Here is a 114,280-nt window from a genome sequence, read left to right on the forward strand (position 1 = left end):
TTGACGGTGACGCGCGCGCTGATCGACGCCGGCGTGCCCGCGTCGTCGCTGTTTGCGGCGGCGTTCGGTTCCGGACAACCGGTGAGTTCGAATACGGACGAGCAGGGCCGTGCCAAAAACCGTCGCGTGGAAATTGCGCCGGTGCCGCGGCCATCGACCTCGACGGTAAAGCCTCGTGAGTAACGCGGGCGATAACGATCCGGCAAGCGGAGCCCGTGCGACGCTCGACGCGTGGCGCGAACGCGGCGCCGATCGGCTCGATCCTGTCCGCTTCCGTTTCATCGACGCGTTCGAACGGCGCGCGGCCGGTCACAGCGGCGAAGCGCGGCGCATTCTGGACGAAAGGCTGTCCGGTCTGCTGGACGCCTACGCGGGGCATATAGAACGCGCCGCGGCATCTTCGGCTGATGACACTGCTGCGCAAGCCGTCGACGTGCCCGCGCACGCAACGTTGAAGAGCCTCGTCGACTACATCGCGAGTCAGGATCATGTGCCCGCGGCGAGCGGTTTGCCGCGCGCCGCCTCTTATCCCGAGATGCCCGCGCTCGACTACTTCAGGGACGTCTGGTCGAAGGTCCGCACGGAAAAGCAACTGCGGCAGTCGCTGGAAAAGGTGCCGGGCAACGCCGGCCCGCTCAACTCGAGCAGCCTCGTGCATCGGGCGCTCTGGCTGATGAGCGAAGTGTCGCCGGGCTACCTCAAGCAGTTTCTGTCCTACGTCGATGCCTTGTCGTGGATGGAACAGATAAACGGCGGCGCCGCGCCCGCCGGTAAGGATGCGCCTCGCGCCGGCAACGCCGGCAAGAACGCTCGCGGCAAAGCACGTTAGTGCGACAAGTGCCGGAACGTGCCCGGCGCGTTTTCCCTCACGGCTGACGGCGCTCAGTCGAAATCGAACACGTCGAAAAGGGAGCGCTTTTTCTTCTGCGTCCGATAACCCGATCGATGATCGTCGTAACCGCGATGACTGTCGTACGAACGATCCCGCTCCCGGTGGCCGTCGTGGCTTGCGCGCGGGGCGGGCGGCGAATCGGGTTGGGCCGCGTCCTGCGCGATCAGCTTGTCGAGCTCGCCTCGATCGAGCCACACGCCCCGGCAGTCGGGACAGTAATCGACTTCGATCGAGCGGCGCTCGGTCATCAGCAGGTCGGTGGTCTTGCAAACAGGGCATTTCATAGCGTTGCTCCTCAAGAGTAGAAAGACATCGCATGCTGGACCGGGCGAATGCAAACTCCCGATCCGGGAAAACCGTCACGCGCTTTTCGCTTATTGCCCGCTACTGAGCACGCGCTTCGATTTCGCGCGGCGCACCAGCATGTTCATCGCTTCGACGAATGCGGAGAACGCCATTGCCACGTAGATGTAAGCCTTCGGCACATGCGAACCGAAACCTTCCGCAATCAGCGTCATACCGATCACGAGCAGAAAGCTGAGCGCGAGCGTGACGATGGTCGGATTGCGATCGATAAAGCGTGACAGCGGGCGTGCTGCGAACAACATGGCCAGGACCGCGCTGATCACCGCGATGAACATGATCGGCATGTGTTCGGTCATGCCCACAGCCGTGATGATGCTGTCGACCGAGAACACCATATCGAGCACCAGGATCTGGCCGATCGCGGCCGTCACGGTCAACTGGACGGTGCTGCCCGCTTTGTCGCGCTGCTCCTCGGCATGCGTCACGTGGTGGTGAATCTCGCGCGTCGCCTTCCAGACGAGGAACAGGCCGCCGCCGAGCAGGATCAGATCGCGCCACGAAAACGCGTGACTGAATAGCGTGATGGCGGGCGCGGTCAACTGCGCGATCCACGCGACCGTGCCGAGCAGGCCGAGCCGCATGACGAGCGCGAGCATGATGCCGATGCGCTGCGTGCGCGCGCGTTGCGCTTCCGGCAGCTTGTTGCTGAGGATCGAGATGAAGATCAGGTTGTCGATGCCGAGCACGATTTCCATCACGACCAGCGTGAGGAGCGCGGCCCATGCGGCGGGGTCGGCGGCAAGTGTGAGCAGAGTGTCCATGGTGTCCGTAAGCGGATGAATGCGGGTGACGTTGGATTAGCGACCATGATCGCTATCTTCTGGCTTCGGATAAATCAGTGATACTCTGAGCGACATATCGTTTTTTTCGATGTGTCACGCCAATGCTCAATTACCGGCATCTGTATTACTTCTGGATAGTAGTGAAAGAGGGCGGCTTCGCGCGTGCGGCCGAACGTCTCGATATGGCGGTGCAGACCATCAGCGCGCAGGTGCGGGAGCTGGAGAAATCGATCGGGCGCCAATTGCTGAAACCGGCGGGACGGGGCGTCACGATGACCGAAGCCGGCGAGACGGCGTTCAATCGCGGGGAGCAGATTTTTCAGCTTGGCGAGGCGCTCCTCGACGAGATGCGCGAGGCCGGTGGAGAAGGTGTGGCACGGCTCGCCGTCGGTCTTTCCGATGGCATTTCGAAGCTCGCGGCGCATGCGCTGCTGGCGCCGGTGCTCGGCACGCCGTCGCTCAGGCTTTTATGTCACGAGGGCGAACACGCGGAGCTGATGTCGGAACTCGCGCTGCATCGGCTCGATCTGGTGCTCGCTTGCCAGCCGGCGCCGCACAATGCCGACCTGCGCGTGCTCAGCCAGCGCCTGGCTGGCTCGCCGGTCGACTGGTATGGCCCGACCGAGATCGTCCGCAAATCCGCGCGCGCGGGCTTTCCGCAGTGTCTCGCGGAGGTGCCCGTGCTTCTGCCGACCCGGCACGCCGCCTTGCGCGCGCGGCTCGACCGTTGGTTTGACGCGCAGGGCATCCGGCCGCGCATCGTCGGCGAATTCGAGGACAGCGCGCTCATGGCGGTGTTCGCCGCGCGCGGCCTCGGCGTGTTTCCGCTCGCGGAACTCGGCGCGGAAGATCTGACGCTGCTGCGGGGCCTGCGCTGGCTCGGCCGCGCCGATGGCGTGATCGAGGAGATTCACGCCATCCGTTCGCGTCGCGGGCAACATCACGGGCTCGCTTCTCAGGTGGTGGCCGGCGCGCGCTGATAACCGCGCATGACGCGCGACGGCAGCCCGTGACGGTTGACGGCCGGCGTCAGGTCGCGTCCCCACGCGCTCAACATGGCGGCGAGCAGGGCGATTTCGCCGTCCGCCAGATAGTCGTCCGCAACCGCCACGGCGACACACAGGCGAATGACCTTGCGGCGCAACGTGGGATCGTCGATCTCGTCGATCAAGGTCGTGAGCATGGTCGGGTCGAGACGGCCCACCGGCGGCGCGAACGACAGATGCGCGACCGAGTGGTCTTCGCACAGTGTCTGCACGATCTGCTCGAATTGCGCGGGCGCGAGACCGAGTTCGCCTGCGATATTCAATCTCTGCAGCACACGCTCTTCCGAACTGCACACGTGGCCGTCCGCAGTGAGGACCAGCGCGACGATGCGTGCTGCGGCTTGCGGGCTGTTACGCGGGTAGGTGCGCATGATTCTTTCCTTGCCTGGACGATGTCCGTAGTGAAGATGAAGTCCAGTGTGCGGTAGATTCGGGATCGGATAAACCTGCTAAATGCGAAGCGAAGGTTCGGAAAATACGAAGCTTGGCGGGTGAGCCGTTGGAGCGTTTGACCGGCCGGTCACCGGTGAAGCGCCCGACTTCGAGGCGCCTCATCGGAGAACCAGGCGAACTTTGTCGATTTAAAGCGGATGAAGCTTGCCATTGAGGTCCATCGACCACTTCGAGCCATCGCCGAACGTGAGCACGCCATTCATGGCGTCGATATGGGTCGGCTTGCCGACAGGTTCCTTATCTTTTCCGCCGACGACGCGTGCCATGTCGGCGGAGCTCATTTCTTCATTGCGATGCAGTTCGCGGATCTTCAGGTCTTTCATGACGTTCTCCTTTGAGAAAATTACCTGGGTGTGCGAGCACTTTTGTGTGTGCTCGCACACTTACACTGCACATGATGTGCCATGCGTGCTTGAAGAACTTCAGCGTGCTGATAACAAAGGAGTTGCAGGCTTGATGAGCTTGCGGCGAAGCTGTGGGTGGTGCGGTAAAACCAACAGTCGGCCAGCCTGCTGTCTGTTGAACCACAACAGCTCTACACTGGCGAAGTTCTGTTTCAAACGATCATGGCTCTACGGATTTTGGCGAGGGGCACCGAAGCTTTCGCATCCAGCCGCTAGACGCGAATGCCGTCCCCTGGTGAGTTGAAAGCCGGCAAAAAAAGCAGCGTCGATCCGACAAGGACCGACGCTCAAAAGCAGAACCCGCTGTCCACAGGTTCACACACACCGGACCGCCATCAATGCATGGGCATGTCCTGCATGACTGGCTGGTTGTTGTTTAGCGCGCTCTGCTGGGCTGCGTGCATGGCGGCTACTTTTCTTTCCGCTTCCTGAATGTCGGCGGGATAGTCGCTTTCGTCGCCGCGAGACGGATCGTATCCGGCAGCTTCCAGCTCCTCGAGTTCGTGGCGCACCTCGGCGCGCGTGAACTGGTGCGCGCCGGGCGTGGCCGACGTTTGCGCGTAGGCGCCGCTTGCCGTTGCCAGAAGGGCGGCACTTGCAACGAGCGCGCCGGCTGCGGCGCGGACCATGAGACGGTTCAGAGAGATCAGTTTCATGTCAATGCTCCTCGATATGCGAGCGCAATCTTCGAACTCGACTTGAGTCGGCGTCAACACGCTCTGAACGGTTAAACCAGGGGATTGGATGTCTTATTCCCGGCAGTGCGTTGAAAAAATCGCGGGAATAATCACGTCGGATTCGGCGTCTTGCAGTGCGTGAAGACACGAATTGGGGTGAGCAAAATGAACATCATCGATATGGCCCGCGAATCGGGAATGGCCGTTATTCTCGACGCCAGGATCGGCCGCGAGGAGTACCACAGCGTATGCGGTTCGCTGTCGGCGCTGGAGAAATTTGCCGACGCTATCCGCCAGACGCCGGTGAATCACAAAACGGGTAGCGAGCGGCGGAAACGGCCTCTCACGCGAGGCCTGAAATGAATCCAACGCGTATTGCGACCTGGAAGCCGCTGTATTCGGCCGACATGCTGCGGGCCACCGGGCGCGCGCCGATTGCGCCTTTTCGGCGGCTGCTGGGTATGGTTGCCCGCGTGGCGAGGGAACCGGCTGTTCATACTCTGCTGCGCCGCTGTCAGCTCGTGTCCGGCGTGGTGCTGCTGGTCTATCTCTCCCTGCATCTGATCAATCACGCGCTCGGCATCTGGTCACTGGACCTTGCGGGTCGCGGTCTTGCACTGGCTTTGTGGGTGTGGCGCAGTGTGCCGGGAACGGTGCTTCTGTATGGCGCGTCGCTATTGCATTTTTCGCTGGCGCTGCGAACGATCTACGGACGCCGTCACTGGAAAATGCCGCTCACTGAATGGGTCCGGCTTTGGGCGGGACTGAGTCTGCCGCTGCTGCTGATCCGTCATGTGGTTTCTACCCGGCTTGCCTCGTCCCTATACGGATTCGAGCCGAACTACGAGCGCATTGTGATATCGCTCATCACCAGCGGCACGCAAGGTTTGCAGCTTGCACTGCTTGCGCCCGGCTGGGTGCATGGTTGTCTGGGACTGTGGCTGCGTATGCGTCATCGTGCCGGGGCGCGGCGCGCGAAACCTTATCTGATGGGGCTGCTCGTTGGATTGCCCATGCTGTCCGCCGCGGGTTTTGTTCGAATGAAGCAGGCAGTCCTCGCACTCTGCACCGGGCCATTGCGGACCGACCCCAAGCTGGTCGCGCATCAACTTTCACTCGATGCGTGGCGCCACAACATTCTGATGCTGTATCTGTCGTTGTTGATCGGCGCCTTCGTCGCGGGTCAGGTACGCAACCGGCGGGAACGTCGACGGCTTCGGAAGGCGACGATGACCGTCTGATGCCACCGGTCTGATACCTGGTCCCTTCGACGACGCCACGCACTCTGCAAAGTATTCCGCTGTGGCGCTGAACTCATGGACTTTTTCGCGCGCAACGTAGAAGGCGGGCAAGCTTGGCGATGCCGACGATCGCAGCACCTCTCAGCGGAGCCAAGCGCCGTCCGTCACATCAGGACACCGGCGGAACTCGACCGGTTGACGGCCGTCGGTAACTCGAAGCAAAAGGTCGTGCCCGTTCCCGCCGTGTCGAGCAAACGTATCTGGCTCTGGTTCAGTTGCAGCATGCGCTGGACGATCAGTAGCCCCAGTCCGCCGCCCCGATGCGCGCCGCCGGAGCTGAACGGGCGTTCGAACAGACCTTCGCGCTGTTCGGGCGGAATGCCCGGACCCGTGTCGGTGATCGTCACCGACACCTTGCCGTTCTTATGCGCGAGATCCACTTCGATCGATCCTTCAGTGGGCGTGTGGCGAATGGCGTTGTCGAGCAGATTCGTCAGCACGCGCTCGATCATGCCGAGATCGGCACTGACATTCGGCAGGCGTGACGGAATATTCGCGCGCAGCTGAATGTGCCGCGCCTCAGCCGGCAATTCGAATTTCTGAAACACGTCCTGCACCAGATCGACCAGCGAGAACTGTTCGAGCGCCGGCTGCACGTTGCCGTGTTCGAGTCTGGCCAGTTCAAACAGAGCTTGCGCGAGCCGGCCCACCTTGACGCTTTGCGCGAGCGCGATGGCCAGATAGCGTTTGCGCTCCGTTTCGCCGAGCGTGTCGGACTTCAGCGAGAGCGTCTCGAGATAGCCGTGCAGTGAGGTCAACGGCGTGCGCAGATCGTGCGAAATATTGGCGATCAGTTCGCGACGCTGCTGGTCCTGTCGCGTCAGCGCTCGCCATTGTTCTCCGATTCGATTCGCCATCTGCGCGAACGTCGCTTCAAGCACGGCGATTTCGTCGCGCCGACCGGCCGGCGACGAGCGCGGCACACTCGGCTGGGTGTCGGGCTCGCCCTCGGCGTCGAAGCGGCGCATGGCGTCGGTGAGGCGCCGCAGCGGGCGCGTGATCAGGCCGAATGCGGTCAAGCCGGCCAGCAATCCCAGCAGCGCGACCAGCGCCATCGACCACAAGGTAGTGCGCAGCACGGAACTGGCCGCCACGCGCGCGGCGAGCGCGTCGTGTTCCTCGCCGAGCAGGACCACGTAGATATAGCCGGACGGCGCCTGTCCGCTCAATTGCAAAGGCGCTGCGCTGAACACCTTTTTACCGTCGATGCTGCGCGGATCGTCGTCGAGAATCGGCAGCGCGTCTCCCGCGATGAATTGCCGGATCGGCGCAAGATTCACCTGTTCGCGCTTGACGTGTCCCGCGGGCGCGTCGTCGCCTTTAATGTGCCCTTGATTATCGAGCAGGTACACCTCGACGCTCGGATTCACCCTCATCAACTGGCCGAATAGCTGCCGGACCGCGTCGGGTCGCAAGCCGTTGGCGTCCATCAACGAGTTGCCATGAGCGATATGGTCGGCGAGATTGCGCGACAGGCTCTGGATGACTTCTTTCTCGTGCAGATCGCTGGAACGGATCTGCAGGAAGGCCGACGCGCCGCAGCATGCCAGCAGCAGCACCGAGAAAACGAGCGAGAGCCGTTGGGTCAGCGTCAGATTCACGATGGGTCCTTCGGTGCGCCGGCCGGCTCGCCGGGGACAGCGAGCTTGTAGCCGCGTCCCCAGACGGTCAGGATGCGCTCGGGTTGAGCCGGATCGGCCTCGATCTTCGCGCGCAGCCGGTTGATATGAGTGTTGACGGTGTGCTCGTAGCCTTCGTGCTGATAGCCCCACACCGCATTGAGCAGGTCCATGCGCGAGAACACTTTGCCGGGATGTTGCGTGAAGTAATAGAGCAGGTCGAATTCACGCGGCGTGAGTTCGATCGGCCTGCCGTCGACGGCAGCCTCGCGTGTCAACGGATCGATCGACAACCCCGCGATGAGCAGATTGCCGGCTTCGATTTTCGAGTCTTTCGCCAGCGCGTCGACGCGGCGCAGCAACGCTTTCACGCGCGCCACCAGTTCGAGCACCGAGAACGGTTTGGCGAGATAGTCGTCCGCGCCGAGTTCGAGGCCGAGAATCCGGTGCACTTCACTCGACCGCGCGCTGGTGATGATGATCGGCGTATAGCGCGTCATCGCGCGGGCACGCCGGCAGATTTCCAGTCCGTCGACGCCGGGCAGCATCAGATCGAGAATCAGCGCGTCCCAGCCGCCTTGTTCCAGCAGGCGCAGCCCTTCATTGCCGTCGGCGCTGTGCACGACTTCATAGCGCTCGTCGCGCAGATGCAGGCTCAGCACGTTGGCGATGTCGACGTCGTCTTCGACGATCAGGATGCGCTTCGGATTGTCCATGGTGGGCTTGTGCCGCGGTTCAGGGAATGGTTGAGGAGGAAGGCCGGGCGCGGCCGCCGGGAAAAGCGGCCATGGCGCCATTGTGCAAAATTTCCGGGCGGCGAGTTATCACATTTAATTTAACTTTTCGTGAGGACTTCGACACCGGCGGCGCTCTAGGATGTGGGCACTTTCTGCAGTATCAGGTTTTGAATGAACTCTACGCCGGCTGCCGCCCGAGCCAGCGTGCCCACTTTAACCGACCTACACGAACGTTCGGAACTGACATGTTACTCATCGTTCTCGCCTATCTCGGCGGCGCCCTCACGATTCTCAGCCCGTGCATCCTGCCCGTGCTGCCGTTTGTTTTCGCGCGCGCCGACCAGCCTTTCGTGCGCAGCGGCTTGCCCTTGCTGGCGGGCATGGCGCTGACGTTCGCCCTCGTCGCGACGCTTGCCGCGGTGGGCGGCGGCTGGGTCACGCAGGCTAACCAGTACGGCCGCTGGGTGGCTATCGCACTGCTGGCGATTTTCGGGCTGACGCTGCTGTTCCCGCGCTTTGCCGATCATCTGATGCGGCCGCTCGTTAGCGCCGGCAATCGCCTGTCGAATTTCGCGCAGGCCGACGGTCAGCAGGTCCGCGCGGGTTCATCGTTTCTGCTCGGCATTGCCACCGGCCTGTTGTGGGCGCCGTGCGCCGGTCCGATTCTCGGTCTCGTGCTGACGGGCGCGGCGTTGCGCGGTGCAAGCGTCGGCACGACGCTGCTGCTGGTGGCCTACGCGGCCGGCGCGGCGACTTCGCTGGCGGTGGCGCTGCTGATCGGCGGCAAGGTGTTCACGGCGATGAAGCGTTCGCTGGGCGCGGGCGAATGGATCCGCCGCGGCATCGGCGCATTGATGTTGTGCGGCGTGGCGGCGATTGCGCTCGGTTTCGACACCGGCGTGCTCGCTCGCGTCTCGACGGTTGCGACTGGCGGCCTCGAACAGAAACTCGTCGATAAGCTGTCGCCGAACGCGGCGCCGGGCAAAGCGCCGGTCGCCGGCAATCCGGCCGATGCGTCCGGCGGCGCGATGGCGAGCGCCAATCCAGTGTCGCAATCGGCCGCTAACGCCGGTGCGGATTCCACCGTGACCAATGCGGCGCAGGGCGGCGCGATGATGCGCACCGCCGCCGAGGCGGCGCCGCTGCCGGTCGAAGGCGTGCTGCCCCCGCTGGACGGCGCGGTTCAATGGCTGAATTCGCCGCCGCTCACCACGCAGGATTTGCGCGGCAAAGTCGTGCTGGTCGACTTCTGGACATACTCGTGCATCAATTGCTTGCGTTCGCTGCCGTATGTCAAAGCGTGGGCGCAGAAGTACAAGGATCAGGGGCTTGTCGTGATCGGCGTGCATGCGCCGGAGTTCGCCTTCGAACGCAATATCGACAACGTGAAGAAAGCCACGCACGACCTCGGCGTTGACTACCCCGTTGCAATCGACAACAACTACGCAATCTGGCGCGCGCTGAATAATCAGTACTGGCCCGCCCACTATTTCGTCGATGCGAAAGGGCAGATCCGCTATCACCACTTCGGCGAAGGCGATTACGCGGAATCCGAAAAGGTGATCCAGCAACTGCTGACCGAAGCGGGCCACGCGAATGCGTCGAAGGTCGCGATCGGTATTGCAAACGGCGGGGCGCAGGGCGTGCAGGCCGCGGCGGACAACGCCGATATGCAGTCGCCGGAAACCTACGTGGGTTATCAGCGCGCGGAGAACTTTGCGTCGCCGGGCGGGGAAGTGGCGGACAAGACGCACGTGTATGCAGCGCCGCCGCAACCCGGCGTCGACGACTGGGGCCTTGCCGGGTCATGGAACGTGGGCGCCGAGCACGCCACGCTCGTGGCACCGGCGGGACGCATCGTGTATCGCTTTCATGCACGCGACCTGCACCTGGTGCTCGGTCCGGGCAAGGACGGCAAACCGGTGCGGTTTCGCGTGAGCGTCGATGGCGCCGCACCCGGCGCGTCGCACGGCACCGACGTCGCCGCCGATGGCAGCGGCACCGTGACCGGACAGCGTCTCTATCAACTGGTGCGGCAAACGGGCGAAGTCGGGGATCACACGTTCTCGATCGAGTTTCTGGACCCGGGCGTGCAGGCATTTGCTTTCACGTTCGGTTAAGCCGAAGCCGACGCAAGTGGCTCGACTCAACTCTTACTGACCTCAAGGACTGACCATGCGTACGATATCCACCAGCACAGCGTCGCTGCGGAAGCGTTTCTCCGTCACGCGAATCATGGGCCTCGTCGTCGTGGCTCTGGGCGCCGTGGCCGCGCAACACGTCGCGCATTCCGCTGAAGCCGCCACGAAGATTCCCGCGCCCGTACAGGACGAGAAAGCCACCGCGACGCATAGCGAAACGGCGGTGTTTGCCGGCGGCTGCTTCTGGGGCGTGCAAGGCGTGTTCGAACATGTGCGCGGCGTGAAGCAAGTCGCCTCGGGTTACACCGGCGGGGCGGCATCCACGGCGGAATACGAAACTGTCAGCCAAGGTGATACAGGACACGCGGAGTCGGTGCAGATCACCTACGATCCGAAGCAGATCACGTATGGCCGCTTGCTGCAGATATTCTTCTCGGTCGCGCACAATCCTACCGAGTTGGACTATCAGGGCCCCGACCACGGCACGCAATATCGTTCGGCGATTTTTCCGGTGAATGCTGCGCAGCGCGGCATCGCGCAGTCGTATATCGCGCAGCTCGATAACGCCCATGTGTTTTCGGCCAAAGTCGTGACGCGCGTCGAAGACTTCAAGGGCTTTTATCCGGCGGAAAGTTATCACCAGAACTTCCTCGCATTGCATCCCGACTATCCGTACATTGCGATCAACGATCTGCCGAAAGTAACCGATCTGAAGCGGATGTTCCCGGATCTGTATCGCAACGATCCGGTGTTGTTCGCGACGGCGTCGCGGTAGGGTGTGGGTTGATGCGCCGCCGCGGCCGTAGCCGTGGCGGCATGCGGCGCATTGGTGGGAAGTAGTGGTTGAGCCGACACGCGCACGGCCGGATGCTTCCATCCTGATGTAGCGGTCTGCTGCGCGATACGCTTGAGCGCGGGCAGTTGGGTAATGCTCGCTTGCGCAACACTTGCCGGCGGCGCTGCATGGGTGAAGATGCCAGTCGCGCAGACGCTGCGTTGATCTTCGCTGGCGGCGAAAACGACTCTCTACGGCACGCCGAGGTAGTTCGTGATGCGAAGTAACCACTAGCCGCAGACGCCTCGATCTTTGCGTCCCGGTTGTTCCTCGCGGGCTGATTTTCCGATAAGAGGATGCGACACCATTTCTGCGTGACATTCAAATTATCGGTTTATGGTCTGCTAGCCGTCCCCGTAAGTGCACGAATATTTGTATTACGATTATAAAAAATTGCACAATCCGAGACCCGCCTCCAGAAAGCGCCGTTAACCTCCTGACAAATCAAACAGTTGCGTTTTACTCGCTGCGGCGAGGCAGAGCTTTTCCATTCCTCATCTTTTGGAAAAGCTTCAGGCGATTCCGATTGCATTCCTTTGCAATTGTCACTTATCACCCTTGGAACCGGACACGTTACGCGGATGAAACGTTTATAATTCGTCTGCCCAAAGGTTCTGTAACTAATACCGGGAAGATGGGTCGGGCGTCAGCGCGTCTGTAACAGTTACAGGCGGGGTTGCTGCGCTGCGGCAAGTGCTGTTGTGGGCCAGGCGGCTTGGCGGATCATGGGTTTTTTGGTGGCAAACCTGATTCGCGACGCGAGGGCGCACCTCGACTACTGTCGAACCGGCGGGTTCACGCCAATAATTTGCGGTCAACGGTGAACGAAAAAAATGATATTAATTTTTCGTCATCCTGAATTTTTGAAGCCGTGCATATTGGTGTGAAATTTGTTGATCAAACTGAGGTGCGCTGATCCGTCAGTGTGAGCCTCGCCAGATGTTCGCGTCGCGTCAGCGGCATGCATTGATCCTCGTCACGTTTGCCCGGTCATGCGATCGGCGGGATTCTCCATGCCGGTGTCGACTGCATCTTTCACGCAATCGGTGCGCGTTGCGCTCGAAAGCCGCTGTTGAAGATATCGATGTAGTCATTGTTGTGGTCGTCGAATAATCGCCGTGCAATGCAGTAGTAAGGATGACGTAATAAATAGAACGTTCGCCCGACGCTGGGAAAACATTTCGATTCGGCCGCTGTTCGGTGACGTCGGAATGCGAGCGGAGGGCAGCGCGTCCGCCAGCGGATAGCGGCACATCAGAGCTTCATCAGCAACGAACGCGGTCAGCGCGTTCTCAGATTCACCTCTCTCTGGACTCAATAACGTCAAGGCGGGACGACTGATCGATCTTGCTGGCTTCTCGGGGGCAACCTGCTTTTAGCGAAACATACGGACAATGACGAGATACTTGAAACTATTGGGTGTTGCATCAGCAACAGTGTTGGCATCGTTTGCCGCGGAAAGCGCGCAGGCCCAGGCAAGCACCATCACGGTCTCCGGGCAGCAATACAAGTTGTGCGCGCAGGAGAACGGCAAGTGCTCGTTCCTTGGCACGGGCTCGGTGGTATTCGGTGCGGTCCCGCCCACGTCGCCGTCGGTGATGTTGAGCGCGCCGCGTACGTTCAGCAACGGCGTCGGCTGTTATGTCGGCGCCGTTTCGCAGTCGGACCCCGCGTACGGCTATGGCAAGTCATGCTGGGTTAAAGCGGTTGCGGCAACGCCGACTCCGGCTCCTACCCCGACGCCCGCGCCGACGCCGACTCCCACGCCGACGCCGACGCCGACACCGACGCCGACTCCCACGCCGACACCGACGCCGACTCCCACACCAACTCCGGCACCCGCGCCGACTCCAACTCCGAGCCCGACGCCGTCCCCCGCGCCCGGCAGCTCGGCCATGTCATGCAGCACGCCGACGCAAACGGCCGGTGGAACCGCGAATGGAGTGATCAGCGCCGACACGCCGACCACCGACGGCCTGCGCGTGTTCCAGAACAACGCTTCCTTCAAGCTGACGATCACCACGAACGCGCCGAGCGCGGATACCGTCGTCTGGTCCGTCGCGGATTCCAATGGCGCGATCAAGACGCAAGGCAGTTTTGCGGTCAAGGCCGGCGTACAAACCAGCACCATTCCGTGTACGTCGACGTGGTCAGGCTATGGCGCACTCACCGCCACTCTGCGTTCGAACGGCGGCACCTTGCCGAGAAGCGGCACGCGCCCGGTCGGCATCGCCACGTTCGGCGTGTTGCCGAACCTCAGTTCGGTATTGGGCACGGTAACATACGCGCATCAGGATCAGCACCGCTTCGGTATGCAGGGCTTCAACGGCAACATCGCCGCGCTGCACGCGCTGGGTATCTCGTGGACGATCGACGATCGTCAGGTTTCAGCCATGGAACCCAACGGCCCCAACACGTACACGCCCAACGTGAATGACCTCGACCCGTTCTACAAGACCAATCCTGACCAGATGCGTATCGTGCGTCTGGATGGACTGCCGGCGTGGGACTCGAAGACCGGCCAGTTCAACGACAGCTATTACGCGCCGTCGAACATGCCGGAATTCAAGACCTTCATGAGCAAGGTCGGCACCGATACGAGTCTGATCCGCGCTGCCAACTACCCGAATCAGCAAAAGAACTACTATCAGGTAACGTGGGAACCGAGCCTCGGCTGGGCGGATAGCGACGCGAACTTCGTCGCCATGTACAAGGCTGCCTACGAGGGCATTCACTCGACCGATCCGAATGCGGTCGTGATGGGCACCGGCAATCCGTTTGCTTCCAATTGCGATACCTGTACGACGGGCTATCTGCAGAAATTCGGCGCGCTCGGTCTGTGGAACTACATCGATGCGGTCGCAACGCACGGCTACTGGAATGCGGGCACGTACCCGGCTCATCCGCCGGAACTGCAGGATTCCGATCCGAGCACGGCGAACCAGGCCAACGCGCTCGACAACCAGATGGCGCAGCTGCGTTCAGTCATGCAGGCCGGCAAGCCGAACATGAAGCTCTTCTTCACGGAAGCCGGCGTGAGCTACGACCCGGGCCTCAACTACGGTCCGAATGTGCCGTCGCAGAACCAGTTGTTCGCGCATGCCGCAGTCGGCGTGCGAGCACACATCATCGTGCTCGGCGGCGGTGCGCAGGTGACGACGCTGTTCTACGGTCCGGACTATCCGGGCGAAGTGGGATACGGCTCGTTCTTCGACCTGAACAACGCACAAGGCGCGTTCGGTGCGACCAACCTTTCGCCGAAGCCAGAAGCGATGGCCTTCGCAACGATGACGCGCGTTCTCGACGGCACGAATACGCTGGGCCGCATCCAGGGCGCGCCTGCCGGAGTCTTCGCCTATGGGTTTCAGCAACTGGGCAACGGCAAGGTCGTGACCGCCGCGTGGACGCACAACAATGCGCAGTGGCCGGCAAGCAACGGCACGTATAGCCAGAGCTATTCGACGAGCTATTCGCTCCAGGTCGACAACGCCGGCACGTCGGGCAATGTGACGAAGATCGACGGTTACGGCAATGTCAGCACGGTGGCCTACACCAACGGTCAGGTCGCGCTGACGCTCACCGAAGTGCCGCAGTACATCGTGTCGAACAACGCCACGGTTGCCAAGGCCAATGCGACTGTTCCGCTCGGTTACACGGGGCAGTGACTGGCTCAATGAGCAGCTAGATAAGCGCGTCAACAAGCAGACTAATAAGCGCTGAAAAAAGATCGACGCACCGCCGATATCAAAGGCGGCGCGTCGATTACGCATTGTTGCCACGTCGGCGACGGCGCGCAATGTAACCATTGCGCGCCGACGTCGATCGTACGCACTAAGTCCACCCGCACTCGCGACGCCTGGACACGGAGAGCGCGGCCCGCGCCGCGCCGTTCTCTGCCGCTCGCAACCCCTACCGCTACGCGTTCGAAACCTCAACGCGCCTATCCGTGAAGAACGCGCCCCCGGCGACGATCGACACCCACGGCGTCTCCGGCTGCGTCAGGCAGGTCTGAATCTCGGCGAGCGCAAGTCCGAAACGGCCAGCGCCAGGATATGGCGAAGCCGGGCGGTAGCCGCTTCCATCACGCGCCGAAAGCGTGAGCGATCTGATTGCGTCGTAGTGATGAAGCGTGCGGCCATTCAGTCCGCTGCGCCTCGCAAACTCTTCCACTTTCAACAGCAATCGCCTCCAGTCAGTGTGCACATTGAAGGCTAGGACCTTACGCTACGTGACGGTCAAGGCGAATCGAGGCGGGATTCGCGCGACCGGCGAACCTCGGACATGGCATATTGGCGAAGCCAGTCATCAACAGGAGCACACCATGCGAATCCAGACCTCTTTCCTCTTCGATCTCGACGGGACGCTCGTCGACAGCGTCTACCAGCACGTGCTGGCCTGGAAGGAAGCGCTCGACAGCGAAGGCATTCCCCTGTCGGTCTGGCGAATTCACCGCAAGATCGGCATGAGCGGCGGTCTCTTCACCCATCAGCTTCTGCGGGAAACGCACGGCGAAATCAGCGCCGATCGGGTCGAGCGTCTTCGAGAAGCTCACGCCGCCGCCTATCAGCGGTTGCGCGCGCAGGTGTGTCCACTGCCGGGCGCGCGGGCGCTGCTCGACGCGCTGACGCAGGCGGGAACACCTTGGGCGGTGGCGACCAGCGGCCGCATGGAGACGGCGGCGCTCAATCTGGAGGCGCTCGGTGTCGATCCCGCGAAAGCCGTGGTCGTCACGCGCGACGACGTCAAATATGCAAAGCCGGATCCGGATCTGTTCATCGCCGCAGCCGGGCGGCTCGGCGTACCGGTCGAAAACACGGTGGTGGTGGGCGACAGCATCTGGGACATGCTCGCGGCACGGCGCTGCCGGGCGCTGGGTGTGGGCCTGCTGTCGGGCGGGTACGGCACGGAGGAACTCGAGCGCGCCGGCGCGTTGCGGGTCTACGACGATCCGGCCGATCTGCTGGGACATCTGGACGAGGTTGCGTCGCGGCCGTAAAGGTGGCCTCTAGTTGCGGACTGCCCAGAACGCATAAGCGCCGCCGTTGATCGCCGCGACGGCTTCGCGCGATCGATGCCAGGGGCCTGTACTATATTGTTCAGCGGAAAACCGCCTTGGCGACCGGCGTGAGAGAATCCTGCCCATAAGCAGGTGCGAAGCGCGCCGGAATGGTCCATATGCGACCATGCGGGATCCGGAAGCAGCAAAATATATGACGCTCCCATGGGGCCGATGACCGAGGCAGCGGGGCCCCATGTACTCGGGGAACCGCCGCGCCGCAAAGTGCCGCGCGGGTTGTTGTGACCCACGGCCGGCGGTCTGCCGGGGTTGTCCTCCAGAGGGGCGTGACGAACCACGTGAAACCATGAACAATTTTATTCGACCACCTGTTCTCCATCCGTCGACGGTTGTTTTCGTGGATGACAACGATAGCTATCTCGACGCGCTGCGGCGTTTCTTTCCGGATAGCGCCACCAATCTGTTTTTTACGCGGCCTCAAACCGCGCTTGCGTTCATCCGTCAGCACGCTCGCAAGAATTCGCTGGAGTTCGCGCCGGCGTCGGCATGCGTGAGCGAGACGGGTTTTGAGCGCTACATGGAGACCGCGGCGGAACGGGATATCCTGGCCCGCGGCTCCCGTTTCGCGGAAGTCGCGGCGGTAGTGGTGGATTTCGACATGCCGGGCATGAACGGCGTGGAATTCCTCTCGTCCATCTCCAATCTGCGTTGCGCGAAAGTGCTGCTGACCGGGGTCGCGGACGAAACCGTCGCGGTCAAAGCTTTCAATGCGGGCATCGTCGATTTATACCTCAGAAAAACGGATACCGACTCCGCCAACCGGCTGGCCCATTTCCTGACGGACGCCAAGGCCAGGCACTGTTCGGAAGGCGGCTGGCTCGCGTTGGGCGAGAACGGCCTGACGTATTGCGACCCGCGAACGCGTAAGGTCATCGACGAGGTGGTCGCCGCGAACGGTATCGTCGAGTATTACTGGCGCCCGGAGCAGGACGCCATTCTGATGTTCGATCGCGCCGGCAACCCGAGCGTTTTCGTCGCGTGGGCCGAGCACGACTGGATCTCGCAGGGCGAAATCGTCGCGGACGAGGACGGGCCGGCCGACCTTCTCAAGCAAATGGCGGTGCGCGAGGTGATGCCGATCTTCTGGCCGAACCTGGCCTACCGCTCCGGCATGACCGTCAAGACGCTGACGCCGCAAACCATTCCGGGCTGGGATGACGTTTTCTATTGCTGGACCCCGATCGACAGGGCCGACGTGGGCATGGACCTGATGACGTTCGCGCAATGGCGGAAGGAACGGACTCGCTAAAGTCTGCCGGGACGTCAAGCCACATGTACGCCATTCCGACTGCCTGCGTGTCCGCGATGTTCGTGGTGTTCGGCCTGTACGTCCTGATTACGCAAGGCGCGACGCGTTTGTTCACGCCGTTCATCCTGATGTGCGTCTCGACCTTCGCGTGGCAAGGCGCATGGACACTGCTGTTTCAGACAGACAACCCGCACACTGCGGACCTGCTGGTCAGGGGCGGGTATCTCTTCATTCTTTTTTTACCCACAACTTTCTACCACTTCGTGACGGAAGTGGCGGCGCAGCGCCGGGAACGGCCGATATTGCTCGCGTCGTACGGGCTGTGTTTCGTTCTCGCGATCCTGCTGCCCGGCAACGAAGTCGTGGCGGGCTACCGGCATTTCTTCTTCGGCTACTATCCGGTCGCCGGCCCGCTGCATCCCGTGCACGTGGTGCAGACCGTGTTGCTGGCCGGCCGCAGCGCTCAGCTTCTGCTCGCCGCGCGCCAGAAGGCGGAGGGTGACGCGCGCCGGCGCCTCGATCTGTGTCTGGCGAGCCTTTGCCTGTACTCGTTCGCCGCGATGGATTACGCGGTCAATTACGGCTTCGGGTTTTATCCGCCGGGCGTCCTGTTCATCGGCCTGAGCCTCGGGCTGCTGGCAATCACCATCGTGCGCTATCACCTGATTCACCCGTATGCGGTGGCGGCGACCATCGCGCATGAAATTTCGACGCCGCTCGCCACCATCGGAATGCACGCCGACGAAATTGCCAGCGTTTGGGGGCACGTGTTCAAAGGGTATCGAACAGCTGTGACGCACGGGCTGTATGACGATCACGACGAGTCCGGACAGTCCGAACGCATCGGCCAGCTGGCAACGGCAATCCGGCGCGAAGTCTCCGGCACCAGCGCGATGGTCGAAATGGCGCTCGCGTCTTTCACGCTCGATCGTCTGGACCGCGGCGACTTCAGCCGGCATTCCGTGTATCAGTGCGTGATGTCGGCGCTGGAGCGGTATCCGTTCAGCGGCCGCGAGCGTGAACTTGTCACGGTAAAACCCATCGATCCGGCCATGTCGTTTTCTGGCTCGGATACGGTCGTGGTTTTCGTGCTGTTCAATCTGCTGAAAAACGCGTTGTATGCCATTCGCGTGGGCGGCGATGGTGAGATCACGATCAGTGCCGTTCAGGATCGGGACTTCTGCGTGCTGCAATTCCGCGACACCGGGCCGGGCATTGCGCCCGACGTCCTGCCCTATATCTTCGACGCCTTCTTCACGACCAAGCGGCACGGTAGCGGCGCGGGCATGGGACTCGCGTTCTGCCGCCGCGCGACGGAACTGCTGGGCGGGAGCATCGAGTGCAGTTCGATACGCGGCGTCCACACGACCTTCACCGTGCGGTTGCCGGCGCCGGACACGCCCGCCGATCGCGCATTGCGCAAGACACCGGCGCGTTCGCCTCGCCGAAGTTAGAGTTGACAGGCCGCTCACAGGTTGAAAGCGGTGGCCGTAGCGGCTGATTATCCGGCGGCCTGAACCGGAGAGGCGCTAACGACCGGCCGCCGCCGACGCTCGCGTCGCATGGCCGGACAGAAAACGGCACACTTCCTCGTGCAGCTTCTGTACGCCAGGGCTCGATTCGATGGCGCGCCAGCACCCATGCACGAGCCCAGCGCCGATCAGAAGCGTCGCCTCGCCGCCAGCCGCGCTAATACGCTCGGCAAACACGCGCGCGTCGTCCCTCAACGGATCATGTTCAACGCCGATCGCCAGCGTCGGCGGAAGGCCGTCGTAACGTGTTGCATCGAGCGGAATCGTCCACGCGGGGTAGGGCGGGTGGGTGCCCCAATACAGATCGCGGAACGCATGAACGTCGGTTAGCGTGAGCATCGGCGCGTGCGCTTCGCTTTCGCGCGCGGGCGACTGCGGCTCGGTGCCGAGCATCGGATAAACCAGCACAAGGCCGCTTATGCCTTGCACCGCTTCGTCGCGCAGTCGCATCGCCACGCTGGCCGCGAGCGTGGCGCCGGCGCTGTCGCCCGCCAGTTGCAGCGGAGCGCCGGCACGCAGATCGAACGGCAAGCGCCCTGCCAAAGCGGCGAGCGTCACCTCCATGCAATCGTCATGCGCGGCCGGCGCGGGGTGTTCGGGAGCCAGCCGGTAGTTGACCTCGATCACGTCGAGACCGGTGTCCGCGGCAAGGCGTGCGGTTACGAACTGATGACTATCCAGCGAGCCGAGCACGAAGCCGCCGCCGTGAAAGTACAGCGCGGCGCCACGCGCCGCCTCATGACGCGTTGCGCGGTTCCGGTACAGCCGCAGCGCGATCGAATGGCCCGCGCCGGTTTGGAATTCGGCGTCTTGAGTCACGACTTCATCGGGAAGCGCGGGTGTGACCGCCGCCGCGTACTCGTCGTAGATCTTGCGCTGTTCAGCCGGCGTCAATGAAGTCGAATGCCCCGGATAAATCGCGGCGGCTCTTTCGATGAACGCGGCCATCTCGGGCTCAAGCATGTTCACTCCCACTCGGCTTCGTTTTCGCCGGCAAGCCGATCACGCGGCCGGCAAAGGCGGCGGGCGGCAGCGCGGCATGCGCGTCGGCCAACGCCCGCACACGCGCCGCGACATCCGGATCGAACGCGGCGGCACGTGGGCCGCCGGTATCAACATGCAGCAGCATCTGCTCGCCTGCCGCCACCGGTTCGCCGCCGTCGCCGGCGAACATCTCGAGGTACAGATGCAGCCGCTTCGCATCGTGCCCGAGCACGCGCATGTCGACGCGCACCTGCGTGCCTTCCTTGATCTCGTGCAGATAGTTGATATGGGCTTCGAGCGTGTAGATCGAGCGCCGGCGTTCTTTGCGCACGGCGTCCGGCAAACCGATCAGGTCGATCAGGGAGTCAGTCGCGAAGCTGAAGATCAGCATGTAGAACGCGTCGCGCAGATGGCCGTTGTAATCGACCCAATCGGCGCGCACCGTGTCGCGATAGCCTGGTAGGGCAATGGGTTGCGGCGTCGGCAAAATCGTCTCCCTCATTCGTATCAAAGGTGGCGGCTGCGCGCGGGCTTTGCGCCGCCTCTGTGCCCGGCGATCTTTGCGCGCTCTGCGCCGTTTCGCGGTGGCAGGTCCTGCCGCACCTCCACGCGCTCGCCCTCAGTCAGCCGGCAGCAACCCATGCCGCGCCTTCGCCTCCGCAATTGCCGCCAGCACGCTCGTAATGCAATCGTCGCGGTAACGTTCGAGCTGTTTGATCGAGCGCGGCCCGACCTGCTCCGCGGTGCCGTCCACGACCCGGTCGATCAGTTCATCCGTCAGCTTCGGCGCCACCAGTTTAGTCCAGGGCAACTCCAGCGCGGGTCCGAATTGCTGCATGAAATGGCGCATGCCCGCGTCGCCGCCCGCCAGCGTGTACGTCAGGAACGTGCCCATGAACGACCAGCGGATGCCCGCGCCGAAGCGGATCGCGTCGTCGATTTCGCCGGTGGTCGCCACGCCCTCGTTGACCAGATGCAAGGCCTCGCGCCACAGCGCTTCCAGCAGACGGTCGGCGATGAAGCCCGGCACTTCCTTGCGAACCCGCAGCGGTCGCATCGACAGCGCACGATACACCTGCAGCGCGGCGTCGATGGTTTCCGGCGCGGTGTTTGCCCCGCCCAGCACTTCGACGAGCGGCAGCAGGTACACCGGATTGAACGGATGCCCGACGATGCAACGTTGCGGATTCACTGCCCGTGCATAAAAATCACTCGGCAACAGGCCCGATGTCGACGAGGCGATGATCGCATCCGGCTTTGCCGCGCGGCTGATCTGTTCGTGCAGCGAGAGCTTCAATGCCTCGCGCTCAGGCGCGCTTTCCTGAATGAAATCCGCCTGCCCGACGCAGGCTTCGATCGTATCGACGAAACGCAATCGCTCCGGCGACGCGCCCGCGGCGAGCCCTACGCGCTGCAACGCCGGCCACGCGTTCGCGACGTTCTCGCGCAGCTGCTTCTCCGCACCCGGCGCCGGGTCCCACGCGATGACGTCGAGCCCGTGCGCGAGCGCGCGCGACACCCAGCCGCTGCCGATCACGCCCACGCCGATTGCCGCGAATGTTTTGATATCGACGATCACTGCCATTGCTGATGTTTCCTTTGCCTGTGTGTTGTCTGGTTTCGAAGCGAGTTGCGTCGAGCCGGGTGAATCAAGCCGGGTGAATCAGGCGTACTGTCCCGCTGCACGCCGCTCCAACTGACGCTCGCCACGCGCGGGCAGGCCGAGCTTGCGGCGCCCTTCGGCGGGTGTCAGCGCGCGCGCGCCGAGCCGTTCGATAATTTCGACCGCGCGCTGCACCAGCGTGCCGTTGGTTGCAGGCACGCCTTTGTCGAGCCAGATGTTGTCTTCGAGGCCGACGCGTACGTGGCCGCCGAGCAGCATCGCCTGCGCGACCATCGGCATCTGCATGCGGCCGATGCCGAAGCCCGCCCATTGCGCGCCGGGCGGCAGGTTGTCGGCCATCGCTTTCATGGTGGTGGTGTCGGCGGGCGCGCCCCAGGGAATGCCGAGGCAGATCTGAAACAGCGGCGGCGCGTCGAGCAGTCCTTCCTTGAGCAATTGCTTCGCGAACCACAAATGCCCGGTATCGAAGATCTCCAGTTCAGGCTTCACGCCGAGTTCCTGGATGCGCCGCGCGCCGGCTCGTAACTGTGCGGGCGTCGACACATAGATGTAGTCGCCGTCGCCGAAATTGAGCGTGCCGCAATCGAGCGTGCAGATTTCCGGCAGCAGTTCCTCGACATGCGCGAGGCGCGTGAGGCCGCCGACCAGATCCGTGTTCGCGCCGAAGCGCATCGGGTCTTCGCCCGGACCGATCTCCAGATCGCCGCCCATGCCGGCTGTCAGGTTGATGATCACGTCCGTGCCCGACGAGCGGATGCGGTCGACCACCTCGCGATACAGCTGCGGATCGCGGCTGCCGCGTCCGGTTTTCGGATCGCGTACATGGCAGTGCGCAACGGTCGCGCCGGCCTTCGCGGCTTCGATGGCGGCCTCGGCGATTTGCTTCGGCGTGACGGGAATGGCCGGATGCTTGCCGACGGTATCGCCTGCGCCGGTGACCGCGCAGGTCACGATGACTTCATGATTCATGCGAGCTGGTTCCTGTGGATTGATATGCGCGACATTCGGAGTCAAAGACCCAGATAGGCCTTGACCGCGGGCAAGCCATCCTTGCCGTCGTAGGTCTTCACGCCGGCAAGCCAGGCATCGAGTACCTGCGGGTTTTTCTTTAGATACGCCTTGGCGGCGTCGGCGGGCTTTTCCTTGTTCATCACCGATTGCATCACCACGTTTTCGAGCTGCGTCGAAAAGCGCAGATTGCTCACGAGCTTGCCCGCGTTCGGGCAGCGCGTCAGAAAGTCGGGGGACGTCAGCGTATAAACGCGTGCTTCGCCGTCGTTCGGGCCGAATACGCCGTCGCTGCCGGTGAGGTATTTCATGTCGATCTGGATGTTCATCGGATGCGGTTCCCAGCCGAGAAAGACCACCCATTTCTTCTCGCGGATCGCGCGATCGACCGAGACCAGCATGCCTGCTTCACTCGATTCGATCAGCTTGAAGCCGCCCAGCCCGAACTGATTGTTGGCGATCATCTTCAGGATCGCCGCGTTCGCGCTGCTGCCGGGTTCGATGCCGTAGATCTTGCCGTCGAGCTGATCGCGGTGTTTGGCGATGTCGGCGAAGGTCTTCAAGCCCGCGTCGTATTCGTAGCTCGGCACGGCGAAGGTGGCCTTGGCGCCGGTCAGGTTGGGCGGCTGCAGCACCTGGATCGATTTCGAATCGACGAAAGGCGCGATCGCCTTTTCCTGCACCGGCCACCAATAGCCGAGCGACACGTCGAGCTGTTTGCTCTTCAGGCCCGCAAACGAGATGGGCACGGAGGCGACGGTCGTCACCGGCTGATAGCCGAGCCCTTCGAACACGGTCGAGGCGAGCGCGGTGGTCGACGTGATGTCGGTCCAGCCGATATCGGCGAAGTGCACCGCGCGGCAGGCGGCGGGATCCTGGGCGAACGCGGGTAGCGCGGTAACAGCGGCGCCGACGGCCGCCGCGAGACACGCAAGATGGGCAAGCAGGGTTTTGATGCGCAACTTCATGACGTTCCCTCTTCTGACTCGGGTGACAACGTGTTTCGAACCGGGCCGCTTCGCCTGAGCAAACGACATGAAGCGAAGCGGCGCCCCGGACATGCGATACCGCTGGTGTGATGCCTGAACTGCACGAATGACGTAACGTTAATGCCCCATATTTCAGCCAAAGCGACCGCCAGCGACCGGTTCTTGCCCCCACGCGACCATGAGGGAAAACCTGTGCCGTGCACATTGCGATGCAACATCGGCTTAGCGCGAATTTTGGCGTGCCTTGCCGGCTTGGCTGCTGCTTGCTACGCTCGCCGGGAACCCGCGTCCGCCTGCGTTTTTCCTGATCGAGTCCGAGCACGATGCCCGAAGATATGTCGTTCCTGTTGCTGCCGGGCTTTTCGGCGATCGGTTTCATGTCGGCAGTGGAGCCTTTGCGCGTGGCGAACCGCTTTCGCGGCGATCTGTACCGCTGGCGCATTCTGAGTCTCGACGGCGCGCCGGTGGCCGCCAGCAACGGCATTTCAATCAACGCGGATGCGGCCATCGGCGACGTCGATGCGGTGCGCACGCTCTTCGTCGTCGCGGGCTTCGAGCCGCTCGCCTGCTACACGCGCGTGCTGGGCGATTGTCTGAAGCGCCTCGCGCGCGCGGGCGCGACGCTCGGCGGTATCGACACCGGCAGCTTCGTGCTCGCGGAAGCCGGGCTCCTCGGCGGCGCGGATAGCGTGACTGTGCACTGGGAAGCGCTGTCGGCATTCCGCGAGCGCTATCCGTCGCTCGATGCGAGCCAGGAGCTGTTTGAAATCGGAGCGCGGCGCATTACATGCGCAGGCGGCACGGCGTCGATCGACATGATGCTCGATCTGATCGGCCGCGAGCATGGCGCCGCGCTGGCCTCGGCCGTCTCGGAGCAATTCGTGGTGAGCCGTATCCGGCAGCGCTCGGACCATCAGCGCATGGAGGTCGCGGCGCGCTACGGCGTGCACAACCGCAAGCTGATTCAGGTGATCGGCGTGATGGAACAGCATATGGAAGAGCCGCTCACGCCGGACCAGCTCGCACGGGAAATCGGCGTTACTCGGCGGCAACTGGAGCGGCTCTTCTGCGCGTCCCTGAAGGACACGCCAACGCATTTCTATCAGCAGTTGCGCCTCACGCGTGCGCGCGAATTGCTGCAACAGACCGACATGTCGATTACTTCGATTTGCGTGGCATGCGGATTCGAATCGCCTTCGCATTTTTCGCGGACCTACCGCGCGCGTTTCGGCGCGAGCCCGAGAAGCGACCGGCAAGGGACGGGCGGCCGGAATGCCGGTGAGCTGGCGCCGTCGCCGGGGCAAAACCTTGTGTCCGCGCCCCAGTTATCCCATTTATCGCAACAGTGAATTCGACGATTGGGGGTTTACCCTATATTCATTGACTCCTAGACTGCCTCCATACGCTGCAGACACAGGTTCGCAGCATGGCAAAAAACAATCTCTGGAGGTAGGTGTCATGAAATCCCTGGTCGAAGCTGTTGTTGTCGCCGCTCTCATTTCCGCTCCGCTCGCCGCTTTTGCTCAATCGAATCAGCCGGTTACTCGTGCTCAGGTGCGCGCCGAACTGATCCAGCTGGAAAAGGCCGGCTACAACCCGGCCACCGCGAACGACGAAGAATATCCGTCCAACATTCAGGCTGCGGAAGCGCGCGTCGCCGCACAAAAGAGCGCTGCCCGCACAAGCGGTTACGGTTCGGCCACCAATGGTTCGTCGCAGGCAGGCAGCCGTTCGGACACGACGAACAGCTCGTACTCGGCTCCGGTTGTGAACTACGGTCGTTAATCGATCGCGTAGGGTGTAGTAGATGTAGCAGGGCGCTGGATCGTCGTGATCTTCCAGCGCCTGTAAAACGGCCTGACACTGCAAGAGTGGTCGCTGCCACGACACAGTGCGTCTGTATCAACCGGGCCAACGAAAAACGGCCACGTCAGACATGCCGACGTGGCCGTTTTTCACTTTGTCACTTCCAGCTTCGCGTTCAGATCCCGCCGACGCACATGTACTTGATCACCACGTAATCGTCGATGCCGTAGTGCGAGCCTTCGCGTCCCAGGCCCGATTGCTTGACGCCGCCGAACGGCGCGACTTCGTTCGAGATCAGGCCCGTGTTGATGCCGACCATGCCGTATTCCAGCGCTTCGGCGACACGCCACACGCGACCGATATCTCGGCTATAGAAGTACGAGGCCAGGCCGAACTCGGTGTCGTTCGCGAGGCCGATCACTTCTTCATCCGACGAGAAGCGGAACAGCGGCGCGAGCGGTCCGAAGGTTTCATCGCGTGCGACCTTCATGGCGGGCGTGACATCCGCGAGCACGGTCGGCTCGAAGAAGCCATGACCGAGCGCATGACGCTTGCCGCCGGTGACGATGCGCGCGCCTTTGGCGAGCGCGTCTTCGATATGCGACTCCACCTTGAGCACGGCCGCTTCGTTGATCAGCGGACCTTGCGTTACACCGTCTTCGGTGCCGCGGCCAACCTTGAGCTGTTCGACGGCAACGCGCAGTTTCTCGGCGAACGCATCGTAGACCTTGTCATGCACGTAGAAACGGTTCGTGCACACGCAAGTCTGGCCGCTGTTGCGATACTTCGATGCAATCGCGCCGGCCACCGCGGCGTCCAGATCCGCGTCGTCGAATACGATGAACGGCGCATTGCCGCCGAGTTCGAGCGACACCTTCTTCACCGTCGGCGCGCACTGCGCCATGAGCAAACGGCCGACCGGCGTCGAGCCGGTGAACGACAGCTTGCGCACGATCGGATTGCCGGTCATTTCCGCGCCGATCGCTTTCGGCTCGCCGGTCACGACGTTGAACGCGCCGCGCGGCACGCCGGCGCGTTCGGCCAGCACCGCGAGGGCGAGCGCGGAGAGCGGCGTGGCTTCAGCCGGTTTGACGATGATCGGGCAGCCCGCCGCGAGCGCCGGGCCGACCTTGCGGGTGATCATCGCGGCCGGGAAATTCCACGGCGTGATGGCCGCGCAAACGCCGATAGGCTCTTTCGTCACGACGATGCGTTTGTCGTTGGCCGGCGTCGGGATCGTGTCGCCGTTCACGCGCTTGCCTTCTTCGGCGAACCATTCGAGGAACGACGCCGCGTACTGGATTTCGCCCTTGGCTTCGGCGAGCGGCTTGCCCTGTTCCGTGGTGAGGATTTTCGCCAGGTCGTCGGCATTCTCCATCATCAGGTCGTGCCATTTGCGCAGGATCACCGCGCGCTGCTTGGCGGTCGTGGCGCGCCATGCGGGCCACGCGGCGTTCGCCGTGTCGATGGCGCGGCGTGTCTCCGCCGTGCCCATGCGCGGCACTGTCGCGATCGTTTCGCCCGTGGCGGGATTTTTCACTTCGAAGGTCGTGCCGTCGTCCGCGCCTTGCCATTCGCCCGCGATATACGCGTGGCTTTTCAGCAGCGACGGGTCCTTCAAACTCAACGTGATCATGTGGGTTTCCTTAAGCCGCGACGGTGACGCTGTCCTTGATCACGTCTTCGAGAATCGCCATGGCTTCGTCGAAGACCGCGTCTTGAATCGTGAGCGGGAACAGGAAGCGCACCACGTTCGAATAGACGCCGCACACCAGCAGCAGCAAGCCGCGTTCGAGCGCGCGCGTCTGCACGCGTTTGGTGAACTCCGCATCCGGCTCCGTGCCGCCCGCCTTGCAGAACTCGACGGCGACCATCCCGCCGGGGCCGCGCACGTCGGCGATTTGCGGCACGTCGCTTTGCAGCGCGATCAGCTTGGCCTTGACGCGGTCGCCCAGCAGCGTGGCGCGTTCGCAGAGCTTCTCTTCGTCGATGATATCGAGCACCGCATGCGCGGCGGCCACCGCCAGAGGGTTGCCCGCATATGTGCCGCCGAGTCCGCCAGGCGCCGCCGCGTCCATCACGTCCGCGCGGCCGATCACACCCGACAGCGGCATGCCGCCCGCGAGACTCTTGGCGACGGTCATCAGATCGGGCACCACGTCGTAGTGGTGCATCGCGAACAACTTGCCGGTGCGCGCAAAGCCCGTTTGCACTTCGTCGGCGATCAGCAGGATGCCGTGTTCGTTGCACAGCTTGCGCAAGGCGCGCACGAATTCGGCGGGCGCCGGATAGAAGCCGCCTTCGCCCTGAACCGGTTCGAAGATGATCGCGGCGACGCGCTTCGGATCGATGTCGGCCTTGAAGAGGAATTCGATCGCCTTCAGCGAGTCGGCCGTGGTCACGCCGTGCAGCGGATTCGGGAACGGCGCATGGAACACGTCTGACGGGAACGGGCCAAAGCCGATCTTGTACGGCGCGACCTTGCCGGTCAGCGCCATGCCCATCAGCGTGCGGCCGTGGAAACCGCCGGTGAAGGCGATCACGCCCGGACGGCCGGTTGCGGCGCGGGCGATCTTGATGGCGTTTTCGACGGCTTCGGCGCCGGTCGTGAAGAACGCTGTTTTCTTCGGATGGTCGCCCGGCGCGCGCTCGTTGAGCTTCTCGGCCAGTTCGACATACGACGCGTACGGCACGATCTGATACGCCGTGTGGGTGAAGTGATCGAGCTGGTCGCGAATCGCGGCGAGGATCTTCGGATGACGATGGCCAGTGTTGCACACGGCGATGCCGGCGGCGAAGTCGATGAAACGGCGGCCCTCGACGTCCCACAGTTCCGCGTTTTCAGCGCGCTCGGCATAGAAATCGCACATCACCCCGACGCCGCGCGGCGTGGCGGCGTCTTTACGGCTTTTCAGTTCTGCGTTCTTCATGGTCATCTCCTTCGCTCCTCGGTTTTTGCGGACGCCGCGCGCTCAGCGCGGCACATGCAGCGACTATAATGAGATTTGGCTCTTAACTTCAGAGCCATTTCAATAAAAATGTAGGAGCCAATAATGCGCGCGAGCGTTTTGTCCGACTGGCTGGCCCAGCGCCTCGACCGGGGCAACGGCCAGCCGATCTATCGCCAGTTGCACCGGCTGTTGCAGCAGGCGATCCTGTCGCGCGAATTGCCGCCGGGCAGCAAGGTGCCGTCGTCGCGGTTGCTGGCGCAGGAGTTGGGCATTGGGCGCAACACCGTCACGCAGGTGTACGAGCAGCTCGTGCTCGAAGGTTATGTCAGTTCAGCGACCGGGCGCGGCACGTTTGTCGCCGACAGCGCGCCGGAGGAGATCGTCGGCGTGCCCGATGCCGAGGCGCCCGCCACGCGCTCCGAGCCGGCGCCGCAGCAGGCGCGGCGCGCGCTTTCCACGCGCGGCACCCGTTTGATCGCCGGCGCGGGCGTGTCCAAGCGGCAGTGGGGCGCCTTCATGCCTGGCGTGCCCGACGTCACGAAGTTTCCGGCGCGCGTCTGGAGCCGCCTGCACAATAAATATTGGCGGCGGCTGCGCCCGGACCTGCTGACGTATGCGCCGGGCGGCGGCTTGGCCTCGCTGCGGCACGCACTGGCCGACTATCTGCGCACCTCGCGCTCGGTGCGCTGCACGCCGGAGCAGATCATCATCACGACCGGGATTCACCAGTCAGTCGATCTGGCCGTGCGCCTGCTGTCGGATCCGGGCGACGTGATCTGGACCGAAGACCCGTGTTATTGGGGCGTGCGCAGCGTGCTGCACGTGTCCGGTCTGGAATCGCGGCCGATCGCCGTCGACGAGGAAGGCATCAATCCTTCCGCCGACGACCTCGCGCATCCGCCGAAGCTGATGCTCGTCACGCCTTCGCACCAATACCCGCTCGGCATGGTGATGAGTCTCGCGCGACGCCGCATGCTGCTCGAATACGCGCGGCAGAACCAGTGCTGGATCATCGAGGACGACTACGACAGCGAATACCGCTATGGCAGCCGGCCGTTGGCTTCGTTGCAGGGTCTGGATACGTCGGGGCAGGTGATTTACGTGGGCAGCTTCGGCAAGACGCTGTTTCCTGGGTTGCGCATCGGCTACCTCGTGGTGCCCGAAGCGCTGGCGGAGAGCTTTGCCACGGCGAGCGCCGAGTTGTATCGCGAGGGGCAGTTGCTGCAGCAGGCGATGCTCGCGGAGTTCATCGCCGAAGGGCATTTCACGTCGCATATCCGCAAGATGCGCACGTTGTACGGGCAGCGCCGGCAGACGCTGCTGGACGCCGCCGCGCAGCGTTACGGCGACGCGTTGCCGGCGGTGGGCGGCGACGCCGGTCTGCATCTCGTGATGCAGTTGCCCGATGGCAGCGATGACCGGCGGGTTGCAGCCGCCGCGCTGGAGCGCAATATCGTCGTGCGGCCGTTGTCCGGGTATTACGCGCAGCCGTTGCTGGCGCCGTCGGGTTTGCTGATCGGCTACGCGTGCGTGCCTGATGAGGAGATCGCGCCGGCGTTCAACACGCTGGCCGATGCGATCGATGCGACGCTGCCGGAGTTTGTGTGAGGGGGAAGCGCGCTTTGTTCAGATAGCGATGCTGTATGGCCGGACAGCCGAAACAGTTTGCGTGAGACCGAGGCTGGCCAAAGTGTCGAGATACTCGTCGACGGACTTTGATGGGTTTTTTAACGATTTCCTGTGCTCGGCCATTGCTTCGAGCACCTTCGCCTGGTTGAGGTCGAACAGATCGGCGATGAAGTCGTCCGGATGTTGCGCGGTTACGTTGAACGTACTCAAGGCGGCAGCAGGAAAGTCTCTCAGATTGAACGTAACAATAAGCTCGGCCCCGCAATGGACCGCGGCGGCGACGACGTGTGCATCAGTGGGATCCGGCAACTCGATAGCCGCTATCAAATGCTCGAAGTTTTCGACCAATGCATCGCGAACATGGGCGTCCATGAGTTCGCGAACGCGATAGATTTTGGCGCGATCCAGGTCCGGACGGTTTGCGATCAGGTTGCGCACCCATTCGTCATGGATAGCGCGAGTCCAACGCGCGCGGAAGAGATCAGTCAGCGCCAGACGCATCAACAGGTCACGCAATGGTTGGGAGTACAGAACGCAAGCGTCGTAGACAGCGGTGAAATGTGACGACATCGGCTATTCCAGACCCATGTCCTGTGACAATGCCGCCATTTCGTCCAGCGCGTTGCGCCGCTGTGTATCAACGCGATTCTTGTAGGCCATCACGTCTTCGTACCGTACGCGCCGGTGAGTGTTCACCTTGCGGAACGGGATCTCTTTCTTCTCCAGCAACTGCACGAAGTACGGCCGCGACACGTTCAGGAGATCGGCAGCTTCCTGCGTGGTCAGTTCGGCGTGAATCGGAATGATAGAGACGGCGTTCCCCTGGCCGATCTCAGTCAGAACATCGACCATCAGACGCACGACGGACGTAGGCAACTCGACGGTGCGCGTTTGGCCCCTGTCGTCCTTGAAGTCGAACTGCTGTGTCTCGGCGCGGCTGGACAGCACCACAGACAGATTCCGGCTGGAGGTGCGGGCAAGCTCGGCCTCCTGTTGGGACGGAAGCGGGGTGGGATGGATGGTGGTGTTCATGGCGCGACTCGGCTCCTTCGATTTCGTCATTCTAAATCGAAATATTCGAAATCGCAATAAACGAAACTGGAGCGAAGGGCGGGTGAGCGGCCGTCAGGCCGCCAACCTTCAGGTCACGCGCTCGCGCAGCCACGCCGAAACGAGGTCGATCACCGTCACGACCACGATCACCATGATCATCACGGCGGCCGTTTGCGCATAGTTGAACGAGCGAATCGCTTCGTACAACACCACGCCGATGCCGCCCGCGCCGACCATGCCCACCACCATCGCCGAGCGCACGTTCGATTCGAAGCGATACAACGCGTACGAGATCCACAACGGCAGCACTTGCGGCAGCACGCCGTAAATGATCTCGTCGAGACTGGTCGCGCCGGTGGCGCGCACGCCTTCAGCCGGGCGCGGATCGATGGCCTCGACCGCTTCGGCGAACAGCTTGGCGAGCACGCCAGTGGTGTGCACCCACAGCGCCAGCACACCCGCAAAAGGACCGAGCCCGACCGCGACGATAAACAGCATCGCGAAGACCATCTCATTGATCGCGCGGCACGCGTCCATGATGCGGCGCATGGGCTGCACGATCCACATCGGCGCCATGTTGTGAGCGGACATCAGTCCGCACGGCACCGCGCACACGAGCGAAAGCGCGGTGCCCCACACCGCCACCGAGAGCGTCACGTACATCTCGTGCAGATAGCTGCGCCATTCGGTGAAGTCGGGCGGAAAGAAGTCCTTGGCGAACTGGCCCATGTTGCCGGAGTCGCTGAGCAGATCCAGCGGACGCATGTCGGCGCCGTGCCACGCGCCGCCCAACACCGCCAACACCGCGATCCAGCCGACGAGCGAGAGCCAGCTACGCTTGCCGGCCGCCAGCGCGGGATGACGTGCCGCCTGGGCGTCGAGCGCTTCGCTCGCGCGCCCCGGCGACGTGATCAGATCGACCGTGTTCATTGCTTCGATTGCGCGATATTCAGCGCGCTCAGCTTCGCGTCGAGTGCGGCCAATTGGGTCTTGCGATCGTCATCGGAGAGATGTGTGTCGCTCGCGATCTTCTGCTTCTGCTGGAACAGCGCGACCTGGCGGATCGGCAGCAACTGCGCATCCGACGATGCCGCGAAACCGCCGTAGCCGAAAATGCCGGCCATTACCGCCTTTTCGTGTGCATCGGTCTTCGCATAGTTGACGAAGAAGTTGCGCAGCTTGTCCTTGGTGGCTTGCGGCAGATCCTTGCGCCACACGATCGGGTCCGACGGAATCAGCGGCGAGGTCCACAGCACGCGCACTTGCGCGAACTTGTCCGGATGCTGCTTCTTCAAGGAATCGAGCATTTCGGTATTGTTGGTCGCGATATCGATCTTGTTGTTCACGACGGCCAGCAGATTCGCTTCATGACTGGAAGGCAGCACGGTTTTAAACGACGTATTGACCGGCGTGTTGTGCTGGGCGAACAGGTAGTAGCCGGGGATCAGCGTGCCGGACGTCGAGTTGGGATCGCCGAAGCCGAGCGTGACATCCTTCGTATTCTTGAATACATCGTCGAGCGTTTTGAAGCGGCTGTTCACGTTGGTGATCAACACGGATTTATATCCGGCGTCGCCATTCGCGTACACGGTCTTGGCAAACACCTCGCCTTGTGAACGATCCACCGCTTCGATCGCCGACGCATTGCCGAGATACGCAACCTGGACCTTGTTGAAACGCATGCCTTCGATAATGCCGGCGTAGTCCGTCGCGAAGAACGCCTTGACGTTCAGGCCGGTTTGCCTGTTCATGTCCTGAATCAGCGGTTCCCAGCGCTGTTTCAGCACGGAGGACGAATCGGTCGAAATGATGCCGAGGTTCAGGTCTTCGGCTTGCGCAGTGGCGACAGCGGCAAGCGTCGCCGCGCCGACGGCCAGCGTGATCAATGAACGCAGGAATTTCATTGTTTGAGATCCGGTTGAGTTGACAGAACGAATGGGCGCGCTCAGTTCGAGTGCGCCGGATTGAGTGCGAAGGCGTAGCGCATGGAGGCGGGCGCGGTGTCCTGAAGCGGTGTGCCGCCGTTAGCGGTTTTCGTGTCGAGATCGTCCGCGCTTATGGCCGCTTCATCGAGCAACTCGCGGGCGTCGTCGCCGTAGAGTTTCTTGAGCAACGCAGGCGTGAGCGCGGCGGAAGGTCCGTCGTAGACCACCTTGCCGCGGCGCAGCGCAATCGTGCGCGGGCAGTACTGCATCGCGATGTCGACCTGATGCAGCGAGACCAGCAACGTGAGTTGATGCTCGACGTTCAGCGTGCGCAGCATCTCCATCACGCGGCGCGCCGACTCGGGATCGAGCGAGGCGATCGGTTCATCGGCGAGCACGATACGCGCGCGTTGCACCAGCGCACGGGCAAGCGCGGCGCGCTGCTGCTGGCCGCCGGAGAGATTGGCGGCGCGTCCGCGCGCATGTTCGCCGATGCCGACTTCGTTCAACGCAGCCATCGACAACGCCCGCTCGGTGCGCGGAAAACGGCCGCAGAGTCGACGCCACAACGGCAACCGTGCGAGCGCGCCGATCAGCACATTGCTTTCGACGGAGAGGCGGTTCACCAGATTGAATTGCTGGAACACGAAGCCGATATCGCGGCGAATGCTGCGCACTTCCCGCACGATGCGGCCGTTCTGCTGAATGGGCCGGCCCAGAATCGAGATCTGCGACGGCTGCGCATCCGAAGCCGTGAAGCCCGCGATATGACGCAGCAGCGTCGACTTGCCGGAGCCCGAGGCGCCGATCAACGCAACCATTTCGCCCGGTTCGACGCGCAGATCGATTTCATCCAGCGCCTTGCGGCCGTTGCTGAACGTCTTGCTCAACCGTTCGATACGAATTGCTTCCCGAATTGCTTCCATGACTACCCCTTGATGCATCCGGCCTCTGCCGGCATGTGTGGGGCTCATTCTAGGAAGCGTCTGTGACGGTTGAGTGAAGGCATCGCAACGTCTAGACGACTATATCTATCCGTGTCTTTTTTGCGTCGCGGGCAAGGCAGATTGGAGTCAATCGTTCGAAATAGAAAATGACATGCATGTGACAGGATTTGCGCCCGCCGGCGCCGCTTCAGCATGAGCGCCGCCGGCCAGGCTATATTGCGTCAATCGGTGTGCCGTCCCCATTAACCTTGCAATTGCTTGCGACATCGTCATGCAGCCTCTGAGCTTCCTTCCCGACAGTTTTGCGGAGTACGAAGATCTCAGGACGATCCTCGAGCAGGGCAGTGCGAGCTTCGCGATCCGCACCGTCTGCGAGACGACGGTGCGCGGCCGGCACTTCGCCGTGCAGACCGCGAGCATCGGATCCACCGACCCGCAAGCGCCGGCAATCGGCTTTTTCGGCGGCATTCACGGGCTCGAACGGATCGGCTCGCAACTCGTGCTCGACTACATGCGAGCGCTGCTCGCGCGGCTCGAATGGGACGAACTGCTGGTGCGCCAATTGCAGTCGATTCGTCTGATCTTTATGCCGATCGTCAATCCGGGCGGCATGTGGGCGGCCACGCGCGCTAACCCGAACGGCGTCGACCTGATGCGCAACGCGCCGCAGAACGCCGACGAACGCGTGCCGCTGCTGGCAGGCGGCCAGCGCGTGGGTGCGTGGCTGCCGTGGTATCGGGGCCGCGAGGGCGAGCCAATGGAGCCCGAGGCCTCGGCGTTGCTGCGGGTGGTCGAAACCGAGCTGGCCACGCGGCCGCTGAGCATCGCGCTCGATTGCCACTCCGGCTACGGCTGGAGCGACAGCATCTGGTTTCCGTACGCACGCACCCGCAAAGTGATGCCGCATCTGCCGGAAATGTACGTGCTGAAGACCATGTTCGAACGCGCGCATCCCCATCATGGCTACGCATTCGAACCGCAGAGCCATCAATATCTGTTGCACGGCGATCTGTGGGACTTCGCTTACGACCGCGCGCCCGCGCCCAACGTCTTTCTGCCCATGACCCTCGAACTCGGCTCCTGGCTGTGGATCAAGAAGAATCCGCGCCAGTTGTTTTCGCGGCAGGGCATGTTCAATCCGGTGAAGGCGCATCGCACGGCGCGCGTGCTGCGGCGTCACGCGAACCTGCTCGACTTTCTGGCGCGCGCGGCCTTTTCGTCGCAACGCTGGCTGCCGCAAGGCAATCGTCGCGAGCAATTGCTGCAAAGCGCGATCGACCATTGGTATAACCCGGACAGCGTATGAGCACGTGGATCCTGCTGCGCGGCCTCACGCGTGAAATCCGCCACTGGGGTCGCTTGCCCGGCCTGCTGCAAGGCGCGCTCAATGAAGCGGCCCTTCAGGCGGGGGCGCCTCGCCGTCTGCTGCTGCTCGATCTGCCGGGCAACGGCGAATTCACGCATTTGCGCGCACCGTCGACGGTCGCCGACATGGTCGGCTTCGTGCGCAATGCCGCTCTGCAAAGCGGCATGCCGGGTCCCTATTGCGTGCTGGCCATGTCGCTCGGCGGCATGGTGGCGACGGACTGGGCGCAACGACATCCCTACGAGATCGAACGGCTGGTGCTGATCAATACGAGCATGCGGCCGTTCAGCCAGATGCAGGAGCGCTTGCGTCCTTCCGCATGGTCTGGCCTGCTGGGCGTGGCCGCGCACTGGCGCGACGCGCCGCGCGCGGAACACGGCATTCATCGGCTGACGTGCAATAACGTGCAGACGCTGGGTGACGATCTCGACACCTGGAGCCGCATTCGCCGCAGCGCGCCCGTGAGCCGTGGCAATGCGTTACGGCAACTTTGGGCTGCGGCGCGTTTCACCGCGGGCACGGCGCGGCCGGAATGCCCATTGCTGATCCTCTCTTCGCGGGTCGACAAGCTGGTCGACCCTGTGTGCTCGGCAAAGCTGGCGGCGGCGTGGGGCGCCCTGCATTGCGAGCATCCGTGGGCCGGCCACGACCTGCCGCACGACGACCCGGCGTGGACTAGCGAACAGGTTCGCGCATGGCTCGCGCAGGAGCACGCGGTTCCCCGGGCCGTGCTTTAAATAGCCGGGCATGCCGTAACGATGCATTCACCGGCAGCGGGTATAACCTAAGTGCCGTCGTCCGTCGCATGCCGGTCGTCAGGTGCATAATTCCCTTCAGACGATGCATGCGAATCAAGCGAGTATCAGGCCATACCCGCCAATGCCGCCCAGCCGGGGGAGTTGATCATGCAAGCAAAGAACGAAGAAGCCGTTACGCACTTGCTGAACGATGTCGTCGAATTTGCACGAGGGCGATTGCCCGAGCCAACCTTCAAGGTCGTCGAGACCTTTCTGCGGCACTACTACGATTTCGTCGACGCGGACGACCTGCAAAGCCGCTCGATTGCCGATCTCTACGGCGCGGCGCTCGCGCACTGGCAAACGGCGCAGCGCTTCGTGCCCGGCGCCGAACGGCTGCGCGTCTATAACCCGATTCTCGAACAGCACGGCTGGCACTCCGATCACACGGTGATCGAGATCGTCAATGACGACATGCCGTTTCTGGTCGATTCCGTCTCGATGGCGGTCAACCGGCAGGGCCTCGCGCTGCATTCCGTCGTGCATCCGGTGTTTCGCATCTGGCGCGCGCCCGACGGCAGTATCGCGCGCTTGATCCAGGGCGCAGAAGAAGCGACCGATACGCGTTCGCAGTTGACGTCGTTCATCCACTTCGAAGTGGACCGTTGCGGCGACGCCGCAAAACTCGACGCGCTGCGTGATGAAATCGCCAAGGTGTTGCGCGACGTGCGGGCGGCCGTCGAAGACTGGCCGAAGATCGTCGAACTCGCGCGCGTTACGATCAAAGGCATGAAAGCGGGCGAGGGCGGACCGGAAGGTCTGGAAGCCCGCGCGTTTCTCGAATGGATGGTGGCCGATCATTTCACCTTTCTCGGCCAGCGCGATTACGAACTGGTGCAGCACGACATCGGCTACGGTCTGCGCGCGGTGCCGGGTTCGGGTCTGGGCATTCTGCGCGATGCATTGCGGCCCGCCGGCGCCGCCGAGATCACGCCCTTGCCGCCGGCCGCGGCCGAGATCATTTCAGGGTCGTCGCCGATCTTTCTGACCAAGGCCAATTCACGGGCCACCGTGCACCGGCCGGGCTATCTGGACTATGTCGGCATCAAGCTGACCGGCGCGGACGGCAAGGTGACCGGCGAGCGGCGCTTCATCGGCCTCTATACGTCGACGGCATATTTCGTGTCGGCCGCCGAGATTCCGATCGTGCGGCGCAAATGCGCGAATATCGTGAGACGAGCCGGTTTCCTGCCGAAAGGTCATCTGGCGAAATCGCTCGTCACGGTGCTCGAAACCTATCCGCGTGACGAGCTGTTTCAGGCCGAAGAGAATCAGCTCTACGATATCGCGCTAGGCGTGCTGCGTTTGCAGGAGCATCAGCGCACCCGGCTGTTCGTACGGCGCGACCGTTTTGACCGTTTCGTGTCGTGTCTCGTGTTCGTGCCGCGCGACAAGTACAACACCGACCTGCGTCAGCGCATTGCCAATCTGCTGGTCGACGCATTCAACGGCGAGAGTGTCGAGTTCACGCCCTTGCTGTCGGAGTCGACGCTGGCGCGCATTCACTTCGTGGTGCACGCGAAGCCGGGCGGCATGCCCAACGTCGATACGCGCGAACTGGAATCGCGGCTCGTGCAGGTCGCACGCCGCTGGCAGGACGATCTTGCCGACGCCTTGCTCGACGCCTTCGGCGAAGAGCAGGGCAACCGTCTGCTGCAACACTACAGCGATTCTTTTCCCGCCGGCTATCGCGACGACTATCCTGCCCGCACGGCGGTGCGCGATATCGAACTGATCGAACGCGTGCAAGGCAGCGAACGGCTTGCCATGAACCTGTACCGCCCGATCGAATCGGGCCCGCGCGCGTTTCGCTTCAAGGTGTATCGCGCGGGGTTGCCGATCGCCTTGTCGCGCAGTTTGCCGATGCTCGAACATCTCGGCGTGCGTGTCGATGAAGAGCGGCCCTATCTGATCGAGGCGCTGGGCGCGACGCCCGCGTGGATTCACGACTTCGGGCTCGAACTCGCGGACGACGCGGAGTTCGACATCGAACGCGTCAAAGATCTCTTTGAAGAAGCCTTCGAAAAGGTCTGGACCGGCGCGATCGAAAGCGATGACTTCAATCGCCTCGTGTTGCGCGCGCAATTGAATGCGCGCGAGGTGACGATCCTGCGCGCGTACGCCAAGTATCTGCGGCAGGTCGGCTCGACCTTCAGCGACGCGTATATCGAGCGCGCGGTGACCGGCAATCCGGCGATCGCGCGCATGCTGGTCGAACTGTTCGTGGCCCGCTTCAATCCGGTATTGGGCGAGACGCGCGAGGCGCGCGTCGACGGCTGGCTCCATACCATCGACAGCGCGCTCGACCAGGTGCCGAATCTGGACGAAGACCGCATACTGCGGCAATTTCTCGGCGTCATCAAAGCCACCAAGCGGACCAACTACTATCGCTTCGACGCCGACGGCAAACCGAAGCCGTATCTCTCCTTCAAGTTCGATCCCGCGCAAGTGCCCGGCTTGCCCGAACCGAAACCGATGTTCGAAATCTGGGTGTACTCGCCGCGCGTGGAAGGCGTGCATTTGCGCGGCGGCCGCGTGGCGCGCGGTGGTTTGCGCTGGTCGGACCGGCGCGAGGATTTCCGCACGGAAGTGTTGGGCCTGATGAAGGCGCAGATGGTGAAGAACGTGGTGATCGTGCCGGTCGGTTCGAAAGGCGGCTTCGTCGTGAAGAATCCGCCGCCGCAAACCGAACGCGACGCGTGGATGCGCGAAGGCATTGCGTGTTATCAGACCTTCCTGCGCGGCCTGCTCGACGTGACCGATAATCTCGCCGGCACGACTATCGTGCCGCCGCCCGACGTGGTGCGCCACGATCCCGACGATCCCTATCTGGTGGTCGCGGCCGACAAAGGCACGGCCACGTTCTCCGACTATGCGAACGCGATCTCGCAGGAATATGGTTTCTGGCTCGACGATGCGTTTGCCTCGGGCGGCTCGGTCGGTTACGACCACAAAAAAATGGCCATCACCGCGCGCGGGGCGTGGGAGTCGGTTAAGCGGCACTTCCGCGAAATGGGTGTGGATACCCAGACCATGGACTTCACGGTGGTCGGCGTGGGCGATATGTCGGGCGATGTGTTCGGCAACGGCATGCTGCTGTCACCGCATATCAAGCTCGTGGCCGCGTTCGACCATCGGCATATTTTTCTCGACCCGAATCCTGATCCGGCGGTCAGTCTTGCCGAGCGCGGGCGTCTATTCGTTCTGGACCGTTCGAGTTGGGCCGACTACGATCCTTCGCTGATCTCGGCGGGCGGCGGCGTGTTTCCGCGCAGCGCCAAGACCATTCCGCTCTCGCCGGCGGTGCAGTCGGTGCTCGGCATCAGCGCGCCGGCGCTCGCGCCCGCTGAACTGATGCGCGCGATCCTGCAGGCGCCGGTCGATCTGCTGTACAACGGCGGCATCGGCACGTACGTGAAGGCGAGCCGCGAAACGCATCTGCAAGTCGGCGACCGTGCCAACGACGCGATCCGTGTCAACGGTTCCGACCTGAGATGCAAGGTCGTGGCCGAAGGCGGCAATCTCGGGCTCACGCAACTCGGGCGCATCGAGTTCGCACAGCGCGGCGGCCGCATCAATACCGATGCGATCGACAACTCCGCTGGGGTGGACTGCTCGGACCACGAGGTCAACATCAAGATTCTGCTGGGCCTGGTCGTCTCCGACGGCGAGATGACGGAGAAGCAACGCAACGCGCTGCTCGCCGACATGACCGACGAAGTCGGTTTGCTCGTGCTGCAGGACAATTACTACCAGACGCAGGCGCTGTCGATTGCGGGCCGCTACGGCGTTGAATTGCTCGATGCGGAAGCGCGCCTGATGCGCTACCTCGAACGCGCGGGGCGGCTCAATCGCGTGATCGAGTTTCTGCCGACCGACGAAGAAGTCGCCGAACGGCAGGCCGCGAGGCAAGGGCTCACCACGCCGGAGCGCGCCGTGCTGCTCGCCTACAGCAAGATGTGGCTGTACGACGCGCTGCTCGAATCGTCGATGCCGGAAGATCCGCTCGTCAGCGACATGCTGGTGGAGTATTTTCCGAAACCGTTGCGGCAGCGCTTCAGCGAGCCGATGCAGCGCCACCCGCTGCGCCGTGAAATTCTCGCGACGCATCTGACCAACGCACTCGTGAATCGCGTGGGTTGCGAGTTCGTGCACAGGTTGATGGAAGAAACCGATGCACAGCCAGGCGACATTGTGCGGGCCATCATCATGGCGCGCGACGTGTTCAATCTCAACGATGTGTGGCGCAGTATCGACGCGCTCGACAACCGTGTCGCCGACGACATCCAGGCGCGCATGTTCGTCGAAGTCGCGCGGCTGGTCGAGCGCTCGGCGCTGTGGTTCCTGCGGCAATTGCAATCGGGCGCGGTCAGCGACCGCGACGTGGCCGGCCTGCTCGCGCGTTGCCGCGACGCGGCGCAACGCCTTGCGCCGCAATGGCCCGCGCTGTTGCCGAACGCCGATCTCGAAGCGCTCTCCGAGCGGCAGCGCGTATTCGCGGACGCCGGCGTGGATAGCGAACTGGCGGTGCGAATCGCGAGCGGCGAGATCTCGGCTGCGTTGCTCGATATCGCCGAAGTGTCGTCCACCTGCGGGCGCAGTCTCGAACTGGTGGCCGGCGTCTATTTCGCGCTCGGCACGCTGCTCAGTTCCAGCTGGATCAGCGAGCGCGCGGCCGCGTTGCCGGCGCCCACGCATTGGGACATGCTGGCGCGCGCCACGGCGGTGGCCGACATCGCGCGTCTCAAACGCGCGCTGACGACGAGCGCATTGGCCGGCGCCGATGAAGCCTCCACGCCCGAGGCGCTGGTCGAGGCATGGCGTGAGAAGCGCACCGCGCAACTGGAACGCTACGAGCGCCTGCTGGCTGACCTTCGGGCCACGGGCGGTGCGAGCCTGTCGATGCTCCTGGTGATCGTGCGTGAAATGGCGGCGCTCGAAAGGGCATAACGAGGCTTGAGGCGAAGGAAGGCGAACGAGGTAGAGCGCAAGCGGAGCACGTTGCAAACAACACCCGGGTTGGACGCATGCCGCCCGGCATGCCCATAATACGGGCTGTTGCCCATCGAAAGCTCTTTGCAAACTCACGGACGCCTTCCACGACGATGAAAGAAGAATCGCCGAAAGCCATTTTCTACGCGCTCGCCGCCAACCTCGGCATTGCCATCTGCAAGTTCGCCGCCGCCGCGTTCACCGGTTCTGGTTCGATGTTCGCCGAGGCCATTCACTCCACCGCCGATTGCGGCAATCAATTGCTGCTGCTGTTCGGTCTGCGCGAAGCTCGCAAGCCGGCGAGCCCGCTGCATCCCATGGGCGGCGGGCGCGAGATCAACTTCTACTCGCTGCTGGTCGCGCTACTGCTGTTCTTTGTCGGCGGCGCGTTCTCGGTGTATGAGGGCGTGCATCGTCTGTTCGTGCACGAGCCGTTGCAGTATGCCTACGTAGCGCTGGCGGTGCTCGGCGTGTCCGTGGTGCTCGAGGCGCTGTCCTTGTGGGGCGCCGTCAAGGAAATCCGCAAGACGCATCCCGACAAAAGCATGTGGCGCTGGTTTCGGGAGACGCGCGAGTCCGAGCTGCTGGTGGTAGCGGGCGAGGATATCGCCGCGCTGGCGGGCCTGGCGATAGCCTTCGTGGCCGTGCTGCTCACCATGATGACCGGCAATCCTGTCTACGACGCGCTGGGGTCCATCGGCGTCGGCGTGTTGCTCATGGTGATCGCGTGGCTGGTGGCGCGTGAAGTGAAGTCGATGATCGTCGGCGAATCGGCAAGCCCCGAAGTACGGCGCGCGATCGAGGCGCATCTGCGCGGGCGCACCGAGATTCGCAGCATCATCAATATGATTACGCTGCAATGGGGGCGTCATGTGGTGGTGGCCGTGCAGGCGGAAATGATCGACTACGCGAGCGGCCGCGCCATGGTCGATGCGATCAACGTGATCGAAGCGGACTTGCAGGCCACCTTCCCGCAAGTCCGCTGGGTGTTCTTCGAACCGGAAGTGCCGCGCGTTTGAGCGGCACGTCTACGGCCTACTCGAAGCCCGTCACCGCATGCGGCACATACAACTCTTCGAGCCGGCCGATTTCCTCCGCGCTTAAGTTGAGCGAAAGCGCGGCCACCGCATCGTCGAGATGATGCAGCTTGGTCGCGCCGACGATCGGCGCGGTGATCGGCTTCTTCTGCAACACCCACGCGAGCGCGACCTGTGCACGCGGCACGCCGCGCTCGCTGGCGATCTGGCTGACCCGTTCGACAATCCGACGATCGGCGTCTTCCGTCTGCGCGTACAGCGTGCGGCCGAATTCGTCGGTTTCGGAGCGCGCGCTTTCGGTGCTCCAGTCGCGCGTCAGGCGGCCGCGCGCGAGCGGGCTCCACGGAATCACGCCGATACCTTCGCTTTCGCACAGCGGCAGCATTTCGCGCTCTTCCTCGCGGTACAGCAGATTGACGTAGTTCTGCATTGTCACGAAGCGCGTCCAGCCGTTCTTCTCAGCCACATGCAACGCCTTGGCGAACTGCCACGCATACATGGACGATGCGCCGATGTAGCGCGCCTTGCCGGCCTTCACGACGTCGTGCAACGCTTCCATGGTTTCTTCGATCGGCGTGCCGTAGTCCCAGCGGTGGATCTGATACAGGTCCACGTAGTCCGTGCCGAGGCGCCGCAGGCTGTGGTCGATCTCTGACATGATCGCCTTGCGCGACAGGCCGGCGCCGTTCGGGCCCGGATGCATGCGGCTATTCACCTTGGTGGCCAGCACGATCTCGTCGCGCTTCGCAAAGTCCTTGAGCGCACGGCCGACGATTTCCTCGCTCGTGCCGTCGGAATACACGTTCGCAGTGTCGAAAAAGTTGATGCCGTAATCGAGCGCCTGCTTGATGAAGGGACGCGCGGCTTCGTCGTCCAGCGACCACGGATGGGTGCCGCGAGACGGCACGCCGTAGCTCATGCAGCCGAGACAAAGACGCGATACATCGAGGCCGGTGCGGCCGAGTTTCACATAGTCCATTGAGGTGCTCCTGTTATGAAGTGCACAAAGCCGGTGCGCTGCGGACTATCGATTATAAGAAAACGCCGAAGAACGCGTGCTGCGCCGATTCGTACGCCTCTCCGTACAGTGCGCTGGAAGCGCGGGCCGATGGTGCATCGCGTAGTGGAAAATAATTTCTTCGCATCTATACTTCTTTCGGCCTGAAAAGCAGCACTCTTTCCCAACCTGCATCACAAGCAAAAGGAAGATCACGATGCTGACTCGCTCACTCGGCGCCGTCTGCGCCATTACCCTCGCGGCATGCGCGGCCCTATCGTCCGGGCCGGCCAGCGCGGACGACAACGACGGTTTCTCGCGCGGCGACGGCGGCTCGCACGGGCAGCCCGTCAAGGTGATGATCATTTCGATGTTCGGGCCGGAGGGGCAGGTGTGGCTCGACAACCTCGGGCCGTGGCGCGAGATTACGGTGGACGGCCTGTCGCCCGATTACCCGACCGTCCACTGCAACCGGCAAGACGTGTGCGTGATGACCACCGGCATGGGACACACCAACGCTGCCGCGTCGATCATGGCGCTGACGTTCTCGCCGCGTTTCGATTTGCGGCGTACGTACTTCATGGTGGCCGGCATTGCCGGGATCGATCCGCAGCAGGGCACGGTGGGCTCCGCCGCGTGGGCGAAATATCTGGTCGACTTTGGGATTCAATGGGAGATCGACGGGCGCGAGATTCCGCCCAACTGGAATACCGGCTACCTCGGCATCAACACGAAGAGTCCGTCGGATAAGCCGCCGCTCGACTACCGCACTGAAGTGTTCCAGTTGAACACGCGGCTCGCGAATACGGCGTTCGCATTGTCTCGCCACGTGACGCTGTCCGATAACGCGCAGGCTCAGGCCGCGCGGGCCAAGTATTCGTATGCACCGGCAAACCGTCCGCCAACCGTTATTCAATGCGATACGCTCGCGGGCGACACCTGGTGGTCAGGCACCCTGCTCGGGCAGCGAGCCCGCGACTGGACCAAAATCCTGACCGATGAAAAAGGTGTCTACTGCACGACGCAGCAAGAGGACAACGCTACCTACGAAGCGCTTAAGCGCGCGGCTTCGGTACACAAGGTGGATTTGAATCGTGTTGCCGTGTTGCGCGCGGGCTCCGATTTCGACCGGCCCTACGACGGGCAGACGAGTGCGGACAACCTGCTGAACTATGCCGCGCAAGGCGGCTTTACGATCGCTATCCAGAACCTGTTCCTCTCGGGCAATCCGCTCGTGCAGGATATCTCCACGCGTTGGGGCGAGTGGCGTGACGGCGTGCCGAGGCGCTAGGTCTCTGCAAATGTGACTGTGCCCGCGGACCAGGTCCGCGGGCACTCGCTGCTACTTTCGACATTTAGTGTTGCGGCGCGCGATACGGCGTCCACACAGGGGTATCGGTGTCCCAATTGTCGAGTTCCGAGGGTGTCATGATGAGCTCCTTTTTGAAGAGTGCATGAATGGCGTCGCAATGACTATTTCTTTTGGAAACCGAATCATTGCAGCATTCTGGTTTTACTGTCCGTTGGCCACGCGCGTAACGTCGCCGCTCGTGCCTTCCTGCAGCGCGATGCGGGCTGCCTGAGTTTGACCGATCAGGCCTTTATTCGGGTACGTTGTGCGGTTGAGCGAGGGCAGCGAGCCGTCGCGATAGGCTGCGACGAGTTCGGCCTTCACTTCTTCGCGCGATTTCGCGGTAGTGCTCGGCGTGGGTTGCGTTTCGTATGTACCTGCGCGGCCAATTCCGCCGCCGCCTTGTGCGAACGCCGGAGCGCTCACGATCAGCGAAAGAGCCAGACCTGCTAAGAGATTGCGTTTCATGATTCACTCCTGTCGATTCGTTTGCAGCACGAGCGGCGCTGCGACAGGGTGAAATGTAGACTTCGAGGCAGTGCGGATAAACCGCACTTTCGCGAAATGAATTGTCGCGATTCCAGAACAATCGCGCCGACATTAGGTGAAACGCCTTGCCGGCGTTGCCGCAAAAAGAAAACCGCGGCATTAGAGCCGCGGTTGGAATTCACTGTTCCAGATTCTGCGCTTCAAACTTCAATTCGCGCGAATTACGCGACCCATTCCGTTATCACCGGTGTGTCGAGCATTGGAGCGGACTCGCGTTCTTCGAGCGTGCGCTTCGTGCAGGTTGCGTCCAGACTGCCACGTCCGCTCAATAACGGACAACGGTCGAACAGCTCCGCAATCCAGTCTACGAAAACGCGGACTTTAGGCGACAGATGCCGGCTGTGCGGATAGACTGCCGAAATTGGCATCGGCAAGGGCTTCAGTTCCGGCAGCACTTCGACCAGTTGACCCGACCGCAGATGCGGCAGCACCATGAAGAGCGCAGGCTGAATCAGGCCGAAGCCTTCCAACCCGCAGGTCACGTAGGCGTCCGCGTCGTTCACCGAGACGATGCTCTTCATTTTCACTTCAACTTCTTTGCCATCAACCATGAAGGCCCAATCGAGCGTGCGACCCGTGCGGCTCGAAAAGTAATTGACTGCTTTGTGATTCTCCAGGTCTTCGAGCGATTTCGGCATGCCTGCACGCTCGATGTAGTCGGGGGCCGCGCAGGTCACGCCCTCAAACAGACCGATTCGACGCGCCACCAGCGAGGAATCCTGTAGCGCGCCGACCCGCACCACGCAATCCACGCCTTCCTGCAACAGGTCAACCGGCCGGTCCGTCAGGCCGAGTTGCAGATCGATGTCCGGATAGCGCGTGTGGAATTCACACAGCGAAGGAATCACCAGCAAGCGGCCGATCGACCCCGGCATGTCGATGCGCAGCTTGCCGTGCGGCTTTTTATTGCCGCTTTGAAAACTGGCCTCGGTCTCTTCGACGTCCGCGAGGATGCGCACGCAGCGTTCGTAGTACGCCGCGCCGTCCGGCGTGAGCGACAAACGGCGCGTGGTCCGATGCATCAGACGCGTGCCGAGGAACGCTTCGAGGTTCTGAATAATCGTGGTAACCGATGCGCGCGGCAAGTCGAGCGTTTCCGCTGCACGGGTAAAGCTGTTGGTGTCGACAACACGAGTGAACACTTGCATGGCCTGAAGCCGGTCCATTGCAGACCTCCAATAGGGGCTGGCGCGCTGAGCAGGAAAGGACTCCACCACGAATCCGCGGACAATCGCTTTCGATTGTTCAGGGGCGCCGAATTGTGTTGCCGGATTATAGGCATTTATTTACGAGTCTGCCGAACCCACAATTCGCACCATTGAAGTTCTATGCGCATTGCGCGGCTCGACATGGAAGCATTTAAACCGCCGTACTCCTTTGTGCCCGCCGGCAGCAGCCCGGCAGAGGCCGACAGCACGGCACTCGAAGTCACTGACGTGCAGATCGAAGGGCACGCGCAGGACATTACGTTGCGTCTGTACAGGCAGGAAAAGAAAACCGCACTGCCGGTACTGCTTTATTTCCACGGTGGTGGATTTACGAAGGGCTCGATCGATCAGGCCGACTACGCCTCGCGTTATTTCGCAGAACACTTACCGGCTCTGGTCGTATCGGTCGGGTACTCGCTGGCGCCGCAGTTTCCGTTTCCGGCTGCGCCTGAAGACGCGCATCGCGCGGCGCTGTGGGTGCAGACCCGGGCGCGCGCGTTTGGCGGGAATAGCAAGAAGGTTGGCGTGGCCGGCCACGACGCTGGCGGCCAGTTGGCCAATTGCCTCGCTTTCATTGCGCGGGATCGCGGTGACGTGCGCATTTCCGCCCAAGCGCTGTTTGGGCCGATGCTCGATCCGAGTCTCACGCGCCTGGGCGACGAAAAGCGCCTCGGCTCGGACATCACGGCAAAAGAGTGCGCGGCGTGTTATCGCGCGTATCTGCCACAAGCGTCGCAGCGTATGCATCCGTACGCCGCGCCGCTCGAATCGTCGCGTCTCGCGGGCCTGCCGGCCACGCTGATCGCGACGGCGCAAAACGACGTGCTGCATGTGGAGGCGGAGAAATACGCCAGCAGTCTGATCGACGCCGGTGTGCTGACCCAGGTGGTCCGCTATCCGAGTGTGTCGCATGCCGCGCTGGCCGATCATCCGCCCGCCTTGCAGGAAGCGGTGCGATTTTTTCAGTGGCGCTTCGATGCACGCGCCCATCGCTGAAACAGAAATAAGCAGAACTTTAATCAACGATCTCGGGAGCTTCACATGACTATCCTTCCTCTTTCCCGTCGCCGCGTGGCGATTGCCGCACTTGCTGTCATCGTCGTGGCCGGGCTGGGCACGTTCGGCGCGATCCGCGTGGACGCGAGCTCGCCCGCCGCGCCAACCATCGTGCCGGAAGTCGATGTGGCCACGGTGGTGCAAAAAACGATCACCGATTGGCAGAGCTACTCGGGCCGTCTCGAAGCCGTCGAGAAAGTGGACGTGCGTTCGCAAGTGCCGGGCACCATCGTGTCCGTCAACTTCAAGGACGGTGCGCTCGTGAAGAAGGGCGACACGCTGTTCGTGATCGACCCGCGTCCGTATGCGGCCGAACTGGATCGCGCGGAAGCGCAACTGGCCGCCGCGCAGGCGCGCACGGGCTACACGCAAAGCGATTGGGAACGCGCGCAACGTCTGATCACCGACAACGCGATCGCCAAGCGTGACTATGACGAGAAGCAGAACGCCGCGCGTGAGGCGAGCGCCAACCTGAAGGCCGCGCAAGCCGCCGTCGAAACCGCCCGCATCAATCTCGGCTACACCAGGATTGTCGCGCCGGTGTCGGGCCGTGTGTCGCGTGCGGAAATCACCGTGGGCAACGTGATCTCGGCCGGCGCGACTGCTGCGCCGCTGACCACGCTGGTGTCGGTGTCGCCGATCTACGCATCGTTCGACGCGGACGAACAAACCTATCTGCAATACCTGAGCCGGGCGAAAGACGGCAGCAAGGTGCCGGTGGAACTCGGTCTCGCGGACGAAAGCGGCTACTCGCGCAGCGGCGTGATCGAATCGGTGGACAACCGCCTCGACACGTCGTCGGGCACGATCCGCGTGCGCGCGCGTTTCGATAACCAGGATGGTGCGTTGATTCCCGGTTTGTATGCGCGCGTGAAGGTCGGCGGCAGCGAGCCGCATCCGGCGCTGTTGATCGACGACGCCGCGGTCGGCACCGACCAGGACAAGAAGTTCGTGCTGGTGGTCGATCAAGGCAATCACGTCGTGTATCGCACGATCGACGTGGGCGGCATGCAGGGCAATCTGCGCGTGGTGAAGGGCGGTCTGAAGGCGACTGACCGCATTGTCGTGAACGGCATCCAGCGCGTGCGTCCCGGTGATGCAGTGCGCGCGCACATGGTGCCGATGACAACGGATGGCGATCCGAACAGCGCGCCGCTTGCAGAAAAGCAGACGCCCGCACAAGCGCAATCGCAGTCGCAGGCCCAAACGCAAACGCGCACCAAAGCGGACAAGAATTCGTGAGCCTCGCGCGCCGTGGCCTGACTGCGCGGCGCACGCTCCAACGTTAAGAGCTTCCCATGAACATATCCAAATTCTTCATCGATCGGCCGATCTTTGCTGGCGTGTTGTCGGTATTGATCCTGCTGGGCGGCATCATTGCGCTCTTCAAGCTGCCGATTTCGGAGTACCCGGAAGTGGTGCCGCCGTCGGTGGTGGTCCACGCGCAATATCCGGGCGCGAACCCGAAGGTGATCGCCGAAGCGGTCGCGGCGCCGCTCGAAGAGCAGATCAACGGCGTCGAGAACATGCTGTACATGCAGTCGCAAGCAAATAGCGACGGCAATCTCACGCTTACGGTGACCTTCAAGCTCGGCACCAATCCTGACCTCGCGACGCAACTCGTGCAGAACCGCGTGAATCAGGCGCTGCCGCGTTTGCCGGAAGACGTGCAGCGCCTCGGCATCACGACGATCAAAAGCTCGCCCACGCTGACCATGGTGGTGCACTTGATCTCGCCGAACAATCGTTACGACATGACGTATCTGCGCAACTATGCGCTGTTGAACGTCAAGGACCGGCTCGCGCGGATCCAGGGCGTCGGCGAAGTGCAATTGTGGGGTTCGGGCGACTACGCGATGCGCGTCTGGCTCGATCCGCAGAAAGTGTCGCAACGGGGTTTGACGGCGACCGAGGTGGTCAATGCGATCCGTGAGCAGAACATTCAGGTGGCGGCCGGTGTGATCGGCGCATCGCCTTCGGTGCCGGGCACGCAATTGCAGTTGTCGGTGAACGCGCGTGGCCGTCTCAAGACTGAGGGCGAATTCGGCGACATCATCGTCAAGACCACGCCGGACGGTGGCGTGACCTACCTGAAAGATATTGCGCGGATCGAACTCGCGGCTTCGGAATACGGCCTTCGTTCGCTGCTCGATAACAAGCCGGCGGTGGCGCTCGCCATCAACCAGGCACCGGGCGCGAACTCGCTCGCGATTTCCGATCAGGTGCGTACCGCGATGAAGGAACTCGCGGAAGACATGCCCGCGGGCGTCGAATACAAGATCGTCTACGACCCGACGCAGTTCGTGCGCTCGAGTATCGAAGCGGTCGTGCATACGCTGCTCGAAGCGATCGCGCTGGTGGTGATCGTGGTGATCGTGTTCCTGCAGACGTGGCGTGCTTCGATCATTCCGTTGATCGCGGTGCCGGTGTCGATTGTCGGGACGTTCTCGTTACTGCTCGCGTTCGGCTTCTCGATCAACGCGTTGTCATTGTTCGGCATGGTGCTCGCCATCGGGATCGTGGTGGACGATGCGATCGTGGTGGTGGAAAACGTCGAGCGGAACATCGAAAACGGGCTCAGTGCGCGTGATGCCACGTATAAGGCGATGCAGGAAGTGAGCGGGCCGATTATCGCGATTGCGCTGACGCTCGTCGCCGTGTTCGTGCCGCTCGCGTTCATGACTGGTTTGACGGGGCAGTTCTACAAGCAGTTTGCGATGACCATCGCGATCTCGACGGTGATCTCGGCGTTCAACTCGCTGACCTTGTCGCCGGCGCTGTCCGCGATGCTGTTGCGCAGCCACGGCGCGAAGGAAGACTTCCTGACGCGCGTGATGAATCGCCTGCTGGGTGGTTTCTTCAAGCGCTTCAACAAGGTCTTTCATCGCGGTTCGACGGCGTATGGCCGCGGCGTGACCGGCGTGCTGCGCCGTAAGGGCGCGATGCTTGCGGTCTACGCGATCCTGCTGGGCGCGACCGTGCTGATCTCGCGCGTGGTGCCGGGTGGCTTCGTGCCGGCGCAGGACAAGGAGTACCTGATTGCCTTCGCGCAATTGCCGAACGGCGCGTCGCTGGATCGCACGGAGAAAGTGATTCGCGACATGAGTTCGATCGCGCTGAAGCAGCCGGGCGTGGAGAGCGCGGTGGCGTTCCCGGGTCTGTCGGTGAATGGCTTCACGAATAGCTCCAGCGCGGGCATCGTGTTCGTCACGCTCAAGCCTTTCAAGGATCGTGGCAACAAGAAGCTCTCGGCCGGCGCGATTGCCGGTGCGCTGAATCAGCAATACGGTGCGATCAAGGATTCGTTCGTCGCGGTGTTCCCGCCGCCACCCGTGCTCGGTCTCGGCACGCTCGGCGGCTTCAAGATGCAGCTGGAGGATCACGGCGCGCTCGGTTACGCGGAGTTGAACAAGGCCGCGGAAGCATTCGTGAAGAAGGCCGCGCAGACGCCTGAACTCGGCCCGACCTTCTCGAGCTATCAGATCAACGTGCCGCAACTGAATGTGGATCTCGACCGTGTGAAGGCCAAGCAGCTCGGCGTGCCGGTCACGGACGTGTTCAACACGATGCAGATCTATCTCGGCTCGCTGTATGTGAACGACTTCAACCGCTTTGGCCGCGTGTATCAGGTGCGGGTGCAGGCGGACGCACCGTTCCGTCAGCGTGCCGACGACATCCTGCAACTGAAGACGCGCAATGCGGCAGGCGACATGGTGCCGTTGTCGTCGCTGGTGACGGTGACGCCGACCTTCGGTCCGGAAATGGTGGTGCGCTACAACGGCTATACGGCTGCCGACATCAACGGTGGACCGGCGCCGGGCTTCTCGTCGGGCCAGGCACAAGCCGCGGCCGAACGCGTGGCGGCGGAAGTCTTGCCGCATGGTGTGAAGCTCGAGTGGACTGACCTGACGTATCAGCAGATTCTGGCCGGCAATGCGGGCTTGTGGGTGTTCCCGATCAGCGTGCTGCTCGTGTTCCTCGTGCTGGCCGCACTGTATGAAAGCCTGACGCTGCCGCTCGCGGTGATCCTGATCGTGCCGATGAGCGTGCTGTCCGCGCTGACCGGCGTGTGGCTCACGGGCGGCGACAACAACATCTTCACGCAGATCGGTTTGATGGTGCTGGTGGGCTTGTCGGCGAAGAACGCGATTCTGATCGTCGAGTTCGCTCGCGAACTGGAGCATGACGGGCATACGCCCCTGTCGGCGGCAATCGAGGCGAGCCGCCTGCGTCTGCGGCCGATTCTGATGACGTCGATCGCATTCATCATGGGCGTGGTGCCGCTGGTGCTGTCGAGCGGAGCCGGTTCGGAGATGCGTCATGCGATGGGTATCGCGGTATTCTTCGGCATGCTTGGTGTCACGCTGTTCGGTCTGATGCTGACCCCTGTGTTCTATGTGGTGCTGCGTACGCTGGCGGGCGGAACGATTCACGTCGCGCAGAAAGATTCGCCGCACTATGGCGCGCCGGTGACGGACGCTTGAGGAGAAAACAATAATGAAACGCTATGAATCTTTGAGCGGGTGGGGCCGGGCGGCTGCCAGCGGTTTGCTGGTCGCGTTGCTCGCCGCCTGCTCGTTGGAGCCGACTTATAAGCGGCCTGAAGTGGATGCGCCGGCTGCGTTCAAGGAAGCGCCCGTGGCGTCGGCTGCTGCCGCGCCCTCGGGGGCGTCGGGTGTATCGGCGCAGGACAACGGCACCTGGAAACAGGCCCAGCCCGCCGACGACGCGCATCGCGGCGAATGGTGGACGATATTCGGCGACCCGCAACTCAATGCACTCGAAGAGCAGGCGTTCGCCGCGAATCAGGACCTGAAGGCGGCCGCGGCGCGCGTGCAGCAGGCGCGTGCGGTCACGCAGGCAGCGAAGTCGGACTGGTTCCCGAAGCTCGATGCGGGCTTCGGCCCGACGCGCCAGCGTGCGTCGGCGGCGTCGCAATTTCAGCCGGATAGCGCGGGCGGCACCAACGCCACGATCTGGCGCGCGCAAACCACCGCGTCGTACGAAGCGGATCTGTTCGGGCGGGTCGGCTCGAACGTGAACGCGTCGCGTTCGGACGAGCAGCAAAGCGAAGCGCTGTTCCGTTCGGTGCAATTGTCCTTGCAGGCAGACGTCGCGCAGAACTACTTCCAGTTGCGCGAGCTCGATACGGATCAGGACCTGTACCGTCGTACCGTGGCGTTGCGTGAGGACACGCTGAAGCTGGTCGAACGGCGCTTCAAGGAAGGCGATATCGGCGAGCTGGATGTATCGCGGGCCCGCAACGAACTGGCGAGCGCGCGTGCGGATGCCGTGGGCGTGGCGCGTCAGCGCGCGGCATCGGAACATAGCCTCGCGATTCTGCTCGGCAAGCCGCCGGCGGATTTCTCCTTCGCGGAGGCGCCGCTGGCTCCGGTGACGGTGCGTGTGCCGCCGGGCTTGCCTTCGGATTTGCTGGAACGCCGGCCGGATATTTCGGCGGCGGAGCGCGCGATGCAGGCGGCGAATGCGCGTGTCGGCCTCGCGAAGTCGGCGTTCTTCCCGAAACTCGACATCACTGGCGCAGCCGGTTTCGAATCGGCGACGCTCGGCGACCTGTTCAAGTGGTCGAGCCGCGCGTTCATTCTCGGACCGATTGCCGGCACGGCGCTGACGCTGCCTCTGTTCGACGGCGGCCGCCGCAAGGCGAACCTCGCGCAAGCCCGTTCGAAGTATGACGAGGACGTGGCGCAGTATCGTCAGCAGGTGCTGGTGGCGTTCCGTGAGGTGGAGGACAACCTGTCCGACTTGCGTTTGCTCGACGATCAGATGCGCGAGCAGAACGACGCGGTTCAGGCCTCGCAACGGGCGGCGCATCTGTCGCGCACGCAGTACACGGAGGGTGCGGTCAGCTACCTGGACGTGATCGACGGCGAGCGGCAGGTGCTGACTTCGCAGCTGCAGGCGAGCCATCTGTCGGGCACGCAGGCGGTGGCGACCGTCAATCTGATTCGCGCGTTGGGTGGCGGCTGGGGTGATGTGAAGGCGGCGGACACGGCGGTGGGAGCGGTTGCGCCGGCATCCGCTCCGGTGTCGGCGGCCGCTGCCGTGCAACAGGTGGCGAAGCAATAAATCGTTGAATTACAGACGAGCGGTGGACGCCGGGTCGCGCGAAAGCGCGGCCCGGCGTTTTTCGTTAACCGAATCCACATAGAAACCAGTGCGATGTGATCGCGTTGCAAATATTTCAAATGTTGCGTTTATTGCGTTTGTGGCGAGGATTGACTTATACTCGAAGGTAATTGGAGTCGAACATGACAACCGCCACACCCGATCGCATCATCCTGTCGGACGACGACGCAACCGTGCTGTCCGCCGCAAGCCGCCTCATGGGCGCGGCGCTCGATCATTCGCGCGCGCACAGTGTTGCATTGGTCGAGGAGGGGGCGGACGGAGATCTCGCCCGTATCGAGGTTCCACCCGCCACGCTGCGGGTGCTCTCGCGTGTGCTGGCCATGATGGCCAGTGAGCAGGTGTTCGTTCTCTATCCCGCCGACACCGAATTGACCACCAAGCAAGCGGCAGATTTGCTCGGCGTATCGCGGCCGTTTCTGATCGCTCGCCTTGAAGCCGGCGAACTGCCTTTCCGCAAGGTCGGGCGGCATCGCCGCATGTTGATGGACGACGTGATGCGCTACAAGGAAACCATGCGTGCAACACGCAAGAGCAGCTTGGACGAGATCGTGGCCGACAGCGAATCGATAGGCGGATACGATCTGTAATGCTGTCGGTCGATCGCTTTACCGTCGTGCTGGATGCGTGTTCGCTATTTCCCATGGTGGTGCGCGACGTATTGCTGACTTTCGCCGATCACGAGTTCTATGCGCCGAAGTGGTCGGCGCGCATTCACGAAGAATGGACCCGCAATCTCGCCGCCCGTTTCGCGGACAAAAGCGCGGCTAACGACGCCGCGCCGAAGATCGCTGCGATTCGCAACGCGATGGACCGCACGTTTCCCGACGCGCTGGTCACGCAGGTACTTCCGGATTCCGGCGAAATTATCGACGTCGACGAGAAAGACCGGCATGTCGTCATGACGGCGGTGGCGGCTCGCGCGGATGCGATCGTCACCTTCAACCTGAAGGATTTTGCAGCAGAACAACTGGAGTCCAGCCTGCGTATCGAGGTAAAGCATCCTGATGTTTTTATCCTCGATCTGATCGACCTGAATGAGAAGCGCGCATTGGCTGCGTTCAGGGACTTGCGAGCACGTAAGCGTCGACCACCGTGGACCGTGGACGAATTGCTGGACCGGCTCATACGGGCCGGTCTGGTTCAAACCAGCGCGTGGTTGTCGAGCGCGGACGTGCTGCCGCTGCTGTAACTTCGGATCTGGCCACGGCGCGTGGCACGCCCAAATCATTTTTCCCGCTTTCCATACAAAAATCCCTTCGTAGACCACCGCTTTGCCGCCCACTATGATGAGTCGCACCTCATCTGGAGAGAGGCGATGACCTGTCCGACCTTCCGCTGTCCGCGCTGACCCGTTTGCCCGTCTTGTCGCTGCCACGCGCGGTTTAAGCCGCACGCAGTGGACTTTCCGTTGCCCGACCTATCCGGCAAGCCTGGATGGCGTCTCAAAGATCATCCCTTTGTAGACGCCTCAAAGCATGCCGCTGGATCGGCTCGCCTCGAATCGAACCACGCCCGAAATCACGAGTTCACCATGCGCATTTTTCTGTCAAACGTGCAGCGCTTTTTCCACACGCCCGCCGTCTCGCTCATCAGCGCGTTCGGTCTCGCACTCGCTTTACAGGCCACGCCCGCTTCAGCGGCCGATTCGCCCACGCTGAAAATCGGCACCGCGACCAGTCCGCAAATCGAAGCGCTCAAAATCGCCGCGCGCGAAGCGAAAGAGCAGGGCCTCGACGTGAAGATCATCGAGTTCACGGACTGGAACACGCCGAACGCGGCGCTCGCCAACAAGGACATCGACGTCAACTATTTTCAGCACATTCCGTTTCTCGAGAATGCGAAGAAGCAGGGCGGCTATGACTTCGTCGCGATCGCGCCGGGCACGATCATGAAGATCGGCCTGTACTCGAAGAAGATCAAGCGCTTCGACGAATTGAAAGACGGCGCCACGGTCGCGATCGCCAACGACCCGGTCAACGGCGGACGCGGCCTGCTGTTGCTGCAGCGTGCCGGTCTCATCAAGCTGAAGCCGGGCATCGACTATCGCGCGACGACGCTCGACATTACCGACAACCCGAAGCATCTAAAGATCGTGCAGCTGGAAGCATCGCAACTGGCGCGTTCGCTCGACGACGTCGATCTCGCACAGGGTTACCCGAGTTTCATCAAGCTGGCCGGCACGACCGATCCGAATAGCGCTCTGCTGTTCGACGGCCTGGAAAACAAGAACTACGCGATTCAATGGGTGGTGCGTCCGGAAAGCGCCAACGATCCGCGTATCCGCAAGTTCATCTCGATCTATCAGCATTCGCCGGCCGTGCGCGCCGCGCTCGACAAAGCCTTCGGCAATCTCTACGCCGTCGCGTGGTAAGCCGAGCGGTCAGCCGAAACTGGAAAGCCAAAGGAGTCGCACGATGGCGAAGAAAAAGATCCTGCTGAACGCGTTCAACATGAATGCGGTCGGCCACATCAATCACGGGTTGTGGACGCATCCGCGCGACCGCTCGGCGCATTACACAGACCTCGACTATTGGACGAGCCTTGCGCAAACGCTGGAGCGCGGCAAGTTCGACGGGATCTTTCTCGCGGATATCGTCGGCGTGTACGACGTGTATCAGGGCGGTCCGGAAACGCCTTTGCGCGAGTCGGTGCAGATTCCGATTAACGATCCGTCGCTGATCGTGCCCGCGATGGCGCACGTGACCCAACACATCGGCTTCGGCGTCACGTCGAATCTGACTTACGAGCCGCCGTATCTGTTCGCGCGCCGCATGTCGACGCTCGACCATCTGACCAAGGGCCGCGTGGGCTGGAACATCGTGACGGGCTATCTGGACAGCGCGGCGCGCGGCATGGGACTCGCGCAGCAGATCAGCCACGATGACCGCTATGACCGCGCCGACGATTACATGGACGTGGTCTACAAGCTGTGGGAACAGAGTTGGGAAGACGACGCCGTGGTGCGCGACCGCGCGGCGCGCATCTTCTCGCATCCGGACAAGGTGCATCGCGTGAAGCACGACGGTCCCTACTATTCAATCGATGCGATTCATCTGAGCGAGCCGTCGCCGCAACGCACGCCGGTGTTGTATCAGGCGGGATCGTCGAGCCGTGGCGTCGATTTCGCGGCACGTCACGCTGAATGCGTGTTCGTCGGCGGCCAGAACAAGCAACTGACGCGCTCGATTGTCGACGACATCCGTGCGCGTGCGGTGAGCTTCGGCCGCGCGCCGGACGACATCAAGATCTTCGCGGGCATCACCGTTGTAGTCGGCGAAACCGAACGGGCCGCGCAGGAGAAATTCGAGGAATACCGCCGTTATGCGAGCGCCGAAGGCGGCATCGCGCATTTCTCCAGTTCGACCGGCATCGACTTCTCGCGATATGAATTGGACGAACCGATCTCCTACGTGAAGACCGAGTCGATGCAATCGGCCGTCGAGGCGATTTCGAAGAAGAGCGTGAGCGGTGTCTGGACCAAACGCAAAGTGCTCGAACAGATGACGCTCGGCGGCCGCGCGAAGCCGGTGGTCGGCTCGCCGCAGCAGATCGCGGACGAACTGGTGTCGTGGATCGAGGAAGCGGGCGTCGATGGCTTCAATCTGACACGCACGGTGATGCCGGAATCGTTCGAAGACTTTGTGAATCTGGTGGTGCCGGAATTGCAGAATCGCGGTGTCTATAAGGAAGATTACGATCCCGCGCCGACGCTGCGCGAGAAACTGTTCGGCGCAGGGCGTGCCCGGTTGCCGGACGTACATGCGGGCGCGCAGCATCGTCGGCGCGTGCAAGCCACCGCGCAAGCGTAGAAAAGGAGCGAAACCATGGCCAATCTTTTCGACGTGCCGCAATTCATCGAAGACGCGCCGTCTCTCACCGTCAATCCTGATTCGCATGCAACAGCGGCGCAACCCGCCGTGATATTCGACAACGTCGGTAAGGTATTCGCCGACGCTCGCGGCGTGTCCACCGCGGCGCTCGCCAACGTCACGTTGAATGTGGCGCGGGGCGAAGTGTTCGGCATTATCGGCCGCAGCGGAGCCGGCAAGTCGACGCTGTTGCGCCTCGTCAACGGCCTGGAAAAACCGAGTTCAGGCGCGGTGCGCGTGAATGGCGTGAGCGTCGGCGAACTCGACGAACGCGGACTCGTGGCGTTGCGCCGGCGCATCGGCATGGTGTTTCAGCACTTCAATCTGCTTTCGGCAAAGACGGTGCGCGAGAACATTGCATTACCCCTGAAAATCGCCGGCGTGCCGAAAGCGGCGATCGACAAAAAAGTCGATGCGCTGCTGGAATTAGTGGGTCTGTCCGCCAAACGCGACGCGTATCCGGCGAGCTTGTCCGGCGGCCAGAAACAGCGCGTCGGCATTGCGCGCGCGTTGGTCACCGACCCGGACATTCTGCTTTGCGACGAGGCCACCTCCGCACTGGATCCCGAAACGACGCAAGCCATCCTCGCGTTGCTGCGCGATATCAATCAGCGCCTGAACCTGACCATCGTATTGATCACGCACGAAATGCAGGTGATTCGCGAGGTCTGCGATACGGTTGCGGTGATCGAGCGTGGCGAGGTGGTGGAGACCGGTCCGGTGTGGCGCGTGTTCGGCGATCCGCAACACGATGCGACGCGCGCGTTGTTGCGCACGCTGGTGCATGACTTGCCGATCGACCTTGCGCAACGGATCAAGCCGCTGCGCGACATCGCGCAGGCGGACGCGCAGATTCTGCTGGACGTGCGTTTCACCGGCGACGATGCGCGGGAGCCTGATCTTGGTGGCCTTGCGTCGGCGTTGAGCGTCGATGGTGGGCGCGTGAGTTTCGTGCATGGCGGCATCGACAGAATTCAGGGGCATGCGCAAGGGCGCCTCGTGGTGTCGGCGCAAGTGCGCGCGGACGAACGCGCCACGATGCAAAAACAGATTGCGGCGCTGCTCGACAGCGCACGCCGCTATGCCAATCATGTCGAGGTATTGGGCTATGTCTGAATTGTGGCTTTCCGAACTCGCCGATGCGATTCGCGACACCATCGTCATGGTCGGCGTGTCCGCATTCGTCGCGGCGCTAGTCGGCATTCCGCTGGCGCTGCTGCTGGTCACGACGACACGCGGCGGCATCTTCGAGAAACGCGCGGTGAACAGCACGCTCGGTGCGCTCGTCAACGCGTTTCGCTCCACGCCCTTCATCATTCTGCTGGTTGCGTTGCTGCCGCTCACGCGTTTGCTGATCGGCACGACGATCGGCGTATGGGCCGCGATCGTGCCGCTCAGTATCGCGGCGATTCCATTTTTTGCGCGCGTGGCCGAAGTGAGCCTGCGTGAAGTGGACCGCGGGTTGATCGAAGCCGCACAGGCCATGGGCGCGCAACGCCGCCACATCATCTGGCATGTGCTTCTGCCTGAGGCGCTGCCGGGCATTTTCGGCGGCTTCACGATTACCGTGGTGGCGATGATCGGTTCATCGGCGATGGCGGGCGCGGTCGGTGCCGGCGGCCTCGGCGATCTGGCGATCCGCTACGGTTATCAGCGTTTCGATACGACTGTGATGGTGACGGTGATCGTGCTGCTGATTGCGATCGTCACGGCGGTGCAGTTCGTCGGCGACCGGTTCGTGCGGCGGCTGGCGCAGCGGGTGTAATCGTTTTTTACCACGCGCGCGGCGGCTATTTGCATGAAGAATAGGCGCTCACATTTGCGGCGCTCGCGTCGCGGCCTATCATACTGACTACAGCATCAAGCTTAGTCATAGGCGCTTCGTCCGCCGCCGCTCGCCGAACAGATCTTCAAATGGAAATTGCATGAACGATCCTCGTCATGCCGATGCGTTGCAAACGCCTCAGGCATTCGCTGCGCCCGAGGTGCACGATCTCACGGGTTTGCTCGACGCTTTGCGTGCGACGGCCGCCCGGCGCGATATCGACGGCGGCCACGCCGCACGGGAAAAACAATGGATCGCCGACGCGGGGCTGCTCACGCTCGCGGTGCCGCGCGAATTCGGCGGCCTCGGTGCGCGCTGGCCCGACATCTACGAGACGATCTGCAAGATCGCGCAAGTGGACAGCGCGCTCGCGCATTTGCTGGGCTTCACGTGCCTCCAGGTGGTCAGCGTCAATGTATGGGGCAATCCGGAACAACGCGCCCGCTATCTGAGCGGCACGGTCGAAGGACGATGGTGGTGGGGCAACGCCGTCAATCCGCTCGATACGCGACTCGTTGCAAGCGCAACCGATGACGGCGGCTACCTGCTCGACGGCCAGAAGGGCTTTTGCTCCGGCACCCGCGGCTCGCAGATGATGACGGTCTCCGCGCACGATCCGCTCACCGGCAAACCGGTGTTCGGCGTGGTGCCGACGACGCGCGAAGGCATCACCGTTCATGAGGACTGGAACCCGATCGGTCAGCGTCAGACCGACAGCGGTAGCGTGTCCTTCACGCGGGTCAAGGTCGAGCCCGATGAAGTGATGGTGCGGCCGGACACGCCGCATGCGAGTTTGCGCACGCTGATTTCTCAACAGGTGCTGACCAATCTGTTCGTCGGCATTGCCCAGGGCGCGCTCGACGAAGCGCGCGCCTACGTCACGCAGAACGGCAAGCCTTGGATCTATTCCGGCGTCGACAAGGCCACCGACGATCCCTACCTGATCCAGCGCTTCGGCGAAATGCGCCTGCAAGCGGTGAGCGCCGAAGCGCTGGCCACGCGTGCGGCCTGGTTGCTGGAAGACGCGTGGCAACAAGGTCCGGCGCTTTCCGCGGAAACACGCGCGCAGGTTGCGCTCGCTACGTCGGAGGCGAAGATTGTCGCGCATCGTGCCGCGCTCGACGTCAGCGAAAAACTGTTCGACGCGTGTGGCGCCCGCGCGACGCACGCACCGCTCGCGCTCGACCGTTTCTGGCGTAACGCCCGCGTGCATACGCTGCATGATCCGCTCGACTATCGCGTACGCGACGTCGGCCGATACGCACTCACCGGCGCGTTGCCGGAAGTTTCTTTGTACACTTGAGGCGGTTCGCGGCGGCCGGCACGAGGCGCCGCGTTTTATCCCCTTCAAGAGACTCCCGGATTGCAGTTCAAACTACCGACCACCGCAACGGCGCCGTTTTGCCCGTCCGAAGTGCAAGGCTCCGTGGCCGTCTCGCCGGGCGCGCCGTTCTGGAAGAAGATCCTGCAATTCGCAGGCCCCGGCCTGTTGATCTCGATCGGCTATATGGACCCAGGCAACTGGGCCACCGACATCGAAGCCGGATCGCGCTATGGCTACAGCCTGCTGTTCGTCGTCATGCTGTCGAGTCTCGCGGCGATGGCGCTGCAATGTCTGAGCATGCGCCTGGGCATCGCGACCGGGCGCGACCTCGCGGCGTTATCGAGAGATCGTTATTCGCCGGCTGTGGCGCGCTTTCAATGGCTGCTCGCGGAATTGTCGATCGTGGCGTGCGATCTGGCTGAAGTGCTGGGCGGCGCGCTCGCCTTCCATCTGCTATTCAAATGCTCGCTGACCACCGGCGTCCTGCTGACCGCGTTCGATACGTTGATCGTGCTTGGCCTGAAGGGCAAGAACTTCCGCGATCTTGAAGCGATCATGCTCGGCCTGATCGCGACCATCGGCGTGGGATACATCATCGAGCTCGCGCTGGTGCGGCCGCATTGGCCGTCGGTCGCGCAAGGGCTGATTCCGTCCTGGCAGGCTTTGAGCTCGCGCGAGCCCATGTATCTGGCGATCGGCATTCTCGGCGCGACGGTCATGCCGCATAACCTCTATCTGCATTCATCGATCGTGCAGACGCGCGCAGTGAAGCGTGATTCCGCCAGCATCCGCTCGGCGATCGGCATGTCGCGCATCGACACGATCGTCTCGCTGGTGTTGGCGCTGCTGATCAATATGGCGATCCTGATTCTTGCCGCCGCGGCGTTCCATGCCACCGGCCACAACCAGGTCACCGAAATCGAAGACGCGTACAAGTTGCTCGCGCCGATCGTCGGCACCGGTTTCGCGGCAGTGTTGTTCGCGGTGACTCTGCTCGCCTCGGGACAAAGCTCGACCTTCACTGGCACCGTGGCGGGGCAGGTCATCATGGAAGGCTTCCTGAAGCTGAAGATTCCGTGCTGGCAGCGGCGCTTCATTACGCGAGCGCTCGCACTGATCCCCGCGCTGATCGGCGTGCAGATGATGGGCAACGGTGCGGTCGGCAAGCTGCTGGTCGCAAGCCAGGTGGTGCTGAGCCTGCAATTGCCGTTCGCGCTTTATCCGCTGATCCGCATGACCAGCGACCGTTCGTTGATGGGCGAGTTCGCCAACACGCTGCTGACGCGGTTCGTTGCGTGGACGCTGTTCGTGGTGATCAGTGCGGCGAACCTGTGGCTGGTGGTGCAGACGGTGGGATTGGCCGGCTGATGGGTTTTTCGCCGTGCGGCTCATGCAGGCGACGGTGCGCATGGGACGAAAAAAAAGTCCGCTCACAGGCGGACTTTCTAATCAAGGCTTCGGTTCGAATCGGGCTGGACCTGCCCTCATCGAGTCAGCGGCGCTCCGCTTTCGCTCAGGCAGCTTGCGCGATCTGTGCTGCTTCGAGCGCTTCCTGGCGGGCAGCGGCGGCTTTCTTCGTCTTGCCGGCACGCGACGGCGGCTGGCACGCGCCGCACACCACGTTGTGCTGCAGATCGTGTTTGTGCGCTACAAACTTGCCGGTGCAACGGCAGCATTTGGTCAATTGCAGGATTTCGGCGTCGAAGAAACGCACCAGCGTCCACGCACGCGTCAAGTCCAGCACGGGTTCGGTTTCGCTGTGCTGGCAATGTTCCAGATACAGCCGATACCCTTTGGTCAGCGCGTCCAGATGCGAGCAGCGCGCTTCGTTCTTCAGAAACAGGTAGGTGTTGTAGAACAGCGACGCGTGGATGTTCGCGAGCCACGTCATATACCAGTCCGCCGAAAACGGCAGCATGCCCTTGGGTGGCGACACGCCCTTGACCTCGCGATACAAGCGGATCATGCGGTCGCGTGAGAGCGTCAATTCACTCTCGAGCACTTGCATGCGTGCGCCCAGTTCGATCAGTGCAATGGCGCGGAATACTTCCTGTGCGTCTTCCGTCAGGCTACGCTTGAGCATCGCAGTCACCTCGATTAAGCGAACTGTTCAGCCGGCTGGCCTGCAAGCAGGATCGCCGCGTGAGTCGGTGCCACTGCGGTGTGCTTCGTCGTTTGCGTCAACGCCGACAACATCGAGTGGTCGTTGAAGCGGAAGAAGCACAAAAGCTGATCGGAAGCGGCCAGCTTGACGATCTGCGCGAGCGACAGCCCGGCGAGCAAATCAGCCAGTTCCGACGACAGTCCCAGCCGGAACATGCCGACCGGTTTGTCCTCACGCAACATACGTTGCGCAAGCATGATGTAAGACAAGTTAATCTCGCGGATTGAATCCAGCGTCTCGCTGCTACGGTCCATTTCTGTTTATTCCGAAGCCCCGAATTACTATGTCGGCATTTTTTGCCGTTATGTCTTTTGTGCCTCACCGGAAACGTTGTCCTCCGGCTACGGGTCACCACCTGATACAGATGGCGACCTTTTGATACATCGCGTTACATTTCGTAACAGCTTGGGACGAATTGTATGAAGGGTAAAACAAGAAATCAATCCCTTCTCAAAAAAATATCTCAAAAAGATACATCAAATTTCGGTAACTCTTTCACGGTCCTGTAATAGACGATGCCGCGTGGATTTTCCGCTATGGAAGAGCTTTGTCTGATCCATGGAAACCCTTGTATTACGGGCGTTTGGCGTCTTCGTCTGAGGAAACGGGGAGCGTGAGCGGTGAATCGGTAATTCCCGCACGACGCAGAAAGGAAATAGAAAGCGAGCGCAATAGAGAGTAATAAATACCTGTATTGAGCGCTACATTGGGGACGCAACAGAGATGTAACAGCTTGGTGCGGCCCCGGTTACAAACAAGGCCGCGTTTGTAACGTCCTACGTAACATCTAGCAACCGGCCGATCAAACGTGTTCGACTTCGAGGCCGACGGCCGGCCGCAGACGCGTGCCCAGCACGTTCCCGGCGAAAGCGGCTACCAGCCAAAGCCAGCCGTGCACAGGTGCCTGACACGATGCCGATGCCCAATATGAAGGCGCCGACCAGTACTGACGTGCCCGCCGGCGCGACAAGCCCGACGACTGGATGGCACGAACACCGTGCCGGCTTGCAGCGCAGGGAAGAAGAGCAACACGCCGAGCGCGAGCCTCAGCATCTGGGCGCGCAGGCCGGCGCCGCGGCCGTCGGGGATAAAAAACCGCCACGCCGACGTGAAGCCAAACGCCGCGTGATACAGCGACATGCCGAGCAGCGCGCCGACAAGATAGAGCGCCGCCTGGCGGCCGCTGACGGTCTGCGCCAGATACACGGCGCCGAGTGCGATCAGAACGAGCGCGGTGCCGAGCGGTTTCGGATTGGTGTCGAAACGGTGCGGTACGCGCGGAAGCGAAGTGGAGAGGTCGGACATGTGCGTGACAAGCGATGGGGCGAGGGTAGCCGAGGATGGCTGAAGCACCGTTTTTCGGGGCGGGTGCGGCGACAAGGCAGTCAAAAAAGTAGCACGGATCGCGTGCCGCGGCAGGGCGGTTGAACGAGGGTAACGGGTAACGGGGTGCGACGTCTGACGCGCCAGTATCTATTAGATAAACAGCGCCATTAGATCGGCGTCATGAAACACGCCGCGGACATTCAGCGCGCCCACCTCGCAGCCAAATTTGCGAAAGCCGAGCGACTCATATAGTTTTCGCGCTGCCTCGTTACGGCTGCCGACGTGCAACTGAACTTGCCGCAAACCCTCCACGCGCGAGGCTCGCGTCAGCAATTCGTTGAGCAGCGCGCGCCCGACGCCGCGGCCCGCTGCTTCCGGCGCGACATACATGCCGATCAGGGCGGCTTTGTGCCGCTGCTTGTCGCCTGGATTGCGGATCAGGCCGACCACGCCGATCAACGGCGTTCCGGCCGATGCATAAGCGCCGAGCAAAAAATCACCTCCGGCCGCATGCGAGCCCTTCAGCATCGCGTCGTGTTGTGACGGACCTTTGGCGAGCGCTTCCTCGTAACTCTGGCCGAACGAATCGGGATGCGCCCTCAGTCCACGCAAGCGAAGCCGGAAATAGTCGTCGCGGTCGTCGGGACCGAGCTGGCGTACGAGTACGGCGTTGTCGTTCAAGTGCATCTCTCCGCGTCGATCTCGCGAGTGAAACGATAGGGGCTTAACGCTGCAGTGTGCCTCGTCTTCTACCGTCAGGCTATGGTTGACGGGTCGCCTCGGCGCGCTGGCTCTCGCCGAATTCGCGCAGTGCGGTCGCAGTTTGCTGATCGGCTGGAAAGAACGCTTCGATGGCGAGTTCCGAAAGAGTGACGTCGACCGGTGTGCCGAACACCGTGGTCGTGCTGAAAAACGACAGCACGCCGATCGGCGTGCGCAGCCGCAGCGGGACCGCAATCTGGTTGACGGCGGCATTGTCGTGCCCGGGCGCTTGCGCGTCCGGCGGCGCCGGATAGGCGGTCAGTTCGTCGCGCAGCGCGCTCAGCGTGCTGTCACCGCTCACCTCGATTTGCCGCTGCAACCGCGCCAGAATGTGCTCGCGCCAGGCGTGCCAATTGTCGATCGATGCAGCGATGCCCTCCGGATGCAAGCTCAGGCGCAGCGCATTGACCGGCGGCTTCAGCAATTCCGGGCTGGCGCCGGTCAGTAGAGGCGCGAGCGCGTTGTTCGCGGCAATGATGGTCCAGTGCCGGTCGATGGCGAGCGCCGGGTAGGGTTCGTGTCCCTTCAGCACCAACTCGACGGCCTCGCGCGCGGCGGCCAACTGCGGATCCGATAGCGGACGCTCGCGGAACAGCGGCGCATAACCGGCGGCGACCAGCAGCGCATTGCGCGCGCGTAGCGGTACGTCGAGCCGTTCGGCAAGATGCATGACCATTTCCCGGCTCGGCACCGCGCGACCCGATTCGACGAAGCTCAAGTGCCGGGTCGAAATATCGGCTTCAGCTGCGAGCAGCAATTGGCTCATTCTTCGCCGCTGGCGCCATTCACGCAGCAGATCGCCGACCGTGCGGCTGGCAGCCGATGCAGGCGACGGGACGGTTTGCGCAAGAGAGAGTGTGTTCATGCCACCGATGATAGCCAAACCGCGCTCGCCATCCATTACCTGAGAGGTAATGGAATACCCCGGAAACCACCCGGCGACGCCCTACGAACCTCCGGAAACGCGCCTGCCAGTGCAGCCAGTCCAATGCACTGACCGACCCCGCGAAAACGGTTGAACGCTAAGCGCGACTCAGGCCGCCGCCACGCCTTCCGGCACCACGTTGAGTTTGACGCCGAGCGCGCGCAGCAGCTTGAGCACCGTGTCGATACGCGGTTTGGATCCGGGCGCGAGTGTTTTGTAGAGGCTTTCGCGCCCGAGTCCGGCGTCTGCCGCAACCTTGGCGATGCCGCGCGCTTTGGCGATGTCGGCGATGGCGGCGAGCAGCACGTCGGCGTCGCCGTCTTCAAGCGCCGCGTTGAGATACTCGGCAATCGCTTCTTCGCTATCGAGGTAGTCCGACGCGTCGAACCGCGCGGTTTTGATTTTGCTCATGACAGTTCCTTTCTGATTGCTGACCACATTGTTTTGGCATGCTTGATATCTGCCGGCTGGGTGGACTTGGCGCCGCCACAGAGAAGCAGATACATCATGCGCCCTTCACGCGCGAAATAGATCCGATAGCCCGGCCCGCAGTCGATGCGCATCTCGGATACACCGTCTTCGAGCAATTTCACGTCGCCGAAATGCCCGCGTTCCGCACGCCGGATCCGCACGAGTATCTTTGCCCTCGCTCGTAAATCCGGGAGCTGTGCAAGCCATGCGTCGAATTCATCGGTGCGGTTGACCTCGTACACAGGTGGTGAACCGATCTGCTGAGCATTGTATCCTTGTGGATACGGTCTTGCAAGTGTGAAAACCATATTGAAGAGGGCCCCCCGTGTTCGTGTTCGTCGAATACATCACATGCCGCGCGTCTGTTCCGCGCGGCCTCATTCGCTACACGAGGTTAGCGGCTGCCGCCCGGGCTGGCGACTCGGCCGGATGGCCAATCCGATGGACGACGAAGCGCGCGCGAATGCTTACCTCCCACGTAATCGACGCAGCGCGCCCGAGCCGTCAATCTTCACTCCGAGCCCGCCGGCTACAACGTGTCTGCCGAGCGTAGTGCTCAGTCCTGCCAATCAAGGAGTCTGGAGATGAACGCGCATACCGATCTGATCGACCGTTATTTCGACGCATGGAACGAAACCGATGGCGCGCGCCGTCGCGAGTTGATCGCCGCGACATGGAGCACCGACGCCGACTATCGCGACCCGCTGCTGTCGGGCACCGGCCACGACGGCATCGACGCAATGATCCGCGCGGTGCAGGAGCGCTTTCCGCATCACACGTTTCGCCGCACGGGCCAGATCGACGGCTTTGCCGACCGGCTGCGTTTCTCGTGGGAGCTGACCACGCCCGCGGGCGACGCGATCGTGAAGGGATCCGACTTCGGCGTGATTGATCCGCATGGACGCTTGCAGGCCGTCACCGGCTTCCTCGACCAGGTGCCCGACGGCGTCTGACCACCACTTTTTTATGGAGACGATCATGCACGAGCCCGCTGCCGCCACGGCTCCCCAATCGGCCATCACGTTAGCGCGCCTGTCGGGCGCCCTCGATTCGCTGTCCAGCGCGGTCGCCGGTTTCGCGCTGCTCGCCGGAGCGCGCGTGTTCATGTTCATCGCGCTGCTGGGCTGGCGCGAGCCGGTGTTGGGCGGCGCGGGCCTCGTGCTGCTGGCGGTGGTCGGCTGGCTGCGCTGGCAGTGCGGTGGCGCCGCGACTTTGCCGGCCATACAGCGCGTTCGGCCTACCGCCCGCTCCGGCAAGGCGAGGTGCAGCCGCCACGCGCCACCTTCGAACAATGCCCGCGACGTTGCTTGCTACAATCGTCCGCTGGAATGCGATGCGTCGCGCGGACACGCTTTCGCCGAGCCGGGCGCCTGCTGCTTCGGCCCGGCTCGAACGCGGCTGTGAGCCGCCCGTTTCGCGCGACCGGCTCGCTCCGCGCGACCCGATAACCCACGTCCAAACCTCGGCGGTTAGCCGCCGACCGGACTACAAGGAGACACCGTGCTGAAGAATCTGGACCCGCTGCTGAACGCCGATATCCTGCATGCGCTGCGCGCGATGGGCCATGGCGACGAACTCGTCATCTGCGACGCCAATTTCCCCGGCGACTCGGTGGCGCGCGAAAGCGTGCTGGGCAAGGTGCTGCGCCTCGACGGCGTGAGCGCGCCGCGCGCGATTCGCGCGGTGCTGTCGGTGATGCCGCTGGACACGTTCATCGAGCATCCCGCGTCGCGCATGGAAGTGGTGGGCGAGCCGCACACGATTCCGGCCGTGCAGCGCGAGGCGCAGGCTGAGATCAACGGCGCGGAAGGGCGCGACGTGCCGTTCGCGTCGATCGAACGGTTTGCATTTTATGAACGGGCGCGTAAAGCGTACTGCGTGATCGCGACCGGTGAAGAGCGCGGCTATGGTTGCTTCGTCTTCACGAAGGGCGTTCTGCTCGCGCCCGACGCGCCTCAGTCGTAACCTTCGCCAACGCCATTGCGGCGCAAAGCCATGAGCGCGACGCCCCGGCCGCCGCACGCGAACCTCGCGCACGTGCTAATTTTTCGTCTGGCCGCTGGCGGCGGGTCGAACTGGTCCGTCACGGCGCCTCGCCCTACATCACGGTGACGGAAACCATGAGCTTCTCGATAGACACTCTCGATCATCTCGTTCTGAACGTCGCCGATGTGGAAGTCAGCGCGGCGTGGTACGCACGTATGCTCGGCATGCGGCGCACCGAGTTCGCGTCGCGCACCGGCACGCGGGTGGCGATGTTCTACGGCAATCAGAAGATCAATCTGCGTCCCGTGACCGCCGACACCGTCGCGTGGTTCACTAGCCGCGAGCCGGTGCCCGGCAGCGCCGATCTGTGCTTCATCACGACCACGAGCCCGGCCGAGGTCAAGGCGCATTGGCTTGCGCAAGGCGTCGAAATCGAAGCCGGTCCGGTGGAGCGCGACGGCGCGCGCGGCAAGATGACCTCGGTGTATTGCCGCGATCCGGACGGCAATCTGATCGAAGTCGCAACCTATCCTCAAGCATAAATACGGCGGTGATTCCGCCGTCGGCACTTGCCGTGGCCGCTACCGGGCGGGCCGCACGGACGCTTTTTCCATTCCCGGCATGCCGCGGGTTGCGTGCTGCTCGTCCTTGTCCGTGCTAGGAAAAGGCGGGCAAACTCCCTATTGTCCGGTGCAAAGTGGGGAACTGCGGGCTGCTGGCCGGGTCTGCTGCTTATTCATTACTGGAGTCCCTCATGTCGCGTCCCGTCGATTCCGGCGTTATCCTCATCGCTCGTATTGCGCTTGCTGTGCTGTTCCTGTGGGGCGGTGTGATGAAACTGCTGGGCTATGCGGGCTTTGTCGGATACCTGCATTCGAAGGGCGTGCCGTTCGTGCAGATCGCCGCGCCGATCGCAACGGCGGTCGAGGCGCTCGGCGGTCTGTTGCTGATCCTCGGCTTCAAGGTGCGCCCGCTCGCGCTGATCATGGCGGTGTACACGGTGGCGACGGCGGTACTGGGCCACGATTTCTGGAATGTCACCGACGCCGCCTTGCAACGCGACATGGTCATTCATTTCTGGAAGAACATCGGCATTGCCGGCGGCTTCCTGCTGCTGTTCGTGACGGGCGCGGGACGTCTTAGCATCGACGGTGCGCGAGCGCCGCGCGGCGGACTCGGCCTTTGACGCGCAGCTGAGGTAGCCTGTGCGGACCGCTTTCGATTTCGGCTGTAACCAAGGGAGCAAATAATGATTCAGAGTTTTGAGCAAACCATCGGCGGCAAGGTCACGCAATTGTGCGCGAGTCTTGGTGAAGGGCCTACGCCGCATCGGGTGATTATCAGCCTGGCTGATTCGGCGAAGACGCTGGTGGTTCTGGACGCGTCCGGGTTCATCAGCACGATCAAGGCCGAGATCGAGGAACCGGAGAAGCTGATCGCCGACGCTATCGCCAAAGCGCAGAACGAAGGGCTGATCGAACGCGCCATCGACACCGGCACGATTCAGGAAGCGTCGCTGTAGGCCGGAACGCGGCGTCGCGAACTAGCCGGCAGGCGTCGAACCGCCGGTAACGACCCCCGCCATGCGCGAGCATCGCGGGGGTCGTTTTTTGCACACGATCCTGACGGGCGACACCCTCAGCGCGAGTCGCCGACCCGTTCGCGACCTGCATGGCGATGCGCGGCATCAGACGCGTGCGGCTGCGGGTGCACGAAACAACTCAGCGCGCCGCCGATCACCAGCAAGCCCACCGACACGGCGGTCGCCGCCCGCATGCCCGAGACGATCTGCGAGGCGGCCGCGCCGCTCGCCAACGCGCCGAAAGCCGCCACGCCGACCGCGCCTCCTGCCTGCCGCGCCGTATTCAATACGGCGGACGCCGTGCCGGCGCGTGGCGCGTCCGTGGAGGCGAGCACGGCGGTGGTCATCGCGGGAACCGCCAGGCCCATGCCCGACGGAATCAGCAGGAACGGCAGCAGCAGGCCGATGAGCGGCGTGCCGGCATCGACGAAATGCAGCAGGCCATAGCCGAGGCCGGCGGTGATCGCGCCCGCGATCATCGGCACCCGCACGCCGAAGCGGCCGACCACCCAGCCGCTCGCCACATTCGACGGCAAAAAACCGCCCGTCAACGGCAGGAACGCGAGGCCCGCCTGCAACGGCGTATAGCCGCGCACGCGCTGCAAGTACAGGCTCAGCACGAACACCATGCCGTAGTAAGTGAGATTCACGCAGATGCCGAACAGCACCGCCACACTGAAGGAGCGCTTGCTGAAAAGCGAGAGCGGCAGCATCGGCGCCGCGACGCGCGATTCCACCACGACAAAGGCGCTCGCTGCGAGCAGCGCGAGCACGAAACCGCCGGCCACGAGCGGGTGGCCGAAACCTGGCGGCCGCCATTCGATCACGGGGGCGACGAACGCGGTCAACGCGACGATGGCAAGACACTGGCCGCCCAGGTCGATGCCGCGCGGCTTCGTGCCGGAGGCAGGCGCCGCAGGCGATTGCTGCGGGCCGCGACGCGTCGCGGCTTCGGGCCGTGGCACCCACAGCAAGGTCGCCAGGAAGCCGGCGGCGCAAATCGGCAGATTGACGAGAAAGATGCTGCGCCAGTCGAACGCCGCGATCAGCAGGCCGCCGGCCACCGGCCCCGCCGCGATCGCGATCGCGCCCGCCGCGGTCCACAGACCGACCGCGCGAGCCCGCAGTTTGGGATCGTGTCCGTGCGCTCGATTGAGCAGCGCCAGCGAGTTTGGCAGCATGGCGGCGGCGCCGACGCCTTGCACCGCCCGCGCCGCAATCAGCATGGTCGCGTCGAGCGCAAAGCCGCAGGCGAGCGACGCGAGCGCGAACAGCACGATGCCGGCCGCGTACAGGCGCCGCGCCCCGAAACGGTCGCCGAGCGCGCCGGCGGACAGCATCAGCACGGCGAACGCGAGCGTGTAGGCGTCGACGACCCATTGCAGGTCCGCGACATTCGCATGCAGATCCGCGCCGATTCGCGGCAGCGCGATGTTGACGATGGTCACGTCGAGTTGCGTGACGACGAAGCCGACGCTGACCGTCGCGAGGACGCGGCCGAGTGCGGACGAGTGGGGGGAATTCGGTGAGTTCATGCGACACATCGTAGGTCCGATGCAGCGCACCATGTTTCGGCGCGGCGTGAAGTGTGGATGTCGCGCGCCCGAGCAGGGCGTCGAACCCGATGATGCAAACAAAAACGGCGCACCGTTGCGGCACGCCGTCGCTGCAAAGCACAAGCAGCCGATCAGTGTTTCTGCGGCGCGTCCTTGATGAACAGCGTGGTCAGTGCCCCGAGAATGCAGATCGCGCCGACGTACATCGGAGCGGCCATCGGGTTCGACTTCATCATCAGCGACACGGCGACCGGCGTGAGCCCGCCGAATATGGCGTACGCCACGTTGTACGAGAACGAAATCCCCGAGAAACGCACCACTGGCGGAAACGCCTTGACCATCACGAAAGGAATCGCGCCGATCACGCCGACGAACAGGCCCGCGACCGCGTACAGCGGCACCAGCGTGGAGGTGTCGACGGCGAGTTGCTGGAACATCACGTAGTACGTCACCGCCAGCGCCAGGCCGCCGATGAAAATCGTGCGCCCCGCGCCGATGCGGCCGGCAATCGAACCCGCCATGACGCAACCGATCGTCAGGCACAGCGTGGCCACGCAGTTCGCCAGCAACGCCGTGGCCGGCGCGATGTGGAACTGCTTTTGCAGCAGCGTCGGCGTCATCAGGATCACGACGACGATCGCGGCCGAGAGCATCCACGTAAGCAGCATCGAGACGATCACGGCGCGGCCGTGGTCGCGCAGCACGGCCTTGAGCGGCACTTCCGCCGCAATTGCCTTGCGCTGCTTGAGTTCGGCGAACACCGGCGTTTCATGCAGCCAGCGGCGCAGATACACCGAGAACATGCCGAACACGCCACCGACCAGGAACGGGATGCGCCACGCGAACGCGGAGATTTCCGCCGGCGCGAAGTTGCGGTTCACTGCCGAGGCGATCAGCGAGCCCAGCAGAATGCCCGCGGTCAGGCCGGCCGTGAGCGTGCCGCACGCGTAGCCGATGTGCCGCTGCGGCACATGCTCCGAGACGAACACCCAGGCGCCCGGCACTTCGCCGCCGACCGCCGCGCCTTGCATCACGCGGAACAGGAGCAGCAGGACCGGCGCCAGCACGCCGATGCTGGTGTAGGTGGGCAGCAGGCCCATCATCAGCGTCGGCACCGACATGAGCAGCACGCTCAGCGTGAACATGCGCTTGCGGCCGAACAGGTCGCCGAAATGCGCCATGATGATGCCGCCCAGCGGCCGCGCCAGATAGCCCGCGGCGAAGATGCCGAAGGTTTGCACCTGCCGCAGCCAGTCCGGCATTGCCGCCGGGAAGAATAGCTGGCCGATCGCTGGCGCGAAAAATACGAAGATGATGAAGTCGTAGAACTCCAGCGCCCCGCCAAGGGCGGCGAGGCCGAGCGTCTTGTAATCGCTGCGCCCAAGAGGGCGTGGGGTGACAGCCTGCGCTCCACCCAGATTTGTCGCTTGCATTGCTTATGTCATGTTTTGAATTGGGAGCCACACGTAGCGCGTGGAAATACGGCGGTCGTCGGGCGAGAAGTGTGGCAAGCGCTGGGTAGAGCACGGAACACCGGCGCGCCGGCCCGGGTAGGGCAAGCGCGTTGACGACTGGGGCCAGGCGGGATTTTACAGGATGAAAGCCGATTGCTTCGGGAAGTGCTTAATTCGATTGGGAAAAGTTCCCTCGAACGTGCTTTCTGGCGGCAACTGCGACGATGGTGCGCTGAGGACTTGTCACTAGAGAATGTAGGAATACGGAGCGTGCGCTGTCCGGCCAGATCGATTCATATGTAAATTAGGATTGCTCCTATGGGATGGAATGGGCCCGCCTCTGAGAATCGCGTCCGAGCCATCTTACGAGTCATCCCATGCGTATTGCCATTCTCCAGCGCGACCTGGTCATGCGTCAGTCGATCGAAAAGGTCCTGACGAGCACCGGTCATTCCTGCACGACCTTTGACGACGGGCTGAGCATGTCGAGAACGCTCGCGCGTTCCACGGTCGATCTGCTGGTGCTCGATTGGCAGGGCCTGCGCCTGTCCGGCGCCGAGGTTTTGCGCGCGGCGCGCGCCGTGGGCGGCGACCGTCTGCCGGTCATATTCGCATCGGCGGACACGGCGGAGGAGAACATCGTGCGCGCGTTCGTCGCCGGCGCGGACGACTATGTCGCGTTGCCGCTGCGCGCAGCCGAGTTTCGCGAGCGGGTCACGGCGCTGCTGCGGCGGGCGTATCCGGACCGGTTCAGTTCCGCCAGTTTCGATGCCGGTCCATACCACTTCGACACGCATCGTCAACTCGTCATGCTGCGCGGCCAACCGGTCCAACTGTCCGGCACGCAGTACCGGCTGGCGTCGCTGTTCTTCTCCAACATCGGCCGTGTGCTGTCGCGCGATCACATCTTCGCAATGGTGTGGGGTCGCGAGTTCCGCGAATTCACCCGCACCATCGACAGTCACGTTTCGCGGCTGCGCCTCCTGCTCGAGATCGAGCCGCAGAACGAATTCCGGCTGCAACCGGTTTATAAAAGCGGCTACCGGCTGCTGCATCTGCGCCAGGGTGCGGCCGCCGTTGTCGATGCGGATATCGACGTCGAGAAACAGGCGGCCTGACGCCAGCGAGCCGCGCCGGATCAAATCTGCGGCAGCGCGGGCCGCGTTTCGATTGACTTGCGAATCAAGGCTTCGACCGCCTTGCGTTCGTCGCCGGCGAGCGGCAGACGGGGCGGGCGCACCGGCTCCGTGCCGAGTCCGACGATCGCTTCGGCAAGCTTGATGTTCTGCACCAGCTTCGCCGACACGTCGAGCGCGAGCAGCGGTGCAAACCAGCGGTAGATTGCCCGCGCTTCCTCCAGGCGTCCCGCCTTCAGCAACTTGTAGATCACCACCGTCTCACGCGGAAACGCGCACACGAGACCGGCCACCCAACCGTGCGCGCCCATCAGGATCGCTTCCATTGCGAGATTGTCGACGCCGCAAAGAATCGCGAAACGGTCGCCGACGGCGTTGATCAGGTCGGTCACGCGCCGCACGTCGCCACATGATTCCTTGATCGCGACGACCTTCTTCTCGTCGGCGATTTCCGCGAACATGTCGGGCGTCATGTCGACGCCGTAGGCGAGCGGATTGTTGTAGATCATCAGCGGCAGGGCGCTCGCGTCGGCGACGCTGCGGAAATGATGCAGCGTCTCGCGGCGGTCCGACAGGTAACGCAGCCCCGGCAGCACCATGTAACCGGCCGCGCCATGACGGCTGCCCGCTTCGGCCTGACGGCAGGCGTCGAGCGTGCTGTTTTCGGCGATTGTCAGCAGGACCGGCACGCGGCCGCGCGAAGCCTCGACGGCGATGTCGAGCACTTGCAGCTTTTCATCCAGCGAGAGCGTCGACGCTTCGCCCAGCGATCCGCACACGATGATGCCGTCCACACCGGCGTCGATCTGCGCCTCGATATTCTTGCCGGTCCATACGCGGTCTATGCTGAAATCCGCGTTGAATTTGGTGGTGACTGCGGGCAATACACCTTCCCAGATATGCGCCACGACTGCTCTCCTGACTGTTGATGTGTTCAGCGCAGTGTAAGCAGGGAAAATCCTGCCGTCTTGCGTGAATCGCGCGTGGCGAATGACGATTTCAGCATAGTCGACCTCCATGGAGAGTCGCCGGATCAAGGCGCGTGGCTCAATTCGGGATGCAAAGGCGAGGCGCGTTGAAAGCGTGTAGCCGGCGTGATGCTGGGTGCGCCGAGCCGCGCCCGTTGCACGTCCGGCACACGCGCTCAAGCGCCGATAGCGAGATAGAGCAAAGTCGCCACGGCATCGCGTAGTTATGCCGAAATCGTCACAATCCACGCGTAAGCACACCAAGACTCGCCCGGCCGCGGTTTCTAACATGAGCATCATGAAAACCTTGGACATCATCGACTCGCACACCGGCGGTGAACCGACCCGCCTCGTGGTATCGGGCGGCCCGAATCTCGGCGGCGGCACACTGGCGCAACGGCTCGACGTGTTCCGTACGCAGTTCGACGACTGGCGCGCGGGCATCGCGACTGAACCGCGCGGCTCGGACGTCGTAGTGGGCGCGCTGCTCTGCGAGCCGGACGACCCTTCGTGCGCGGCCGGCGTGATCTTTTTCAACAACGTCGGCTATCTCGGCATGTGCGGGCACGGCACGATCGGTCTCGTCGTCTCGCTGGCGCACCTGGGGCGGATCGGGCCGGGGCGCCATCTGATCGAAACGCCGGTCGGCATCGTCGAAGCGACGCTCAATGAGGACGGCAGCGTCGCCGTGCGCAATGTGCCGGCGTATCGCTATCGCGCGTCCGTGCAGGTGGACGTGCCGGGTCACGGCGTGTTGACCGGCGACATCGGCTGGGGCGGCAACTGGTTCTTTCTCGTCGCCGACCACGGGCGCGCCTTGGAGGCGTCGCGGATCGGTGAATTGACCGCGTTCAGCGGCGCGATTCGCGACGCGCTGATCGCGCAGCACATCACCGGCGCGGATGGCGCGTTGATCGACCACATCGAACTCTTCGGACCCGGTTCGCGCGATGGCATCGACAGCCGCAGCTTCGTGCTTTGTCCCGGCAGCGCGTACGACCGCTCGCCGTGCGGCACCGGCACGAGCGCCAAAGTGGCCTGCCTCGCGGCCGACGGCAAGCTGGCCGAAGACGCGGTGTGGCGGCAGGAGAGCATCATCGGCAGCGTGTTCGAGGCGAGCTATCGCCATGCCGGCGACGGCGTTCACGTGATTCCCACGATCACCGGTCACGCGTACGTCACGGCAGAGGCGCGCCTCTGCTTCGACGAGCGCGATCCGTTCGCCTGTGGCATCCGCACGGCATGACGGCGGACGCGCTGATCGTCGGGGCGGGCATTGTCGGCGCGGCGTGCGCGGCCGAACTGGCGGCGCTCGGCATGCGGGTCGAGGTGCTCGACGCGCAGGGCGTCGGGGGCGGCGCGACGGCGGCGGGCATGGGCCATATTGTCGTGATGAACGACTCGCCGGCCGAATTTGCGTTGAGCCGCTATTCACGAGACTTGTGGCTGGAACTCGCGCCGCAACTGCGTACGCGCGACGCGTTCGCGCGCTGCGGCACGCTCTGGGTCGCAGCCGACGAAGAAGAGTGGCAGGCCGCCCGCGCGATGCATGCCGCGTTCGAGGCTCAAGGCATTGCCGCGCAATTGCTCGACGCGCCCGCGTTGCGGATTTGCGAGCCGGCGCTGGCGGCGTCGATGACGGGCGGTTTGCGAATCGAGCACGACAGCATCGTGTATGCGCCGACCGTCGCGGAATGGCTGCTGACGCGGTCGCCGGGCGCGGCGAACATCCATGTGCGTTTGGGCGCCGCGGTGGCGTCGGTCAGCGCGAGCGGCGTCGCGCTTGCGGATGGCGAGCACGTTGGCGCGGCCCACGTCATCGTGGCCAATGGTTTGGAGGGGCGGCAATTGGTGGCGTCGCTGCCGTTGCGGCCGAAGAAGGGCCACCTGCTGATCACCGACCGCTATCCCGGACTGATCCGGCATCAACTGCTCGAACTCGGGTACATCAAGAGCGCGCATCACGCGCTCGGCACCTCGGTGGCGTTTAACGCGCAGCCGCGGCCCACGGGTCAATTGCTGATCGGCTCGTCGCGCCAGTTCGACACCACCGATCCCGCCGTCGAGATGCCCGTGCTCGCGCAGATGCTGCAGCGCGTCGCCTGCTATCTCCCGGCACTGCCGACGCTCAACGGCATTCGCGCATGGACCGGGTTTCGCGCGGCCTCGCCGGACGGCCTGCCGCTGATCGGTCCGGCCGGCGAATTCGCTCCCGGCGTCTGGCTTGCCACCGGCCACGAGGGTTTGGGCGTGACGACCTCGCTTGCCACCGCGAAGCTGCTTGCCGCGCAGATCGCAGGGACCGTTGCGCCGATTCCTGTCGAGCCTTATCTGCCCGTTCGTTTTGTCGAGAAGGTCATTCATGCGTAATGCGAGCGCCGAAGCACGTGTGAGTTTGACGATCGACGGCAACCGTATCGACGTCGCGGCCGGCACGACTGTGGCCGCGGCGCTCGCGTTGGCGGGCGTGCGCGGCACGCGGACCTCGGTGACCGGCCAGCCTCGCGCCGCGCTGTGCGGCATGGGCGTATGCCAGGAGTGTCGCGTGACGATCGACGGCCGGCCGCATGCGCTGGCGTGTCAGACACTGTGCCGCGAAGGCCAGATCGTTCTCACCCGGAACGCGGCGGGCGCGCGATGAGCTACCGGTACGACATTGTCATCGTCGGCGCCGGACCCGCTGGTTTGAACGCCGCGTCCGCCGCTGCGCGCGCGGGCGCTACGGTTGCGCTCCTCGACGACAATCCACGCGCGGGCGGCCAGATCTGGCGTCAAGGTCCGGGCCACACGCCACAGGCGCCGCTGCGCGACCTCCTCACTGCGATCAACGGGCAAAGCGCCATCACGCACTGGCCGTCGACTCGTGTGATCGCGCCGCTGGGTCCACGCGGCTTGCTGCTCGAATCGGCGGAATGCGGCGGTGCGTGTGTCAGCTATGAGCGCCTGATTCTCGCGACCGGCGCACGTGAACGGCTTCTGCCGTTCGCCGGCTGGACCTTGCCCGGCGTGACCGGCGCTGGCGCACTGCAGGCGCTCATCAAAGGCGGCGTGCCGGTGCGTGGCGAGCGGATCGTGATCGCCGGCAGCGGACCTTTGCTGATCGCGGCGCTCGCCACCGCGCGTGCGGCCGGGGCTCAGGTGGTGGCGGTGGTGGAACAGGCTTCGGCGTTCGACGTCGCGCGTTTCGGCATCTCGCTGCTGGCCACGCCCGGCAAGTTGCGGCAAGCCGTCGGCATGACGCGCGGGTTCGCGGGCCTGCGTTACTGGACCGGCAGCATCGTGGAAGAGGCGCGGGGCGATGGCCGCGTCGAGCAGGTCACCATCCGGCGCGGCCGCGAAGCGAGGCGCGTCGTGCTCGACTGCGACCGCGTCGCCAGCGGTTATGGACTCGTGCCGAACATCACGCTGGCTCAGGCGCTCGGTTGCGCGATCAGTGAAGCGGGCGAGATCGTTGTCGACGACGATCAACGCACGTCTGTCGAAGGCGTGCTGGCGGCGGGCGAATGCACCGGCGTCGGCGGCGCGGAACTGGCCGGCGTGGAGGGCGAGATTGCCGGCCTCGCCGCAAGTGGCGCTGCCGAAGGCCGTGCCGCGCTCGACGCGCAACGCGAGCGCTGGCGCCGGTTCGGCCGCCGCGTCGAAACCGCCTTCGCCCTGCGGGACGCCGCGCGCGCACCGCCCGCCGATGCCACGCTGCTTTGCCGCTGCGAGGACGTAAGTATCGGCGAGGTGCGCGCCTTCGCCAGTTGGCGCGAGGCCAAGCTGCACACCCGCTGCGGCATGGGCGCCTGCCAGGGACGAATCTGCGGCACGGCCGCGAACCTGTACTTCGGCTGGCAGTCCGGCGCGCCGCGTCCGCCTTTCAGTCCGGCGCAAATCGGCACGTTGATGGCGGCTGCGGCGGAGCCGCCCCGGCTTGACTGACCCGCTTGACTAACCCATTTGCCCGCACGCCGGCGGATATTGTCGGCGGCGGAGCGGCCCTATAATCGACCGCACGTCGCCCGACTGCCCCCTCAACGCACGGACCAACGGAACCCGCACGATGAACACGCTGGCTGATCCGCTCGAACCGGACGACGCAACGCTGTCCGGCATGCTGTCGCACTTCAGGCTGCTCGAGCCGGTGTTCGACGCGATGCCGGACGTCGTGTTCTTCGTCAAGGACGCCGAGGCGCGCTACGCGCTGGTCAACCGCACGCTCGCGTCGCGCTGCGGCTTCAAGGAAAAGTCCGCGCTGCTCGGCCGGACCGCCGAGGACGTGTTCCCGCGCCGTTTCGGACGCATTTACACGGCACAAGACAAGGCGATCATCAACGTCGGCAACCAGATGATCGATCAACTGGAACTGCATCTGTATCCCGGCCGCCAGCCGGGCTGGTGTCTGACCTGCAAACAGCCGCTGCGCGATCCCGCCGGCAAGGTGGTCGGCCTCGCTGGCATTTCCCGCGATCTGAAAGCGGACGAGAGCAGCCATCCGGCCTACAGCCGCCTTGCCGCGGTCGTGCAGTCCATCCAGGAAAATTACGTCCAGCCTTTGAATCTGAAGCAACTCGCGGCGATGGCGGATATGTCGGTCGCGCAACTGGAGCGCTATTTTCACAAGGTGTTTCATCTGACGCCGCGTCAGGTGCTGCTGAAAACCCGGCTGGACGCCGCCACGGCGCTGCTGGTCTCGCATGACAAGGTCACCGACGTCGCCGCGCTATGCGGCTACACCGACCACAGCGCGTTCACGCGGCAGTTCAAGGCGACCGTCGGCATCACGCCGACCGAATACCGCATGCTGCTGCACGGTACTTCGCGGAGCTGAAGCGCTGCACATGGCTCGTCGCAGGCATCATTACTACGTCTACGTCGTCGCGCTGGACGACAAGGTCTGGAACGAGGCGCGGTTTCGCCGTGCGAATCCGGACTACCGGTTCGACAAGCCTTGCGTATATGTGGGAATGACGGGACTGGACCCGGATCTGCGCTTCGACCGGCATAAGGCCGGCATTCAGGCCAATCGCTATGTGCGCGATTACGGCTTGCGGCTCGTGCCCGAACTCTATGAGGTGTTCAATCCCATGCCTTACCGCGGCGCCCAGGACATGGAAGTGGAATTGGCGATTGGACTGCGTGAAGCGGGGTACGGCGTGTGGCAGGCATAGGCCGGGTGACGCGGCTGTGGCGTTCGTCGCTAGCTCTGAGCGGCGTTCGGCTGGACGAAAGGGCGCGGCCCTTCGCTGTACGCGCGTGTCTTCGAACTCGAATATGAGCGCGCGTTACTTCACGCCGAGGCCACGCAGCACGGCGTTGCCTTCGGGCGTCAAGCGGATACGCGAGGCGCCGGCGTCGCCGGAAATCGTTTCGATCAGACCGGCTTCGTGAAGCTGCGGAATCTCGGGTTTCGCAGATGCGTCGATCGGCGCGTGCAGCAACAGCAGCAGCGTCGCCAGCTCGTGGTGGCTCAACAGGCGGCGCAGGATGGTGGGCCGCTTGGCCGGCGGTGGTGCGTCGTTCGTGTCGTGATCAGGCTGGTTCATGGGTAGCACCTGTGCGGGTAAGTGTCGGGTGGATGATGCGGACGAAGTCTTAAACGATTCTTAAGAGACCATTGTCCTGTAACACCGTGACATGATGATTGCACCGGCCCATGTTACCGATTGTGACACTTACGCCGACAACCCCTACGGGGCGCAGGTTTTACCCGCTGATTCGATCCACAGGTTGCTCACATGGCGCTTGCCCGCATAGAAACGGTAAGTCGTGGCGCCGTTGTCGCTGCGCACCTTGACGATATTCGAATCGCCGAAGTCGAGCATCTGGCCTTGCGGGATCGCGGTGGACTTGAACGCGGCGTCGTGGCTGGTGGCCAGCTGCGTCAGGCACGCGACCACGTCGTTGACTGAGCGCTGCGTGGTGGTGTCCGTGACCGGCTCGCCGGCATCCGGATTCTTCTGGAAGTACGCGCAAGCGCTGAGGAGCAGGGGAACTGACAGGACTACGGCAAACTTCTTCATATCTCTCCTGACGTTACGTTCGGCCGACACAGGCGCACGTGGCGGCGCTTCTGGCGCAACCGCACGGCATCGACCGCGAAATCAGGCGCCATTATATCGGTGCGGCGCGGCTCCCCCGCCCATGACGCACGCGCCGTGCCCGCCGGGCCGGAACCGCCGGGCCTGAATTCGCTGCCTGATGCGCTCAAAGCCTACTTGCGCCGCTGCGCCTGCGCGGCGAGCCGCACGGCGGCATTGGCCGCGCCGTAGCCATCGTAGCCGCCGCGCCGCTCGACGATCTCCATGAAGAAGCGCTGGTCGAGCTGCTCCGTGTAAGCATGGAAAAACTCGCCGCCGCGCTCGTCGCGGTCGTACAGGATGTTATTGGCCCGCAGTGCGTCCAGCGTCTCGTCCGGCAGCGCGTAGCGGGCGGCCAGATCTTCGTAGTAATTGCGCGGGATGCGCAGCACCGGCAAGCCGTCCGCGACGAACTCGGGAATCGCGCTGAAAATGTCGCTGGTACTGAAGGCGACGTGGTTCAGCCCCGAGCCGTGATAGGTGTGCAATGCCTCGGCCACCGCCGTGTGATGGTCCACGGAGGCATTCAGCACGATACGCACCGAACCGTCGTGGCTGCGCAGCGCGCGGCTGCGCACGAGGCCGTACGGATCGGGCACCAGCACACCGGGCTCGGCCTGGAAGCCCAAGGCAGTGCGTAGAAACAGCACCCACGTATCCAGCGAATTGGCCGGCACCGACAGGCACACATGGTCGATGCGGCTCAGCGGCCCCACTTCGCTCGGGCCGTTGATGTCGGTGAGGACGAAATCGGCCTCGAATAAGGTGGGCAGGTCCGGGGTTTCGTCGACGAAATAGTTGAGGCTGCTGTCCGGCGCCTGCACGGCGGGCAGCACGCGCTCGTGCGGGCCGATTTGCCCGGAGAACGGCGCATAGCCGAAGCCGGCGGCGCGCTCGAACGCCTGATTGGCGTCGTCCACGCGAAATGCCGACGCGCACAGCGACAAGCCGTGCTGCTGGAAGAACGCGTTGGCGAACGAATCCGGCTCGGCGTTCAGCACGATCGAGGCCGCGCCGTGCTGATACAGCGTGACTTCCTTCGAACGATGCCGGCCCGCTTCGCGAAAGCGCAGCTTGCCGAGCCAGTCGACGAGTTGCGCGCGCGTGCCGTGGTCCACCGCGAACTCCAGGAACTGATAGCCGACGTGCGCGGGCGCCGCGGGCGAGCGGTACAGGTCGCCGACCGGCTGTTGCGTGCTTTCGAGCAGCGCGCGCGTCTGTTCCTCCAGAAAGAGTAGCGAGCGATGACCGTCGGCGGCTGTGATGGTGGTCGGCGCGGCACGAAAGCCGTCGTTGAAAATTTCCAGCGAAAGCGGCCCGCTGTAGCCGGTTTTGACGACCTGCGCTGTGAAATTGGCCAGATCGAAATCGCCCTGGCCCGGGAAGCAGCGGTAGTGGCGGCTCCATTCGAGCACGTCCATGGCGAGCTTCGGCGCGTCGGCGATCTGCACGAAGGCGATGCGATCGCCTGGAATGTCGGCGATCGCGTCTGGCGTGTCGTTCAACGACAGCGTATGGAAGCTGTCGAGCACGAGCCCGAGATTGGGATGATTGACGGCGTTCACCAGCTTCCACGCGTGCCGGTAAGTCTTGACGTGCTTGCCCCACGCAAGCGCTTCATAGCCCGCGATCACGCCGGCCGCCTCCGCCGCGCGGGCCAGCGCGCCGAGCTGATCGATCATCAGCGCGTCGTCGCCGATGGTGTCGGGCGAAACGTTGCTGCACACCAGAATTCGGTCCGTGCCCAGTTCATGCATGACGTCGAACTTGCGCTTCGCGCGGTCGAGATTGCGCTCGAGGCGCTCGGGGCTGACACCGTCGAAATCGCGGAAGGGCTGAAACAGCATGATTGTCAGCCCGAGATCTTCGGCGATGCGCCGCACGTCGGCAGGCGAGCCGTCGAAATACAGCAAATCGTTCTCGAAAATCTCGACGCCTTCGAAGCCCGCCGCCTGGATCGCGGTCAGCTTCTCGACAAGGGTTCCGCTGATCGACACGGTGGCAATCGAACGTTGCATGAACGGCTCCTGCTAAAACAATCGAACGGCTGTTGAATTGTCGCGCAACCGGGCGCGACGCTCGCATGTCCGGCGGCGGCCATGCTGCAATGCGGAAAATGGACCAGTTCGTTACACGGCTCAGCAAAACGCAAGCCACAAACTCCCACACTAACCGAAGTCATCGGCAGTTTATACAAACTAACTAGATGGTACAAATTCGTAGAAACCCCAAATGACGGCGCCGCCCAATGCGCGCACACTTCGCTCACGTTGAAAAACCACGGCGATCGCCGTGGCTGGCTTGTTTGCCTTACCTGGCGGGAGTGGTTGTCATGAGTTTTGCGTCAGTACTGGTCCTCAATGGACCGAATCTCAATCTGCTCGGCACGCGCGAGCCGGCTATCTATGGCTCGGAAACGCTCGACGACGTCGCGAAACTTTGCCGCGATGCGGCAGAGCGCCTGAATCTGTCGATCGACTTCTGTCAGTCGAACGCCGAACATCAACTGATCGACTGGCTGCACGCGGCGCGAACCAAGGTCGACGGCATCGTGATCAATCCGGCGGCTTACACGCATACGTCGGTGGCCATCGCCGACGCGCTCACGGCAATCGAGAAGCCGGTCATCGAAATGCATATTTCAAACGTGCATCGCCGGGAGCCGTTCCGGCATCACTCGTACGTGTCGGCCGCGGCGGACGCGATCATCATCGGTTGCGGCACGCAAGGCTATGTACTGGCTTTGGAGCGGATGGCGACCATTCTTAAGAATAGGGCGGCGAAATGAACGTACAAGCGAACGCACAAACCAGCTCACAGGCAACACCGCATTCCTATCTGGTCGGCCTGATCGGCGCGGGCATCGGCGGATCGCTGTCGCCGGCCATGCACGAGGAAGAGGGCAGCAAGCTCGGTCTGCACTATGTGTACCGCCGTATCGACCTCGAAGCGCTGAAACTCGACGTCGCCGCGCTGCCCGATTTGCTGACGGCGGCCGAACGCATGGGCTTCAACGGTCTGAACATCACGTACCCGTGCAAGCAGGCCGTCATTCCGCTGCTCGACGAACTCTCCGACGACGCGCGCGCCCTCGGCGCGGTCAACACGGTGCTGTTCAAGGACGGCAAACGCACCGGCCACAACACGGACTGGTCCGGTTTCGCGCGGGCGTTCCAGCGCGGCTTGCCGGACGTGTCGCTGGAACGCGTCGTGCAACTCGGCGCGGGCGGCGCCGGCGCGGCAGTCGCGCACGCCGCGCTGAACATGGGCGCGAAGTCGCTCACGCTATTCGACGTGGACGCCGCGCGCGCCGCGTCGCTCGCCGACGAATTGCAGAAGCGTTTTCCGGCCGCCACCGTCAGCGCCGGCAGTTCGCTTGCCGAATCGCTCGCGGCCGCCAACGGCCTGATTCATGCCACGCCCACGGGCATGGCGAAATTGCCCGGCTTGCCGTTGCCGGTTGAATTGCTGCACCGCGATCTGTGGGTCGCGGACATCGTCTATTTCCCGATTCGCACCGCGCTGTTGCAAGCCGCCGAAGCCCTTGGCTGCCGCACGCTGAGCGGTGGCGGCATGGCGGTGTATCAGGCGGTCGACGCCATGCGCATTTTCACCGGTCTCGAACCGGATGCTGAACGGGTGTACACCCATTTTCAGTCGTTGTTGCAACGCTAACCGGCAGCGTGTCGACCGGTAACAAGCAGATCGAGGAGACGACCACCCCATGCAGCAACCGATTCAATCCAGTCCCGCCGACGCCGCCGCGCCGCAAGGCGCCACCGTCAGCACCGCGCGCCGCTCGAAAGCCCGCTATCAGATTCTGGCGCTGCTCGCGGTCGGGACCATGATCAATTATCTCGACCGCACGGTGCTCGGCATCGCGGCGCCGCAGTTGACCAAAGAACTCGGCATCAATGCCGCGCTGATGGGGCTGCTGTTCTCAGTGTTCTCGTGGAGCTACGTGGCCGCGCAGATTCCGGGCGGCCTGTTCCTCGACCGCTTCGGCAGCAAGGTGACGTATTTCCTGTCGATGACCTTCTGGTCGCTGTGCACGCTCGCGCAAGGGCTGGTGCACGGCATCGGCGCGCTGTTCGTATTCCGCCTCGGCCTCGGCGTCTCGGAAGCGCCGTGCTTTCCGACCAATAGCCGCGTCGTTGCCACGTGGTTTCCGCAGAGCGAACGCGCGATGGCGACCGGCACGTACACGGTCGGCGAATATATCGGCCTCGCTTTCTTCAGCCCGTTCCTGTTCATGCTGATGGGCACCTTCGGCTGGCGCTCGCTGTTCTACGTGGTGGGCGGCGTGGGTCTCGTGTTCGGCGTGATCTGGTGGATGTTCTACCGCGAGCCGCGCGATCATCCGTCGGCGAATCAGGCGGAACTCGACTATATCGAAGCGGGTGGCGGTCTGACGCATCGGAAGAAGAATGCCGATGCAGCGGCCACCACGGGCGCGGCGGCACCGGCACCGGCACAAAGCGGCTTTGAATGGCGCACTATCGGACGCCTGCTCAAGCATCGTCAATTGACGGGTATTTGCCTCGGCCAGTTCGCCGGCAACTCGACGCTGGTGTTCTTCCTCACCTGGTTCCCGACGTATCTCGCCACCGAACGCCATATGGCGTGGCTCAAGATCGGCTTCTTCGCGATCATGCCGTTCATTGCCGCGTCGATCGGCGTGATGTTCGGCGGTCTCTTCTCCGACTGGCTGTTGCGCCGCGGCAAGTCGCCGAACGTGGCGCGCAAGCTGCCGATCATCGCCGGCCTGCTGCTCGCGTCCACCATCATTCTCGCCAACTATGTGGACAGCAACGTGGCGGTGATCGCGATCCTGTCGGTGGCGTTTTTCGCGCAGGGCATGGCCGCGCTGGGCTGGACGCTGGTGTCGGACATTGCGCCGGATGGCCTGCTCGGCGTCACCGGCGGCATCTTCAACTTCGCGGCAAACTTGGCCGGCATCGTGACGCCGCTGGTGGTGGGGTTCATCGTCGCGGCGACCGGCTCGTTCGTTGGTGCGCTGGTGTTCATCGGCGCGATCGCGCTGGTTGGGGCGCTGTCGTACATCTTCATCGTCGGCGATATCAAGCGGATCGTGCTGGCGGATTGAGCGCTTCAGCGCTGGACAAAAAAACGGGACGTGGCGAAAAAGCCGCGTCCCGTTTTTTACTTGAGGTCCGATTGCCTCAATCGTCCTTGCGCACGAACCGCAGCACGGCATCCACAATCATCGCGCGATGCCGCGCACGCAAACGCGGATGCGACGGATCGCGGCCGAACGCCGTGCCGAACGTATGGCGATTGCCGACACGATGAAAGCACAGCGAACTGATCAGCAAATGCAGATCGATCGGGTCGATGTCGCTGCGGAACTGCCCGGCCGCGATACCGCGCGAGAGCAGATCTTCGATCGTATGAATCACGGTGACGTTGCGGCCTTTGAACGTCTTGACCTGCTCGACGTATTTGGCGCCGTGAATATTTTCGATCGTGACGAGCCGCACGAAATCGCGCTGGCGGTCGTGATAGTCGAATGTGAACTCGACGAGCGCTCGCATGCCTTCGACCGGATCGAGTTCGCTGACGTGCAGATCCTGTTCGAGCGCGCGAATGTCCCCGTACACTTTTTCCAGCACCGCCTGGTACAACCCTTCCTTGCTGCCGAAGTAGTAATACAGCATGCGCTTGGTGGTGTTCGTGCGCTCCGCGATCGCGTCGACGCGTGCGCCCGTCAGTCCCATCGCGGAGAACTCCTGGGTCGCGACGTCGAGAATGTTGCGCTTCGTCTGTTCGGGATCGTACTTGCGCCGGGCGTCGGTACGCGGAGTGTCGGACGGGATGCCGTTGGTATCAGGCTCGGCAGCCTTGCTTCCCTTTTTCATTGTGTATTCGAGCGGCGATGACGGCGCATTCTAGCACGGTCAAATCGGCCTCCGGAGCGGGTCTCGGGCATGTGCGGGCGCGTATCGGCGGACATCAAACCGCAGGGCGGCGGCGCGCGGCGAGCGCGTCGCGTGTCTGCATGGCGGTGTAGGTCAGTTGCGCGGCCGCGAGGCCGAGCGCGCCGTAAGCGGGCGTCAGGCCAAACGACGCGAACGCCTCGGGCACCGGACGCTCACCGGCAATCGCCGCCGCCAGCAACTCGCCGGATACGGTAGTCGGCGCCATGCCGTGTCCGCCGAAGCCGACCGCGTACCAGACGCCGTCCGGGCTGCGGCCGATTTGCGGCATCTTGTGCCGCGCGTAGCTCATCAGGCCGCCCCACGCGTACTCGATGCGCACGTCGCGCAACTGCGGATAGACCTTGACCAGATCGCGCTGCAACAGCCGCGCGATCACTTCGGGCGCGCGGTCGCGCACCGAGATGCGGCCGCCCCACAGAATCCGGCTGTCGGGCAGCGGCCGGTAATAGTCGAAGGCGAAGCGCGTATCGTAGATGGCGGCGCGTGTGTCGATCGCGTGTTGCAGACGCGCGCCGAGCGGTTCGGTCGCCATCACGTAGGTGGCGATCGGCAGCACCGCGCGTTCGACCAACGGATAGACGCGGCGCGCGTAGCCGCCGCCCGCCATCACCACGTGTTGCGCGTCGAGCGCGCCGTGCTGCGTGTGCACCATGAAGCCGGCGCCGTCGCGCTCGAGACGCACGACCGCCGAATCCTCGTGGATCCGCACGCCGGCATGCGCCGCGGCGTTAGCCACGCCAAGGACGTACTTCAGCGGATGAAAGTGAAATGCGTTGCGCTCGAACAGACCGCCGTGATAACGGCGCGTTTTCAGTTGCGAAACGAGCTGCTGCGCCGCTACCGGTTCCCACTCGACGCCGAACGAATCGCGCATCAGGCGCCGCTGCGTTTCCAGTCGAGCCGGTTCGTCGAACCAGTTGGCGAGGATCACGCCGGCGTCGGTCGCGTCGCAGTCAATGTGATAGCGCGCGATCCGTTTGCGCATCAGATCGACGGCGTCGGTGGTCAGCGTATAGAGTTCGCGGGCGCGTGCGGCGCCGAGGGTTTTGAGCAGATCGGCGCAATCGAGGCTGTAGCCGCCGAACACGAACCCGCCGTTGCGGCCGGACGCGCCGAAACCCACTTGCCGCGCTTCGAGCACGGTGACGTCGGCAACGCCTCGTTCAGCGAGTCCTAACGCCGTGGACAATCCGGCCAGGCCGCCGCCGATGATGCAGACATTGGCGCTACGCCGGCCGGCCAGCGGCGCATAAGCGGACGTACGGACGACAGTGGCTTCGTAAAAGCTTTGCATAGCGGCTAGGGTAGCGGCAATCGCGCGCTTGCGTCCAGCCGGCGCGCAGCCGCCGAGTGGAATCGCGTATGAAAACAAGGGCCGGCATCCGCGTCGCGCGAATAGCGGCCCTGGCCTGTTGCAGACGAAACGTCTAGGACACCGGCAGCAACTTGCCGGTGAACACGACTGGACCGCTCGGCGCGTTGTGATCCGGCGAGCCGCCCGGCGCTTCGATCGACACGGCCAGCGCCGCGTAATTCTCTGGCTTCTGCTGGCCGGCCGTAACCTTGCCGTTCGCGCTGTCCGGCAGCATGCCGAGCGAGACCGGATGGCCGCTCGCCGGAATGCCCCATAGTTCCATCGCACGGCCGGCGGGCAGGTCGACCTTGCCGAGCGGCTGCACCGTCATGGTCGAATGCGCTTCGTCCCACGCGACCAGCATGACCGGGTGCGCGTCCTTGTTGTTCAGCACGGCGACATGCGACACGGCTGCTTCGGGTTGCTGAGCAACGATCGGCGCCGTGACGGGCGGCGTGGCGGACGGCAGCAGCGAGCGCACGGCGACCACCACGGCCACCGCGGCGAGGCCCGTGACGCCGAGCGCCCAGCCGCGCCAGAACGCCAGATTCTCGAAGATGCTGCGCGACGGCCGCGCGGGTGTTTCCACCACGGTGCGCGGACGTGCCGCCTCGCGCGTGGCTGCGAGGCCAAGGCGTCGTTCGATAGCGTCCCAGACGGCGGCCGGCGGCATGCGCGGCTCGGCGAGTTCCGCCATCGGCGAGATGCGCCGCTGCCATTCGTCGACGGCTTTGCGGATCGTCGCGTCGTGGTCCGCGTAGTGTTCGAAGCGGCGCCGCGCGCTGCCGCGCAGCGTGCCGAGCACATATTCGGCGGCCAGCAGATCGACGAGCTGAGGATAGCGATGCAGATTCATCACTCGCCTCCCAGGCAGGTCTTCAGCTTGGCGAGGCCGCGCCGGATCCATGACTTGATGGTGCCGAGCGGCACGCTCAGCACTTCGGCGATCTCGCTATGGCTTTGATCGCGCAGATACGCGAGGGCGACCGCCTGGCACTGTGCAGGTTCCAGCTGTTGCATGCAGCCGGCCAGCAAACGCGCCTGCAGGCTGACCGCGGTCAGCGCTTCGGGATCCGGGTCGCCGGTCGCCACGAGATCGTCCAACGCATCGCTCCATTCCGTTTCCTGCGTATTGACCCGCCGCAGATGATCGAGAGCACGGTTGCGGACGATCGCCGACATCCACGTCATCGGGGCGGACAATGCGCGGCGATAGTCGCCGGCAAAGCGCCAGATATTGACGAAGCTGTCCTGCAAAACTTCTTCGGCCCACTCGTGCTTGCTCAATATACGGAGCGCGAGGCCGAACAGTTTCGGGGCGGCGAGATCATACAGCTCGCGCAACGCCGCGCCATCTTGTTTGGCGACACGTTCGAGCAGCTCGGCGAGTGTTTCCGGCGTCAGTTCTCGAGGATTGGCGGTCATGGAGGGAGTCAGGGTGAGCTTGCGCGCCTATGTTACTCAACTTCTCCGCCAGCTTGTACGTGGTTTTTTTTCGGTGGCCTGCATCCGTTAGAGCGAGGTTTGCGTATGGGGCTGCGGAGCGCGGCGTTGCGTGTGCTCGCGTCATGATGATAGGGCGCGCCGCGCTGCGTTTTCAGGCAGTCAGGGCGCGCGGGGTGCGTGTGGATGGCCGCAGGGCCCTGCGGCGCGCTTTAACGACCCCAGCGCAGCACCAGGGGATCGAGCCGCCGCGCGACCTTCAACAGTCCTTCGCGCGTGGCCGGATGCATCTGCGGCAGCGGATGGCGCACCGCATCCGAGCGGATCACGCCGCCTTCCTTCATCAGCGTCTTGCACGAGGCAAGGCCGCCCTGGCGGTTCTCGTAGTTGATCAGCGGCAGCCATTGCTGATAATGCGCGGCGGCCGCCTCGGTATCGCCGGCCGCATAGGCGTCGATGATCAAACGGATGCCGTCGGCGTAGCCGCCGCCCGTCATCGAACCGGTTGCGCCCGCATCCAGATCGGCCATCAACGTGATGGCCTCCTCGCCGTCCCATGGACCCACGATTGCATCGCCGCCCAGTTCGATCAGCTCGCGCAGCTTGTTCGCGGCTTGCGGCACTTCGATCTTGAAGTACGACACGTTATCGATCTCGCGCGCCATGCGGGCGAGAAACGGCGCGGACAACGGCGTGCCGCTGACCGGCGCGTCCTGAATCATGATCGGGATATCAATCGCGTCGGACACCGTGCGGTAGAACTCGTAGATGCCACGTTCGCCGATGCGGATGGTCGCGCCGTGATACGGCGGCATGACCATCACCATCGCGGCGCCCGCGGCCTGCGCGCTGCGGCTGCGTTCGGCGCACTGATATGAACTGAAGTGCGTGGTCGTGACGATCACCGGCACGCGGCCCGCGACGTGTTCGAGCACGACGTGCATGAGCGTGTTGCGCTCATCGTCGGAGAGCGCGAACTGTTCGGAGAAGTTCGCCAGAATGCACAGCCCGTTCGAACCCGCATCGATCATGAAGTCGATGCAGCGTTTCTGGCCTTCGAGGTCGAGCCGGCCGGCGTCGTCGAAGATGGTCGGCGCAACGGGGAACACGCCGCGCAATGCAGCAGGATGAGATGACTGGTTCATGGTTGTGCGTTTTCGTGGGGGTGGGAATGTCTCCACTGGCGACTATACGGCGGTGGGGCAGCGCGGGTATATTGAATTGTTTCCATCTTGTGATCGCTTTTGCGACTCACCCATGCTTCAATGCGATCCGCCATGAAGAACACTCTCAACGTCCTGCTGTCGAAACTGCGCATGAAGCAGCTCCAATTGCTGATCGCACTCGACGACCTGAAGTCCCTGCACAAAGCCGCCGGCGCGATGTCCATGACGCAATCGGCCGCCAGCAAGGCCTTGCAGGAACTGGAGTCGATGCTCGACGCGCCGCTCTTCGAGCGCTCGAAGAGCGGCATGATCCCGAACCAGCTCGGTCACTGCGTGATCCGCTACGCGCGGCTCATGACGACCGATCTCACCGCGCTCTGCCAGGACGTTGCCGAGATACGTTCCGGGCGCGGCGGCCGGCTTGCGATCGGCGCGATTATGGGCGCGATTCCGGAGTGCGTCGTGCCGGCGCTGAATCAACTGCACGCGGCCCAGCCGGATCTTTCCGTCGAAGTGGTGGAAGACACGAGCGCGCGCATGCTGCAGCAACTCGACGACGGCCGGCTCGATCTGGTGATCGGGCGCGCGGCGGTGGCGGCCGATCCGTCGAAATATCACTATCGTCCGCTAGGCGACGAGCCGCTCTCGGTGGTGGTCGGCTACGGTCATCCGCCGTTGCCGAAGAAAGAGGTGAAACTGCGCGATCTGGCCGGCCACCGTTGGGTGATGTATCCGTCGCATATGCCGCTGCACGCGCTGCTCGAACGTGAGATGGATCTGGCCGGTCTGCGGATGCCGGATAACCCGGTTTCCACGGCCTCGACGTTCGTGACGGTGGCGCTCCTGCAGAGCAGTCACGATCTGGTTTCGCTGTTGCCCACGGCAATCGCCGGCTTATTCGTTCGGCAAAAAATGCTGCGCCTCGTGCCGGTGACGCTCAAGTCGCCTTCGCAGACTTTTGGCATCGTGACGCGCAAGGGCGGTGTGCTGTCGCCGCCGGCGGAACAGTTCATTGATCTGCTGTGCGCGCAGCCGGTCGAACAGGCGCAGGGACGGCTGCCGGACCGGCCGGCGAGAAAGCAAAAAACCGCCTGAAGCGGCGGTTTTTTCATCACAGGAAAGACGCTCAATATCGCATGGCAATTTACGTCGCGCCATGCTTCGCAAACGGGTGTTGTAGCCGCGACACTCTCGGGTAAATCCGAACGGATCGCGGGTTCGCGTTCCGCGCTACACTGCTTCGAAGGTGTGCCGGCCCTGAAGAAACCGGTGCCCGCTCGGGGAGAGCACCATGAATCGGCCGCTGATTCGTTTACCGTTTCGCGCAACGGGCACGACGTCTGTGCGCAAGTGGACCAAATGGGCGCTGGTAGCGGCATTTTTGCTTGCGCTGGCATTGGCGGCACGCTTTTGCCAGATCGAGATCGAAACCTCGCGATTGCAGGCGCACTATCTCTCCGAATTGACTCGCGACGTCGGTTTTTCCGTCGCAGACGGTCCCAGTCACTCCATCCGTTTTCCCCAAACCGACAAAGGCCCTTACGACAGCCGCCTGGGCTACGCGTTGCTGCCGTCCATCCAGCAGCGTCTGTTGCAACGCGGCTTTGAAATCACCACTCAGGCGCGCGACTCCGAGCGGATGCTGTCGCTGGCGGACAACGGCCTCTTTCTGCCGTACGAAGAAAAAGATCAGGCGGGCCTGCAACTCTTCGACGGCACCGGCGCGCCGCTCTTCGCCGCGCAATTTCCCGGCCGCGTGTACGACAGCTTCGACGCGATTCCGCCGCTGGTCGTGAATTCGCTGCTGTTTATCGAAGACCGCTATCTGCTCGATCCGAACCAGCCAAACCGCAATCCGGCTATCGACTGGGGCCGCTTTAGCCGCGCATTGGCCGATCAGGGCGTACGTGTGTTCGATCACCATCAGTCGCAGCCCGGCGGCAGCACGCTCGCCACGCAGATCGAAAAATTCCGCCACTCGGCGGGCGGCCGCACGGCGACGCCGCCGGAGAAACTGCGGCAGATTGCGTCGGCTTCGGTGCGCGCCTATCTGAACGGCCCGCAGACCATGCCGGCGCGCCGGCAGATCGTGGTCCACTATCTCAACTCGGTGCCGCTGGCCGCGCAGCCGGGCATTGGCGAAATCAACGGTATCGGCGACGGTCTCGCCGCCTGGTATGGCTGCGATTTCAACGACGTCAACCGCATCCTCGCAGCGCCTTCGACCGAACAGAATCTGCCGGAGCAGGGCGTGGCGTTCAGGCAGGTGCTTTCGTTGATGATCGCGCAACGTGCGCCGTCGTATTTCCTGCATCACGGCTACAAGGAACTTGAACGGCTGACCGACAGTTATTTGCGGCTGCTGGCGAACGGCGGCATCGTGTCGATCCCGTTGCGCGACGCCGCGCTCTCCGCGGTGGTCGATTTGCACCGCGCGCCCGTCAAAACAACCGGTGCGGATTCCTTCGTGTCGCGCAAGGCGGTCACGTCCATGCGTTCGCATCTGCTCGCCGCGCTCGGCGTGCCGAGTTTTTACGAACTCGACCGCCTCGATCTGCAGGCGAACGGCACACTCAACAACGCCGTTCAGCAGGCCGTGAGCGATCGGCTCGCCGCTGCCGCCACGCGCGACGGCGCGAAAGCGGCAGGTCTGGTCGGCTTCGAAATGCTGCGCGCGTCGGACGATCCGTCGAGAATCGCCTATAGCTTCACACTGTTCGAGCGGCGCGACGGCGCCAACCTCGTGCGCGTGCAAACCGACAGCGTCAACCAGCCGTTCGACATCAACTCCGGGGCGCGCCTGAATCTCGGTTCGACGGCGAAACTGCGTACTGTGGTGACGTATTTGCAGATCGTCTCCGACCTGCACAAGCGCTATGCACCGTTGAGCACGGCGGAACTGAAAGCCGTGAAGTACGATCCGAACGATCAACTCACGCGCTGGTCGCTCGACTATCTCGCGCACACCTCGGACCGTTCGCTGCAAGCCATGCTCGACGCGGCCGTGGAGCGCAAATACTCGGCTAGTCCCGGTGAAACGTTCTACACGGGCGGCGGCGCGCAGACCTTCAACAATTTCGAATCCGACGACAACAGCCGCATCCTGACCGTGCACCGCGCGTTCCAGCATTCGGTGAATCTGGTGTTCGTGCGGCTGATGCGCGACATCGTCCACTATGAAATGGTGCAGACCACCGGTCCGTCGGCACAATGGCTGGCCGATCCCGAGATGCGCAAGATGTATCTGACGCGCTTCGCCGATCAGGAAAGCCGCGTGTACATGAATCGTTTCTACACGAAGTATCACGGTAAGACGCGCGATCAGGCGCTCGCACTGCTGCTGCTCGGCGTGCGCAAATCGCCGCCCAAGGTGGCGACGGTATTGCGCAGCGTCGCGCCGGACGAGTCGAATGCGTGGTTCAACGCGCAAATGCGCGCGGCGCTGAAGAACACGCCGGCCGCCTCCGTGCTCGACGACGAAGACCTCGCGAACCTGTACGCCAAATACGCAATCGACCGCTTCAATCTGAACGATCGCGGCTATATCTCGAGCGTGCATCCGCTGGAACTGTGGACGCTTAACTATCTGCGCGAACATCCCGACGCCACGCTCGAACAGATCCAGAGCGCGAGCCGTGACGTGCGTCTGTCGACTTATTCGTGGCTCTTCAAGACGCGCTATCACGCGACGCAGGACCGCCGCATCAAACGGATGGTCGAACTGCGCGCTTACGATGCGATTGGCAAATCATGGCAGGCGCTCGGCTATCCGTTCGCGACGCTCACGCCTTCGTATGCCGCGGCAATCGGCGCGTCGGGCGACCGGCCGGCGGCGCTTGCACAACTGATCGGCGTGATCGCAAACAATGGCAACAAGGTGCCGACGGAAAGTCTCACGCAACTCGACTTCGCGAAAGACACGCCTTACGAAACGCACTTCAAGCGCGCGGCGGTTGCGCCGGAGCAGCAGTTGTCGCCGGAAATCGCGAGCACGGTGAAAGTGTTGCTGCGCGATGTGGTGACGGGCGGCACGGCGAGGCGTCTCGCGCAAGGCATGACGTTCCCCGATGGACAGACGTTGGAGGTCTACGGCAAGACCGGCACCGGTGATCAGCGCTTCAATGTGTTCGCCAAAGGCGCGCGGCTGATCGAGTCGCGCAAGGTGAACCGCAGCGCGACTTTCGTGTTCGCGATGGGCGACCGGTTCTACGGCACGTTGACCGCATGGGTGCATGAACCGTATGCCGCGCATTACGAGTTCACCAGCGCGCTATCCGTGCAATTGCTGAAGTCTTTGGCGCCGGTGTTGCAGCCATTGCTGAACGATCCGCCTGTGAAGACGGCTTCGACCACCAAGGTCGCCGCGCAATGAGCATGGAGTCAAGCATGCCGGCGTTGACGCTAACGCATCACAACGTCAGCGTTTAATAGACCGTCTCCGCCGCCGGCTTCAGGAACAACTCATGCACCGGCGCGAAATGCGCATAGAGCGGCAGAATCGCGCCGCCCATCGCACGCGCGTCGGCGCCGATCGCGCCTTCCAGCAATTGCGGACGCACCATGCCTTCCCATTCGAAGCGGTCGAGCACGCGCTCGGTGCGGCGAATGATTTCGCGCAACAGTTGCCGGTCGAGTTCGCCGTCGATCACGATCGCATCGAGATCGAGCAGGGCGGCCGCATTGGTCAGTGCAGTGGCGATCGCGGGGCATGCGCTGTCGAGCCACTGCTCGGTGTGCCGCCACAGTTCCGGCGACAACGCGCGATGATCGTGCGCCGCCGCGGCCGGCGCGCCCGCATCGGTCAACAGCTTTTCGAGCACGAAGCCCGACGCCGCGTGCAGCAGCTGGCGCGCAGGTTTGCGCGTGCCGCCTTCACGCAGCGGAATCGAGCCGACCGCGCCCGCGTTGTCGTGCGGGCCGCCATGCAGACGGCCGTCGATTACAAGGCCGCCGCCGATAAACGTGCCGACGAACAGATACAGGAAATTGTGAATGCCGCGCCCCTGGCCCATCACGAGTTCGGCGGCGCAGGCGGCCGTGGTGTCTTTGGCGAACTCCACGGGCAAGCCCGTCATGGTGGCGATGCGCGAGCGCAGATCGATCTCGTTCCATGCTTCCAGCGCGTCGGGCGGCGCGCCGAGAAAGTCACGCCAGCCGCCGAGCCACAAAGGCGCTGCGACGCCCACGCCGACCACCTGGCTGGCTCTCGCGCCGAGCGTCTGGTTCACGCGCGCCAGTTTATTTTCGAGCGCGGGAAACAGCGTGCGTGGGTCGGGATACGCGTAATCGAAGACATCGCGGTGCACCACGTGGCCGGCAAAATCCATCGCCAGCACGTCGAGACTGCGCCGTCCCACCTTGACGCCGATGGTGTACGCGCCTTGCGCGCGCAACGCGATCGGCACCGACGGCTGGCCGATTCTGCCGCGCACGCGCGCCTGCTTTTCAAGCAGCCCGTCGTCGATGAGACGCTCGACGATCATCGACACCGTCTGCATCGAAAGACGCGTGAGGCGGCCGACGTCGGCTTTCGGCAGCGGCCCATGCAAGCGGATCGCCTGCAACACGATGCGCTCGTTGAACTGCCGCATGCCGACCTGATTCGAGCCGACCGTGCGTTTGAGGGGCGAACGGGTGCCGGTGGTTTCCATGGTAGGCGCCCGCTCAGCAGGATGCGCGCATCATGCAATCGCCTTGACGTCTGCTTCCTTTGCGCCGGTCATGATTGCCACCGCCTCCGACATGTGGATGTCCGCCCGGTTCACGAGCGCCGCGCGCCGGCCGAGTCGCTGAATATGAATGCGGTCCGCGATCTCGAACACGTGCGGCATGTTGTGGCTGATAAGGATCACCGGCAGGCCGCGATCACGCACGCGCCGGATCAGTTCCAGCACCATGTTGCCTTCCTTCACGCCGAGCGCGGCGGTAGGCTCGTCGAGAATCACCACGTGCCGCGCGAACGCCGCGCTGCGTGCCACGGCCACGCCCTGGCGCTGGCCGCCTGAGAGCGTTTCCACGGCCTGGCGCATCGAACGGATACCGATCTGCAGGTCTTTCATATGCGCGGTCGCTTCGTCCAGCATGCGGCGCTTGTCGATCATCTTGAAGATCGAGCCGCGCCAGCCGGGTTTCAGCAATTCGCGCGCAAGGAACAGGTTTTCGGCGATGCTCATGGCCGGCGCCACGGCGAGTTCCTGATACACCGTCTCAATGCCTTGCGCGCGGGCATCCAGCGGGCTGCGGAATTTGACCGGCTTGCCGTCGAGCAGAATCTCGCCTTCATCCGGCACTGTGGCGCCGGAAAGAGCCTTGATCAACGACGATTTTCCCGCACCGTTATCGCCGATCACGGCCATGATCTCGCCGGGTAGCACTTCGAAATCGCAACCGTCGAGCGCGGTCACATTGCCGTAGCGTTTGATGAGTCCGCGCGCCTGCAGAACGGGCATCGTGGAAGAAGCAGAAGTGGGGGTAGACATGACGGATTCCTCTGGCTGTTCAACCGCGACGATGGGAAAGTTTGTCGGCGGCCACCGCGAGAATCACCAGCATGCCGGTGATCAACACCTGGTAAACCGAAGAAACGCCGATCAGGGTCAAGCCATTGCGAAACACGCCGACGATCAACGCGCCGAGCAGCGTGCCGACAATCGAACCGCGTCCGCCGAACAGGCTCGTGCCGCCGAGCACGACCGCGGTAATACTGTCGAGATTCTCGGTTTGTCCCGCCTGCGGATCGCCCACGCCGGTACGCGACACGGACAACAGCGCGGCGATGCCGTAGATCGCGCCCGCCAGCGAGTACACGGTCAGCAAGATTTTTTTGCGACGAGAGGCCCATCAGGCGCGCGGCTTCGGGGTTATTGCCGAGCGCGTACAGATGCCGGCCCGGCACGGTGTCGCGCAACACGAACCACGTGGCCAGATACATCAGCAAGGTGAGCACGGTGCCGTACGTGACATCCGCGGGGCCGAGCTTGAATGTGTTGCCGAAGAACATGATCGCGTCCGGCAGGTTCGACACGCTCTCCGCGTTCGAATAGATCTGCGTGAGCGCGAAAGCGATATTCAACGTACCTAAGGTGACGATGAAGGCCGGCAGTTTGATGCGCGTGATCAGCACACCGTTGAGCGCGCCGAACAGCGTGCTCGCGCCAACGCCGCACAGAATCGCGACGACCGGCGGCACGCCGAGCGTGACCGCGAATTTGGTCATGATGATCGAACCGAACGCCATCACCATGCCGCACGAGAGGTCGATGCCGCCGGTCAGCACGATCAGCGTCTGGCCGATGGCGATGACCGCGACCACCATGGTTTGCTGCAGAATCAGCGAGAGGTTCTGGAACGACAGGAAGCGGTTGCTTTGCGAAATGAAGAAGCCGCACGCCAGTACCAGTGCGATGAGTGGCCCGACTTCGGCAAGCGATGGCATGCGCTCGGCGAACGAACGCGAATGGCCGGCGGGCGCGGAAGGAGTCGACATGATGGATGACCTCGATGCAGAAGCGCGGCGCTTTGGCCACGCGGCAAATGCGATGGCGGCCCCGCGAAGCGGGCCGCTGTTCAGTGCGTGTTACTTGTTGCCCCAACAGTTGTCGAGGCCGAACTTCGTGTCCTTGCTGTCTATGCCAGACATCGGTTTGTCGGTGATCAGCGTCACGCCGGTGTCCTGATAGCCGGAGACCTTCTTGCCGGTCTTCGCGTACTCGACGCCGGCCGTCACGCCGAGCGAGGCCATCTTCAGCGGATACTGCTGCGAGGTCGCGGCGATCGCACCGGCCTTGACGTTGCGCACGCCTTCACAGCCGCCGTCGATCGAGACGATCATCACGCTCTTGTCCTTGCCCGCCGCCTTGAGCGCGCGGTAAGCGCCCGCTGCCGCCGGTTCGTTGATGGTGTAAACCACGTTGATGTCGGGCGACTTCTGCAGGCAGTTTTCCATCGCCGTTTGGCCCTTTGCCTGGTCGCCGCGCGTGTCCTGGCTGCACACCACGGAAGGATCGCCTTCCTTCACGCCGAAGCCTTCCAGGAAGCCGTTATGACGCAGCACGCCGACCGAGACGCCGGGCGCGAGATCGAGCGTGGCGATCTTCGCGGGCTTGCCGTTGAGCGCGGCTTTCGCGTACTTGCCGATCAGCACGCCGGCCTTGAAGTTGTCGGTGGCGAAGAGGGCGTCGGTGGCGTCTTGCGGATCGGTCGGTGTGTCGAGCGCGACCACCATCACACCGGCGGCGCGCGCTTTCTTGATGCTCGGCACGATCGCCTTGGTGTCGCTCGGCGTGATCAGAATCGCTTTCGCGCCGGCCGTCATCATGTTTTCGATGGCGGTGACCTGACTCGCGTTGTCGCCGTCGAACTTGCCGGCCGCGGTGATGAGCTTCGCGCCGTCTTTCGAGGCGGCCGCTTCGGCGCCCTGTTTCATCTTTACGAAGAACGGGTTGGTGTCGGTCTTGGTGATGAGGCCGACGACCGGCTGGTCAGCCGCCTGGCTCGCACTCGCACACCATACCGCCGATGCCGCGACGCACATCGACACGATTTTCCTGGCGACAGGAAGCCTGCGGGAATTCAGATTCATGGGACGCTCCTCCGGTTTTTGGCAACGACGTTGTGGTACTGGCGGTTGCCTGCGCGAACGCTGCGCGCTGACAACCTGGTTTGCGATCTGCTGCGCGATGACGGCGGTTCGAATCGACTTCGACCTGGGTCGATTCGCGCTGCCTAAATCACTCAAGTTGATTTAGTACAGCAGGCGCATCGACTTGCGTCAAGGAAATCATTGGCATGGAACGATTGCGCGCGACACTCTGTGACTTGGCTGTATGCCTTGTGTGGCAAGGCTTCGGCGGAATGGTGCGGCGCGAGATCGAGCGTTCGGGCTTGGGGAAAGTCCTGGCTCGGATGAAGGTGAATTGAAAGCTGATCGAGGTTTTCTCGACGCCAAATCGTTGGCGTCGCCAGGGTATTCAGCGAACCCTGAAGTGCGCGGATATCGTAGTTATCACGATGTCCATGACGAATCGGCCTAACGGCGCGGTGCGAGCGCTTGCCGCCTCGTTTCGAGTTGCGTGACGACGCGTTGCAAGGTCCGCTCGGCAGGGCCTGGCGTCGCGACGAACTTGCAGCCGATCACAAAGCGCCGGTCGCCCTTCGCCGTGGTCACCTGTCGTGGCGTGACGATTTCCAGATCGAGTCGCAGCATGCCGAAGCTGCCGAGTTGCAGTGCGACGTCGCGCAGCACCGTGCCGCGTTCGAGCGAACCGAAGCGTTCGTCGGCGGTCTTTAACGCGATGCCGCCCAGCGAGAGATCCTGCAACTCCAGCCGGAACGAGCCGCCATCCGCATATTGGCCGCTTGCGATGTACGGGTCGAGCACGGGCGTTTGCACGCGGAAGAATTCGCGGCGTTGAATGTAGTAGATCAACGCAGGGAAGGGTGCTTCGAAAGCCGGCAAACCGTCGAACTGAGTCGGCGTGGCATCGAGCGTCGTGAACTCGGTGCGAATGCCGCCGGGCAGGCTGCGGAACGTCAGCTGCCGGGCCGCTGGTAAGGCCTCGTTGTCATCGGCCGCGCTACCGGCGTCGAAGACAAAGCGCGCATTGCGCGAGTCGACATCGAGTATCTGCGTGACGATTTGCCGGCCATCGAACTCGATCGTGACGAAGTCCTGTCCGGCCATCAGTTGGCGCAGACACACGGCGATTTGCAAAGGGTGGCGCTGCGCGAAGTTCGAGTCGGCGTCGAGGGTGTGTTCGGCGACGTCGGCGTCCAGGGAGAGATCGGCAATCATTCGAATATCCATGCGTGTTATGGCCTTGGCCCGGCCGGTTGGCGAGCGCGGACGGCCTCGGGGTCGTCGCGGTGCTCGGCCTTTCCCTGTTTAATTGCAGGGACCGTGCCAACTGCATGGATCGCTGGATGAATGCGCTGCGCTTGCGGGGGCGCCGCTTGTGGCTGGCGTTTGCGGATAGCGCGTGAGGAACACGGCGCGTGCGTAGCGAGGATTCGCTACGTAACGTCCGCGATGCTGTTACGGCCACATCAGCGCGAACGCGGCACGCCCGTGGATGCGCGCACAACCAGTTCGGGCGGCGAGGCGATGCGCATCGGCACGCCGGCCGTTGGGCGGCCCGCCTGTCCATACGACGACTCGATCAGCTCGCGCAACAGCGATACCGCGAGCCCGGCGACTTCGACCGTCGGCACGGCGACCGTGGTCAACGCGGGGCGCGATTCACGCGCGAGTTGAATGTCGGTGATGCCGATCACGGACAGGTCCGCCGGCACGTTCAGGCCGAGGTCGGCGGCGGCGTGCATCGCGCCGAGCGCGGGCAGGTCGTTGGTCACGAAGATCGCGGTGAGCTTCGGATCGCTTTCGAGCAGCGCGCGTGCCGCTTCGTAGCCGCCCTGGATCGTATCCGCCGCATGTTTGACGCGGCCTTTCGGTGCGCCGCCGGCGCGCAGCGCATCGACGAAACCTTCGTAACGGGCTGCATGAATGCCCGAGGCTTTGCTGCCGACAATCGCGCCGATCCGCCGATGGCCGAGTTCCAGCAAATGCGCGCCCGCCAGTTCACCCGCACGCCGGAAATCGACGGCGACGCACGGCAGGCCCGGCGGCTCGTTAGGCCGTTCCCACATGCAAAGCACGACCGGTGTGCCGCGCGCTTCGGTCGTATGAAGATCGGCGAAATCGAGGTTCGCGTTCGTCACGAGCACGCCTTCGGAGAGCGTGCCGGCGATCTGGTCGAGATACGCGCGGCCGGTGTGCGGATCTTCGTTCGTATTGCAGATGATCACGAAGTGGCCGCTCGTGCGCGCCGCGCGTTCCACGGCGAGCGCGAACTCCGGATAGAACGGATTGGCGATGCTCGACACCATCAGCGCGAGCGTCGGCGCGCGACCTTCCGCGAGGGCGCGAGCGGCGAGGTGCGGGCGGTAGCCGAGCGCTTCGACGGCTTCGAGCACGCGCTGCCGCGTGGTCGCGCCGACCCGGCCGCGATTGCGCAGCACGTTGGACACGGTGGCCGGAGTGACACCGGCATGACGCGCGACTTCGCTGAGTGTGGGCATGATGTTTTCATTATTTGGGATGGCTGCCCGACATTTGCATCACGCGCCGAGGCGCGGCACCATCTGTCGCACAGACAAAACGAACTCGGAGACAGGCAAGGCGCAAACGATCCCAAGCGATCGATTTTTTTCGGCCTTGCTGATTAAGCGCTTAATCTCCGACTTCGAGCCGATTAAATCACGGAGTCGATGCAATGGCGAGCATTTCGTTAAGAGGCGTGCAGAAGGCGTATGGCGACGGCGCGCCGGTGATCCGCGACGTGGATCTCGAGATCGGCGAGAACGAGTTCTGCGTGTTTCTCGGTCCGTCCGGTTGCGGCAAGTCGACCTTGCTGCGCATGATCGCCGGACTCGAAGACCTCACGGACGGCGACCTCTCGATCGGCGGCAAACTCATGAACGACGTGCCGGCCGCGCAACGCGGCGTGGCGATGGTGTTCCAGAGCTACGCGCTGTTTCCGCACATGAGCGTGTTCGAGAACATGGCGTTCGGCCTGAAGCTCGCTAAAACCCCCAAGGATGAAATCGACCGCAAGGTGCGCGAAGCGGCGCGCATCCTGCAACTGGAAGCGCTGCTCGAACGCAAGCCCAAGGCGTTGTCGGGCGGCCAGCGGCAGCGGGTGGCGATCGGCCGCGCGATCGTGCGCGAGCCCGGCGTGTTTCTGTTCGACGAGCCGCTCTCGAATCTCGACGCCACGCTGCGTGGCCAGACTCGCATCGAAATCGCGCGGCTGCACAAGCAGTTTGCCAAAGCCAGCGTGGTCTACGTGACGCACGACCAGATCGAGGCGATGACGCTCGCCGACAAGATCGTGCTGCTGCACGCCGGCAAGGACACCGAGCGCTATGGCAGCATCGCCCAGATCGGCGCGCCGCTCGAGTTGTACCACCGTCCGAAGAGTCGCTTCGTCGCGGGTTTCATCGGCTCGCCGCGGATGAATTTTCTGCCGGGAAAAGTGGCCTCGGTCGATGCGCAAGGCGTCACCGTCACGCTCGATCACACGCATGAAACCATGCGGGTGCCGGTGAACGGCGCGGGGCTGCAAACCTCGCAAGCGGTCACGCTCGGCGTGCGCCCTGAATACCTGGAATTCGTCGATCCGTCTTCCGTCGCGCCGGACGACGCGCTGCTGACACGCACCGTATCGCTCGTCGAACAACTCGGCGAACACAGCTATGTCCACCTCGATCAGCCCGGCGGCGCCGCGCTGATCGCCAAAGCGCCGGGCAATACGCGCCTCGCGCCCGGCGAGCGCGCGAGCTTGCGCGTGCCCCGCTCCGCCTGCCACTTATTTACCGAAGACGGCTTTGCCGCCGCTTCGCTCGAATCCGTCGAACACTACGCATAGAGGACATTCGGATGCGCCTTGGAGTCTGTTATTACCCGGAACACTGGCCGGAGTCGATGTGGGAAGACGACGCTCGCCGGATGAAAGCCCTCGGCATCGAACAGGTGCGGATCGCCGAATTTGCCTGGAGCCGGATCGAACCGACGCCGGCAGAATATGATTGGGGCTGGCTCGACCGTTCGATCGACGTGCTCGGCGCGGCCGGCCTGCAAGTGGTGATGTGCACGCCGACCGCGACGCCGCCCAAGTGGCTGATCGACCGCCATCCCGACATTTTGCCGGTCGGCGCCGATGGCCGCCCGCGGGCATTCGGCTCGCGACGCCATTACGACTTTTCGTCGCCGTCGTATTTCGCCGCGTCGCAGAAAATTTGCACGGCGGTGGCGGAGCGTTACGGCAAGCATCCGGCTGTCGCCTACTGGCAAACCGATAATGAGTTCGGCTGCCATCACACGGTGGTCAGTTATTCGCCGGCGGCGGTGGGTCGCTTTCGCGAGTGGCTCAAAGCGCGCTATCACACCATCGACGCGTTGAACCGCGCATGGGGCACGGTGTTCTGGAGCATGGAGTACCGCAGCTTCGACGAGATCGACGCGCCGGTGGCGACCGTGACGGAAGCGCATCCTTCGCATCGCCTCGACTATCGGCGTTTCGCCTCCGACGAAGTGGCTCGCTATAACCGCATGCAGGTCGAGATCATCCGCGCGCATTCGCCGGGGCGGCCGGTTGCGCACAACTTCATGCAACTCTTCACCGAGTTCGATCACTACAAGGTCGCCGCCGATCTCGACGTGGCGACGTGGGACAGTTACCCGCTCGGCGCGCTCGAAGAGCAATGGTTCGCGCCGGAGGTGAAAGCGCGTTGGCTGCGTAGCGGGCACCCGGACTTCGCGTCGTTCAATCACGATGTTTATCGTGGCATGTCGAAGCTGCCGTTCTGGGTGATGGAGCAGCAGCCGGGTCCGGTGAACTGGGCGCTGTGGAATCCCGCGCCGCTGCCGGGCATGGTAAGGCTGTGGAGCTGGGAGGCGTTCGCGCATGGCGCGGGTTGCGTGTCGTATTTCCGCTGGCGTCAGGCGCCGTTCGCGCAGGAACAGATGCATGCGGGACTGAATACGCCGGACAACCGCCTGGACGTGGGCGGTAACGAAGCGTCGCAAGTTGCCGGCGAGATTCGCACGGTGCTCGCGGCGAATGCCGACGCCAATGCTACGGTTCGTTCGAAAGTCGCGCTCGTCTACGATTACGAGGCGAAGTGGCTGTTCGAGATTCATCCGCAGGGCGCGGATTTTCACTATCCGCGCTTCGCCTTCGAGTACTACTCGGCGCTGCGCGCGCTCGGGCTCGACGTGGATATCGTGCCGGTGGATGCGCCGCTCGACGGCTACAGCCTGATCGTCGTGCCGCCGTTGCCGGTCGTGCCCGAGGCGCTTGCGGAGCGTCTGGCGTGTTCGGGTGCGCAGGTCGTGCTCGGACCGCGCACCGGTTCGAAGACTGAAGATCTGCAGATTCCCGCGAATCTGCCGCCCGGCGCGCTGGCTTCGGTGTTGCCGTTGCGCGTGTGGCGCGTCGAATCGATGCGGCCGAACGTGACCGAAGCAGTGCGACTCGCTGACGGCGAAGGTGCTAGCGGAGAAGATGGTTTCGCCCGTCACTGGCGTGATTTCATCGACACCGACGGGGCGCAAGCGCTCGACGTGCGCGCCCGGTTCGCGGACGGCCATCCCGCGTATGTACACGGCGGCGCGTTCCACTACCTGGCGAGTCTGTTCGACGACGCGCTCACGGTGCGTCTGTTCACGCGCATCGCGAAGGAAGCGGGACTCGAAACGACGCCGCTCGGCGACGGCGTGCGAGTGAGCCGCCGCGGCGCGCTGACCTACGTGTTCAACTACGGCGACGAAACGCACACGCTCACCGGCGTAGCCGACGACGCCTTCGTGTTCGGTTCGCACGCGATCGAACCGCAGGGCGTGGCTGTCTATCGAACCCAATGACGGCGTGATGCACCGACGCAGTGTCCGATGAAATTCCACGCAGTAACGACAACGACGCAAAATCAAGGAATCAAGGAGACAGGCAACATGAAAATGAAACCACGCAAGATTCTGTTGGCACTCGCGCTGGCCGCCGCGGCGGTGGGGACGTCAGCGGTCAGCACGGCGCAGGCGGGTACGCTCACCGCCAATATCGCGTTCAAGGGCGCGAGCCAGCGCGCGGTCTGGCAGTCGGTCATCGACGACTTCAAGAAGGCGCATCCCGGCATCGACGTGAAAGTGTCGTTCGTCGACGAAGAAGCGTACAAGGTGCAATTGCCCGGCTGGCTGACGACGGTCGCGCCCGACATCGTCAACTGGCATGACGGCGAACGCATGGCCTATTACGCGCAGCGCGGCCTGTTCGAAGACCTGAGCGGCGACTGGGCGAAGAACGGTTGGAACGACATGTATGCGTCGACCAAAGAGGCGTCGTCGTATAAGGGCAAGCAGTACGCCGCGCCGACCGTGTACTACTCGTGGGGCATGTTCTATCGCAAGGATCTGTTCCAGAAGGTCGGCATTAACGGCGAGCCGAAAACATGGGATCAGTTTCTCGAGGACTGCAAGAAGCTGAAGGCCGCCGGCATCGCGCCGATCGCCGTGGCGGGCCGCGATTCGTGGACCCTCGCAGGTTGGTTCGATTATCTGGACCTGCGTTTGAACGGCAACGCGTTCCATCAGAAGCTGATGGCGGGCGAGATTCCGTACACCGATCCGCGCGTGAAGAAGGTTTACACGACGTGGAAGCAATTGATCGATGCAGGCTATTTCATCGACAACTCGCTCTCCTACGATCTCGATTCGGTGCAGCCGTTCCTATTCCAGGGGAAGGCCGCGATGATGCTGATGGGCACCTTCATCACCGCGGGTTTCCCGCCGAACGTGAAGCCGGAAATGGGCTACTTCCAGTTCCCGATCATCGACGCAAAGGTGCCGACTGCTGAAGACGGCCCGGTGGAATCGCTGCATATTCCGTCGAAGGCGAAGAACAAGGCGGATGCACATACGTTCCTCGCGTTCGTCGAGACGCCGGAAATCGGCGCGAAGCTGGCGACCGGACTCGGCTCGCTGTCGGCCAACAGCAAGTCGCCGGAACCGGAAGATCCGATCTCCAAGATCGGCTTCCAGATTCTTGCGAACACAAAGGGCGGCATCGCGCAGTTCTATGATCGCGACATGACGAAGGAAATGGCCGACGAAGGTATGAAGGGGATGCAGCAGTTCATCTCCGACCCCACGAAGCTAGACGACGTGCTTGCGCAACTTGAGCAGACGCGCAAACGGATCTACAAGAAGTGAGCGGCGGCGGCCGTCAGGCCGCCTTCCGTTGCGTTGAGTTGCATATGGGATCGGAGTAAGTGCTCTGCATGGGACTGGAGTAGCGCGCTAAAGCGCGAACTCCAGTCGACAGCTAAAGCGCCAACTCTGGTCGACAGCTCTGCATGGGACCAGAGTAAGTGCTCTGCATGGGACTGGAGTAGCGCGCTAAAGCGCGAACTCCAGTCGACAGCTAAAGCGCCAACTCTGGTCGACAGGAGAACGATTGTGTCGCATTCCGTCACCCGCCACACTGTCGGCGGTCATGCTGAACCCGGCGGCCCGGGGTTGCCCGCGCCGGGCGGCGCCGTGCGCGGCGGCAAGCCGGCCAGTTCGCGGCGGCGCGGGCCGTCGCCCACCGCGCGCCGGCAGCGGCGCGCCGCTTTTCTGTTCCTCGCGCCGGCCTGCGTAATGGTGGCCATCTACGTGGTGTGGCCGATCCTCTCCACCATTCGCCTGAGCTTTTTCAACTGGGATGGGATGAGTGAGCCGTCTTTCGTCGGACTCGCGAACTACGTCGAGTTGTTTCATGCGCAGACGTTCTATACGGCGCTCAAGAACAACGTCATCTGGCTGCTGCTGTTCCTGCTCGCTCCGCCGATGGGACTCGCCGTCGCGCTGTATCTGAATCAGGCGGTGGCCGGCATCCGTATCGTCAAATCGCTATTCTTCGCGCCGTTCGTGTTGTCGGGCGTGGTGGTCGGCTTGATCTTCTCGTGGTTTTACGACCCGACCTTCGGTCTGCTCGCGATGATTCTTGGCCACGGCGTGCCAGTGCTCGGCGACCCGCGCTATGCGACGTTCGGGATCGTGTTCGCGGCACTGTGGCCGCAAACCGCCTATTGCATGATTCTCTATCTGACCGGGCTGACCTCGCTGAACGCCGAGCAGATCGAGGCCGCGCGCATGGAAGGCGCGCGCGGCTGGTCGATGCTGTGGCACGTGATCCTGCCGCAACTGCGGCCCACCACATTCATGGCGATCGTCGTGACGATTATCGGCGCGCTGCGCAGTTTCGATCTGATCTCGGTAATGACGAGCGGCGGTCCGTTCGAAAGCTCGACCGTGCTCGCGTATTACATGTACGACCAAGCGATCAAGTACTACCGCATCGGCTATTCGGCGGCGGTGGCGGTCGTGCTGTTCGCCATCATGCTGGTGTACATCGTCTATCACTTGCGGCGGATGCTGCGCGCCGAGCAATAAGGAGCCGACCATGTTTCCGATTCCCATCGACAAATGGAAGCCGGCCACTCGCCGCATCTACAAATTGACGCTGCCGGTCGCGCTGCTGATCTGGCTGCTGCCGATGATCGCCGTGCTCGTCACGTCCGTGCGTTCGACAGAAGAGCTGAGCGAGGGCAACTATTGGGGATGGCCGAAGCACTTCGCGATGTTCGATAATTATCGCGAGGCGCTGACCACGTCGCCGATGCTGCATTACTTCTGGAACAGCGTGTTGATCACGGTGCCTGCCGTGGTGGGCTCGATTGCGTTGGCGGCGATGGCCGGCTTCGCTCTGGCGATCTACCGGTTCCGTGGCAATTCGACTTTGTTCGCGACATTCGTGGCAGGGAATTTCGTGCCGGTCCAGGTGTTGATGATTCCAGTGCGGGATTTGTCGTTGCAACTCGGGCTTTTCAATACCGTCAGTGCGCTGATTCTGTTTCATGTGTCGTTTCAGACCGGGTTTTGCGCACTATTTCTGCGCAACTTCATCAAGCAGCTGCCGTTCGAACTGGTCGAGGCGGCGCGCATCGAGGGCGCGAATGAGTGGACGGTGTTCTTCAGGATCGTGCTGCCGTTGATCCGGCCGGCGCTCGCCGCATTGGCGATTTTAGTGTTCACGTTCGTCTGGAACGACTACTTCTGGGCGCTGTGTCTGACTCAAGGTGACGATGCCGCGCCGATTACCGTGGGCGTGGCCGCGCTGAAAGGGCAGTGGACGACGGCGTGGAATCTCGTCTCGGCAGGATCGATTCTCGCGGCATTGCCTTCGGTGGCGATGTTCTTTGCAATGCAGAAGCATTTTGTCGCCGGGTTGACGTTTGGGGCTACGAAGGGTTGAAGTGGTTGTGTGTCGTGTTGAGAAGGGTTGCCCGCGAAAGCGGGCTTTTTTTCGCGGTGGTCAGTTCAATGTCGCTTGGGATATCTGTGCAGTGGCATGCTTCGCGCGATGTGCAAAATCGATCTTCGTTTGAGGATCGAGCGCCCACGAGCATCGCCACGCTAGAGTGTGGAGCGTGTTAGGGACTTTGGAGTACTGGTGCTGCGTGAACAAGCATGAGCATGGTGAAGACCACGAAATGAAGCCCGGCAAGTGTTTCGGGTAGCCTCTCGTAATCACGCGCGAGGCGGCGGAATCGGTTAAGCCAGCCAAAACTGCGCTCGACCATCCACCGCCGGGGCAGCAGGACAAGGCCCTTTTTTGCCTCCTGCAGTTTGATCACCTGCAGCTCAATGCCTTCATCACGTGCGGCCTGCGCTGCGTCTTCGCCCGTGTATCCCTGATCCGAAAAAGCCACTTTGAGTGTTGCCCGGTTACCTGCTGAACCTGACGCGCAAGCTCTGCTACCTATGCGCGCTCCTGTTCATGGGTGAGACCAGTGGTTACGGCCATGGCCCTAACATGCGGTTGCAGTCTCAAATCCCGTGACCTGTGCGGCGGTTCTGCTGCCGATGAGTATGGGAAGGAGGCGCAGGAGGTAGCGCCCAACAGCCACGAATCATCTACAGGCGAATCCGCTCACATTCGACGCACGATCATTCACGGAGATTCCCGCGAGCGATTCTGCCAGGCTGCCACCCACTCGCCGAGTGCGAAGCCAACGCGGCTCATGACATCATCCCAATCGCCGTCCGCGCGCTGCCGGAATAGCCGCATGACGTTTGGATACCATGGCGACGCGGCTTCAGGTTCCCGCAGCCAGCGCCAGTCGGCATGACTGCCATAAGGTAGCAGCACCCAGCACGGCACATTCAGTGCGCCCGCAACGTGTACCGTCGCGGTATCGACTGAAATTAGGAGGTCAAGTTGCGCGACGATAGCTGCCGTATCGGCGAGATCGCGGATATCCGGGCCGAGCGCGGTGATTGCGAACGGGGCGTCGACGGCCTCTGCTTCGCCCGATCCCTTTTGCAGACTGATCCACGTGGCGCCTGTGTTCTCCGTAAGTGGGCGCAGCGTTGCCAGAGACGGCAGCGAGCGAAGTGCATCACGCACATTAGCCGGACTGCCTTTCCATACCAAACCAATCTTCGGGCCCCGCTTGGGCAGACGCGTGCGCCACATGTCGACACGCGCTGGCAGCGTGCGCAGGTAAGGCAGGCGATCAGGAATCGTGTCGATGCGTGTCCCAAGATGGAAAGGAAGGCTCATAAAAAATGCCCAGAAATCGAATTGCGGACGATGTTCGTTAGGCAAGAAGACACGATCGATGCCATCAACAGTTTGCAGTAGTGGCTTGAGCGGCGCCTCGCAAATAATGTTCACGCTGCGCGCACCCAGTGCCTTCAGTAGTGGAACGTAACGCGCGAACTGGATGGAATCGCCGAAGCCTTGCTCGTGAACCAGCAGCAACGTCTTTCCGGCGAGTGATTCGCCGTCCCACTTTGGACACGTTAAATCGAGCCACGGTATTGTCGGCGCTTCATGGTCTGGTGAAAGGCGCGCCTCGTTGAGCATCCATCCTTCTTCATAACGACCTTGCGATAATAATAACTGCCCGAGACCGAAACGCTCGTTGGCGTTGTATGGCTCTCTCGCGATAGCCTCGCGAAACAGCTTCTCGGCATCGCTGACCCGGTCGGTATAACACATGATACCGGCCAGGTTGTGCAGCGCGGTCCGATGCTTACCGTCGATCTGAAGCGCGCGGCGGCACGCCATCTCCGCATCGTTCCAGCGTCGTGTGTGCGCATAAACAGCGGCGAGCGTTGTGTATGTATCCGCTGAATCGGGTTCGAGTCTGAGCGCTTCCTTCAGGACTGCCTCGGCTTCAGCGAAGCTTTTCTTGTGAGTGAGAGCTACACCCAGACCGCGATGCGCCCCCGCATGCGTAGGAGAGCGAGCCATTGCCGCGCGATAGGCGTCGACTGCGTCGTCATATCCCCGGTTCTCAACCAGCAGATCGCCGAGGCTGGTCAGATACACCGCATTTGCGTCGATTGAAATCGCGGATCGGAATAGCTGTTGCGCCTCGTCGGTCTCACCGCGTTCCAATAGGACCACACCAAGCAGATGCAATGCGCCGGCATACTGTGCGCGGCGCTGTGGGCACGCATGGTCGTTCGTGTCGCCTGAGTTCGCGCCGTGGTCATTGCTTTCCGTGAGGATGTTGCGACGAAGAACCGTTTCAGCTTCTTCAAGTCGATCGGTCTTACACAGTACTTTGGCCAGGTTGCAGAGTGCATTCAGATGCGTGGAATCGAGCGAGAGAGCTCGCCGGCACGCCGTTTCCGCATCGATCCACCGCAGCGTGTAGACATAGACAGCAGCAAGGTCCGCGTGGGCCTCCGGACAGTGAGGATCACGTTGGATCGCATCCTGCAATGCTACTTCGGCCTCGGTGAAGCGGGACGCTTTGGTAAGGGCGATACCCAGATCGCGATGCGCAGCGGCCCCTTCAGGATCGAGGTGAAGCGCGCGGCGGTAGGCGTCGACGGCTTCGGTATGGCGCTCGCACTTTATTAGCAGATTGCCGAGGTTGGTCCATGCCTCCTGTAGCTGGGCGTCGCAGGCGAGCGCATCGCGCAGTGCCCGCTCAGCTTCGTCGAAACGGTTCGTCTCCGCCAGCAGCGTTCCGAGGTTGTAATGCGCTAGTGCGTATGAAGGCGCGATTGCGAGCGCGCGATGAAGCATCGACTCGGCCTCCTGACGGCGACCCGATTCGGCTAGCAAGTTGGCAAGGTTGGTGAGATAGACTGCGTCTTCGCGGATCGCGATGGCCTCGCGCAACAGGCACTCGGCTTCGGTTGTCGAGTCTTTTGCCCAAACAATCAGCCCAAGCAGATGCAGTGCGTCCGAGTGTCGGGGATCGTCTTGTAGCAGCGCGCGATAGCCGCGCTCGGCGTCGCTCAAACGACCATTGCGATGCGCAGCGAGCGCGGCGTCGAAGACTTCCATAAATGAGTGCGACGGATAGAGAAAAAGGCCTTACATTATGTGCCAATGACTGATGCAATGGCTATCGCAAATATGCCTATAGCGGAGGCGGCCCTACAATTTCGGGGTCACCTTAAAATTTAGGCAAGTTATTTCAGTTTTGTGGAATGGTTAAAATTTTTATTCACGGAAAAAGACAATTTTTTACGCATCGTGTGGGCATCTTTAGGTCTGCGTGGCTTCTCGGATGTCGCAGTTTTGGAGAACGATGCCGGTAACGTGTCGAACCTCGCCAACAGCGACACGATTGTTGGCTCGCGCGCAATCGGGACTTCGCTGGCGATTTCTGGAAGCGGAAACGTCATCTCAGTCGAAGACAGCGGAAGCCCTGTTCCGCCATGTGCTCAAACACAAGCCCAATCACGTCGGCGCTCAATGGGATCTGTCGCTAATGCTTCTGGGCGAGGGCCGTTTTGACGAAGACTGGCGCCTGTATGAGGCGCGTACGGTCGAAGTCGATGGCAAAGCGATTTCGATGCCTCCCGATTTCGACTTTCCGGTGTGGCAAGGTGAACCGTTGCATGGAAAGACCCTTGTCGTGATGCACGAGCAGGGTTATGGCGATTTCCTGCAGTTCTGCCGTTATTTGACCTTGCTTAAACCGCTTGGGTTGACTCGTCTAAGCGTGATCTGCAATCCGGCGCTCCGGCCATTGATCGAAAGCATCAAGGGCGTCGATGCCTGCATCGAGCCGGGCCCGGTGCGTGATGTTCCTGACCACGACTACTGGTGTTTCCTGATGAGTCTGCCGCTTCGCTTTGGCACAACCGTCGACAGCATTCCTGCCGATACGCCATATCTTCGCGTGCCGGATGAAAGGCGGGCACTCTGGAAGCGGCGCGTGCGCCTCGACGGCTTCAAGGTCGGACTGGTCTGGGCCGGCGAAGCGAAACTAGGCACGGCTGCTGAGAACGCAGCCGACCGTCGTCGTTCACTCAACGCGCAAGCCCTTATGCCTTTGCTTGAAGTGCCGAACGTCACCTTCGTTAGTCTGCAAGTGGGCGAAACCACGCGCCCGCAACTCGGGAGCATTCCGTCGGCTATTCGTCCGCTCGATCCGATGGGTGAAGTGGCCGACTTCGCAGACACGGCCGCGATTATCGAGTGTCTGGATCTGGTGATCGCCGTCGACACTTCAACGGCTCATCTCGCCGGCGCGCTGGACAGGCCAGTCTGGATCCTGTCCCGTTTCGATGCATGCTGGCGATGGCTTAGGGACCGCGATGATTCGCCTTGGTATCCGTCGGCGCGACTTTTCAGACAGCAGAAACCGGGTGATTGGGACGGTGTGATCGAGCGTGTCGTTCAGGCTTTGAGGACGGAAGTGCATTCGCGCACGAATTGACCGGACGAGATGCAAATAGCTGGTAGGGCCGAGGGTTGGAAGAAGCGCTCTCGCTCCGGGTAGCCTTTCGTAGTCACGCGCGAGGCGGCGGAATCGGTTAAGCCGGCCAAACTGCGCTCGACCACCCACCGCCGGCGCAGCAGGACAAAGCCCTTTTTTGCCTCCTGCAGTTCGATCACCTGCAATCCAAATGGCATCTTCATATTTACGCTGCGGCGCGCTGACGTCCATCAGCGTTAGATACGGTGCCGCGAAGCTCCGCTCTTCGTGGGATACATCACTCGGATACCCTTTGCGGTCCGCTCTTTTCATGCCACCAGGATACCAGGTCCAACCCAACGTGCCTAACACACGCTCTAAGAGCAGCGTGGCGGGCAGCGATTACCGGATTAGAAAAAGCTCTTCGAATCGCTCGGGAGCGTCCGCAAGCCAGTTCAAGACTGCGCGTGCTTCGCCGCGTCTTCGATGACCGCTGCCACTTCCTTCGGCCGCGATTCATAGACCGAGTGGCTCGCGCCGGGGATCACCGTTGTGTGGCTATGCGCGCGTGCGTAGTACCAGCGTTCGAGATCAGGGTTGATGATCTTGTCGTCGGCCGCCACGATGCCCCAACTCGGCTTGGTCGTCCACGCAGCGACTGTCAACGGGGCAGAAAAGACTTTCGCGGCCGTCAAAATCTGCGAGTGCGATTCGAACTGCGCTTGCTTGAGCGGCAGATCGGCAGCGAAATCCTTCGGGAAATCCGCGGGATTCAGGTAAGTGTATCCGTCGCCGGTCTTCATGATCGCGCCCGGTTGCTTTGATGTATAGCTCGGCATACCCTTGCCAAGATCGCTTTCATCTTCGCCGACGGCCGGTGCGTGCGCGGCGACATACACCAGACCCACGACGTTCGGATGCACGCCGGCTTTGGTGATGACCGAGCCGCCGTAGCTGTGAGCGACGAGAATCGTCGGGCCGTTCACCTGATCGAGCACACGTTTCGTTGCGGCGACGTCGTCGTCGAGCGAGGTTAGCGGTTCCTGCACGATGGTGACGCGATAGCCGTCCTTGGTCAGTCTGTCATAGACCGGCTTCCACCCGGAACCGTCCACCCATGCGCCGTGTACGAGAACAATGTTGTG

Annotated in this window: 104 protein-coding genes and 5 pseudogenes (2 of these 109 only partly in view); 55 read left to right on the forward strand and 54 right to left on the reverse strand. The window is 63.0% G+C overall.

Translation table 11 applies throughout. The annotated features are described in order from the left end of the window. Both B0G81_RS06170 and B0G81_RS06175 read left to right on the forward strand, forming a co-directional pair. Positions 1-183, forward strand: the final stretch of a protein-coding gene (locus B0G81_RS06170; protein WP_116123316.1) for an OmpA family protein. The gene continues 465 nt to the left of window position 1, outside the view; the window shows 183 of its 648 coding nt (coding positions 466-648); the start codon falls outside the window, past its left edge; it ends in the stop codon at positions 181-183. After that, positions 176-829, forward strand: a complete 654-nt coding sequence (locus tag B0G81_RS06175; RefSeq protein WP_134133890.1) for a DUF2894 domain-containing protein — start codon at positions 176-178, stop codon at positions 827-829. The genes B0G81_RS06170 and B0G81_RS06175 overlap by 8 nt, the downstream gene beginning before the upstream one ends. Before the next feature lie 53 nt (positions 830-882). On the opposite strand, the gene B0G81_RS06180 is transcribed toward B0G81_RS06175, so the two are convergent. Together B0G81_RS06180 and B0G81_RS06185 are read right to left on the reverse strand one after the other, a co-directional pair. Next, positions 883-1,176: a zf-TFIIB domain-containing protein gene (locus B0G81_RS06180; protein ID WP_116123318.1), complete on the reverse strand. Its 294-nt coding sequence runs from the start codon at positions 1,174-1,176 to the stop codon at positions 883-885. A 90-nt stretch (positions 1,177-1,266) separates the two neighbouring features. Further along, the gene (locus B0G81_RS06185; protein ID WP_134133891.1) at positions 1,267-2,019 is read right to left on the reverse strand and encodes a TerC family protein; all 753 of its coding nucleotides are present in this window, start codon (positions 2,017-2,019) and stop codon (positions 1,267-1,269) included. A 122-nt stretch (positions 2,020-2,141) separates the two neighbouring features. Between B0G81_RS06185 and B0G81_RS06190 the strand changes: the two genes are divergently transcribed. Continuing rightward, positions 2,142-3,020 carry a LysR family transcriptional regulator gene (locus B0G81_RS06190; RefSeq protein WP_134133892.1) on the forward strand — a complete coding sequence of 293 codons (879 nt, stop codon included), beginning with the start codon at positions 2,142-2,144 and terminating at the stop codon, positions 3,018-3,020. Here B0G81_RS06190 and B0G81_RS06195 read toward each other — a convergent pair. The 3 genes from B0G81_RS06195 to B0G81_RS06205 all read right to left on the reverse strand — a co-directional run bounded on the left by B0G81_RS06195 (position 2,996) and on the right by B0G81_RS06205 (position 4,599). After that, on the reverse strand, positions 2,996-3,457 hold the full coding sequence (locus B0G81_RS06195) for a TerB family tellurite resistance protein (RefSeq protein ID WP_134133893.1): 462 nt from the start codon (positions 3,455-3,457) through the stop codon (positions 2,996-2,998). The genes B0G81_RS06190 and B0G81_RS06195 overlap by 25 nt on opposite strands. Before the next feature lie 210 nt (positions 3,458-3,667). After that, complete coding sequence (locus B0G81_RS06200; RefSeq protein WP_106277155.1) at positions 3,668-3,862, reverse strand: hypothetical protein; 195 nt, start codon at positions 3,860-3,862, stop codon at positions 3,668-3,670. A 416-nt stretch (positions 3,863-4,278) separates the two neighbouring features. After that, entirely contained in the window at positions 4,279-4,599 is a 321-nt protein-coding gene (locus B0G81_RS06205) for a DUF4148 domain-containing protein (protein WP_134133894.1), read from the reverse strand. A 186-nt stretch (positions 4,600-4,785) separates the two neighbouring features. Between B0G81_RS06205 and B0G81_RS06210 the strand changes: the two genes are divergently transcribed. Continuing rightward, complete coding sequence (locus tag B0G81_RS06210) at positions 4,786-4,983, forward strand: hypothetical protein (protein WP_116145741.1); 198 nt, start codon at positions 4,786-4,788, stop codon at positions 4,981-4,983. A 98-nt stretch (positions 4,984-5,081) separates the two neighbouring features. Then, positions 5,082-5,861 carry a hypothetical protein gene (locus tag B0G81_RS06215; protein ID WP_134143011.1) on the forward strand — a complete coding sequence of 260 codons (780 nt, stop codon included), beginning with the start codon at positions 5,082-5,084 and terminating at the stop codon, positions 5,859-5,861. A 164-nt stretch (positions 5,862-6,025) separates the two neighbouring features. Here the strand turns inward: B0G81_RS06215 and B0G81_RS06220 are convergent, their stop codons facing one another. Both B0G81_RS06220 and B0G81_RS06225 read right to left on the reverse strand, forming a co-directional pair. Beyond that, positions 6,026-7,522, reverse strand: a complete 1,497-nt coding sequence (locus B0G81_RS06220) for a HAMP domain-containing sensor histidine kinase (RefSeq protein ID WP_134133895.1) — start codon at positions 7,520-7,522, stop codon at positions 6,026-6,028. Beyond that, positions 7,519-8,256, reverse strand: coding sequence for a response regulator transcription factor (locus tag B0G81_RS06225; RefSeq protein ID WP_134133896.1), 738 nt, complete (start codon positions 8,254-8,256; stop codon positions 7,519-7,521). The genes B0G81_RS06220 and B0G81_RS06225 overlap by 4 nt, the downstream gene beginning before the upstream one ends. Before the next feature lie 266 nt (positions 8,257-8,522). On the opposite strand from B0G81_RS06225, the gene B0G81_RS06230 reads away from it, so the two are divergent. Then, complete coding sequence (locus tag B0G81_RS06230; protein WP_134133897.1) at positions 8,523-10,397, forward strand: cytochrome c biogenesis protein DipZ; 1,875 nt, start codon at positions 8,523-8,525, stop codon at positions 10,395-10,397. A gap of 55 nt (positions 10,398-10,452) precedes the next feature. Beyond that, positions 10,453-11,193 carry a peptide-methionine (S)-S-oxide reductase MsrA gene (gene msrA / locus B0G81_RS06235; RefSeq protein ID WP_134133898.1) on the forward strand — a complete coding sequence of 247 codons (741 nt, stop codon included), beginning with the start codon at positions 10,453-10,455 and terminating at the stop codon, positions 11,191-11,193. 1,435 nt (positions 11,194-12,628) lie between these two features. Here msrA and B0G81_RS44420 read toward each other — a convergent pair. Further along, positions 12,629-12,880 carry a hypothetical protein gene (locus B0G81_RS44420; protein ID WP_241974793.1) on the reverse strand — a complete coding sequence of 84 codons (252 nt, stop codon included), beginning with the start codon at positions 12,878-12,880 and terminating at the stop codon, positions 12,629-12,631. Between the two features lie 104 nt (positions 12,881-12,984). Further along, positions 12,985-13,155 carry a hypothetical protein gene (locus tag B0G81_RS44425; protein WP_243856367.1) on the reverse strand — a complete coding sequence of 57 codons (171 nt, stop codon included), beginning with the start codon at positions 13,153-13,155 and terminating at the stop codon, positions 12,985-12,987. Here B0G81_RS44425 and B0G81_RS06240 point away from each other — a divergent pair. Beyond that, positions 13,149-14,918, forward strand: coding sequence for a hypothetical protein (locus B0G81_RS06240; RefSeq protein ID WP_243856368.1), 1,770 nt, complete (start codon positions 13,149-13,151; stop codon positions 14,916-14,918). The two genes, B0G81_RS44425 and B0G81_RS06240, sit on opposite strands and share 7 nt — an antisense overlap. Before the next feature lie 250 nt (positions 14,919-15,168). On the opposite strand, the gene B0G81_RS06245 is transcribed toward B0G81_RS06240, so the two are convergent. Then, positions 15,169-15,435, reverse strand: coding sequence for a hypothetical protein (locus tag B0G81_RS06245; protein ID WP_166678929.1), 267 nt, complete (start codon positions 15,433-15,435; stop codon positions 15,169-15,171). 139 nt (positions 15,436-15,574) lie between these two features. On the opposite strand from B0G81_RS06245, the gene B0G81_RS06250 reads away from it, so the two are divergent. The 3 genes from B0G81_RS06250 (at position 15,575) to B0G81_RS06260 (ending at position 19,033) form a co-directional block, all read left to right on the forward strand. Then, positions 15,575-16,249, forward strand: a complete 675-nt coding sequence (locus B0G81_RS06250; protein ID WP_134133901.1) for an HAD family hydrolase — start codon at positions 15,575-15,577, stop codon at positions 16,247-16,249. Positions 16,250-16,616: 367 nt separating this feature from the next. Then, complete coding sequence (locus B0G81_RS06255) at positions 16,617-17,579, forward strand: response regulator (protein ID WP_106277170.1); 963 nt, start codon at positions 16,617-16,619, stop codon at positions 17,577-17,579. A 23-nt stretch (positions 17,580-17,602) separates the two neighbouring features. Continuing rightward, positions 17,603-19,033: a sensor histidine kinase gene (locus tag B0G81_RS06260; protein ID WP_134133902.1), complete on the forward strand. Its 1,431-nt coding sequence runs from the start codon at positions 17,603-17,605 to the stop codon at positions 19,031-19,033. Between the two features lie 75 nt (positions 19,034-19,108). Here the strand turns inward: B0G81_RS06260 and B0G81_RS06265 are convergent, their stop codons facing one another. The 5 genes from B0G81_RS06265 to B0G81_RS06285 form a co-directional block, all read right to left on the reverse strand. Continuing rightward, a complete protein-coding gene (locus B0G81_RS06265) occupies positions 19,109-20,074 on the reverse strand; it encodes an alpha/beta hydrolase (RefSeq protein WP_134133903.1) in 966 nt (321 codons plus the stop codon). Beyond that, positions 20,067-20,582, reverse strand: coding sequence for a thioesterase family protein (locus B0G81_RS06270; RefSeq protein WP_243856369.1), 516 nt, complete (start codon positions 20,580-20,582; stop codon positions 20,067-20,069). The genes B0G81_RS06265 and B0G81_RS06270 overlap by 8 nt, the downstream gene beginning before the upstream one ends. Positions 20,583-20,714: 132 nt before the next feature. Beyond that, positions 20,715-21,680 carry an L-carnitine dehydrogenase gene (locus B0G81_RS06275; protein ID WP_134133905.1) on the reverse strand — a complete coding sequence of 322 codons (966 nt, stop codon included), beginning with the start codon at positions 21,678-21,680 and terminating at the stop codon, positions 20,715-20,717. Positions 21,681-21,758: 78 nt separating this feature from the next. Further along, a complete protein-coding gene (locus B0G81_RS06280) occupies positions 21,759-22,688 on the reverse strand; it encodes a 3-keto-5-aminohexanoate cleavage protein (protein WP_106277179.1) in 930 nt (309 codons plus the stop codon). A gap of 41 nt (positions 22,689-22,729) precedes the next feature. Beyond that, entirely contained in the window at positions 22,730-23,689 is a 960-nt protein-coding gene (locus tag B0G81_RS06285) for a choline ABC transporter substrate-binding protein (protein ID WP_181916934.1), read from the reverse strand. 350 nt (positions 23,690-24,039) lie between these two features. Here B0G81_RS06285 and B0G81_RS06290 point away from each other — a divergent pair, with 350 nt between their 5' ends. Next, the gene (locus B0G81_RS06290) at positions 24,040-25,065 is read left to right on the forward strand and encodes a GlxA family transcriptional regulator (RefSeq protein WP_116123336.1); all 1,026 of its coding nucleotides are present in this window, start codon (positions 24,040-24,042) and stop codon (positions 25,063-25,065) included. Positions 25,066-25,174: 109 nt separating this feature from the next. After that, a complete protein-coding gene (locus B0G81_RS06295) occupies positions 25,175-25,501 on the forward strand; it encodes a DUF4148 domain-containing protein (RefSeq protein ID WP_134133906.1) in 327 nt (108 codons plus the stop codon). Between the two features lie 196 nt (positions 25,502-25,697). Here B0G81_RS06295 and gabD read toward each other — a convergent pair whose 3' ends face one another. Both gabD and B0G81_RS06305 read right to left on the reverse strand, forming a co-directional pair. Further along, positions 25,698-27,158 carry an NADP-dependent succinate-semialdehyde dehydrogenase gene (gabD, locus tag B0G81_RS06300; protein ID WP_134133907.1) on the reverse strand — a complete coding sequence of 487 codons (1,461 nt, stop codon included), beginning with the start codon at positions 27,156-27,158 and terminating at the stop codon, positions 25,698-25,700. Positions 27,159-27,168: 10 nt separating this feature from the next. After that, positions 27,169-28,452: a 4-aminobutyrate--2-oxoglutarate transaminase gene (locus B0G81_RS06305; RefSeq protein ID WP_012426408.1), complete on the reverse strand. Its 1,284-nt coding sequence runs from the start codon at positions 28,450-28,452 to the stop codon at positions 27,169-27,171. A gap of 123 nt (positions 28,453-28,575) precedes the next feature. On the opposite strand from B0G81_RS06305, the gene B0G81_RS06310 reads away from it, so the two are divergent. Continuing rightward, the gene (locus B0G81_RS06310) at positions 28,576-30,081 is read left to right on the forward strand and encodes a PLP-dependent aminotransferase family protein (RefSeq protein WP_134133908.1); all 1,506 of its coding nucleotides are present in this window, start codon (positions 28,576-28,578) and stop codon (positions 30,079-30,081) included. Positions 30,082-30,099: 18 nt separating this feature from the next. Here B0G81_RS06310 and B0G81_RS06315 read toward each other — a convergent pair whose 3' ends face one another. The 5 genes from B0G81_RS06315 to phnC form a co-directional block, all read right to left on the reverse strand. After that, positions 30,100-30,672, reverse strand: coding sequence for a PIN domain-containing protein (locus B0G81_RS06315; protein WP_134133909.1), 573 nt, complete (start codon positions 30,670-30,672; stop codon positions 30,100-30,102). 3 nt (positions 30,673-30,675) lie between these two features. Next, positions 30,676-31,134, reverse strand: coding sequence for a helix-turn-helix domain-containing protein (locus B0G81_RS06320; RefSeq protein WP_134133910.1), 459 nt, complete (start codon positions 31,132-31,134; stop codon positions 30,676-30,678). A gap of 108 nt (positions 31,135-31,242) precedes the next feature. Further along, positions 31,243-32,085, reverse strand: coding sequence for a phosphonate ABC transporter, permease protein PhnE (phnE, locus tag B0G81_RS06325; RefSeq protein ID WP_134133911.1), 843 nt, complete (start codon positions 32,083-32,085; stop codon positions 31,243-31,245). Next, positions 32,082-33,059 (reverse strand): phosphonate ABC transporter substrate-binding protein, encoded by a 978-nt coding sequence (gene phnD / locus B0G81_RS06330; RefSeq protein ID WP_116145703.1) that lies wholly within the window; start codon positions 33,057-33,059, stop codon positions 32,082-32,084. Before phnD ends, phnE begins: the two co-directional genes overlap by 4 nt. A gap of 41 nt (positions 33,060-33,100) precedes the next feature. Then, a complete protein-coding gene (gene phnC, locus B0G81_RS06335) occupies positions 33,101-34,006 on the reverse strand; it encodes a phosphonate ABC transporter ATP-binding protein (RefSeq protein WP_134133912.1) in 906 nt (301 codons plus the stop codon). Positions 34,007-34,298: 292 nt separating this feature from the next. On the opposite strand from phnC, the gene B0G81_RS06340 reads away from it, so the two are divergent. The 4 genes from B0G81_RS06340 to B0G81_RS06355 all read left to right on the forward strand — a co-directional run bounded on the left by B0G81_RS06340 (position 34,299) and on the right by B0G81_RS06355 (position 42,201). Next, a complete protein-coding gene (locus B0G81_RS06340; protein WP_134133913.1) occupies positions 34,299-35,333 on the forward strand; it encodes a M14 family zinc carboxypeptidase in 1,035 nt (344 codons plus the stop codon). Then, positions 35,330-36,130, forward strand: a complete 801-nt coding sequence (locus tag B0G81_RS06345) for an alpha/beta hydrolase (RefSeq protein ID WP_134133914.1) — start codon at positions 35,330-35,332, stop codon at positions 36,128-36,130. Before B0G81_RS06340 ends, B0G81_RS06345 begins: the two co-directional genes overlap by 4 nt. A 168-nt stretch (positions 36,131-36,298) precedes the next feature. Beyond that, a complete protein-coding gene (locus tag B0G81_RS06350) occupies positions 36,299-41,140 on the forward strand; it encodes an NAD-glutamate dehydrogenase (RefSeq protein ID WP_134133915.1) in 4,842 nt (1,613 codons plus the stop codon). Between the two features lie 155 nt (positions 41,141-41,295). Next, entirely contained in the window at positions 41,296-42,201 is a 906-nt protein-coding gene (locus B0G81_RS06355; protein WP_134133916.1) for a cation diffusion facilitator family transporter, read from the forward strand. A gap of 16 nt (positions 42,202-42,217) precedes the next feature. Here the strand turns inward: B0G81_RS06355 and B0G81_RS06360 are convergent, their stop codons facing one another. Then, positions 42,218-43,198 (reverse strand): aldo/keto reductase, encoded by a 981-nt coding sequence (locus B0G81_RS06360; protein WP_106277207.1) that lies wholly within the window; start codon positions 43,196-43,198, stop codon positions 42,218-42,220. 235 nt (positions 43,199-43,433) lie between these two features. Here B0G81_RS06360 and B0G81_RS06365 point away from each other — a divergent pair, with 235 nt between their 5' ends. Then, positions 43,434-44,507 carry a purine nucleoside permease gene (locus B0G81_RS06365; RefSeq protein WP_134133917.1) on the forward strand — a complete coding sequence of 358 codons (1,074 nt, stop codon included), beginning with the start codon at positions 43,434-43,436 and terminating at the stop codon, positions 44,505-44,507. Positions 44,508-44,729: 222 nt separating this feature from the next. Here B0G81_RS06365 and B0G81_RS06370 read toward each other — a convergent pair whose 3' ends face one another. Together B0G81_RS06370 and B0G81_RS06375 are read right to left on the reverse strand one after the other, a co-directional pair. Continuing rightward, positions 44,730-45,035 (reverse strand): DUF4148 domain-containing protein, encoded by a 306-nt coding sequence (locus B0G81_RS06370; RefSeq protein WP_106277210.1) that lies wholly within the window; start codon positions 45,033-45,035, stop codon positions 44,730-44,732. A gap of 242 nt (positions 45,036-45,277) precedes the next feature. Continuing rightward, complete coding sequence (locus B0G81_RS06375) at positions 45,278-46,282, reverse strand: LysR family transcriptional regulator (protein WP_106277212.1); 1,005 nt, start codon at positions 46,280-46,282, stop codon at positions 45,278-45,280. A gap of 183 nt (positions 46,283-46,465) precedes the next feature. Here B0G81_RS06375 and B0G81_RS06380 point away from each other — a divergent pair, with 183 nt between their 5' ends. The 12 genes from B0G81_RS06380 to B0G81_RS06435 all read left to right on the forward strand — a co-directional run bounded on the left by B0G81_RS06380 (position 46,466) and on the right by B0G81_RS06435 (position 61,919). Continuing rightward, on the forward strand, positions 46,466-47,320 hold the full coding sequence (locus B0G81_RS06380) for an alpha/beta hydrolase (protein ID WP_116123944.1): 855 nt from the start codon (positions 46,466-46,468) through the stop codon (positions 47,318-47,320). 45 nt (positions 47,321-47,365) lie between these two features. Beyond that, a complete protein-coding gene (locus tag B0G81_RS06385; RefSeq protein ID WP_134133918.1) occupies positions 47,366-48,622 on the forward strand; it encodes an efflux RND transporter periplasmic adaptor subunit in 1,257 nt (418 codons plus the stop codon). A 56-nt stretch (positions 48,623-48,678) separates the two neighbouring features. After that, a complete protein-coding gene (locus tag B0G81_RS06390) occupies positions 48,679-51,864 on the forward strand; it encodes an efflux RND transporter permease subunit (protein WP_121309082.1) in 3,186 nt (1,061 codons plus the stop codon). Between the two features lie 13 nt (positions 51,865-51,877). Beyond that, positions 51,878-53,470, forward strand: a complete 1,593-nt coding sequence (locus B0G81_RS06395) for an efflux transporter outer membrane subunit (RefSeq protein WP_134133919.1) — start codon at positions 51,878-51,880, stop codon at positions 53,468-53,470. 182 nt (positions 53,471-53,652) lie between these two features. Next, the gene (locus B0G81_RS06400; protein WP_116123350.1) at positions 53,653-54,120 is read left to right on the forward strand and encodes a helix-turn-helix domain-containing protein; all 468 of its coding nucleotides are present in this window, start codon (positions 53,653-53,655) and stop codon (positions 54,118-54,120) included. Further along, positions 54,120-54,722, forward strand: coding sequence for a PIN domain-containing protein (locus tag B0G81_RS06405; protein WP_134133920.1), 603 nt, complete (start codon positions 54,120-54,122; stop codon positions 54,720-54,722). The genes B0G81_RS06400 and B0G81_RS06405 overlap by 1 nt, the downstream gene beginning before the upstream one ends. Positions 54,723-55,064: 342 nt before the next feature. After that, entirely contained in the window at positions 55,065-55,904 is an 840-nt protein-coding gene (locus tag B0G81_RS06410; RefSeq protein WP_106277221.1) for a MetQ/NlpA family ABC transporter substrate-binding protein, read from the forward strand. A 43-nt stretch (positions 55,905-55,947) separates the two neighbouring features. After that, positions 55,948-57,342: an LLM class flavin-dependent oxidoreductase gene (locus B0G81_RS06415; protein WP_134133921.1), complete on the forward strand. Its 1,395-nt coding sequence runs from the start codon at positions 55,948-55,950 to the stop codon at positions 57,340-57,342. 15 nt (positions 57,343-57,357) lie between these two features. After that, positions 57,358-58,518 carry an ATP-binding cassette domain-containing protein gene (locus tag B0G81_RS06420; RefSeq protein ID WP_134133922.1) on the forward strand — a complete coding sequence of 387 codons (1,161 nt, stop codon included), beginning with the start codon at positions 57,358-57,360 and terminating at the stop codon, positions 58,516-58,518. Further along, a complete protein-coding gene (locus B0G81_RS06425) occupies positions 58,511-59,167 on the forward strand; it encodes a methionine ABC transporter permease (protein WP_134133923.1) in 657 nt (218 codons plus the stop codon). The genes B0G81_RS06420 and B0G81_RS06425 overlap by 8 nt, the downstream gene beginning before the upstream one ends. Positions 59,168-59,327: 160 nt before the next feature. Further along, positions 59,328-60,530, forward strand: coding sequence for an acyl-CoA dehydrogenase family protein (locus B0G81_RS06430; RefSeq protein ID WP_134133924.1), 1,203 nt, complete (start codon positions 59,328-59,330; stop codon positions 60,528-60,530). 60 nt (positions 60,531-60,590) lie between these two features. Continuing rightward, a complete protein-coding gene (locus tag B0G81_RS06435) occupies positions 60,591-61,919 on the forward strand; it encodes an Nramp family divalent metal transporter (protein ID WP_134133925.1) in 1,329 nt (442 codons plus the stop codon). A 145-nt stretch (positions 61,920-62,064) separates the two neighbouring features. Here B0G81_RS06435 and flhC read toward each other — a convergent pair whose 3' ends face one another. The 7 genes and pseudogenes from flhC to B0G81_RS06470 all read right to left on the reverse strand — a co-directional run bounded on the left by flhC (position 62,065) and on the right by B0G81_RS06470 (position 66,507). Beyond that, positions 62,065-62,634, reverse strand: coding sequence for a flagellar transcriptional regulator FlhC (gene flhC / locus B0G81_RS06440; RefSeq protein ID WP_106277232.1), 570 nt, complete (start codon positions 62,632-62,634; stop codon positions 62,065-62,067). Between the two features lie 14 nt (positions 62,635-62,648). Then, on the reverse strand, positions 62,649-62,969 hold the full coding sequence (gene flhD, locus B0G81_RS06445) for a flagellar transcriptional regulator FlhD (protein ID WP_007177882.1): 321 nt from the start codon (positions 62,967-62,969) through the stop codon (positions 62,649-62,651). A gap of 639 nt (positions 62,970-63,608) precedes the next feature. Further along, positions 63,609-64,020, reverse strand: a pseudogene (locus B0G81_RS06450) (YeeE/YedE thiosulfate transporter family protein); the annotation flags it as partial. 171 nt (positions 64,021-64,191) lie between these two features. Next, the gene (locus B0G81_RS06455) at positions 64,192-64,728 is read right to left on the reverse strand and encodes a GNAT family protein (RefSeq protein ID WP_134133926.1); all 537 of its coding nucleotides are present in this window, start codon (positions 64,726-64,728) and stop codon (positions 64,192-64,194) included. A gap of 73 nt (positions 64,729-64,801) precedes the next feature. Next, positions 64,802-65,668, reverse strand: coding sequence for a helix-turn-helix transcriptional regulator (locus B0G81_RS06460; protein ID WP_243856370.1), 867 nt, complete (start codon positions 65,666-65,668; stop codon positions 64,802-64,804). Positions 65,669-65,836: 168 nt separating this feature from the next. Next, a complete protein-coding gene (locus B0G81_RS06465) occupies positions 65,837-66,139 on the reverse strand; it encodes an addiction module antidote protein (RefSeq protein WP_106277238.1) in 303 nt (100 codons plus the stop codon). Next, positions 66,136-66,507 (reverse strand): type II toxin-antitoxin system RelE/ParE family toxin, encoded by a 372-nt coding sequence (locus B0G81_RS06470; RefSeq protein WP_134133928.1) that lies wholly within the window; start codon positions 66,505-66,507, stop codon positions 66,136-66,138. Before B0G81_RS06470 ends, B0G81_RS06465 begins: the two co-directional genes overlap by 4 nt. A gap of 276 nt (positions 66,508-66,783) precedes the next feature. Between B0G81_RS06470 and B0G81_RS06475 the strand changes: the two genes are divergently transcribed. The 6 genes from B0G81_RS06475 to B0G81_RS06500 all read left to right on the forward strand — a co-directional run bounded on the left by B0G81_RS06475 (position 66,784) and on the right by B0G81_RS06500 (position 69,707). Beyond that, on the forward strand, positions 66,784-67,152 hold the full coding sequence (locus B0G81_RS06475; RefSeq protein ID WP_134133929.1) for a nuclear transport factor 2 family protein: 369 nt from the start codon (positions 66,784-66,786) through the stop codon (positions 67,150-67,152). A gap of 25 nt (positions 67,153-67,177) precedes the next feature. Then, positions 67,178-67,603, forward strand: coding sequence for a hypothetical protein (locus B0G81_RS06480; protein ID WP_134133930.1), 426 nt, complete (start codon positions 67,178-67,180; stop codon positions 67,601-67,603). A 96-nt stretch (positions 67,604-67,699) separates the two neighbouring features. Further along, a complete protein-coding gene (locus B0G81_RS06485) occupies positions 67,700-68,164 on the forward strand; it encodes an RbsD/FucU family protein (protein ID WP_134133931.1) in 465 nt (154 codons plus the stop codon). Between the two features lie 155 nt (positions 68,165-68,319). Further along, positions 68,320-68,727: a VOC family protein gene (locus tag B0G81_RS06490; RefSeq protein ID WP_116145663.1), complete on the forward strand. Its 408-nt coding sequence runs from the start codon at positions 68,320-68,322 to the stop codon at positions 68,725-68,727. Between the two features lie 212 nt (positions 68,728-68,939). Further along, positions 68,940-69,371, forward strand: a complete 432-nt coding sequence (locus B0G81_RS06495; protein WP_106277245.1) for a DoxX family protein — start codon at positions 68,940-68,942, stop codon at positions 69,369-69,371. A gap of 63 nt (positions 69,372-69,434) precedes the next feature. Next, positions 69,435-69,707 (forward strand): hypothetical protein, encoded by a 273-nt coding sequence (locus B0G81_RS06500; protein ID WP_106277247.1) that lies wholly within the window; start codon positions 69,435-69,437, stop codon positions 69,705-69,707. Positions 69,708-69,823: 116 nt separating this feature from the next. Here B0G81_RS06500 and B0G81_RS06505 read toward each other — a convergent pair whose 3' ends face one another. After that, entirely contained in the window at positions 69,824-71,311 is a 1,488-nt protein-coding gene (locus B0G81_RS06505) for an MFS transporter (protein ID WP_134133932.1), read from the reverse strand. Positions 71,312-71,454: 143 nt separating this feature from the next. After that, on the reverse strand, positions 71,455-72,756 hold the full coding sequence (locus B0G81_RS06510) for an MFS transporter (RefSeq protein WP_134133933.1): 1,302 nt from the start codon (positions 72,754-72,756) through the stop codon (positions 71,455-71,457). Between the two features lie 398 nt (positions 72,757-73,154). Between B0G81_RS06510 and B0G81_RS06515 the strand changes: the two genes are divergently transcribed. Then, positions 73,155-73,895 carry a response regulator transcription factor gene (locus B0G81_RS06515; protein WP_106277253.1) on the forward strand — a complete coding sequence of 247 codons (741 nt, stop codon included), beginning with the start codon at positions 73,155-73,157 and terminating at the stop codon, positions 73,893-73,895. 20 nt (positions 73,896-73,915) lie between these two features. Here B0G81_RS06515 and B0G81_RS06520 read toward each other — a convergent pair whose 3' ends face one another. Further along, a complete protein-coding gene (locus B0G81_RS06520; protein WP_134133934.1) occupies positions 73,916-74,821 on the reverse strand; it encodes a dihydrodipicolinate synthase family protein in 906 nt (301 codons plus the stop codon). A gap of 349 nt (positions 74,822-75,170) precedes the next feature. On the opposite strand from B0G81_RS06520, the gene B0G81_RS06525 reads away from it, so the two are divergent. The 6 genes from B0G81_RS06525 to B0G81_RS06550 all read left to right on the forward strand — a co-directional run bounded on the left by B0G81_RS06525 (position 75,171) and on the right by B0G81_RS06550 (position 80,034). Continuing rightward, positions 75,171-76,127: a 4-hydroxyproline epimerase gene (locus B0G81_RS06525; RefSeq protein ID WP_134133935.1), complete on the forward strand. Its 957-nt coding sequence runs from the start codon at positions 75,171-75,173 to the stop codon at positions 76,125-76,127. After that, entirely contained in the window at positions 76,124-77,251 is a 1,128-nt protein-coding gene (locus B0G81_RS06530; RefSeq protein WP_134133936.1) for an FAD-binding oxidoreductase, read from the forward strand. The genes B0G81_RS06525 and B0G81_RS06530 overlap by 4 nt, the downstream gene beginning before the upstream one ends. After that, positions 77,244-77,522 (forward strand): 2Fe-2S iron-sulfur cluster-binding protein, encoded by a 279-nt coding sequence (locus B0G81_RS06535; RefSeq protein WP_134133937.1) that lies wholly within the window; start codon positions 77,244-77,246, stop codon positions 77,520-77,522. Before B0G81_RS06530 ends, B0G81_RS06535 begins: the two co-directional genes overlap by 8 nt. Next, positions 77,519-78,805: an FAD-dependent oxidoreductase gene (locus tag B0G81_RS06540; RefSeq protein WP_134133938.1), complete on the forward strand. Its 1,287-nt coding sequence runs from the start codon at positions 77,519-77,521 to the stop codon at positions 78,803-78,805. The genes B0G81_RS06535 and B0G81_RS06540 overlap by 4 nt, the downstream gene beginning before the upstream one ends. Positions 78,806-78,926: 121 nt before the next feature. Beyond that, positions 78,927-79,694 (forward strand): AraC family transcriptional regulator, encoded by a 768-nt coding sequence (locus tag B0G81_RS06545; protein ID WP_116145647.1) that lies wholly within the window; start codon positions 78,927-78,929, stop codon positions 79,692-79,694. 10 nt (positions 79,695-79,704) lie between these two features. After that, positions 79,705-80,034 (forward strand): hypothetical protein, encoded by a 330-nt coding sequence (locus B0G81_RS06550; RefSeq protein WP_106277267.1) that lies wholly within the window; start codon positions 79,705-79,707, stop codon positions 80,032-80,034. Between the two features lie 114 nt (positions 80,035-80,148). Here the strand turns inward: B0G81_RS06550 and B0G81_RS06555 are convergent, their stop codons facing one another. The 3 genes from B0G81_RS06555 to B0G81_RS06565 all read right to left on the reverse strand — a co-directional run bounded on the left by B0G81_RS06555 (position 80,149) and on the right by B0G81_RS06565 (position 82,961). Further along, on the reverse strand, positions 80,149-80,409 hold the full coding sequence (locus tag B0G81_RS06555) for a hypothetical protein (protein ID WP_121309062.1): 261 nt from the start codon (positions 80,407-80,409) through the stop codon (positions 80,149-80,151). Between the two features lie 144 nt (positions 80,410-80,553). Further along, complete coding sequence (locus B0G81_RS06560; protein WP_106277271.1) at positions 80,554-80,886, reverse strand: hypothetical protein; 333 nt, start codon at positions 80,884-80,886, stop codon at positions 80,554-80,556. Positions 80,887-81,077: 191 nt separating this feature from the next. Continuing rightward, positions 81,078-82,961, reverse strand: coding sequence for a sugar phosphate isomerase/epimerase and 4-hydroxyphenylpyruvate domain-containing protein (locus B0G81_RS06565; protein ID WP_134133939.1), 1,884 nt, complete (start codon positions 82,959-82,961; stop codon positions 81,078-81,080). A gap of 314 nt (positions 82,962-83,275) precedes the next feature. Between B0G81_RS06565 and aroQ the strand changes: the two genes are divergently transcribed. From aroQ to B0G81_RS06580, 3 genes are read left to right on the forward strand one after another with little or no spacing between them, the layout of a single operon-like run. Next, complete coding sequence (aroQ, locus tag B0G81_RS06570) at positions 83,276-83,731, forward strand: type II 3-dehydroquinate dehydratase (protein ID WP_134133940.1); 456 nt, start codon at positions 83,276-83,278, stop codon at positions 83,729-83,731. Continuing rightward, positions 83,728-84,618, forward strand: coding sequence for a shikimate dehydrogenase (locus B0G81_RS06575; protein ID WP_134133941.1), 891 nt, complete (start codon positions 83,728-83,730; stop codon positions 84,616-84,618). Before aroQ ends, B0G81_RS06575 begins: the two co-directional genes overlap by 4 nt. A gap of 49 nt (positions 84,619-84,667) precedes the next feature. Then, entirely contained in the window at positions 84,668-86,050 is a 1,383-nt protein-coding gene (locus B0G81_RS06580) for an MFS transporter (protein ID WP_134133942.1), read from the forward strand. 76 nt (positions 86,051-86,126) lie between these two features. Here the strand turns inward: B0G81_RS06580 and B0G81_RS06585 are convergent, their stop codons facing one another. The 5 genes from B0G81_RS06585 to B0G81_RS06605 form a co-directional block, all read right to left on the reverse strand. Beyond that, positions 86,127-86,822, reverse strand: coding sequence for a TetR family transcriptional regulator (locus B0G81_RS06585; RefSeq protein ID WP_106277280.1), 696 nt, complete (start codon positions 86,820-86,822; stop codon positions 86,127-86,129). Between the two features lie 94 nt (positions 86,823-86,916). Then, positions 86,917-88,197 (reverse strand): FAD-binding oxidoreductase, encoded by a 1,281-nt coding sequence (locus B0G81_RS06590; protein ID WP_134143012.1) that lies wholly within the window; start codon positions 88,195-88,197, stop codon positions 86,917-86,919. A gap of 133 nt (positions 88,198-88,330) precedes the next feature. Continuing rightward, a complete protein-coding gene (locus B0G81_RS06595) occupies positions 88,331-89,113 on the reverse strand; it encodes an anti-sigma factor (RefSeq protein WP_134133943.1) in 783 nt (260 codons plus the stop codon). Then, positions 89,113-89,682 (reverse strand): sigma-70 family RNA polymerase sigma factor, encoded by a 570-nt coding sequence (locus B0G81_RS06600; RefSeq protein ID WP_134133944.1) that lies wholly within the window; start codon positions 89,680-89,682, stop codon positions 89,113-89,115. Before B0G81_RS06600 ends, B0G81_RS06595 begins: the two co-directional genes overlap by 1 nt. Before the next feature lie 230 nt (positions 89,683-89,912). Next, a complete protein-coding gene (locus B0G81_RS06605; protein ID WP_134133945.1) occupies positions 89,913-90,845 on the reverse strand; it encodes a dihydrodipicolinate synthase family protein in 933 nt (310 codons plus the stop codon). A gap of 132 nt (positions 90,846-90,977) precedes the next feature. Between B0G81_RS06605 and B0G81_RS06610 the strand changes: the two genes are divergently transcribed. Together B0G81_RS06610 and B0G81_RS06615 are read left to right on the forward strand one after the other, a co-directional pair. After that, entirely contained in the window at positions 90,978-91,961 is a 984-nt protein-coding gene (locus B0G81_RS06610; RefSeq protein WP_134133946.1) for a LysR family transcriptional regulator, read from the forward strand. A gap of 196 nt (positions 91,962-92,157) precedes the next feature. Continuing rightward, positions 92,158-95,238, forward strand: a complete 3,081-nt coding sequence (locus B0G81_RS06615) for a transglycosylase domain-containing protein (protein ID WP_134133947.1) — start codon at positions 92,158-92,160, stop codon at positions 95,236-95,238. 52 nt (positions 95,239-95,290) lie between these two features. Here B0G81_RS06615 and B0G81_RS06620 read toward each other — a convergent pair whose 3' ends face one another. From B0G81_RS06620 to B0G81_RS06645, 6 genes and pseudogenes are all read right to left on the reverse strand, one after another. Continuing rightward, the gene (locus tag B0G81_RS06620; protein ID WP_134133948.1) at positions 95,291-96,517 is read right to left on the reverse strand and encodes an ROK family transcriptional regulator; all 1,227 of its coding nucleotides are present in this window, start codon (positions 96,515-96,517) and stop codon (positions 95,291-95,293) included. Positions 96,518-96,547: 30 nt separating this feature from the next. After that, positions 96,548-97,345, reverse strand: a complete 798-nt coding sequence (locus B0G81_RS06625; protein WP_116123531.1) for an ATP-binding cassette domain-containing protein — start codon at positions 97,343-97,345, stop codon at positions 96,548-96,550. A gap of 19 nt (positions 97,346-97,364) precedes the next feature. Next, positions 97,365-98,352: pseudogene (locus B0G81_RS06630) on the reverse strand (ABC transporter permease). Positions 98,353-98,442: 90 nt separating this feature from the next. Continuing rightward, a complete protein-coding gene (locus B0G81_RS06635; protein ID WP_116123532.1) occupies positions 98,443-99,447 on the reverse strand; it encodes a sugar ABC transporter substrate-binding protein in 1,005 nt (334 codons plus the stop codon). Positions 99,448-99,894: 447 nt separating this feature from the next. Beyond that, positions 99,895-100,659 (reverse strand): flagellar brake protein, encoded by a 765-nt coding sequence (locus B0G81_RS06640; RefSeq protein ID WP_134133949.1) that lies wholly within the window; start codon positions 100,657-100,659, stop codon positions 99,895-99,897. 251 nt (positions 100,660-100,910) lie between these two features. Further along, complete coding sequence (locus B0G81_RS06645) at positions 100,911-101,942, reverse strand: LacI family DNA-binding transcriptional regulator (protein WP_121309050.1); 1,032 nt, start codon at positions 101,940-101,942, stop codon at positions 100,911-100,913. 194 nt (positions 101,943-102,136) lie between these two features. On the opposite strand from B0G81_RS06645, the gene ugpC reads away from it, so the two are divergent. The 5 genes from ugpC to B0G81_RS06670 all read left to right on the forward strand — a co-directional run bounded on the left by ugpC (position 102,137) and on the right by B0G81_RS06670 (position 108,715). Then, on the forward strand, positions 102,137-103,291 hold the full coding sequence (gene ugpC, locus B0G81_RS06650) for a sn-glycerol-3-phosphate ABC transporter ATP-binding protein UgpC (protein WP_134133950.1): 1,155 nt from the start codon (positions 102,137-102,139) through the stop codon (positions 103,289-103,291). 11 nt (positions 103,292-103,302) lie between these two features. Next, positions 103,303-105,288: a beta-galactosidase gene (locus B0G81_RS06655; RefSeq protein WP_134133951.1), complete on the forward strand. Its 1,986-nt coding sequence runs from the start codon at positions 103,303-103,305 to the stop codon at positions 105,286-105,288. 87 nt (positions 105,289-105,375) lie between these two features. Continuing rightward, positions 105,376-106,629 (forward strand): ABC transporter substrate-binding protein, encoded by a 1,254-nt coding sequence (locus B0G81_RS06660; protein ID WP_116123536.1) that lies wholly within the window; start codon positions 105,376-105,378, stop codon positions 106,627-106,629. A 246-nt stretch (positions 106,630-106,875) separates the two neighbouring features. Further along, positions 106,876-107,853, forward strand: a complete 978-nt coding sequence (locus B0G81_RS06665; RefSeq protein WP_106277311.1) for a sugar ABC transporter permease — start codon at positions 106,876-106,878, stop codon at positions 107,851-107,853. A 10-nt stretch (positions 107,854-107,863) separates the two neighbouring features. Next, positions 107,864-108,715: a carbohydrate ABC transporter permease gene (locus B0G81_RS06670; RefSeq protein WP_106277313.1), complete on the forward strand. Its 852-nt coding sequence runs from the start codon at positions 107,864-107,866 to the stop codon at positions 108,713-108,715. A 178-nt stretch (positions 108,716-108,893) separates the two neighbouring features. On the opposite strand, the pseudogene B0G81_RS44430 reads toward B0G81_RS06670, so the two are convergent. Both B0G81_RS44430 and B0G81_RS06680 read right to left on the reverse strand, forming a co-directional pair. Then, positions 108,894-109,178, reverse strand: a pseudogene (locus tag B0G81_RS44430) (transposase); the annotation flags it as partial. A gap of 236 nt (positions 109,179-109,414) precedes the next feature. Beyond that, positions 109,415-111,772, reverse strand: coding sequence for a tetratricopeptide repeat protein (locus tag B0G81_RS06680; RefSeq protein WP_134133952.1), 2,358 nt, complete (start codon positions 111,770-111,772; stop codon positions 109,415-109,417). A 289-nt stretch (positions 111,773-112,061) separates the two neighbouring features. On the opposite strand from B0G81_RS06680, the gene B0G81_RS06685 reads away from it, so the two are divergent. After that, positions 112,062-113,156, forward strand: coding sequence for a glycosyltransferase family 9 protein (locus B0G81_RS06685; RefSeq protein ID WP_166678901.1), 1,095 nt, complete (start codon positions 112,062-112,064; stop codon positions 113,154-113,156). A 63-nt stretch (positions 113,157-113,219) separates the two neighbouring features. Here B0G81_RS06685 and B0G81_RS06690 read toward each other — a convergent pair. The 3 genes and pseudogenes from B0G81_RS06690 to B0G81_RS06700 all read right to left on the reverse strand — a co-directional run. Then, a pseudogene (locus B0G81_RS06690) lies at positions 113,220-113,341 on the reverse strand (IS5/IS1182 family transposase); the annotation flags it as partial. A 16-nt stretch (positions 113,342-113,357) separates the two neighbouring features. Then, positions 113,358-113,468: pseudogene (locus B0G81_RS06695) on the reverse strand (IS5/IS1182 family transposase); the annotation flags it as partial. A 122-nt stretch (positions 113,469-113,590) separates the two neighbouring features. Then, on the reverse strand, positions 113,591-114,280 hold the 3' portion of the coding sequence (locus tag B0G81_RS06700; protein WP_134133954.1) for an alpha/beta hydrolase. It continues 105 nt past the right edge of the window; only the last 690 of its 795 coding nucleotides appear in the window; its start codon lies off the right edge, out of view — the gene reads right to left on this strand; the stop codon is at positions 113,591-113,593.

Source organism: Paraburkholderia sp. BL6665CI2N2, from assembly GCF_004366535.1.
Classification (GTDB): domain Bacteria; phylum Pseudomonadota; class Gammaproteobacteria; order Burkholderiales; family Burkholderiaceae; genus Paraburkholderia.

Coding starts and splice junctions, on each gene's coding strand:
- B0G81_RS06470 (WP_134133928.1), bottom strand. CDS start 66,507: ATGGTTTTCACACTTGCAAGACCGTATCCACAAGGATACAATGCTCAG.
- B0G81_RS06400 (WP_116123350.1), top strand. CDS start 53,653: ATGACAACCGCCACACCCGATCGCATCATCCTGTCGGACGACGACGCA.
- B0G81_RS06480 (WP_134133930.1), top strand. CDS start 67,178: ATGCACGAGCCCGCTGCCGCCACGGCTCCCCAATCGGCCATCACGTTA.
- B0G81_RS06315 (WP_134133909.1), bottom strand. CDS start 30,672: ATGTCGTCACATTTCACCGCTGTCTACGACGCTTGCGTTCTGTACTCC.
- B0G81_RS06180 (WP_116123318.1), bottom strand. CDS start 1,176: ATGAAATGCCCTGTTTGCAAGACCACCGACCTGCTGATGACCGAGCGC.
- B0G81_RS06550 (WP_106277267.1), top strand. CDS start 79,705: ATGGCTCGTCGCAGGCATCATTACTACGTCTACGTCGTCGCGCTGGAC.
- B0G81_RS06655 (WP_134133951.1), top strand. CDS start 103,303: ATGCGCCTTGGAGTCTGTTATTACCCGGAACACTGGCCGGAGTCGATG.
- B0G81_RS06615 (WP_134133947.1), top strand. CDS start 92,158: ATGAATCGGCCGCTGATTCGTTTACCGTTTCGCGCAACGGGCACGACG.
- B0G81_RS06555 (WP_121309062.1), bottom strand. CDS start 80,409: ATGAACCAGCCTGATCACGACACGAACGACGCACCACCGCCGGCCAAG.
- B0G81_RS06255 (WP_106277170.1), top strand. CDS start 16,617: ATGAACAATTTTATTCGACCACCTGTTCTCCATCCGTCGACGGTTGTT.
- B0G81_RS06590 (WP_134143012.1), bottom strand. CDS start 88,197: ATGCAAAGCTTTTACGAAGCCACTGTCGTCCGTACGTCCGCTTATGCG.
- B0G81_RS06420 (WP_134133922.1), top strand. CDS start 57,358: ATGGCCAATCTTTTCGACGTGCCGCAATTCATCGAAGACGCGCCGTCT.
- flhD (WP_007177882.1), bottom strand. CDS start 62,969: ATGGACCGTAGCAGCGAGACGCTGGATTCAATCCGCGAGATTAACTTG.
- B0G81_RS06575 (WP_134133941.1), top strand. CDS start 83,728: ATGAACGTACAAGCGAACGCACAAACCAGCTCACAGGCAACACCGCAT.
- B0G81_RS06390 (WP_121309082.1), top strand. CDS start 48,679: ATGAACATATCCAAATTCTTCATCGATCGGCCGATCTTTGCTGGCGTG.
- B0G81_RS06215 (WP_134143011.1), top strand. CDS start 5,082: ATGGTTGCCCGCGTGGCGAGGGAACCGGCTGTTCATACTCTGCTGCGC.
- B0G81_RS06425 (WP_134133923.1), top strand. CDS start 58,511: ATGTCTGAATTGTGGCTTTCCGAACTCGCCGATGCGATTCGCGACACC.
- B0G81_RS06540 (WP_134133938.1), top strand. CDS start 77,519: ATGAGCTACCGGTACGACATTGTCATCGTCGGCGCCGGACCCGCTGGT.
- B0G81_RS06190 (WP_134133892.1), top strand. CDS start 2,142: ATGCTCAATTACCGGCATCTGTATTACTTCTGGATAGTAGTGAAAGAG.
- B0G81_RS06635 (WP_116123532.1), bottom strand. CDS start 99,447: ATGAATCTGAATTCCCGCAGGCTTCCTGTCGCCAGGAAAATCGTGTCG.
- B0G81_RS06205 (WP_134133894.1), bottom strand. CDS start 4,599: ATGAAACTGATCTCTCTGAACCGTCTCATGGTCCGCGCCGCAGCCGGC.
- B0G81_RS06460 (WP_243856370.1), bottom strand. CDS start 65,668: ATGAACACACTCTCTCTTGCGCAAACCGTCCCGTCGCCTGCATCGGCT.
- gabD (WP_134133907.1), bottom strand. CDS start 27,158: ATGATCACGTTGAGTTTGAAGGACCCGTCGCTGCTGAAAAGCCACGCG.
- B0G81_RS06605 (WP_134133945.1), bottom strand. CDS start 90,845: ATGAACCAGTCATCTCATCCTGCTGCATTGCGCGGCGTGTTCCCCGTT.
- B0G81_RS06585 (WP_106277280.1), bottom strand. CDS start 86,822: ATGAAAAAGGGAAGCAAGGCTGCCGAGCCTGATACCAACGGCATCCCG.
- B0G81_RS06350 (WP_134133915.1), top strand. CDS start 36,299: ATGCAAGCAAAGAACGAAGAAGCCGTTACGCACTTGCTGAACGATGTC.
- B0G81_RS06495 (WP_106277245.1), top strand. CDS start 68,940: ATGTCGCGTCCCGTCGATTCCGGCGTTATCCTCATCGCTCGTATTGCG.
- B0G81_RS06385 (WP_134133918.1), top strand. CDS start 47,366: ATGACTATCCTTCCTCTTTCCCGTCGCCGCGTGGCGATTGCCGCACTT.
- B0G81_RS06230 (WP_134133897.1), top strand. CDS start 8,523: ATGTTACTCATCGTTCTCGCCTATCTCGGCGGCGCCCTCACGATTCTC.
- B0G81_RS06290 (WP_116123336.1), top strand. CDS start 24,040: ATGCCCGAAGATATGTCGTTCCTGTTGCTGCCGGGCTTTTCGGCGATC.
- B0G81_RS06475 (WP_134133929.1), top strand. CDS start 66,784: ATGAACGCGCATACCGATCTGATCGACCGTTATTTCGACGCATGGAAC.
- B0G81_RS06515 (WP_106277253.1), top strand. CDS start 73,155: ATGCGTATTGCCATTCTCCAGCGCGACCTGGTCATGCGTCAGTCGATC.
- B0G81_RS06345 (WP_134133914.1), top strand. CDS start 35,330: ATGAGCACGTGGATCCTGCTGCGCGGCCTCACGCGTGAAATCCGCCAC.
- B0G81_RS06455 (WP_134133926.1), bottom strand. CDS start 64,728: ATGCACTTGAACGACAACGCCGTACTCGTACGCCAGCTCGGTCCCGAC.
- ugpC (WP_134133950.1), top strand. CDS start 102,137: ATGGCGAGCATTTCGTTAAGAGGCGTGCAGAAGGCGTATGGCGACGGC.
- B0G81_RS06415 (WP_134133921.1), top strand. CDS start 55,948: ATGGCGAAGAAAAAGATCCTGCTGAACGCGTTCAACATGAATGCGGTC.
- B0G81_RS06250 (WP_134133901.1), top strand. CDS start 15,575: ATGCGAATCCAGACCTCTTTCCTCTTCGATCTCGACGGGACGCTCGTC.
- B0G81_RS06210 (WP_116145741.1), top strand. CDS start 4,786: ATGAACATCATCGATATGGCCCGCGAATCGGGAATGGCCGTTATTCTC.
- B0G81_RS06405 (WP_134133920.1), top strand. CDS start 54,120: ATGCTGTCGGTCGATCGCTTTACCGTCGTGCTGGATGCGTGTTCGCTA.
- B0G81_RS06510 (WP_134133933.1), bottom strand. CDS start 72,756: ATGCAAGCGACAAATCTGGGTGGAGCGCAGGCTGTCACCCCACGCCCT.
- B0G81_RS06505 (WP_134133932.1), bottom strand. CDS start 71,311: ATGTGTCGCATGAACTCACCGAATTCCCCCCACTCGTCCGCACTCGGC.
- B0G81_RS06195 (WP_134133893.1), bottom strand. CDS start 3,457: ATGCGCACCTACCCGCGTAACAGCCCGCAAGCCGCAGCACGCATCGTC.
- B0G81_RS06600 (WP_134133944.1), bottom strand. CDS start 89,682: ATGACCGCCAATCCTCGAGAACTGACGCCGGAAACACTCGCCGAGCTG.
- B0G81_RS06305 (WP_012426408.1), bottom strand. CDS start 28,452: ATGAAGAACGCAGAACTGAAAAGCCGTAAAGACGCCGCCACGCCGCGC.
- B0G81_RS06310 (WP_134133908.1), top strand. CDS start 28,576: ATGCGCGCGAGCGTTTTGTCCGACTGGCTGGCCCAGCGCCTCGACCGG.
- B0G81_RS06560 (WP_106277271.1), bottom strand. CDS start 80,886: ATGAAGAAGTTTGCCGTAGTCCTGTCAGTTCCCCTGCTCCTCAGCGCT.
- B0G81_RS06430 (WP_134133924.1), top strand. CDS start 59,328: ATGAACGATCCTCGTCATGCCGATGCGTTGCAAACGCCTCAGGCATTC.
- B0G81_RS06660 (WP_116123536.1), top strand. CDS start 105,376: ATGAAAATGAAACCACGCAAGATTCTGTTGGCACTCGCGCTGGCCGCC.
- B0G81_RS06465 (WP_106277238.1), bottom strand. CDS start 66,139: ATGAGCAAAATCAAAACCGCGCGGTTCGACGCGTCGGACTACCTCGAT.
- B0G81_RS06365 (WP_134133917.1), top strand. CDS start 43,434: ATGCTGACTCGCTCACTCGGCGCCGTCTGCGCCATTACCCTCGCGGCA.
- B0G81_RS06380 (WP_116123944.1), top strand. CDS start 46,466: ATGGAAGCATTTAAACCGCCGTACTCCTTTGTGCCCGCCGGCAGCAGC.
- B0G81_RS06265 (WP_134133903.1), bottom strand. CDS start 20,074: ATGCTTGAGCCCGAGATGGCCGCGTTCATCGAAAGAGCCGCCGCGATT.
- B0G81_RS06295 (WP_134133906.1), top strand. CDS start 25,175: ATGAAATCCCTGGTCGAAGCTGTTGTTGTCGCCGCTCTCATTTCCGCT.
- phnC (WP_134133912.1), bottom strand. CDS start 34,006: ATGGAAGCAATTCGGGAAGCAATTCGTATCGAACGGTTGAGCAAGACG.
- B0G81_RS06260 (WP_134133902.1), top strand. CDS start 17,603: ATGTACGCCATTCCGACTGCCTGCGTGTCCGCGATGTTCGTGGTGTTC.
- B0G81_RS06395 (WP_134133919.1), top strand. CDS start 51,878: ATGAAACGCTATGAATCTTTGAGCGGGTGGGGCCGGGCGGCTGCCAGC.
- B0G81_RS06375 (WP_106277212.1), bottom strand. CDS start 46,282: ATGGACCGGCTTCAGGCCATGCAAGTGTTCACTCGTGTTGTCGACACC.
- B0G81_RS44425 (WP_243856367.1), bottom strand. CDS start 13,155: ATGACATGGCCGAGCTGCCGGGCGCGGGGGACGGCGTCGGGCTCGGAG.
- B0G81_RS06280 (WP_106277179.1), bottom strand. CDS start 22,688: ATGAATCATGAAGTCATCGTGACCTGCGCGGTCACCGGCGCAGGCGAT.
- B0G81_RS06340 (WP_134133913.1), top strand. CDS start 34,299: ATGCAGCCTCTGAGCTTCCTTCCCGACAGTTTTGCGGAGTACGAAGAT.
- B0G81_RS06565 (WP_134133939.1), bottom strand. CDS start 82,961: ATGCAACGTTCGATTGCCACCGTGTCGATCAGCGGAACCCTTGTCGAG.
- B0G81_RS06645 (WP_121309050.1), bottom strand. CDS start 101,942: ATGCCCACACTCAGCGAAGTCGCGCGTCATGCCGGTGTCACTCCGGCC.
- aroQ (WP_134133940.1), top strand. CDS start 83,276: ATGAGTTTTGCGTCAGTACTGGTCCTCAATGGACCGAATCTCAATCTG.
- B0G81_RS06545 (WP_116145647.1), top strand. CDS start 78,927: ATGAACACGCTGGCTGATCCGCTCGAACCGGACGACGCAACGCTGTCC.
- B0G81_RS06595 (WP_134133943.1), bottom strand. CDS start 89,113: ATGAATCTGCATCGCTATCCTCAGCTCGTCGATCTGCTGGCCGCCGAA.
- B0G81_RS06200 (WP_106277155.1), bottom strand. CDS start 3,862: ATGAAAGACCTGAAGATCCGCGAACTGCATCGCAATGAAGAAATGAGC.
- B0G81_RS06240 (WP_243856368.1), top strand. CDS start 13,149: ATGTCATGCAGCACGCCGACGCAAACGGCCGGTGGAACCGCGAATGGA.
- B0G81_RS06370 (WP_106277210.1), bottom strand. CDS start 45,035: ATGAAACGCAATCTCTTAGCAGGTCTGGCTCTTTCGCTGATCGTGAGC.
- B0G81_RS06580 (WP_134133942.1), top strand. CDS start 84,668: ATGCAGCAACCGATTCAATCCAGTCCCGCCGACGCCGCCGCGCCGCAA.
- B0G81_RS06535 (WP_134133937.1), top strand. CDS start 77,244: ATGCGTAATGCGAGCGCCGAAGCACGTGTGAGTTTGACGATCGACGGC.
- B0G81_RS06185 (WP_134133891.1), bottom strand. CDS start 2,019: ATGGACACTCTGCTCACACTTGCCGCCGACCCCGCCGCATGGGCCGCG.
- B0G81_RS06275 (WP_134133905.1), bottom strand. CDS start 21,680: ATGGCAGTGATCGTCGATATCAAAACATTCGCGGCAATCGGCGTGGGC.
- B0G81_RS06530 (WP_134133936.1), top strand. CDS start 76,124: ATGACGGCGGACGCGCTGATCGTCGGGGCGGGCATTGTCGGCGCGGCG.
- B0G81_RS06680 (WP_134133952.1), bottom strand. CDS start 111,772: ATGGAAGTCTTCGACGCCGCGCTCGCTGCGCATCGCAATGGTCGTTTG.
- phnD (WP_116145703.1), bottom strand. CDS start 33,059: ATGAAATTCCTGCGTTCATTGATCACGCTGGCCGTCGGCGCGGCGACG.
- B0G81_RS06610 (WP_134133946.1), top strand. CDS start 90,978: ATGAAGAACACTCTCAACGTCCTGCTGTCGAAACTGCGCATGAAGCAG.
- B0G81_RS06500 (WP_106277247.1), top strand. CDS start 69,435: ATGATTCAGAGTTTTGAGCAAACCATCGGCGGCAAGGTCACGCAATTG.
- B0G81_RS06490 (WP_116145663.1), top strand. CDS start 68,320: ATGAGCTTCTCGATAGACACTCTCGATCATCTCGTTCTGAACGTCGCC.
- flhC (WP_106277232.1), bottom strand. CDS start 62,634: ATGCTCAAGCGTAGCCTGACGGAAGACGCACAGGAAGTATTCCGCGCC.
- B0G81_RS06640 (WP_134133949.1), bottom strand. CDS start 100,659: ATGATTGCCGATCTCTCCCTGGACGCCGACGTCGCCGAACACACCCTC.
- phnE (WP_134133911.1), bottom strand. CDS start 32,085: ATGAACACGGTCGATCTGATCACGTCGCCGGGGCGCGCGAGCGAAGCG.
- B0G81_RS06360 (WP_106277207.1), bottom strand. CDS start 43,198: ATGGACTATGTGAAACTCGGCCGCACCGGCCTCGATGTATCGCGTCTT.
- B0G81_RS06410 (WP_106277221.1), top strand. CDS start 55,065: ATGCGCATTTTTCTGTCAAACGTGCAGCGCTTTTTCCACACGCCCGCC.
- B0G81_RS06625 (WP_116123531.1), bottom strand. CDS start 97,345: ATGTCTACCCCCACTTCTGCTTCTTCCACGATGCCCGTTCTGCAGGCG.
- B0G81_RS06620 (WP_134133948.1), bottom strand. CDS start 96,517: ATGGAAACCACCGGCACCCGTTCGCCCCTCAAACGCACGGTCGGCTCG.
- B0G81_RS06525 (WP_134133935.1), top strand. CDS start 75,171: ATGAGCATCATGAAAACCTTGGACATCATCGACTCGCACACCGGCGGT.
- B0G81_RS06320 (WP_134133910.1), bottom strand. CDS start 31,134: ATGAACACCACCATCCATCCCACCCCGCTTCCGTCCCAACAGGAGGCC.
- B0G81_RS06355 (WP_134133916.1), top strand. CDS start 41,296: ATGAAAGAAGAATCGCCGAAAGCCATTTTCTACGCGCTCGCCGCCAAC.
- B0G81_RS06225 (WP_134133896.1), bottom strand. CDS start 8,256: ATGGACAATCCGAAGCGCATCCTGATCGTCGAAGACGACGTCGACATC.
- B0G81_RS06670 (WP_106277313.1), top strand. CDS start 107,864: ATGTTTCCGATTCCCATCGACAAATGGAAGCCGGCCACTCGCCGCATC.
- msrA (WP_134133898.1), top strand. CDS start 10,453: ATGCGTACGATATCCACCAGCACAGCGTCGCTGCGGAAGCGTTTCTCC.